The organism is Pseudomonas graminis (assembly GCF_004364335.1).
Taxonomy (GTDB): Bacteria; Pseudomonadota; Gammaproteobacteria; order Pseudomonadales; family Pseudomonadaceae; genus Aquipseudomonas; species Aquipseudomonas graminis_D.
Genome location: NZ_SOCR01000003.1, coordinates 343,794 through 459,136, shown reverse-complemented (window position 1 = coordinate 459,136; position 115,343 = coordinate 343,794). Strand labels below are relative to the sequence as shown.

Sequence of the window (115,343 nt, the reverse complement as noted above, 5' to 3'; positions counted from 1 at the left end):
GGCATCATCCAGAACGATGGCATTCGCCTGCCGGTGCTGCGCATCGGCAGCCTGCACTTCGCCGCGCAGACGCCTTACGACACCCAACTGATCAACAACCCCGAACTCGGCAAACGGGTGCTGCCCTCGGAAGTCGCTGCGGCCATGCGCGAGGCGCTTTCGCAGGTGGTCGATGCTGGCACGGCACGGCGCGTGTCCGGCAGTTTCAAAACCCATGACGGCAGCGTACTGGCCATGGGCGGCAAGACCGGCACGGGCGACAACCGCATCGAAAGCATCGGCGCAGGCGGGCGAATCCTGGCGTCCAAGGCCATCAATCGCACGGCGACCTTCGTGTTTTTTATCGGCGACAACCACTACGGCACGCTGACGGCGTACGTCCCGGGACGCGCCGCCGAGAGCTTCAAATTCACCTCCGCCCTTCCGGTGCAAGTGCTCAAAGGCATGGCGCCGATTCTCAATCCCTACCTGGAGCCGGGCACTTTCACGCAGTGCAAAGCGCCCGCGCCTACGCAAGTGGCTTCGCGTCTGTAGCCGGCTTTTCTTTGAAGTCATCGCGTTCATCCCCGAAATTGGCCAATAACCGTTCGTCTTAACGCATCTTGTGGAAACAGTAAGATATATCTTAAGGTATATCTAACTTGTACCAAGAGATAAAAAAAATGAAAGACCACTCACACGATCACCCCCACCACCACCGCCCTCACTTTGGCGAACACGGCGACGGCCGCGATGGTTTCGAGAAACGTACCGGCCGTGAACGCGGCGGCCGTGGGCCTCGGGTATTCGCCCCGGGCGACCTGAAATTGATGCTACTGGCGCTGATCGCCGATCAGCCGTGCCACGGTTATGACTTGATTCGCCAGATCGAAGCGCTGTTCGACGGGGCCTATAGCCCGAGCCCGGGCGTGATCTACCCGACGCTGACCTTTCTGGAAGAGAGCGAGCTGATTCAGGGCGATGCCGATGGCGGCAAGAAACGCTATCGCATCACCGAGGCCGGTCAGCAGTTTCTGACTGAGCAGGCCGTCGCGCTGGATGGCGTGAAAATGCGCATCGAAGTCAGCAAGCGCTCGTTACGCGGCCATGATCGTCCGCCGGAAATTCACGAGGCCGTGCACAACCTGCGTCATGCCTTGCAGATGCACCACGGCCGCTGGAACCCCGAGGAAATCCTGCGGGTTCGCGACCTGCTGAACGACACCGCAAAAGCCATCGTCGACGGCCAACAACCTGCAGCGGAGAAATCAGAATGAATGCACCCCAGGGAATTCACCGCGTCAGCCATGAGATCAAACGTCGCAAGCTGCAAGTGCTGAAGGTCACCGACATCACCCCGCGCATGCGCCGCATCACCTTGCACGGGCCGGAGCTTGAGGGCTTCATCAGTCTGGGCACGGATGACCACGTCAAGCTGTTGTTCGCCACCACGCCCGAAGAGCAGGCGGCGCTGGACAGTGACGCGCCGCTGCAAAACGCTGAAGGCCCGCGCCCGGCGATGCGCGATTACACCCCGCGTCGCTACGATCCGCAGACCGGCGAACTGGACATCGATTTCGTGCTGCATGGGGAGGGTCCGGCGGCGACCTGGGCGGCTCAGGCCGAAGCCGGGCAGACGCTGAATATCGCCGGGCCTCGGGGTTCGATGATCGTGCCGGACATGTTCGATAGCTACCTGCTGATCGGCGATGAGACGGCCCTCCCCGCCATCGGTCGTCGGCTGGAAGCCTTGCCGGGCGGTCGGCGTGCGCTGGTGGTCGTTGAAATCGATAACCCAGCGGAGCGCCAGGCGCTGACGAGCGATGCGCAGATCGAGGTGATTTGGGTGGTGCGTGGTCAGCAAGATCTGCTTGAGGTGACGCGCCAGTTGACCCTGCCGCAAGGCAGTTTGTATGCCTGGATAGCGACCGAATCGTCGCTGTCACGCAAGGTGCGGCGGGTGCTGCTGGATGAATTCAAGCTGGACGAAGCGGCCGTCAAGGCTGCGGGCTACTGGCGCGCGGACGGCTCGGACGAGGAATGAGGCCTACTCGCTACGAGGGGATAACGGAGTGGATCTGATTTCCCCTTGTAGGAGCGCACTTTCCCGCGAACGCGTTGGGTCAGTTCATGCAGCATCGCCTGGAAGACTGCAATCGCGGGCAAGCGCGCTCCTACAGGATGGGCGTCAGCCTTGGGGGTTACACTCGCGCTTTGCGCCCTAATACTCTGTCGATCATCAACACGACCAGCCCGATCCCTACAAACCCCGCCAGCACCCCCAACGCATTCGCCAGCGCCTGGGCCACTCCCAATGTGCCGATGTCGAGGAACGGATAGAGGTAGTCCCCGAAGGCATTTCCGCGCAACAGCAAATAGCCGAAGTAAACGACGGGATACAGCATCCACATCAGCACATGTCGGGGTTTCAGCAGGCCTTTGGGCACCATAAACAACCAGTAGCCGAGGAACAGCAGCGGCATGACGTCGTGCAGCAATTCGTCGGCGATCCGCTGCCAGCCCTCGGGCGTCCACAGATGGCGCAGCAGTACGTTATAGGCGAGGCTCACCAGAATGATGCTGGTGGTGATGCCGGCGCAGACAACGGGAGAACGGAAGAACCGGTATCCCGCCAAATGCCGGTCGATGACCGCACAGCTGAGCGCCACTGCCACCAGCGTGTTGGTGACCACGGTGAAGAAGCTGCAGAAGCGCACCAGTCCGCCGAGAAGACTGGCGTGGTCGATCCATCGTCCCCACAGAATCAGGTACAGCTGCACTGCGAGCCCGAACCAGCCGAGCATGGCCGCCGTGATGACGAAACGGCGCCGGCCTTGGGACAGCTGCAGCGTGGGGCTTTGCATGTCGATCAGATCCCTGGCAGTCGGCGAGTCAGCTCACGGGCGCTTGGTGCGCGCCAGCTTGATGTACAACCCTTCGACCTTCTCCCGCGCCCAGGGTGTCTTGCGCAGAAACGTCAGGCTGGACTTGATGCTTGGGTCGCTCTTGAAGCAGCGAATGTCGATCCGTTCGGCCAGGCCCGACCACTCGTAATGCTCGACCAGCGCGATGAGGATCTGCTCCAGGGTCACGCCGTGCAGCGGGTTATTGTTGGGTGTGGTCATGGCGGGCCTATGGACGCTGAGGGGACGGGCTGATCGGACAAGAGGTTTCGCGAGCTGCGCACCTTAGCGGACGGACCGCCGGGTGTGAAGGGTTGGGTGATAGTGGGACCGGCTTCAGCCGGGAAAGCGTCATTCGCCACACCGCAACTTTTGCGGTGCTCACACCGGCCCCTTCCCGGCTAAAGCCGGTCCCACAATTGGATCGCATGCATTCAGCCGGAAAAGCCCCAGACGCCGCCGCTGAATCCTGCAACTGAACACGCCTGCTAAACGCGTATCCATGCGCCACCTGCAAAGGTCTTCGGGATATTGGCCTTCCCCGCTGCAACGTAAACAGCCTGATTGAACAACGGACAGCGCTACCCTGGCCACCCGCCACTGTTACGCCAACCGCAACGATCCATGTCGCAATTTCGACTTTTTTAAAAATCGTTAGCGTCCTATCATCGCCGCCCTAAACGCTGAAACGGTTAATTCGTCATTTGTTAAGACCTTGCAATGCGCCTCCAGAGCGTTGCGAGCGGCATCGCCTTTTGCTCTCGAATAACTCAAAAAGACCTACGCCCTATGCCCAGTCATCTGAAACGCCCGACCTGCACCCCGACCTGCCAATCGTCCCGAGCCCTTCGTCATGCCAGTGCGCTGAGCCTCGCGGCGCTGGGGTTTGCGAGCTGCGCCCACGCCGCGCCGGCGTTCGACAGCACGTCGCCGTGGATGCTGGGTGACTGGGGCGGCAAGCGCAGCGAGCTTTCCGAACAGGGTTACGACTTCAAGCTCGACTCCGTCGTCGAAGTGGGCTCAAACCTGCACGGCGGTTACAACCATGACAAGGCCACCCGCTACAGCGACCAGTTCGCCCTCGGCGCGCATATGGACCTGCAGAAGATCCTCGGCTGGCACGACGCAGAATTTCAGCTGACCCTCACCAACCGCAACGGCGACAACATCAGCAACGACCGCGTGGGCGACCCACGCACCGGCACCATTTCGTCGTCTCAGGAAGTCTGGGGCCGGGGCAATGTCACGCGCCTGACCGACCTCTGGTACCAGCAGAAATTTCTCGACCAGACGCTCAGCGTAAAAGTCGGCCGGTTCAACGAAGGCGAAGACTTCAACACCTTCCCGTGCGACTTCCAGAACCTGGCGCTGTGCGGCTCGCAGGTCGGCAACTGGGGCGGCGGTATCTGGTACAACTGGCCGATCAGCCAGTGGGCGATGCGCGTCAAATACCAGCTGAACCCCGAGCTGTTCGTGCAGGTCGGTGCGTTCGAGCAGAACCCGTCGAACCTGGAAAACGACAACGCCTTCAAACTCAGCGGCAGCGGCACCCAGGGCGCGGTATTGCCGGTCGAAGTGGTCTGGTCGCCGAAGGTCAACGGCCTGCCGGGCGAATACCGCGCTGGTTACTACTACAGCACCGCCGACAGCAGCGACGTTTACAAGGACAGCAACGGTCGATACGCCGCCCAGAGCGGCGATGATTACGCCTCTTCGTCCAGCAAACACGGCATGTGGCTGACCTTGCGCCAGCAGGTCACGAGTGACGCCAGCGACAACAGCCGCGGCCTGAGCCTGTTCGCCAACGGCACGCTGCACGACAAGAAAACCAACATGATCGACAACTTCGTTGCCCTCGGCGCGACGTACAAAGGCCCGTTCGATGCGCGCCCCGAGGACGACATCGGCGTGGGCATCAGCCGCATCCACGTCAACCCGGCGTACCGCAAGAACATCAACCTGCGCAATCAGGCCGCAGGCGTCTCGGATTACAACGACCCGGCGTTCCTGCCCGTGCAGGACACCGAATACAACGCCGAAATCTACTACGGCGTGCACGTCGCCAACTGGCTGACCGTGCGCCCGAACCTGCAATTCATCCGTCATCCGGGCGGCGTGAATCAGGTCGATGACGCACTGGTCGCGGGGTTGAAAATCCAGTCCTCGTTTTGATCGGCCCCACTCTTCCGTCTGCATCCAGGCATCGGCATTGAAGGCATGGCTTACCCGCCGGGCCTTCACGCCAACACGCGTTAACCACCACATCGTTACGGAGTACAACACTTATGAGCACTGAGGGTGCTTTCGGTAAGGGTCGCCTGCTTCCGAGCTTGCTCGGGCTGGTGATTCTGATAATGGGTCTGGCTTTGCTGGTCGGCGGCATCAAACTGCTGACGCTGGGCGGGTCGCTTTACTACCTGCTGGCCGGCATCGGCTTCGCCATCACCGGCGTCCTGCTGATGATGGGTCGCAGCGCGGCATTCGGTCTGTACGCACTGGTGCTGTTCGCCAGTACGGTGTGGGCGCTGTGGGAAGTGGGCCTGGATTGGTGGCAACTGGTGCCGCGTCTGGCACTCTGGTTTGCTCTGGGCATCGTGATGCTGCTGCCATGGTTCCGTCGTCCGGTCCTGCGTGGCCAGGTCGGCGATACCGGTACTCGCGCATTGGGCGCCGCCGTGATTGTGGCGGGCATCGCCGCGCTGGCCAGCCAATTCACCCATCCCGGTGAAATCAAAGGCCAGCTGGACCGCGAAACCGCCGGCACCACCAGTGCCGCGCCGGCCATGCCGGACGGCGACTGGCAGTCCTACGGCCGCACGGCCTTTGGCGATCGCTACTCGCCGCTGTCGCAGATCACCCCGGACAACGTCAGCAAGCTGGTCCCGGCGTGGACCTATCGCACGGGCGACATTCCGGGTCCGAACGATCCAGGTGAAACCACGGCCGAAAACACCCCGCTGAAAGTCAACGGCATGCTCTACGTCTGCACGCCGCACAGCCAGGTCATCGCACTGGACCCGGACACCGGCAAGGAAATCTGGCGCTTCGATCCGAAGATCAGCAGCGGCAAAGCAGCCAACTTCAAGGGTTGGGCGCACATGACCTGCCGTGGCGTGTCGTATCACGATGACGCCGCTTACGCTGCCGCCGCTCCAACTGACGCTGCAGCACCTGCGCAAAGCCCGGCCGCTCCGGCGGTTGCCGGCGCAGCCAACGCCTGCCCGCGTCGGATCTTCCTGCCGACCGCCGACACGCGCCTGATCGCACTGAACGCCGACACCGGCAAAATGTGTGAAGACTTCGGCACCCACGGCTCGATCGACCTGAGCGCCAACATCGGTACGTACGCACCGGGCGGCTACTACTCGACGTCGCCACCGGCAGTGACCAAGGACCTGGTGGTGATTGGCGGTCACGTCACCGACAACGTTTCCACCGACGAGCCTTCGGGCGTGATCCGTGCGTTCGATGTGCACACCGGCCGTCTGGTCTGGAACTGGGACAGCGGCAATCCGGACGACACCACGCCGCTTGCCGAGGGCAAGACCTACACCCGCAACTCGCCCAACATGTGGTCGATGTTCAGCGTGGACGAAAAGCTGGGCATGCTCTACCTGCCGATGGGCAACCAGATGCCTGACCAGTGGGGCGGCAACCGCACCGAGGCGTCGGAGAAATTCAGCGCCGGTCTCGTCGCGCTGGACATTGCCACCGGTCACGTCAAATGGCATTTCCAGTTCACCCACCACGACCTGTGGGACATGGACGTCGGCGGTCAGCCAACGCTCATGGACATGAAAACCGCTGACGGCGTGAAGCCTGCTGTTCTGGCCTCGACCAAGCAAGGCAGCATCTATGTGCTGGACCGCAGCAACGGTCAGCCCATCGTGCCGATCAACGAAATTCCTGTACCCCAGGGCGCGGTTGCTGGCGATCACACCTCCCCTACCCAGCCTAAGTCTGACCTGAACTTCATGCCGCCGCCGTTGAAAGAACGCGACATGTGGGGCGTGACGCCGTTTGACCAGATGCTTTGCCGCATCGACTTCAAATCCCTGCGCTATGAAGGTCCGTTCACCCCGCCGTCGCTGCAAGGCTCGCTGGTGTATCCGGGTAACTTTGGCGTGTTCGACTGGGGCGGCATTTCGGTTGATCCTGTGCGTCAGATTGCTTTCGTGAACCCGAGCTACATGGCGTTCCGTTCCAAACTGGTACCGGCGGCCGAAGTCGAAGGCGGCCCGGGTCGCAAGAGCGAAACCGAAGGCGTGCAGCCGAACAAGGGCGCGCCGTACGGCGTGATACTTGAAGCACTGTTGTCGCCAATGGGTCTGCCTTGCCAGGCGCCGGCATGGGGTTACGTGGCGGCGGTCGATCTGACCAACCACCAGACCATCTGGAAGCACAAGAACGGCACCGTGCGTGACAGCTCGCCGGTTCCGATCCCGCTGACCATGGGCGTTCCAAGCCTGGGCGGCACGTTCATCACCGCCAGCGGCGTGTCGTTCCTCAGCGCCACGCTCGACCAGTACCTGCGCGCCTACGACGTTCGTAACGGCAAGCAGTTGTGGGAAGGTCGTCTGCCAGCAGGCGCTCAAACCACGCCGATGACCTACACCGGCAAGGACGGCAAGCAATACGTGCTGGTCGTTGCAGGCGGTCACGGTTCGCTGGGCACCAAACAGGGCGATTACGTTATTGCCTACAAACTGCCGGATTGATCAGCTTCACTGATTAGCTTCGTGCAGTAACAGAAAAGGCGGTCCCGAAAGGTGACCGCCTTTTTTTCTGCGCATTGAAAAGTGGTTTAGCGTGAAGCGGACTCGATAGACGCGCTGAAGGGGACTGATTTATTTACAACGCTTCACCGTAAATTAATCTGTCCCCTTTGCCTCCTACTTCTCGATTACCTCCCCACGCTCGGGCGCGAGCCGGGCAATGAACCGGTTCTGCGTTGTCACCGGAATGTGCTGCTCGTTCATGGCAGCAATGAGATCCTCGACCAGCGCATTGAAATCGCTGCGGCTGAGGTTCATGCCCTTGTGCACTTCTTCCAGGGAGTCACCCGTGTACGTGCACGGCCCGCCTGCCTCGACGCAGAACCGCTCCACCAGCTTGTCGCGCACCCTGTCGATGTCGACCTTGGCGAAGTATTTATAGATGCGGTCATCCTGGGCAATGTGCAGCAGCATGCCTTCGACGATTTTCTGGATGCCGGCGCGCTGGCCCAGGTCCTGATAAAGGCTGTCGTCCTTGGCCGGCTGTTGCGCGCACCCCGCCAGCAGCGACAGACTGAGCCCGACGATCAGCCAAAAAGACCGCCCCATCAGAAACTCCCCTGCACGGAAAGGTACGTGCCGTTCTGGTTGTCCAGCGTGGCGATTTCACCGAGCCGGGCGTAGGCCAGCACCACGGAAACATGCTTGTTGGGAAACCAGCCGACAAAGAAGTCTGCCCAGTCGCTTTCGCCGGCGAACGACAGGTTGTCGGGCTTCTCGCGGTAGTCCATCCCCACCGCCCAGTGGGGGTTGAACAGGATCGCGGCACCGCCCTCTTTCAGTACGCTGCGGGTATCGCGCCGGTCGCCACCGAAACCCATCAAACCGGTTTCGTTGGCGCGGCTGTAACGCAAGCCGGCGTTGACCACCACGTTGTAGCCAAAGGCTGCGCCCATGAACAGACGGCTCGCCGTGACGTAACCCTCGACGTCCGAATCCCGTTTGGCGCCCACCAGGCTTGGGATGAGGAAATCATTCTGGTGTTTGTATTCCAGCCCCGCCGACACCTGGGGCAACTGATCGTAGATCAGGTCGCCAAACAGGCGGACCTTCACGCCAAAGATGTCCTGGGTGAGGTTGTCTTCGGGGAGGTTGAGCTTGCTGACCAGTGAGCCCAGATCGAAGCGTTGATGGGCGTAGGAAATCTCGACGCGATTACCATAGGACGCCGCTGCGCCGACCACATCCAGGGTGTAGTCCGGCAAGTCGACGTGGGTCGCGAACGCGTTGCCGCCCCACTCGCCCTGCTCGTCATACCCGGCCAGCATGGCCCAGGGAATGATCCCGCCGCCTGCGCCGCCTTCAATGCTGCTGGCGCCGCCGGTGGCAATCAGCCGGCCTTGCTCGGCGTCGGCCGCTGGTGAAACCCACGCCGCGCAGGCCCCTACCACACTGGCCAGTACCACGGGGTTCAAATACATCGAAAGGCTTAGTGCCATAGACCTTCGTTCCATCAGTGCGCCGTCATGCGAGGAGGGAGTTGGGCCTGCGCAATCCAGGCTTCGAAGGCGATCGCATTCAGCGGCCGGCTGATCAGATAACCCTGCGCGGTGTCGCAGTGCCAGCGCTCCAGCAAACGCAGGCTGTGTTCGTACTCGACGCCTTCGGCGACCACCTTCAGGCCGAGGTTGTGGCTCATCTCGATGGTCGAGCGAACGATCACTGCATCTTCACTGGTTTCATCCAGGTCGCGCACGAAGGACTGATCGATCTTCAATTCCTGCACCGGCAGCCGCTTGAGGTGCGCCAGCGAGGAGTAACCGGTGCCGAAATCATCCACCGACAGGCTGATGCCGAATTCGCGCAGGCGATTGAGCACCTTCAGCGATTGCTCGGGCTCGCGCATGATCGCGCTTTCGGTGATCTCGAAAATCAACTGTTCAGCCGGCACGCGGTACCGCTTGAGCAGCGCTGAAACGCGGTCGGCCAGATCGTTGCCCAGCAGGTCGTCCGCCGAGATATTCACCGAGACCTGCAGGACCAGACCGCGCTGCGCCCACTCGGCGAGCTGGCGCAGCGCGTCTTCGATCACCCAATTGGTGAGGATCTGAATGCTGCCGGTGCGTTCCGCCAGCAGGATGAACTCGGCCGGGGACACCGAGCCGAATTGCGGGTGCTGCCAGCGCAGCAGGGCCTCGGCCTGAGTGACCCGGCCGTTGCGAATATCCAGTTTCGGCTGGTAATGCAGTGAAAGTTCGCCGTTGCGCGCGGCATGCCGCAAGTCGCGGATCAGGCTGATCTGGCGCATATGAGCCACATCCCGACCGTCCACATAGACCTGCAGACGCCCCGGCAACTGCGCCGCATCCTGCCGCGCAATAGACGCCCGCCTGAGCAACTCGGTCGCCGAATCGCCATTGGCCGGATAGGCCGCGATGCCGATGCAGGCATCCATCGCGATGTCCTGCTCGCCGATGCGTTGCGGCTTGACCAACAGGCGTTGCAGACGGTCAGCCACCGCGACGGCGCTGTCGGTTTCGGCGTTTTGCACCAGCAGCAGAAATTCGTTGTCGGAGAGCCGCGCCACCGTATCGCCGGGACGCAGCGGCTCTTGCAGTTGCTCGCTGATGATTCGCAGCAGTTGCTCGACCCCCTCCAGACCGACGTTGGTGCTGATCGCGCGGAAGTTATCGATGCCCAGATAAAGCAGGGCCACTGGCCGTTGAGCAATCACCGCGCTGCCGAGGCGTTCCATGACCAGCGCGCGATTGGGCAGTCCGGTGAGCGGGTCATGCAGGGCGTTGTGGGCCAGCTGCAGCTCACGTTCGGCGATCCCGCTCTGCATCGAATTGATGGCGCTGGCGAGCAGGCCCAGTTCGTCTCTGCGATCCAGCACCACGGGCGTTGCGTAATCACCTTCGCCAATACGCCGGGCGGCCTGAGCCAGGGCACTCACCGGCCGCGACAGGCCGCGTGCCAGTAACAACGCGCCGACCAGGGAACCGGCGAGGGCCACGACGGTGATCCAGAACAGCGTCTTATCCAGCGGCGCGAATGCCTGCATGGCTTGATCCAGCGGGCTCTGCAGCAGGGCCACGACCTCGCTGTCGCTGCTGCTCCCCAGCCGCAGGGTTTTGCTCAGAAAACTCTGGCTGTGGTGCTCGGTCATCTGCATTTCGTTGCTGGCCGGATTCATCATCACGCTGCGCAGGCTGTCGAACAGCGTCTCCGGCTGGGTGCTGATCATCTGACCCGGCTGGTTTTGCACGATCGACAGAAACGACACCTGCAAACCGCTCAACGAGCGCAGTTCCTGAGCCAGATCATCGTCCATGCTGAAACCCATCACCACGCGCGCAATCGGCAGCGGTGCGAGGACGGTGCTTTCCACCAGCAAGTGCGGCTGGCCCTGCAACGGTACGATCAGCATCGACTGATTCTTGCCCTTGAGCTCACGCAACGCCTGGATGTAGGGGAACGGCGAGCCTTCGGGGATCTGCTCGACGGTGCTGGCCATGACCGTGCCGTCCATGCCCAGCAGAAACATGTCATTGGCGTTGATTCTGGCGCCGTGGTTGAGCAGCACCGAACGAATGGTCGCCGAGTCCGCAGACGCCACGGCGTCACGAAAACCGAAATCGGTGGACAGCAATTGCACGGCATCGCGCAGCCGTTTGCCGCGCATTTCCAGCAAGCCTTCAAACACCCGGGTGCCGACTTCAAGCTGTGCCTGAGCCTGCTTGCGCACCGCGTCCTGGGTCGCCGCTCTCACCGCAATAAAGACGGCGAAGACCACGATCAACAGCAGCATGATCAACACGCCGGCAATCCGCGCCTGAAAGCTGATGCGCACCTTCATTCGTGGGCCGCTTTATGAAAGGCATCGCCGAACGCACTGGAAGGCGGCGCAGCCGGGGTGTTGTCGGCGTTGGGCTGCACGGCGATGCTGAACCGCTGCTTGAGGCCGCCGGCCGGAATGTCGATGTCGCCACCAGACACCGGCAGCATATCCGCGGCCTGTGGGTGCCAGAGGGTGACGGCGTAATGACCGGCGGGCAATTGATCCAGGGTCAGCGTGCCCTTGTCATTGCTGACGCCGAACCAGCCATCGTCGGTGACGTATACGTAACCCAGCATGTTGTCGTGGACGTTGCAGCCGAGCACGACTACGCCCGGCTTGTCGAACAGCACGGGGGCCGACGGGGTACCGCCATACAACCGGAGTTCGAAGCGCTTGGGCGTGGAGAACGAATACACCTGATGGCGGATTTGATCACTGTTGGGGAAACTGATCTACGTACCGCTGCGCACTGCCAGCACGTGGGGGGCAAATTGCACATCGCGCTGGTCCATGTCGGCTTTCAGCGACACGGCCGGCGGCGCATTTGCGCCGCGCAGGGTAAGCACCGCGTCGGAGAGCGGCTTGCCCTGCCCATCAACGAACTCGGCGGTCAGGCTGGCAGCACGGGCGACGGTGCCCTGCAGTGCGGTTACAACCAGCAACAATGAGATAAAAACGTGGCGCATGACAGATGTTCCAGACAGCGAGGCCCGCAGAGAGCCTACTTGGCGATGATTTCAAGCGTAGCCCACAGATCGGCGGTCAGCGATATCACACGGACTTCCAGCAAAGCACATGACCATTGTTGATGGGAGGCCACGGCCTGGCGCAACGCCTTACATGCTTTAAAACGATCCCCTCAGTCATTGCTATCGACCGCCGCTATTGAAACCTGAGCCCATCCGCCCCATCTAAGGCTCATCTCCATTTATGCAGGTGCCCCATGAGCGACCAGCAATCCGACGCCAACCAGCCGCACCCGGACGACGATCACGAGCACGAAATCCTCGGCTCCGACAACAAGCGCCTCGCCCTGCCCGGCCAGAACCTTCCGGATCAGGTGTACATCATCCCGATCCACAACCGTCCTTTCTTCCCCGCGCAAGTGTTGCCGGTCATCGTCAATGAAGAGCCCTGGGCCGAAACGCTGGAGCTGGTCAGCAAGTCTGATCACCACTCGCTGGCGCTGTTCTTCATGGACACCCCGCCCGACGATCCCCGGCATTTCGACACCAAGGCGTTGCCGGAATACGGCACGCTGGTCAAGGTGCACCACGCCAGCCGTGAAAACGGCAAGCTGCAGTTCGTTGCCCAGGGCCTGAGCCGCGTGCGCATCAAGACCTGGCTCAAGCACCATCGCCCGCCGTTTCTGGTGGAGGTCGAATACCCGCACCAGCCCAACGAGCCGACCGACGAGGTCAAGGCTTACGGCATGGCGCTGATCAACGCGATCAAGGAACTGCTGCCGCTCAACCCGCTGTACAGCGAAGAGTTGAAGAACTACCTCAATCGCTTCAGCCCCAACGATCCTTCCCCGCTCACCGACTTCGCCGCCGCCCTGACCTCTGCCACGGGCGTCGAGCTGCAACAGGTGCTCGACTGCGTGCCTGTGCTCAAGCGCATGGAAAAAGTCCTGCCGATGCTGCGCAAGGAAGTCGAAGTTGCGCGCCTGCAGAAAGAAATCTCTGCCGAGGTGAACCGCAAGATCGGCGAGCATCAGCGTGAGTTCTTCCTCAAGGAACAGCTCAAGGTCATCCAGCAGGAACTGGGGCTGACCAAGGACGACCGCAGCGCCGACATCGAACAGTTCGAAGAGCGTCTGGTGGGCAAGACCATGCCGCCCCAGGCACGCAAGCGCATCGACGAAGAGATCAACAAGCTCTCGGTGCTGGAAACCGGTTCGCCGGAATACGCCGTCACCCGCAACTACCTGGACTGGGCAAGCTCGGTGCCGTGGGGCGTGTTCGGCAAGGACAAACTCGACCTGAAACACGCGCGCAAGGTGCTCGATCAGCATCATGCTGGCCTTGACGACATCAAGAGCCGCATCCTCGAGTTCCTCGCCGTAGGCGCCTACAAGGGTGAAATCTCCGGCTCGATCGTGCTGCTGGTCGGTCCGCCGGGCGTAGGTAAGACCAGCGTCGGCAAATCGATCGCGGAATCCCTGGGCCGGCCGTTCTACCGCTTCAGCGTTGGCGGCATGCGCGACGAGGCCGAGATCAAGGGCCACCGTCGCACGTACATCGGCGCCCAACCGGGCAAGCTGGTGCAGGCGCTGAAAGACGTGGAAGTGATGAACCCGGTCATCATGCTCGACGAGATCGACAAGATGGGCCAGAGCTTCCAGGGCGACCCGGCTTCGGCGCTGCTCGAAACCCTGGACCCTGAACAGAACGTCGAATTCCTCGACCACTATCTGGACCTGCGACTGGACCTGTCGAAGGTGCTGTTCATCTGCACCGCGAACACACTGGACTCGATCCCCGGCCCGTTGCTGGACCGGATGGAAGTGATTCGCCTGTCCGGCTACATCACCGAAGAAAAGCTCGCCATTGCCAAGCGCCATCTGTGGCCCAAGCAACTGGCCAAGGCTGGCGTTTCAAAAAACAGCCTGATGATCAGCGACAGTGCATTGCGCGCGGTGATCGAAGGGTACGCGCGGGAAGCCGGTGTGCGGCAGCTGGAAAAACAGCTGGGCAAACTGGTGCGCAAGGCCGTGGTCAAGCTGCTGGACAACCCGGACACCGTGGTCAAGATCGGCCCGAAAGAGCTGGAGGCCTCGCTGGGCATGGCGGTATTCCGCAATGAACAAGTGCTGTCGGGCACCGGCGTGATTACCGGCCTGGCCTGGACCAGCATGGGCGGCGCAACGCTGCCGATCGAAGCCACGCGCATTCACACGCTCAACCGCGGCTTCAAGCTCACCGGCCAGCTAGGCGACGTGATGAAGGAATCCGCCGAAATCGCCTACAGCTACGTCAGCTCCAATCTGGCGAAGTTTGGTGGCGACAAAAGCTTCTTCGACGAAGCCTTCGTTCACCTGCATGTGCCGGAAGGTGCGACGCCGAAAGACGGGCCAAGTGCAGGCGTCACCATGGCCAGCGCGCTGCTGTCGCTGGCGCGTAACCAGGCGCCGAAAAAAGGCGTGGCGATGACCGGCGAACTGACCCTGACCGGGCACGTGCTGCCCATCGGCGGCGTGCGGGAGAAGGTGATTGCGGCGCGTCGGCAGAAGATCTACGAGCTGATCCTGCCGGAAGCCAACCGCGGCAACTTCGAAGAACTGCCGGATTACCTGAAAGAAGGCATCACCGCGCACTTCGCCAAACGCTTTGCGGATGTAGCGAAGATATTGTTTTAAGCACAGCCTTCGCGCCCGGGGACCAATGCTGTTCGGACGATGACGGAGCTCTCAAGGACGAGGCGCACACCCTGTAGGAGCCGGCTTGCTGGCGAATGCCATTGGTCAGTCATGGATGCAGTGATTGACACGCCCGGTTCGCCAGCAAGCCGGCTCCTACGGAGTCCAGATTCACCGCAGGCTCTGGAGCCGTTTTAGCTTCCCGGTTTCAGACCTGCCGTCTTCGGTTATGCTCCCCTCATGTTGCCTATGACCGGAGCCTTCATGACCCCCGCCCGCCTGCTCGTCCCGCTCAGCCTCACCCTGCTTGCCGCTTGCGCCCAGACACCGAAACAAATCGTTTCCCTGGACGACCAGCAAGACTGCCCCCTTACCCTGAAAACCGGCCAGACGCTCATGCTGATGCTGCCCAGCAATCCCACCACGGGTTACCGCTGGCTGATGCAAAACCCCGCGCCGTCGATACTCGGCAGCCTTGGGCCCGAGGTGTTCAATGCCTCCAAAGACGTCGGACTGGTCGGCGAAGGCGGTCAGTCAGTCTGGCGCTACCGGGCCGCCAATCCGGGCACAGGCCATCTGATGATGGTCTATCAACAGCCCTGGGCGCCGGAAGTGGCACCTGAGCGCACCTTCGATTGCGTCATCACGGTGAACTGATCGCCCGCTCATCCCACGGCCGAGCGCTCAGAAACGCCCTTGCCGTGGATGGCTAATCATTCGCTGAGCACTGGCGTGAAACTCGGTCATTCGGCCAGCAGTTGCGCCGCATCGAAGCCCATGCGCAAGTTGCCCCAGTGACGACCGTCGAAGAAGAACGGCACGTCGATCTCGGTCATGATTTCCCCGGTGTCGCGCAGGTAGGTCTGCAGTAGGAAGCGCTGTTTATTCGCCGCAGCGCGCAAGCCGATGGGGTCGGAAAACATGCGTTTGTTCCGGCAGACCGGCAGGTCGATAGCCCGGTCGCCCGTAGGTTTTTTCGACACCCAGCTGTTGTTCACCGGGCAGTAACCCTTGCTGTCGACGATGAAGGTGACCTTGCCCCCCAGCGTGCCTTTGGTCAGCGCGTCGCACTCTTCCTGACAGATCTGCGCGAAGCGTTCGGTGTAGCTGGTCGTGTATTGCTTGGGATCGGTACCGGGAATCAGTTTGTAGTTCTGATCGAACAAGTTGACGCCCTCACCTTGAAGCGCGGCCAGACGCACCTGAAGCCGGTCGCGGCAATGACTGGCGCGGGTAATGCCAGCGTCCAGCGCACCATGCCCGAGGACAAAGCGGCCCAGCAGCGCCTGGACCTTTTCCGCCACGCCCGACAGATCGCGGGTCGCGGTGGCCGAATGCTGCATGCGCTGGTCGATGGACTGGCTGTCCGCATGGATCTGAGTGACGCGGTCGTTGATCCCGGTGTTGCTGTCGGCGAACTGCTGGATGTGCGAAGCGATGTCCTCCAGCTTGGTGTGGGTGGATTCGAAGTCGCCGATCATGCTCTCGAAATGCCCTGACGCGCGCTCGACCACTTTCTGGGTCTCCCGGGCGCTGTGGCTGATCTGGGTGGTCTGCTCGTGGGTCGAGCTCACTTCCAGCAACATGGCGTCGATATTCTGAGAGATGTCCTCGGTGGCGCGGCTGACGTTCTGGGCCAGGGTCCGGACTTCGTCGGCCACCACCGCAAAACCTCGCCCGCTCTCCCCCGCACGCGCCGCCTCGATCGCCGCGTTGAGCGCCAAGAGGTTGGTCTGGGAGGAAATCTGCTGGATCAATCCGACGATGGATTTGATGCTCGACGAGCGTTGGTTCAGCGCCGAAACCAGTGTGCCGAACTCATTGAGGCTGGTGGAAATCTCACTGATGTTGCCGGTCACTTCCAGCAATTCGGTGTAGGAGTCGCGGGCCATGCTGAGGTTCTGCGCGGTGGTCCCGGAAATGCCCTGGGTTTGCCGGGACACCTCGGCAATCCGCCCGACTGCATCGTTGCTCTGCTCCATGACTTCCCTGGCGAAGCGGGCCTGATGGGTCGCGCTGTCGCTGGAATCGCTGATGTTTTTCAGCGATCGCGCGGACTCCACGGCAATGTGCACGGTGAGCGCCTGAACGCTGCTGATGATCTCCCGCTGCTTGGCAAGAAACCGGTTGCAGGTGTTCGCCAGTACGCGAATTTCATCATGGGTCAACAGCGGCAAGTCCTTGGACAGGTCGCCCTCGCCATTGGCAATGCCTTCCAGCGCCAGGGTCATCTGGGTCACTGGCCGCACGATCAAGTGCCGGAAATACCAGACCATGAAGCTGACCAGACACAGGGTGAACAGCGTGCTGCCGAGAATGGCGTTGCTCAGCACATCGAGTTTGCCCTCGATCATGCTTAGCGTCCCCGCCGGCAACTGCGAGGGGCGCAGCTGCAGCAGAATGTCCGCACGAATGCTCACGGCCACCCAGTACACCACGGCGCTCACCATCACCACCAGGAAAAGGCTCGACAGCTTCTTGGTCAAAGAATCGAAAAACTGCCTCTCGATGGACTCGTACAACGCCTTCAACGCATGCATGCCACGGTTCCCTGTGCCAGGTAATCAAAATTGATTGCAACTAACGTTCTTCGACTGCCGGGGAGAAAGCTTTAATGCAGTGGCTCAATGAGGCCCGATGATAGCCGGGCGTGGCAGACTGCAAGCGCCTTATTGTGCAGGCGTCACAGTGGATTAAAGATGAGGTTCCAGCCGAGGGACGGAATTGGCTAAAATGCCGCACTTTTCGCTTCGTACCCCGGAATCGCCGTGAGCCCAGAACCCGACCGCCTATTCGCCCAGCCGCTGCCCCAGGTGCCCGACTTCGCCTTCAACGAAGACGTGGTGCGGGTGTTCCCGGACATGATCAAGCGCTCGGTGCCGGGCTACCCGACCATCGTCGAAAACCTCGGCGTGCTCGCGGCGCAGTTCGCCCAGCCCCACAGCGTGCTCTACGACCTGGGCAGCTCACTGGGCGCCGTCACTCAGGCATTGCGCCGGCATGTGCGCACTGAAGATTGCCGGGTGATCGCCATCGACAACTCGTCGGCCATGGTCGAGCGCTGCCGGGAATACCTCAACGCCCAGGACTCGATGTACCAGGAGCTGCTGCCGGTGGAGGTGATCGACGGGGATATCTTGAATCTCGAGTTTCAGCCGGCCTCTGTCGTCGCCCTGAACTTCACCCTGCAATTCATCGCCCCTGAACAACGCCTCGCACTCTTGACCCGCATTCGCCAGTCGCTGCTGCCCGGCGGCGCGCTGATCGTGTCGGAGAAGCTGCGTTTTGATGACACCGAAGAGCACGCGCTGCTCACCGATCTGCACGTCGCCTTCAAGCGGGCCAACGGTTACAGCGAGCTGGAGATCGCGCAGAAACGCAGCGCGATCGAAAACGTGATGAAGCCCGACAGCCTTGAGCAGCACCGCGAACGCTTGCTCGCTGCTGGTTTCAGCAAAGTCGTGCCCTGGTTCCAGTGCCTTAATTTCGCCTCGTTGATTGCCCTGCCATGATTGATCTCGCTCCCCTGGTCCGCCGTCTGGCGGGCACGCCACTGTATGCCTGGGCCCAAGGCCTGCAGGCGCAACTCGACGCGAAAATGGAAAAGGGTCACGGCGACCTCGAACGCTGGCAAGGCGCCCTGAATGCCTTGCCTGACCTAACGCCGAGCCGCATCGAGCTTACGGACGACTTCATCCTCGACGCCGACTGCGACGATGCCACCCGCGAGCAGACCCGCGCCGCACTGATGGGCCTGTCGCCGTGGCGCAAAGGCCCGTTTGATGTGTTCGGCGTGCACGTCGACACCGAATGGCGCTCGGACTGGAAATGGTCGCGGGTCTCGCCGCACCTTGATCTGAAAGGCAAGCGCGTTCTGGATGTCGGCTGTGGCAACGGTTATTACCAGTGGCGCATGCTGGGCGCGGGCGCCGACAGCGTCATTGGCGTTGACCCCAACTGGCTGTTCTTCTGCCAGTTCCAGGCCATGCAGCGCTATCTGCCAGACCTGCCGGCCTGGCACCTGCCGTTCACCCTGGAAGATCTTCCGGCACGGCTGGAAGGATTCGACACGGTGTTTTCCATGGGCGTGCTCTATCACCGAAAATCGCCCATTGATCACCTGTTGGCGCTGAAAGATTGCCTCGTCAAAGGCGGCGAACTGGTGCTGGAAACCATGGTGGTGGAAGGCGACGCCAATCAGGTGCTGGTGCCGGAAGACCGCTACTCACAGATGCGCAACGTGTGGTTTCTGCCGTCAGTGCCGGCACTGGAACTGTGGCTGCGCCGCGCGGGTTTCATCGACGTGCGCTGCGTCGACGTCAGCACCACCACGGTAGAAGAACAGCGCGGCACCGACTGGATGCGCTTTCAGTCGTTGAGCGACTTTCTGGATCCGGCAGATCACAGCAAAACCGTGGAAGGACTGCCGGCGCCAAGGCGTGCGGTGATTGTCGGGCGCAAGCCGTAACGGCTGAAAGTCGCCACCGCGCGCCGATCACACATAACAACACCGCAGATATAACTGCCGACGCATTACCTGTAGGAGCGCGCTTGCCCGCGATTGCGGTGTATCAGGTTAGTTTTCACTCACTGACTGAATGCAATCGCGGGCAAGCGCGCTCCTACAAAGATCGCGTCAGGCCTTGGCTGCCGCCGCCAGAATCAGCGCCTTCATCTCCGACACCGCCGACTTGAAGCCGACAAACAGCGCATGGGCCACAAGCGCGTGGCCGATGTTCAATTCGTTGATGCCCTTGATCGCCGCGACGGCTTCAACGTTGTGATAGTGCAAGCCATGGCCGGCATTGACGATCAGGCCCTGGGCAACACCAAAGGCGACGCCATCGGCAATGCGCTTGAGCTCTTCGGCCACCGCCGCCGGGGTTTCGGCATCGGCATAACGACCCGTGTGCAGTTCGATGGCCGGCGCGCCAACCCGGGCCGACGCTGCGATCTGCCGCTCATCGGCGTCGATGAACAACGACACTTCGCTGCCGATGGCAGACAACCGCTCAACCGCCGCCTTGATGCGCGCTTCCTGACCGGCCACATCCAGCCCGCCTTCGGTGGTCAATTCCTGACGGGTCTCCGGCACCAGGCAGATGTGCGCAGGCCGAATGCGCTCGGCGAACGCGATCATCGCTTCGGTGACGCCCATCTCGAAATTCATGCGCGTTTGCAGCACGTCTTTCAGCAGCAACACATCGCGTTCCTGAATGTGCCGACGGTCCTCACGCAAATGCACGGTGATGCCATCGGCGCCTGCCTCTTCAGCATCCAGCGCTGCCTTGACCGGATCGGGGTAGCGCGTCCCTCGGGCCTGGCGCAGGGTAGCAACGTGGTCGATGTTCACGCCGAGCAGAATGCGGGTGCTATGGGTCACGGGGTTCTCCTGATAACTGAAGCGGTGTCAGCCAGTGGCGGCTGATTGCGCAAGCGAGGAAGGATTTTCAAGGTTTGCGCCGCAGGACGCTAGAGTTTGCGAAACAATTCACGGCTGACCAGCGGGCGCCCGCCCAGATGCACCGCCAAGGCCTGGCGCATCAGACGCTTGGCCGCCGACAGCGCGCCCGGCGAACTCCAGTCCGCTTCAGACATCGCCTGCAGTTCGGCGCCCTGAAACAAGCCCGGCTGAAACAGATAAACCCGCTCAAGGCCAGCATCCACCTGAAGCCGGTACATGCCGTCACTGGCCAGTGGATCACCGTTGACGTCCGCGTCCAGCGCAAAGCCGTAGCCGAGATCGTCCAGCAGCCGCCACTCGAACGAGCGCAGCAGCGGTTCCAGCGCGCGCCCTTCGGCCAGGGCCACCAGCGTTGCCGCATAGTGTTCGAACACGCCCGGGTGCGGGTCTTCGGCAGGCAGCAGGCGAATCAGCAGCTCATTGAGGTAGAGACCGCTGAACAGCGCCTCGCCTTCCAGCCACGTGGCAACGCCGGCGCCTTCCATCCGCCCCACGTTCTTCAACTCGCCCCGCCCGCGAAACTCGACCTCCAGCGGCACGAACGGGCGCGCCATCGTGCCCGCTTTACCCCGCGCGCTGCGCAACACCGCGCGCAAACGACCCTGCGGGGTGATGAAATCGACCAGCGCGCTGTTTTCGCGGTACGCACGGCTGTGCAATACATAGGCGAGCTGACCGACGGGAGGTGTCTGTGACATGGCTATCTCGATGAAAGAACGCGGCCGAACAGGCATCTGAAACGACTGTGGGAGTGAGGTTGCTCACGGAAACCGGGTCCATCCGCTAAATCTTCAGCGGCTGAATCGCCGTCTTCGTGAGCAAACTCACTCCCACAGTGTTACGTGACACAGAGCAGCGGTGCCAACCGCCGTGTTACAAGTCGCCGTAACCCAGCGAGCGCAACGCGCGCTCGTCATCGGACCAGCCGCCTTTGACCTTGACCCACAGATTGAGCATGACCTTGGAATCGAACAGCACTTCCATGTCACGGCGCGCATCCGAGCCGATGCGCTTGATGCGCTCGCCCTTGTCGCCAATGATGATTTTCTTCTGCCCGTCGCGCTCAACCAGGATCAGCGCGTGGATATGCAGTGTCTTGCCCTGCTGCTTGAACTGCTCGATCTCGACGGTGATCTGATACGGCAGCTCGGCGCCCAGCTGACGCATGATCTTCTCGCGTACCAGTTCCGCTGCAAGAAAACGGCTGCTGCGGTCGGTGATCTGATCTTCCGGGAAAAAGTGCTCATTCTCCGGCAGATGATCGGCGATGACCTTTTCCAGCGCTTCCAGGTTATGCCCCTGCTGCGCCGAGATCGGGATGATCTGGGCGTTCGGCAGTTGCTCCTGCAGCCAGGACAAATGCGGCATCAGCGCGCTCTTGTCTTCGATGCGATCGGTCTTGTTCAGCGCCACGACCAACGGGCCGGTCACGTACTGCACGCGCTCGAGGACCATCTGGTCTTCTTCGGTCCACTTGGTGCGGTCGACCACGAAGATCACCACGTCGACGTCTTTCAACGCCGCCGAAGCGGTCTTGTTCATGTAGCGGTTGAGGGCTTTGTCGCTGTTCTTGTGCATGCCGGGCGTGTCGACGTAGACCGCTTGCACGGCGCCTTCGGTCTTGATGCCGAGCATGTTGTGCCGGGTCGTCTGCGGCTTGCGCGAGGTGATCGCCAGTTTCTGGCCGAGGATGTGGTTCAGCAGCGTCGACTTGCCCACGTTTGGCCGGCCAACAATGGCAACATAGCCACAGCGTGTTGCAGGTGAATCAGTCATTGCCATTCTCCACACCCAGGGCGATAAGGGCTGCGGCCGCTGCTACCTGTTCGGCAATGCGACGGCTGACCCCTTGTCCCCGGCTTTTTTCATTCAATAAAGAGATCTCGCATTCGACGAAAAAGATTCGGCAATGCGGCTCGCCCTGAATATCCACCACTTCATAGCGGGGCAGATCGCAGGCGCGTGACTGGAGGAATTCCTGCAGCCGTGTTTTCGGGTCTTTGTTGGTATCGACCAGCGTCAGGGTTTCGAACTCGCTGGCCAGCCAGGCGAGCACGCGGTCCCTTGCCATGTCCATGCCGGCGTCGAGGTAGATCGCACCGATGAGGGCTTCCAGCGCGTCGGCCAGAATCGACTCCCGGCGGAAACCGCCGCTCTTCAGCTCACCCGAGCCCAGGCGCAAGTACTCGCCCAGATCGAAGCCGCGGGCAAGCAGGGCCAAGGTCTCGCCTTTCACCAGACGGGCGCGCAGACGGGACAACTGACCTTCGCGGGCCTGGGGGAAACGCTCGAACAGCGCTTCGCCAGCGACGAAGTTGAGAATGGCATCACCGAGGAATTCCAGACGCTCGTTGTTGCGTCCGGCAAAGCTTCGGTGGGTCAGGGCCAGGATCATCAGTTCCTGATCCTTGAAGGTATAGCCGAGCTGACGCTCCAGGCGACTCAATGAAACGCTCACGGTTTACCCACGCTGAATTCGTGGTCGAACTTGACCACCAGATCGATGTTCTGGATCAGTGACTCACGTTTTTCGTAGTTCAAATGGGCGAGGAACCTGTTGTTCGCCGTCGTCACAGTTAACGCCTTGTTCAAATCCAAATCCCGAATGTTATTAACCTGCATGCCTTTGGCCACATAGGCGTAAAGGTCACCGGCGTTGGTGATGTCTGCCGTGCGGTCAGTGCCGGCACTTTCGATGATTTTCTTCATCGACAGGTAGTCCATGTAATGCGGCACGATCTTGGCGGCGGCACTTGCGGCGAAGGCCAGAATCGCCAGCAACACCAGCCAGCCGATGAACGACAGGCCTTTTTGCGGACCGGCAGACGTCATGATTGCTTTCAAGAGTAGCCCTTCCCTGTCACCTGCAAGATCGACCACGCAACATGGCCCTGAATGACATACGGCGCTGCCAGTGGCAGCGCCGCATCGATTACTTGATCAGACCGACTCGCGAGAAGTTCGGAAAGTGGCTGAGCTTGGGTTCAGGCCAGCTCATCCAGACCGCGAAGGCCTTGCCGACGATGTTCTTGTCGGGAACCATGCCCAGCTCGTCCTTGGGAATATTGGGGTCATCCCAGTAACGGCTGTCGTTCGAGTTGTCGCGGTTGTCGCCCATCATGAAGTAGTGCGCGGCCGGAACAGTCCATTCATGATCAGGCGGCGCACGGTAGCGGCTCATTTCCTGACGGATCTGGTGTTCCACCTCGCCCAGCTTCTCGTTGTAGAGCTCTGCGCTGCCGAGCGTGCCCGGCTCCGAACCGATCAATTGCCTGGCCACCAGCTGACCATTGATGAACAGCTGCTTGTCGTTGGTGTAGCGAATCACATCCCCAGGCAGGCCCACCACGCGCTTGATGTAGTTGACATTGGGGTCGCTTGGGTAGCGGAACACCATCACGTCGCCACGCTGCGGGTCTCCGACCGGGATGACCTTGAGGTCGATCACCGGCAGGCGGATGCCGTACGAGAACTTGTTCACCAGGATGAAATCACCCACGTCCAGCGTTGGCTTCATCGACCCTGACGGGATCTGGAACGGCTCAACCAGAAACGAGCGCAGGACCAGAACGATGAACAACACCGGAAAGAACGATTTGCCGTATTCGACGAGAAAAGGCTCCTTGTTCAACCGTTCGACGACCGCGACATCAGGCTGGCTCACGCTGCCCTGATAGTTCGCAATCGCGTTGCGGCGACGCGGCGCCAATATGACCAGATCGAACAGGGCCAGCAAACCGCAGACAAACACGGCGACGACCAGCAACAGCGGGAAATTTAGTGACATAGGGCCTGACTATTCCAACCTGAGCACTGCAAGGAAGGCTTCTTGTGGAATTTCCACGTTGCCGACCTGCTTCATGCGTTTCTTACCGGCCTTCTGCTTCTCGAGCAGCTTGCGCTTACGGCTGACGTCGCCACCGTAACATTTGGCCAGTACGTTCTTTCTGAGCGCCTTGACGGTTGTACGCGCGATAATCTGACCACCAATGGCAGCCTGGATTGCCACGTCGAACATCTGACGAGGAATCAGTTCTTTCATCTTTTCAGTCAACGCGCGGCCTTTGTAGGCAGCGTTGTCACGGTGCACGATCAGCGCCAGAGCGTCGACCTTGTCGCCGTTGATCATCACGTCCAGGCGCACCAGATTGGCCGACTGATAACGATCGAAATGGTAGTCCAGCGAAGCATAGCCACGGCTGGTCGACTTCAGACGGTCGAAGAAATCCAGAACCACTTCGTTCATCGGCAAATCGTAGGTCACTTGCACCTGCGACCCGAGGAACAGCATGTCGTGCTGAATGCCACGCTTCTCGATGCACAACGTAATGACGTTGCCCAGGTGCTCTTGAGGCACAAGGATATTCGCCCGCACGATCGGCTCGCGCATGTCCTCGATGGTGGACAGGTCCGGCAATTTCGACGGGTTGTCGACGTAAATGGTTTCACCGGTCTTCAGCAGCAGCTCGAAGATTACCGTCGGCGCGGTGGTGATCAGGTCCAGGTCGTACTCGCGCTCAAGGCGCTCCTGAATGATCTCCATGTGCAGCATGCCGAGGAAGCCGCAGCGGAAGCCGAAGCCCAGCGCGTCGGAGCTTTCCGGAAGATATTGCAGGGACGAGTCATTCAGCGTCAGCTTCTGCAGGGCGTCGCGGAAGTCTTCGAAGTCATCGGAGCTGACCGGGAACAGACCGGCATAGACCTGCGGCTGAATGCGCTTGAAGCCAGGCAGCACCGGGACGTCCGGGGTGGTGCTCAGGGTCAGGGTATCGCCCACTGGCGCACCGTGAATGTCCTTGATGCCGGCAATGATGAAGCCCACTTCGCCGGCTTTCAGATCAGCGGTGGCGCTGTGCTTGGGGTTGAACACGCCCACGCTGTCGACCAGGTGCATCTTGCCGGTCGACTTGACCAGGATTTTGTCGCCTTTCTTGACTCGACCGTGACGCACACGCACCAGGGAAACAACGCCCAGGTAGTTGTCGAACCACGAATCGATGATCAGCGCTTGCAGCGGGTCTTCGATGTTGCCGGTCGGCGCGGGAATGGTCTGGACCAGACGCTCGAGCACTTCGTCGACGCCCAGGCCGGTTTTAGCGCTACAGGCCACGGCATCGGTGGCATCGATGCCGATGATCTTTTCGATTTCTTCCTTGACGCGGTCCGGATCGGCCTGAGGCAGGTCAATCTTGTTCAGGACCGGCATGACTTCCAGGCCCTGCTCGATGGCGGTATAGCAGTTGGCAACAGATTGTGCTTCCACGCCCTGGCCGGCATCCACCACCAGCAACGCGCCTTCGCACGCCGCCAGCGAGCGGCTGACTTCGTAGGTGAAGTCAACGTGGCCCGGGGTGTCAATGAAGTTCAGCTGGTAGGTGATCCCGTCTTTTGCCTTGTAATAAAGCGTGACGCTGTGGGCTTTGATCGTAATCCCGCGCTCACGCTCCAGGTCCATGGAATCAAGCACCTGAGCTTCCATCTCGCGCTCGGTCAGGCCGCCGCACATCTGGATGAACCGGTCAGCCAGCGTCGACTTGCCATGGTCAATGTGGGCGATGATGGAGAAATTGCGGATATGACTCAAATCACTCACGGATCAACACTCGAAAAAGGTCGCAGGCAGACTGCCCGCCAAAAATAGCCGGGAATTGTACCTGAAGGAACGATCAGGCGTCACGTTCACACGCAGAGCCTGCGCGCCAAGCACCGCTGGGACACAAAAAAAGGAGCGGTCTGGCCGCTCCTTTTTGCTGTGACCGGCGGGTTATTCCGCCAGCTTGAACGTGATGAATGTCGCGCGGCCCTGACGCAGAACGCGCATGGAGACAGAGCGATTCTTCGGCAGGTCCTTGGCCACTTCCGTGAACTGTTTCGAAGAAGTGATCGCCTGGTTGTTCAGGTGGGTGATGACGTCACCCGCCTGCAGACCGATCAGCGAAGCCGGACCGTCCTGAACTTCCTTGATGACGACGCCGCCCTTGAGGTCCAGCGATTTCATCTGCTCGGCGGTCAGGTCGACCACCGAAACGCCCAGACGGTTGCTGCTGCGCTCGATCCCGGTGTCGGCCGCGCCCATCTCTTCGCCTTCGGCCGGCAGTGCACCCACGGTGACGGTGAGCTTCTGACGCTTGCCGTCGCGAATCACTTCGAGCTCGGCCTTGCTGCCATCCTTCAAGTTGCCGATCAGGTGCGGCAAGTCTGCGGACATGACGATCGGCGTACCATTGGCGCTCAGAATCACGTCGCCGACCTGCAAGCCACCCTTGGCCGCCGGACCGTCTTCAAGCACTTGAGCCACCAGCGCACCGGCCGGCTTGTCCAGACCGAAGGATTCGGCCAGGTCTTTGTTGACTTCCTGAATCACGACACCCAGCCAGCCACGATTGACCTTGCCGCTGGCCTTGAGCTGGTTGGCAACGTCCATCGCCACGTCGATCGGGATCGCGAACGAAAGCCCCATGAAGCCACCGGAACGGGTGAAGATCTGGGAGTTGATACCCACGACTTCCCCGGCCATGTTGAACAGCGGACCGCCCGAGTTACCCGGATTGATCGCCACGTCGGTCTGAATGAACGGCACGTAGGTGTCATTCGGCAGACTGCGGCCCTTGGCGCTGACGATGCCTTTGGTCACCGAGTGATCGAAGCCGAACGGCGAGCCGATCGCCAGCACCCACTCCCCGACCTTCAGCTTGTCGGAGTTACCCAGCTTGACGGTAGGAAGGTCCTTGCCATCGATCTTCAGCACCGCGACGTCGGTACGAGGATCGGTGCCGATCAGCTTGGCCTTCATCTCGCTGCGATCGGAAAGACGCACGAGAATCTCGTCGGCGCCATCGATCACGTGATTGTTGGTCAGGATGAAGCCGTCAGCGGAAATGATGAAGCCCGAGCCGAGTGACTGCGCCTCACGCTGACGATCACCCTTGCCGCCACCCGGTGCACGGGAGCCTGGCGGCGTGCTGCGTTCAAGGAATTCGCGAAGCATCGGTGGCAGTCCTTCCAGATCAGGCATCTGACCCTGGGCAACCGAGCGTTCCGGCAACTTCTGACGCGTACTGATGTTGACGACTGCAGGGGAAGCCTGCTCCACCAGAGAGGTGAAGTCCGGCAAGGCTTCGGCCTGAGCGGTGACGACCTGTCCAAGCATCAGCACAGCGGCCATCCAGGCCAGGTAAGGTTTCAAGCGTGGTATCGACATATGGCTCCCGTTTACAACGAGCATGGTTAAGCGGTACGAGCCCGCAGGCTCGCGAAGCATCTGTACGTCGCGGTTTCCCGGGACGCCTGTATCTGCTCCAGTTTCCTGGACCCTGAAACAACAAAGGCCACAGCTGCGAAGCTGTGACCTATAGAAAAAAACACATCCGATTGCAACTGACAAACCGCACTAAACATTTCAGCAGTACCAGTGAAGCCCATATTCAAAGGCTTGTGAACGTGAAATGACCAAATGAAACCTTTTTCATAGTGGGCATCACCGGTGTGCAGAATCAGTTTTTGCTCGTGGTTGCAGCGTCGTCCCGCATGGACAGAGCAATACGCTCGGCCGTCCCGATCGGGATTTCGCCCACCACGGTCACCATCGCATCGCCCTTGGGCGTTGTCACGCGACGGGAGACAGCAACAGTCGGTCCCAGTTGGGTGCGGATATCCGTCACCGCTGCGCCGCTGACGGGCTCGACGAACACCGAGAAACGGGCAAGACCGTCGTCATACATCAGGCTCGTCACCAGATTCTTCGAATCCGGATCCTTGCGTGCGGCAGCACTGCTCAGGTCAAAGCCCGGCGGCAACCAGTCAGAGCGCCATGCAACCTTCTGCCTGGGAATATCCGATTTGGCCTTGACCACCTCAACCGGCTTGCAGTCTGCGCTTGGCGAAAGCATCTGATCGGTCAGTGACTGCGAGGTATTAAGATCAGTGAACTGAAAACGCTCAAGCAGTTGGCCCTTGTCGCTGAGCAATAGAGACTTCAGCGGCAGACCGGTTTCACTGTCCAGGTGCAGTTCAATGCCGTAACGGTGCTGATCGCGAGGGGTCAGTGTCACGACATTCGCCAAACGTCCGGCAACACGCGAGGTGCCTGCCGACTTGATGTCATACCAGGATGACAACCTGGCAGCATCGAAAGCTCGGGCCGGAGAATCAGGGACGCTGGAAACGCCCTCTTCAAGTGTACCGCTGACGCATTGGGTCACCCCATTGACGCGCAGTACTTCCTGAGGAGAGCCATCCAGTTGCAGAAGATGCTCACGAACCTTGCCGTCGGCGACGCGCTGCCAGATTCGATGAGTGGAGAAGCTGCCGTTACGCTCGTAAACGAACGTACCGCTATAGCTTTGCTGCTGCTCAGCCTGCGCAAGACGTTTGAGCTGGTCTTGCGCATCATCGGCGTGAGCTGGAAGGACCAGCCATCCACTCAGCAGAAGCGGCAGTAGAGGGATGGCGCGCATGATCCTCCTTAACGGTTTTCCAGGCTGGCAGCGCGAGCGTAAGGCAGAGCGCCTTCTGCGCCTTTCATCGCAGCCTGCTGCGCATGCTGACGCAGGTAACCTGGCAGACGCTGATCATGCCAGCCGGCCTGGTTCTGCAACACACCGCTAGCCATCGGACCCGGGGACTGCTCGCCCTCGGTATAGCCTGCCAGCACTGCCGGGCCCTTGGCCTGCGGCATGGCAACGTTGGTCGGCTGCGATTGCTGGGCCAGTTGCGCCCCTGCAATTTCGTCCTGATTGTAAAGACGTACGCCCGCTAGAACGGCAACGGTAACCGACGCAGCGACGGCCAGACGACCCAGCGTGCGCCAAGGACCGCGACCGGCCTTGAGCGGGCTGACTTCATCAGCGATTCCGGCAGCGACGGCGGCCGAAATATCCAGATGAGGTATCAGTAGTTCTTTATGCATCGCTGCACGGGCAATCTGATAACGGGACCAGGTGGCACGTGTGTCCGCATCTTCAATGGCGCTAAGCACGCGACGCAGTTCCAATTCGTCCGCTTCGTTATCCATCACCGCGGACAGCGATTCCTGCAGGGCTTCACGACTCATGGCGGTTCCTCTCTTGTGGCTATCGCCGCTGTCTCAGGTTTCCTGCAACAGAGGTTGCAAGGCTTTGTCGATGGCTTCCCGAGCGCGAAAAATGCGAGAGCGCACGGTACCAACCGGACATTGCATGACGCTGGCAATGTCTTCGTAACTCAGACCGTCGAACTCACGCAAAGTTAAAGCTGTACGCAAATCTTCTGGCAGTAGCTGAATGGTTCGATGGACGGTGCCTTCGATCTCATCCCGCAGCAATGCCCGTTCTGGCGACTCGATATCCTTGAGGCCGTGGTCGCCATCATAGAACTCCGCGTCTTCGGACCTGACATCGCTATCCGGCGGCCGCCGACCTCGCGACACCAGATAGTTCTTCGCCGTGTTGATGGCGATACGGTACAGCCACGTATAGAACGCACTGTCACCGCGGAAGTTACCAAGTGCGCGGTAGGCTTTGATGAACGCCTCTTGCGCAACGTCCTGGGCTTCGTGGGTGTCGTGAACAAATCTCACGATCAACCCAAGAATCTTGTGCTGATATTTCACCACTAGCAGATCAAATGCTCGCTTGTCGCCGCGCTGTACGCGTTCAACCAGCTGCTGATCTTCTTCCTGGGTTAGCATGAACACTCCTCATAAAGCTTAAAGGAGCATCGCATCGGCTCTTTCGCAGGCTTGCAAACATAGACTCGGGCTTTAAGCAAAAGTTCTCCCCCCTTCAAGCAAGTTTCCGGCGAGCGTCTGTTGCCCGCACAGAAAACGCCGCTCGAACCAGGTCGGCTGCGTAAATAATCTTGTCGTCAAAAACGTTCGTATTGGCTTGAAACTACCAGTGCGTAACGCCGACGCTGTTCCTTTATGGGCAACCCACTATTGAACGTACGGGTTCATGAAAAGTTCCCACCGTTCAATATTGGTCGTAAGACACACGTCCGTCAGTAGTAGGACTCAATCCGTATGGAGCTGTAGGAAAGATCGCGACCATCAAACGGGGTGCAGGACGTTGCGGGGTGGCGCACACTCCGCTCCCACCGTGCTTCACCGTGCCATAAAGCGCGGCCATTGTGCCGTTCCACCCTTGCTTATACTAGTGGCCATTTAGACGCCGAGAGCCGAGATGAGTCAGCATTTCCAGCACGACGTATTGGTAATAGGCTCCGGCGCAGCCGGTTTGAGCCTTGCGCTGACATTACCCGGACATTTGCATGTGGCCGTCCTCAGCAAAGGCGATCTGGCGAACGGTTCGACTTTCTGGGCCCAGGGCGGCGTTGCGGCAGTGCTGGATGATGCCGACACCGTGCAGTCCCACGTCGAAGACACCCTGAATGCGGGCGGCGGCCTGTGCAACGAGGATGCGGTCCGGTTTACCGTCGAGCACAGCCGCGAAGCCATTCAGTGGCTGATCGACCTTGGCGTGCCGTTCACCCGGGATGATCCGTCGACCGTTGTGGACGGCGGGTTCGAGTTTCACCTCACCCGCGAGGGCGGGCACAGCCACCGCCGGATCATTCACGCCGCCGATGCCACCGGCGCGGCGATCTTCCGCACCTTGCTGGCGCAGGCCAGGGCTCGTCCCAATATCGAACTGCTGGAACAGCGCGTGGCGGTCGATCTCATCACCGAATCGCGGCTGGGCCTGGAAGGTCAGCGTTGCCTGGGCGCCTATGTGCTGGATCGTTCGACGGGCGAAGTCGATACCCACAGCGCGCGCTTTACCATTCTGGCGTCCGGCGGCGCGGCGAAAGTTTACCTGTACACCAGCAATCCCGACGGCGCTTGCGGCGACGGCATCGCGATGGCCTGGCGCGCCGGCTGCCGGGTTGGCAACCTGGAGTTCAACCAGTTCCACCCCACCTGCCTGTACCACCCGCAAGCCAAGAGCTTTCTGATCACCGAAGCCCTGCGCGGCGAAGGCGCTTACCTGAAACTGCCCGACGGCGAGCGCTTCATGCAGCGTTTTGACCCACGGGCCGAACTGGCGCCCCGTGACATCGTTGCCCGCGCCATCGACCACGAGTTGAAACGCCTGGGCGCCGACTGCGTGTTTCTGGACATCAGTCACCAGTCCGAAGACTTCATCAAGAGCCACTTCCCGACGGTGTATGAGCGTTGCCTCACCTTCGGCATCGACATCACGCGCCAGCCGATTCCCGTGGTCCCGGCGGCGCACTACACCTGTGGCGGCGTTCTGGTTGACCAGCATGGCCGCACTGATGTGCCCGGCCTGTACGCCATTGGCGAAACCAGCTTCACGGGCCTGCACGGCGCCAACCGCATGGCCAGCAACTCGCTGCTGGAATGCTTCGTGTACGCCCGCTCCGCCGCGGCAGACATCGTGACTCAGCTTGAGCAGGTCACGCAGCCGCAAAATCTGCCGGGGTGGGATTCGAGTCAGGTGACCGATTCCGACGAAGACGTGATCATCGCCCACAACTGGGATGAGCTGCGTCGGTTCATGTGGGACTACGTGGGCATCGTGCGCACCAACAAGCGTCTGCAGCGCGCCCGGCATCGGGTGCGGCTGTTGCTGGACGAGATCGATGAGTTCTACAGCAATTATAAGGTCAGCCGCGATCTGATCGAGCTGCGCAACCTGGCCCTGGTAGCTGAGCTGATGATTAATTCGGCGATGGCGCGCAAAGAAAGCCGCGGGCTGCACTACACGCTGGATTACCCGGACATGCTGCCCGAAGCGCGGGACACTATTCTGGTGCCGCCCACCTTCGCCGGCTGAACTTCAGGCGCAGACGCAGGCGTCGGTGGCTGTCCGGCGCCATGGCGTCTGCCGGGATGCACAGGCTTCGCACCCGCAAGCGGTTCAGCCAATGGCCCGTCAGCACCCTGAAACGCAGCACGACCATGTGCGGCAGCGCGAGGCTGTCGGGTCTTAGCTGCACCGGCTGCCAGCCGCCCCCCTCGCTCCACAACGCCCAACCGCTACTGTCACGCCGCAGCCCGGTGGGCGACTGCGGTCGATCGAGCAGAATGAAGGGGCGAAGACTGCGGGATGCGTGCAAGGCGCACAGCAAGACGACGATGGCTTTCGCCCACAGGGGAATTGAAAGGAGGACGGTCGACGCCAGCGCAAGGATCAGCGTGACGAGGTACGCCGTCAGCAGCGCCCGGGAGCGCTGCCAACGGCATTCGAAACGATCACTTCGGCTGGACACGGTCCAGAATCATCCGGACCATGCGTTGCAGCTCCGGATCTTCGGATTCCGCGCGCTGCATGAACCAGCCGAACATGTCCTGATCTTCACAGGTCAGCAGGCGCACATAGAGGTCGCGATCGACCTGATTGAGGGTTGGGTAGACTTCTTTGACGAACGGCACCAGCAGTACGTCCAGCTCGAGCATGCCGCGACGGCTGTGCCAAAAGAGGCGATTGAGTTCAACATCTTCGACCATGGAGGGCTCCTCGAATTTGCCGGCGAGTATACAGGCGCATCGTCGTGGGGCGTACTTGCAGTTGGTCGCAGCTTTTTGCGTATACCCATTAACGGCACGCGGCACTATGATGGTGCCCCAGACTTCTACCCTGCGATGACTCATGGCCGTTCCAGCATTTTTCTGCCCCCTGTCCCATGAAGGTGTGCTCGCCGTTCGCGGCGTGGATGCCGGCAAATTCCTGCAAGGCCAACTGACTTGCAACATCGATTACCTGAGCGAAGGCAAAGCCTCCCTCGGTGCGCGCTGCACGCAAAAAGGCCGCATGCAATCGAGCTTCCGCACCCTGCTTGAAGGCGACGGCGTGTTGCTGGCAATGGCCAGCGAGCTGATCGAAGCGCAACTGCTGGACCTGAAGAAATATGCCGTCTTCTCCAAATCCAGACTGACCGACGAAAGCGCGTCATGGGTGCGATTCGGCCTGCAAGACGGCGACGGCGCGCTGGTCAGCCTCGGCCTCGACCTTGCGCAGGAGACCGACTCGGTCGTTCGCGCCAATGACCTCATCGCCATCCGCGTCTCCCCTGCCCGCGCCGAACTGTGGGTACGTGCCGATCAGGCCGAGGACGTGCGCAGCCGGCTGATCGCCCACGTGCCGGAGGCGCCGCTCAACGACTGGCTGCTGGGGCAGATTCGCGCCGGCATCGGCCAGGTGTTCGGGCAGACCCGCGAAGAATTCATTCCGCAGATGATCAACCTGCAAGCCGTGGGTGGTGTGAGTTTCAAGAAAGGTTGCTACACCGGCCAGGAAATCGTGGCGCGGATGCAGTACCTCGGCAAGCTGAAACGCCGGCAGTATCGCCTGACCCTCGCAGGCACTGAAGTGCCTGAACCGGGCACTGCGCTGTTTTCGCCTGTTCATTCAAGTGCGGTAGGCAACGTTGTGATCGCGGCCCGGTCTGATGTCGGGATCGAGGTGCTGGCGGTCTTGCAGGCGGATGCGGCGGAGGATGGCCGGATTCATCTGGGTGCGGCAGAGGGCGAGGCCCTGCAATTGAACGAGTTGCCCTACACGCTCGACGCGAAGCTCGAAACCCAGCGTTGAACCCGGTTGAAGCCTGTGCGAGACGTCAGCGTAGTCACCAGCGTCGTCCCCTCAGGTGGACGGCCGCTGGCCGGAATGCAATGTCCAGAGATCCAATATGAGTAGCATGGCTGACGAAGTGCAGAGGGATCTGATCAAGGCGATCGACAAGGATGCTCTGTTTCTGCCAACTCTCCCTGAAGTCGCACTGAGGATTCGCCTGGCGGCGGAAGACTCGGAAATCTCCATTGCTGCGCTGAGCAAAGTCATTGGCAGCGACACCGCGTTGTCGGCCCGGTTGATAAAAGTCGTCAACAGCCCCTTGCTGCGGCCGAACTTCGAAGTCAGCGACGTGCTGACGGCGGTTCGACGTCTGGGCGTGAACTACAGCTGTAACCTGGCCATCGGGCTGGTGGTGGAGCAAATGTTTCACGCCAAATCCGACGTCATCGACACCAAGATGCGCGACATCTGGAAACTCAGCATGCAGGTGGCCGGGGTATGTAATGTCCTCAGTTACCGGAGTGCGCGCCTCAAGGCTGACAAGGCCACCCTCGCCGGGCTTATTCACCTCATCGGTGTGCTCCCGATCCTGACCTACGCCGAAGACAACTACGAGTTGCTCTCCGACCCGATCAGCCTCAATCACGTTATCGAACGCATCCATCCGGTTATTGGCGAGCGGTTGCTGCGCTCGTGGGATTTTCCGGAAGGCCTGGCGATCGTGCCCCGGCAGTTCCAGAATTTCAGCCGCGTGTCTGATCAGGCCGACTACGTGGATCTGGTGCAGGTCGCGACGATTCACATTCACGAAATGAACGGCACGCCGTACTCGAATCTGCAGTTTCAGTCAGTGCCGGCCGTGTCGCGGTTGGGCCTGAACATGGCTGACGGCGCGCTGATCAACGAGATGAATCAGGCGATGACGCTGCTGTACTGATCGCTTTTACGTGCCCGCTCAGTCCAGCCCCACCAACCCGGACTCCGGCACCATAAAGCTCACCCTCACCTTCAAGCCTCGCTGTGCGCCGTCATGCAAGGTGATGCGCGCCAGATGGGCCCTGCAGATTTCTCCCACAATCGCCAATCCCAGGCCGGAACCCTTGCTCTGCTGATTGCGCCGGTAGAAGCGCTCGAACACCCGGTCGCGCTCGTGGGCCGGGATGCCAGGGCCGTCGTCCTCGACTTCAAGCACGCACGGCGCGTGAACGCGCAAGATCACGTTGCCGCCCGCCGGAGTGTGGGCCAGAGCGTTGTCCACCAGGTTGCTCAGCAGTTCGTTGAGCAACGTGGGTTCGCCGCGCATCCACACCGGCTCTTCGGCTTCCAGCGCCAACGCCACACCCCGGGCGTGGGCCAGGGGTGCCATGGCCATCCCCAGCTCCCGCGCCAATTGGCTGAGGTCGAGCAATTGCGCGCCGCCTTCGGCAATGGCCCGCGCACCATTTTCGATGCGCGCCAGCGACAGTAACTGGTTGGCCAGGTGGGTCAGTTTGTCGGTGCCGGAGGCGGCGCTTTCCAGGGTGGTGCGCCACGCCGCAGGCTCCTGATCACGCAGCCCCAGCTCCAGCCGCGCCTTCAAAGCCGCCAGCGGCGTACGTAATTCATGGGCCGCGTCGGCGATGAATTGCGCCTGGCGCTCGAACTGCAGGCGTAGCCGCTCGGTGAAGTGGTTGAGCGAGCTGACCAGTGGGCGCAGCTCGTGCTGCACTTCGACCAGCGGCAACGAGCGCAAATCGTCAGGCTGGCGTTCTTCCACCGCCGTGCGCAGACGGTCCAGTGGACGCAACGCGGCGCTGACCGTGAACCAGACCAGCAACAACGCGCCGCTGCCGAGCATGCCCAGACGCAGCAGGGTATCGGCCATCAGCGCCTGGGCCATGTCAACGCGTGCTTCCTCGGTTTCCGCTACGCGGACCTCGGCCATGCCGTTCATGTTCGGTTCGCTTACGGCCTTGAGCAGGCTGACCACCCGCACATCCTGGCCTTGATAGCGGCCGCTGTAGAACTTGGCGAGGGCCGGATAAGCGTCGGTGCGCGGCGTGCCCGGCGGCGGCGCAGGGATGTTTTCGTAGCCCGAAATGAGCTTCTGATTGATGTCGTTGACCTGGTAGTAGATACGCCCCGCGCTGTCGTAGGCGAAGGTGTCCAGGGCCACGTAGGGCACGTCGGCGCTGAGGGTGCCGTCGTGTTCCGACAGGCCGGCGGCGATGGTCCGCGCCGAGGCCAGCAGGGTGCGATCGTACGCGGTGTCTGCTGCTTCGCGTCCGTTCCAGTAAGCGCTCATGCCGCTGGCGATCATCAGCACCACCAGCAGCAAACCCAGGTTCCACAGCAAGCGCCAGCGCAGGCTGTTTTCCGCTGAAGGAAACGGATTAAGCATCCCGGCTTTCCAGCAGATAACCCAGCCCCCGAAACGTGACGATCGCAATCGGGTGGCCATCGAGTTTCTTGCGCAGACGGTGCACGTAGATTTCGATGGCGTCGGCGCTGGCCTCTTCGTCCAGCCCAAACACCTGCGCTGCCAGTTGCTCTTTGCTCATTACCCGACCGGGCCGGGCGATCAGCGATTCCAGCACCGATTGCTCGCGGGACGTCAGCGTGAGGAGTTCTTCACCGAGGGTGAAGCGGCGGGTATCGAGGTCATAGACCAGTTCGCCGCAGCGTTGCTGGCGTTCGCCGCCGAGTACGCTGCGGCGTAGCAACGCTTTGACCCGCGCTTCCAGCTCCGACAGTTCGAAGGGTTTGGCCAGGTAGTCGTCGGCGCCGAGGTTCAGGCCGTGGACCCGGTCCTTGACGTCGCTGCGGGCCGTCAGCATCAGCACCGGGGTGTTCTTGCCCCGCGCCCGCAGACGCGCCAGCACTTCGAAGCCGTCCATGCGCGGGAGCCCGACATCGAGCACGACCGCGGCATATTCTTCGCTGCTCAGGGCCAGATCAGCTGCAACGCCGTCGTGCAGAACGTCAACGGTCAGGCCGCTGCCCTTGAGGGCCAGCGCGACACTTTCAGCCAGTTGCAGATGATCTTCGACGAGCAGGACACGCATCGATTTCTCCCCGTTAGCATTTTATGAGCGGAGTTTACAGGGGCGCCGTCGTCTGTGAAGGCTCGGCGCGCGGGAAAGACCGCGGCGCTGATGAGCGACGTCTCTGCAAAGGTTCTGCCGAAAACCGCCTGAGGGCTTGGTGAAAGGTTATTGAAAGGTTGATGAAAGGTTTGCTGATTAGGATCCAGTTACGACTTGTCACGATTGCCTCCCCCGTGACGCTGCTGATGCCAGGGTCGTGACGAAAAACGCCTCGATGCGTTTTCAACAATAAAAACAATATCGGAGTCATCAGTGATGCCCTCACTGCAATCCTCGGCCGTCGCGCCGCCTGAATCCCGTTGTGTTTACTGTTCACCTCGCAGCCATGTTGCGCGGTGTTTCGTCACGCCTGCGCGGTGGCGGCCTGGGGGTTTGCGAAGGTGTGACGCGACTGCCTGACCCACCGTACTGACTGCCTGCCCCCATTAAAACAACAACTCCTTTGGAGACGGACCATGAACCTATCGTTGCGCCACATTACCGTTGCCGCCAGCTGCCTGCTGATGGCCACCCAATTGTGGGCCGCCGAGCCCAATCGTCCTGAATGCATTGCGCCGGCCTCGCCCGGTGGCGGCTTCGACCTGACCTGCAAACTGGTGCAGAGCGCGCTGATCAACGAGAAGATCCTCTCCAAACCGATGCGCGTCACCTACATGCCAGGCGGCGTCGGCGCCGTAGCGTACAACGCCGTGGTCGCTCAGCGTCCGGCCGACGCTGGTACGTTGGTGGCTTGGTCCAGCGGCTCGCTGTTGAACCTGGCCCAGGGCAAGTTCGGCCGCTTCGATGAGAACGCGGTTCGCTGGCTCGCGGCGGTCGGCACCAGCTATGGCGCCATCGCGGTCAAGGCTGATTCGCCCTACAAGAACCTCGACGATCTGGTCAAGGCGCTGAAAACCGATCCGAGCAAAGTGGTCATCGGCTCCGGTGGCACCGTGGGCAGCCAGGACTGGATGCAGACCGCGCTGATTGCCAAGGCTGCCGGTATCAACCCGCGCGAACTGCGTTATGTCGCCCTCGAAGGCGGCGGTGAAATCGCCACGGCCCTGCTCGGCGGCCACATTCAGGTGGGCTCCACCGACATTTCCGACTCCATGCCGCACATCCTCAGCGGCGACATGCGCCTGCTGGCGGTGTTTTCCGAAGAGCGTCTGGACGAACCGGAAATGAAGAACATTCCGACCGCCAAAGAACAGGGCTACGACATCGTCTGGCCGGTGGTTCGCGGTTTCTATCTGGGGCCAAAGGTGTCGGACGAGCAGTACAAGTGGTGGAAAGATGCGTTTGACAAGCTGCTGGCCTCGGAAGACTTCGCCAAGCTGCGCGATCAGCGTGAGCTGTTCCCGTTCGCAATGACCGGTGAAGAGCTGGACAAGTACGTGAAAACCCGCGTCGCTGAGTACAAGACGCTGGCCAGGGAATTCGGCCTGATTCAGTGATTGAACTGCATTGACCGGTTTTCGACTGACTGAGGGTTGCGCCGCCTGCGCGGTGACGTGATCCGGGAGTTTTCCATGGTGATACAACGACTTTTCGCTGTCGTGCTGCTGCTGGTGTGCATCGGCCTGGCAATGATGGCCTGGCCTTATCAGGCGCCCTTTTCCTACGAACCCGTTGGCCCCCGTGCCTTCCCGCTGCTGATGCTGGCGCTGATGGGTATTTCGCTGCTGTACATGGCGATCCGTCCGACACCGATCGTGCATTCCGAGGAAGAGCCGGCGCTGGACCGTCCGACGCTGATCAAGATCGGCCTCTGCACCTCGCTGTTGCTGGTGTTCGCCGGGTTGTTCGAGCCGCTGGGCTTTGTGTTGAGCAGCATCCTGATCGGCATTCCCATGGCGCGTCTGTACGGCGGCCGCTGGCTGCCAAGCGTCGTGATCATCACCTTCATGAGCATCGCGCTGTACGTGCTGTTCGACAAAGTGATGGATGTGCCCCTGCCCCTCGGCCTGCTCGACGTTATGGAGAACTGATATGGACACTCTCGGCTATCTCGGCCAGGGCTTCGGCGTCGCGCTGACCCCTTACAACCTGATCACCGCCCTGTCCGGCACGCTGATCGGCACTGTCGTCGGCCTGCTGCCCGGCCTGGGCCCGATCAACGGTGTGGCGCTGTTGATCCCGATCGCATTTGCGTTGGGCCTGCCGCCGGAGTCAGCATTGATTTTGCTGGCAGCGGTGTACCTGGGCTGCGAATACGGCGGCCGCATCAGTTCCATCCTGCTCAACATTCCCGGTGAAGCATCGACCGTGATGACCGCGCTGGACGGCTACCCGATGGCGCGCCAGGGCATGGCAGGCGTGGCGTTGTCATTGTCGGCGTGGAGTTCGTTCATCGGCGCGTTCATCGCCACCTGCGGCATGGTCATGTTTGCGCCGCTGCTGGCGAAATGGGCGATTGCCTTCGGCCCGGCGGAATACTTCGTGCTGATGGTGTTCGCCATTGTCTGCCTGGGCGGCATGGCCGGTGATCGACCGCTCAAGACGTTTGTGGCGGCGTTGATCGGACTGTTTCTGTCGAGCATCGGTATCGACGCCAACAGCGGCGTGTACCGCTTCACTGGCGACAACATCCATCTGGCCGACGGCATTCAGTTCGTCGTACTGGTGCTGGGGCTGTTCTCGATCAGTGAAATCCTGTTGTTGCTGGAGAAAACCCATCGCGGCCAGGAAGCGGTGAAGGCCACCGGGCGCATGATGTTCAACTTCAAGGAGGCCAGTTCGGTGTTCTGGGTGAACATCCGTTGCGGCCTGATGGGTTTCATCATGGGCGTGCTGCCGGGTGCGGGCGCGACGCTGGCCAGCGCCGTGACCTACATGTCCGAGAAACGCATCGCCGGCGCGAGCGGCAAATTCGGGCAGGGCGACATGCGCGGTCTGGCGGCGCCGGAAACCGCCATTGGCGCAACGGCCTGCGGCGCGCTGGTGCCGATGCTCACCCTTGGCGTGCCGGGTTCGGGTACCACCGCCGTGATGATCGGCGCCCTGTCGCTGTACAACATCACACCGGGGCCGCTGCTGTTCCAACAGCAGCCTGACATCGTCTGGGGCCTGATCGCATCGTTGTTCGTCGCCAACATCATGCTGGTGATCCTCAACATCCCGATGATCCGCATCTTCACGCGCATTCTGGCGGTGCCGAACTGGGCACTGGTGCCGGTGATCGCGATCATCACCGGGATCGGCGTCTACGCGGTGCATGCCACCACCTTCGACCTGTTCCTGATGGTCGGCATCGGCATCTTCGGCTACATCCTGCGCAAGCTGGACTTCCCGCTGTCGCCGATTTTGCTGGGGTTCATCCTCGGCGGGCTGATGGAGCAGAACCTGCGTCGCGCGTTGTCGATTTCCAACGGCGGCCTGGAGATTCTGTGGTCGAGCCCGATTACCCTGGGCATGTGGGTGGTGACGGCGTTCATGCTGGTGTTCCCGCTGATCCGCATCTGGCGCAAGCGCTCCAGGCAGCGTCGCGCGCTGGCCGATGTTTGACCGGCCGTTCAGTACGTGGTGGGGCACACCGCTGGTTGGGCTGCTGGGAGGGTTTCTCGCCAGTCAGGTCGGCTGGCCACTGCCCTGGATGGTCGGCTCGTTACTGGCGATCATCCTGGTCCGCTGCCTCACACCGTGGCAGCTGGCTGAAATCCCCGGCGGCCGCAAATGCGGCCAATGGGTGGTCGGCATCGGCATCGGCCTGCACTTCACCCCCGTCGTCATCGAACAAGTCCTTTCCCACTTCGGCCTGATCCTCGTCGGCGCACTGGTGACCAGCGTCTCCAGCGTCGTCGGCGTGTGGCTGATGCTGCGCACCGGTGAGGACCGCGCCACGGCGTTCTTTTCCAGCATGCCCGGCGGCTCCGGCGAGATGGTCAACCTCGGCGCACGCAACGGCGCGATGCTCAGCAACGTCGCTGCCGGGCAGAGTCTGCGGGTGCTGGCGGTGGTGCTGTGCGTGCCGGCGATCTTCAAATACCTGATGGGCGACGGTGGCCCGCCTTCCCATGGGACGGTGGTGGATTGGCGGTGGCTGGTGCTGCTGTTTCCGCTGGGCGCGCTGGTGGCCTGGGGCTGGCAGCGGTTGAAACAGCCCAATCCGTGGTTATTCGGGCCGCTGTTGATCAGCGCGGTGATCAGCGTCAGTTTCGATTTGCACATTGGCCTGCCCCAGGGCGGCAGTCAGTTGGGGCAGTGGCTGATCGGCAGCGGTCTGGGGTGCCACTTCAACCGCGCGTTCTTTCGTCGTGCACCGTCGTTTCTCGGCCGCACGCTAGTGGGGACGGCGCTGACGATGAGCATCGCAGCGTTGTGCGCATTTGGGTTGAGCACGCTCACGCATCTGGATTTGCGCTCGTTGACGCTGGGGATGATGCCGGGCGGGATTGCCGAAATGAGCCTGACGGCGGAGGTGCTGCAATTGTCTGTGCCGCTGGTGACGGCGATGCAAGTGATGAGGCTGTTGTTTGTGTTGTTTCTGGCCGAGCCGTTGTTTCGTTATTGGGATCGACGGCTGGGTTGAGGCCACAAAGGCAGGTGCACGCCGTACCTGTAGGAGACGTCGGAGGTTACGACGGCAGCGAATGCGGTGGATCAGCTATAAGGATATTGACTGATCCACCGCGTTCGCCAGCAAGCCGGCTCCTACAGGGAAATGCGTTTGCGCCAGCCGATGAGTTCGTCAGAAACGCATGTACGTCGATCACCCGTCAGACGCTGGCCGGCAATCGCCACTCGATCGGCGCCAGGCCGTTCTGCTCCAGAAACTTGTTCGCCAGACCAAAATGCCCGCACCCCAGAAACCCCTTGTACGCCGACAGCGGTGACGGGTGCACGGCGGTCAGGATCAGGTGCTTGGACGCATCGATCAGTTTTTTCTTGCTCTGCGCATGGGCGCCCCAGAGCAGGAACACCAGATGCGGCTGCCGGGCGCTGACGGTCTCGATGATCTTGTCGGTGAAATGCTGCCAGCCCTTGCCGGCATGGGACGCGGCGTTGGCCCGTTCGACGGTGAGCGTGGTGTTTAGCATCAAAACGCCCTGCTCCGCCCACGATTGCAGATAGCCGTGGTTGGGGATGTCGATGTTCAGGTCACGCTTGAGCTCTTTGTAGATGTTGACCAGCGAAGGCGGCGCCGGCACGCCCGGCTGCACCGAGAAGCACAGGCCGTGGGCCTGATTGGGGCCGTGATAGGGGTCCTGACCGAGGATGACCACTTTCACGTTATCCAGCGGCGTGGAGTTCAGGGCATTGAAGATCAGCGGCCCCGGCGGATAGATTTCCTTGCCCGCCGCATGCTCCTGACGCAGGAATTCGCGCAGCTCGCCCATGTAAGGTTTTTCGAACTCGTCGCGCAGGGCCTGCTTCCAGCTGGCCTCCAGTTTGATGCGGTCGTCGTTTGTCATGGTGTGATCCGGCAGAAACAATGCGCAACTTTAGGGACTGTGGCTGATTATTTCCAGCGCGGCGCCGTCGGATCTTTCTACACTCGTTCACAGCCGCCGATTTGCAACTTCCGGGCGTCGAGGGGACTCACAACTCTCGATAGATCCCCGTACCACTGACAAGAGGTCACGATGAATCTGCAATTTGAAGAGCTCACCGCCACGGACGGTGCCCGCCTGGGCATCGCCACGCTGGATGCGGAAAAATCCCTCAACGCCCTGTCGCTGCCGATGATTCTGGCGCTGCAGGACCGCCTGAACGACTGGGCCAGCGACCCGCAAATCGTCTGCGTGTTGCTGCGCGGCAATGGCGAAAAAGCCTTCTGCGCCGGCGGCGACGTGCGTGCGCTGGTCGACGCCGGGCGTGGCCAGCCGGGCGCGGTTCCGCCGCTGGCTGCACAGTTTTTCGCAGCGGAATATCGACTGGATTACACGCTGCACACCTATCCCAAACCGCTGATTTGCTGGGGCCACGGCTATGTGTTGGGCGGCGGCATGGGCTTGCTGCAAGGGGCGAACATTCGGGTCGTGACGCCGAGCAGCCGGCTGGCAATGCCGGAGATCAGCATCGGCCTGTTTCCTGACGTGGGCGCCAGTTGGTTCCTGTCGCGACTGCCGGGCAAGTTGGGATTGTTTCTTGGATTGACCGGCGCGCACATCAACGGCCGTGACGCGCTGGATCTCGGGCTTGCCGACCGTTTTCTGCTGGATGATCAGCAAGAGGAAATGATCGACCGGCTGCTGCAGCTCAATTGGCAGGAACAGACGAAAGTGCAACTGACCAGCCTGTTTCGGGCATTGCAACTGGAGGCGGTGGATCAGATGCCCGTCGCGCAATGGCTGCCTCGGCGCGAGACGATTGATGAGCTGCTGGATGTCGCCGACGCACCGAGTGCCTGGAGTGCGTTGAAACATCACCTGAATGGCAATGACCTGTTATTGGCCAAGGCGGCGAAAACCCTGACCGAAGGCTGCCCGATGACCGCTCATCTCGTGTGGGAGCAGATCGAGCGGGCGCGGCATCTGTCACTGGCCGAAGTCTTCCAGATGGAATACACCATGGCCCTTAACTGCTGCCGACATCCCGAGTTCGCCGAGGGCGTGCGTGCGCGTCTGATCGACAAGGATCAAAAGCCCCACTGGCACTGGAAGGACATTTCAGCCATCCCGCTGGCGGTGGTAGATGCGCATTTCGAAAAGGCCTGGGAAGGCCGCCACCCGCTGGCGGATTTGTCGGAGTATTGAGCCTGACATTCACACCCCATACGTGAGGGTGCCCCTACCGACCCCTTCCCGGCTGAAGCCGGTCCTACGATTGGACTGCGTACTCCTTGGTCGCAGGGGTTATACATTCAATTCTATAAAAAAACGGCGCTCCTCGGAGCGCCGTTCTTGTATTACTCAGCGATTGCCGCCGCCCGGTCCGCCGTGGCCGCCGCGACCGAAACCGCCGTCTCCTCGGTGACCGCCGCCACCGGGCCCAAAGCCAGGACGTGGGCCGCCACCGCCCCCGCCGGGATTGCCATGCCAGCCGCCACCGGGGCCGGGACCATTGCCGCCTCCGGGCCGTGGACCTTGGGGCGGTGGACGATAGCCGTTGCCGCCACCGTTATAGCCACCCCCACCATGGTATCCACCGCCACCACCATTCCAGTTACCGCCGCCATAACCCGGGCGACCACCGTAACCGGGGCGACCTCCGCCGTATCCAGGCCCGTAATAACGGGGTGGAGGTGCGTAATAACGCGGTGGCGGTGCGTAGTAGCGAGGCGCCGAGTAATAACGCGGCGAGGAGTAATACACCGCCCCTCCGGAATAAACCGGGGCCGGGCGATAACTGTCGTACACGTAACCGCTGCTGTAGCTACTGCTATAGATCGGCTGCGTGTAGCTTTCTGATTCGTAATAACCTCCGTAACAACCTGCCAGGGACAACGTCATCAAAGCGGTAAGCAATCGTCGATACATGGCGGCCTCCCGGACCGCGGTAGAGCTCGAGCCAGCGGCGCTGGTCGGCGTTCTCGAAACTGCCGAGAACGTTAACTGAGACTGCGAATTGCAGACCTAGTGCCCCACCGCAGTACCCAGGCGCCAGACGGCGCCCTGCATCAGTGCACGCTTCGTCTGTCGTAAAACCCCGTACGCCTTCCCGGCTCAGGTAACGCAAGGGTTTGAACAACTTGGCACAACTCTCGCTTGAGGGATCGTGTGCAGGAGTCATTTCAGGTTCGCGGCACCACAGTTTGCAATGGCCGACTAGGGTTCCGGCTCGCCTCAGGCGAGTGGCTGGTCCGAGAGTTGGCGACCTCCAGTAGAGGTTACACGGCGGGATAAAAGCCCGGGAGACAGGACACCAGTGGTGTCGCCGTACTCCTGACCGCCCTTTTCGCTACTGGAGACACCCCATGCAAAAGTCCCGTCTGTTCAGCCTGCTCACCGCAGGCGTCTTCGCAGCTTTGAGCCTCTCGGCCACCGCCGCTCCGAAAAAGGATTTCGACGTCTGCTGGACCATTTATGCCGGCTGGATGCCATGGGAATACGCAGGGACCCAAGGCATCGTCGACAAGTGGGCCAAGAAGTACGGCATCCACATCAAAGTCACTCAGCTCAACGATTACGTCGAATCCATCAACCAGTACACCGCCGGCCAGTTCGACGGTTGCACCATGACCAACATGGACGCCCTGACTATCCCCGCTGCCGGTGGCGTTGAAAGCACGGCGCTGGTGGTCAGCGACTTCTCCAACGGCAACGACGGCATCGTCATCAAGGGCGACGGCAAAAAGGTCGCCGACCTGAAGGGCATGGACGTCAATCTGGTCGAGCTGTCGGTGTCCCACTACCTGCTCGCTCGCGCGCTGGATTCAGTGGACCTGACCGAAAAAGACCTGAAAGTCGTCAACACCTCAGATGCCGACATCGCTGCCGCTTTCAACACCAGCGAGGTCAAGGCCGTCACCACCTGGAACCCGATGCTCTCGGAGATCAAGGCCAAGCCTGGCGTCACCGAGGTCTTCGACTCCAGCAAGATTCCTGGCGAGATCATGGACATGATGGTCGTCAACACCCAGACCCTGAAAGACAACCCGGCATTGGGCAAAGCCCTGACCGGCGCGTGGTTTGAAGTGGTGGCGCTGATGAACGCCAAATCCGCCGAATCGAAAGCCGCGCTGGAGCACATGGCCCAGGCGTCGGGCACCGATCTGGCCGGCTTCCAGTCGCAACTGGACACCACCAAGCTGTTCGCCACGCCCAAGGAAGCGCTGGAATTCGCCACCAGCAAGCAACTGCCGGCGACCATGCGCAAGGTTGCTGACTTCTCCTTCGATCACGGGCTGCTCGGCGAAGGCGCCAAAGACGCCAGCGCGGTCGGCATGACCTTCGCCAACAGCGTGACCGAGGGCGACAAGGGCAACCTCAAGCTGCACTTCGACCCGAGCTACGTGCAGATGGCTGCCGACGGCAAGCTGTAACAACCAAAGGTCTTTGCCATGCGCTTGATTAACCGCCGCCCGGATCGCGCCAGTCGCCTCATCCTGGTGCTCCTGCCGTTCGCCCTGTTGCTGTTCGCCTATTTCACGGGTTCGGCAACGCGGCTGACGGAAAACCCCAACGACAAGCTGCTGCCCAGCGCCGTGCAGATGACCGAGGCGATCAAGCGCGTGGCATTCGTGCCCGATCAACGCACCGGCGAATACCTGCTCTGGCAGGACACCGGTGCCAGTCTGCAGCGCCTGGCGATCGGCCTGGCAATCAGCGCGGTGGTCGGTCTGTGCCTGGGCATCGCGTCGGGGGTGCTGCCGTTGTTCAGCGCGCCGCTGTCGCCGCTGCTAACGGTGCTGTCGATGGTGCCGCCGCTGGCGATTCTGCCGATCCTGTTCATCGTCTTCGGGCTGGGCGAGTTGTCGAAGGTGATGCTCATCGTCATCGGCATCACGCCCGTGCTGGCCCGTGATCTGGAGCAGCGCGCCCGGGAGATTCCGGTCGAACTGCTGATCAAGGCGCAGACCCTGGGCGCCTCGACCTGGACGCTGATCCTGCGGGTGGTGCTGCCGCAATTGCTGCCGCGCCTGCTGATCTCCCTACGGCTGGTGCTGGGGTCGGCGTGGCTGTTTCTGATCGCCGCCGAAGCTATCGCTTCCACCGACGGTCTGGGTTACCGGATCTTTCTGGTGCGGCGCTATCTGGCGATGGACATGATTCTGCCCTACGTGGTGTGGATCACCCTCCTCGCCTGGCTGATGGACTGGGGCCTCAAAGCCCTCACCCGCAAAGCGTTCCCGTGGTACGAGGGGGCACGCCCATGAGCTTTATTTCGGTCAAAAACGTCTGGCAGCAATACGGCGATCAGGTGGTGCTCGAAGGCCTGAACCTGAGCATTGCCGAAGGCGAGTTCTGCACACTGGTGGGCGCGTCGGGCTGCGGCAAATCAACATTTCTGCGCCTGCTGCTGGGCCAGGAAGTCGCGAGCAAAGGCTCGATTCTGCTGAACGGCCAACCGCTGGCTAAGGAACCCGACTCAACACGTGGCGTGGTGTTTCAGCGCTATTCGGTGTTCCCGCACCTGTCGGTGCTGGACAACGTCGCGCTGGGCCTGGAGCTGCCCCGTTCGACATTGCTCGGGCGACTGTTCGGCGCCGCCAAGCGGGATGCCCGCGAACAGGCGGCGGCGCTGTTGCACAAGGTCGGCCTCGATCACGCGCTGGATAAGTACCCGACGCAGTTGTCGGGCGGCATGCAGCAGCGTCTGGCCATCGCCCAGGCGCTGATCATGAAGCCTCGGGTTCTGCTGCTCGATGAGCCTTTCGGCGCCCTCGATCCCGGCATTCGCAAGGACATGCACGCGCTGCTGCTGGAACTGTGGCGGGAGACGAAACTGACGGTGTTCATGGTCACCCATGACCTGTCCGAAGGTTTCAACCTCGGCACTCGACTGCTGGTGTTCGACAAGGTCCGCATCGACCCCCACGCCCCCGGCGCCTATGGCGCGCGCATCACATACGACATTCCCCTGAACAGCGATCGTCGCGCCGCCCGGGTGGCGCTCGATTCGCTGAAAACGATTTGAAGGACATTGCCCATGACTGATTCAACCACGCTGTTCCCCGTGTTTGCCGAAGAGCTGCTGCCCGGCGGCGGCCACCTGTCGTTCGTGCTCAAACGCGGCGAACTGCTGCGTCTGACCGACCTGAACGGCAATGCCAACGTCAGCCTGACGCTGTTCAACGCCCATGAAAAAACCGAGCGCCTGAACCTGCCCGACAGCCTCAAGTGCCAACACACCGCCAAGCTCACGGCGGGCCATTGTCTGTATTCGGACATGGGCCGCGTGCTGGCGGCGATTACCGCCGACACCTGCGGCTGGAGTGACAGCATCGGCGGCGTGCTGTGCGCCGAAGAGGTCACCGAGAAATACGGCCAGGGTCGTTATCAGGAACTGCGCAATGGCTTCTTCCGCAACGGTGCCGACAACCTGCTGGTGGAGATGGGCAAATGGGGCCTGGGCCTGTCCGATCTGTTGATGACGCTGAACCTGTTCAGCCGGGTCAACGTCGATGATCACGGCGCGCTGAGCTTCGTACCGGGCAACTCGAAAGCGGGCGACAGCATCGAGCTGTACGCGCCGATGGACACGCTGGTGGTCATGACCGCCCTGCAACACCCGATGGACCCCAACCCCGAGTACGCGCCGCAGCCGGTCCAGTTGAGCTGGATGAAGGCTGACCCCAGCGTCGCCGAACACTGCCGCACGTCCCGCGAAGAAAACGTGCGCGGCTTCATCAACACCGATCGACTGTTCGCCTGAGGAGGCCAGTATGACCAGCACCATGACCTCTGCCCCCGTGTCCATCACCCACATCCCGGCAGGCGAGCCATCGCTGACCGAGCTCAAGGCCGGGCAGACCCTGCGCCTGCTCGATCTAGAAGGCAATCAGGCGGTCGACACGCTGTTTTACAGCCTCGCCAACCCCCGCGAACGCTATGACGTGCAACGCACGTTGCGCCGACAGAACAACGTTTACCTGAGCAAGGGCAGTGTCCTTTATTCGAACCTGGGCAAGCCGATGCTGACCATCGTCGAGGACACTTGCGGACGCCACGACACCCTCGGCGGCGCCTGCGCCCAAGAGAGCAATACCGTGCGTTACGCACTGGAAAAAAAGCACATGCACAGCTGCCGCGACAGCTTCCTGCGCGCCTGCCTCCATGACGGCCGGCTGGGCAAGCGCGACATCAGCCCGAACATCAACTTCTTCATGAACGTGCCGGTCACGGCGGATGGCGGGCTGACCTTCGAAGACGGCATTTCCGGTGCCGGCAAGTACGTCGAACTGCGCGCCGAGATGGACGTGATCGTGCTGATTTCCAACTGCCCGCAGCTGAACAACCCGTGCAACGGCTACAACCCCACGCCGGCGGAACTGCTCGTCTGGGACTGACCGCTGACAACGATTTCAAGTGTTCAGGGCTTCAAGGCTTCAGCGCGAGGGACGGCCTTCGTGCAACGCGTACCACAGCGGGACGGCCCGCTACCCAGTGTGGGGTTGATCGCTATCGGTCCCCGGGGTCTATGCCATGTTCGACAAACTGCTGATTGCCAACCGCGGCGCCATTGCCTGCCGCATCCTGCGTACCCTTCGCGACCTGCAAGTTGGCGGCGTCGCGGTGTATGCCGAAGCGGATGCTGCCAGCCTGCACATCCTGCAAGCCGATGAAGCCCACAGCCTGGGCGAAGGTGGCGCCGCCGGTACGTACCTGGCGGTGGACAAGATGCTCGCCATCGCCAAAGCCACCGGCGCCAAAGCCATTCATCCGGGTTACGGTTTTCTGTCTGAAAACGCTGCCTTCGCCCACGCCTGTGAAGACGCCGGCATCGCCTTCGTCGGCCCGACCCCTGAGCATCTGCGAGTCTTTGGCCTCAAGCACACCGCCCGTGCCCTTGCGAAACAACACGGCGTGCCGATGCTCGAAGGCACCGAACTGCTGGACAGCATCGAAACCGCGTTAAGCGCTGCCGAAACCATCGGCTACCCGGTCATGCTGAAAAGCACGGCGGGCGGCGGCGGCATCGGCATGCGCGTGTGCCGCAGCGCCAGCGAGCTGAGCGAGTCGTTCGAGGCCGTCAAGCGACTGGGCCAGAACAACTTCAGCGACGCCGGCGTGTTCATCGAGAAGTACATCCAGCGCGCCCGTCATCTTGAGGTGCAGGTGTTCGGCGACGGTCATGGCGAGGTGATCGCCCTCGGCGTGCGCGACTGTTCGGTGCAGCGTCGCAATCAGAAAGTCCTCGAAGAAACCCCTGCGCCGAACCTGCCCGCCGGCATGGCCGATGAACTGTGTGATGCGGCGATCAAGCTGGCGAAAGCGGTCAACTACCGCAGCGCCGGCACCGTGGAGTTCGTCTTCGACAGCGACGATCAGCGCTTCTACTTTCTGGAAGTGAACACCCGATTGCAGGTCGAGCACGGCGTGACCGAGCAGGTCTGGGGCGTGGACCTGGTGAGCTGGATGATTCAGCTCGCGGCCGGCGACCTGCCGCCGCTCGTTGAATTGCGCGCGGGTTTACAGCCTGTCGGCCATGCAATTCAGGCGCGTTTGTACGCCGAAGACCCGGGTAGGGATTTCCAGCCGAGCCCGGGTTTGCTGACCTCGGTGCACTTCCCCGCCGCCGACGGCAAACACCTGCGCATCGACACGTGGGTGGAGGCCGGGTGTGAGATTCCGCCGTTCTTCGACCCGATGATCGCCAAGGTCATCAGTTGGGCGCCGGACAGGGCGTCGGCCAGCGACGGTCTGGCACAGGCCCTCAGCGACACGCGGCTTTACGGCATCGAGACCAATCGCGACTACTTGCGCCAGATCATCGCAGACGTGCCGTTCGCCAGCGGCCAGCCTTGGACCCGCTGCCTTGAGGGGCTGACCTATCGCGCCGACACCTTCGAGGTGCTGAGCGGCGGCACCCAAACCAGCGTTCAGGATTATCCGGGGCGTCTGGGTTACTGGGCAGTGGGCGTGCCGCCGTCCGGTCCGATGGACAGTCGCTCGTTGCGTCTGGGTAATGGTCTGGTGGGTAACGCTGAAGGCTGCGCCGCGCTGGAAATCACCATGAGCGGGCCGACGCTGCGCTTTAACACCGATGCTGTGATTGCCGTGACGGGCGCGGTCATTCCGCTGATGCTGGATGGCGACGCGCAGCCGATGAATCAATCGTTGCTCGTCGCTGCTGGATCGACATTGGTGCTCGGCACGATCGCCGGCGCCGGTGCGCGCAGTTATCTGTGCGTGCGGGGCGGGCTGGACGTGCCGGATTACCTGGGCAGTAAAAGCACCTTCACTTTGGGCCAGTTTGGCGGTCACGGCGGACGGGCGTTGCGTGCGGGGGACGTGTTGCATGTCGCGCCGCTGGTTGATCGCAGCGCAGGCGAACAGTTGGCGCCAGCGCAAATCGCTGAGCTGCCTGATGTGCGCGATATCCGGGTGATCTATGGCCCACACGCCGCTCCCGAATATTTCACCGAGCGCTACATCGCGACCTTCTTCGCCACCGACTGGGAAGTGCATTTCAACTCCAGCCGCACCGGCGTGCGCCTGATCGGGCCGAAGCCGGAATGGGTGCGTGCCGACGGCGGCGAAGCGGGCCTGCACCCGTCGAACATTCATGACAATCCATACGCCATCGGCGCGGTGGATTTCACCGGGGACATGCCGGTGATCCTCGGGCCGGACGGGCCGAGCCTGGGCGGGTTTGTCTGCCCGGTGACGATCATCGAGGCGGATTTGTGGCAATTGGGGCAGCTCAAGGCCGGGGACAAGGTGCGGTTTTATCCGGTGAGTGTCGAAGCGGCCCGAGAGGCGTTCTGTAGGAGTGAGCTTGCCCGCGAAGAAGCCGGTACATCCGACGAACGTCTAGCGCCTGGGCCATCGCATTCGCGGGCAAGCGCGCTCCTACAGTCACCCATCGTTCTTGATATAGGTGAAAACGACACCCGCCTCGTTGCCCGGCTTTCCGGCGATACCCATCTGTTGCTGGAAATCGGCGCGCCGGAACTGGACCTGGTGCTGCGCTTCCGAGGTCATGCGCTGATGCAGGCACTGGAAAGCAAACAGCTCACCGGGGTGATCGACCTGACGCCCGGCATTCGTTCACTGCAGGTGCATTACCAGCCCGAGCAACTGCCGCTGACCACGCTGCTTGATGTGGTCGCCGGCGAGTGGGATGGCGTCTGCGCCAGCAAGAACCTGGAGGTGCCGTCACGCATCGTTCATCTGCCGCTGTCCTGGGATGATCCGGCCTGCCAACTGGCCATCGAAAAGTACATGACCACCGTGCGCAAGGACGCGCCCTGGTGCCCGAGCAATCTGGAATTCATCCGCCGCATCAACGATCTGCCGAACCTCGACGAAGTGCACCGCACCGTCTTCGACGCCAGCTATCTGGTGATGGGGCTGGGGGATGTCTACCTGGGTGCGCCGGTCGCCACGCCGCTGGATCCGCGCCATCGGCTGGTCACCACTAAATACAACCCGGCGCGGACCTGGACCGCTGAGAACTCCGTCGGCATCGGCGGCGCGTACATGTGTGTCTACGGCATGGAAGGCCCTGGCGGTTATCAGTTTGTGGGCCGCACGCTGCAGATGTGGAACCGCTACCGCGCGGTGGCGGCGTTCGATGGCAAACCGTGGCTGCTGCGGTTTTTCGACCAGATCCGTTTTTATCCGGTCAGCGCCGACGAGCTGCTGATCATCCGCCGCGATTTCCCCCTCGGTCGCTACCCGCTGCAGATCGAGCACAGCACGCTCAATCTGACGGACTATCAGGCCTTTCTCGCCGAAGAAGCGCAGAGCATCGCGGCATTCCGCAGTCAGCAGCAAAGCGCGTTCAACGCTGAACGCGAGCGCTGGATTGCCAACGGTCAGGCCTCGTTCGAGAGCGACGAAGCGGTGGCCGCATCCACGGAAGAAACCCCGCTGCAAAACGGGCAGACCAGCATCGACAGCCACATTGCCGGCAACCTCTGGCAGGTGCAGGTCAGCGTCGGTCAGCGCGTCGAGGCAGGCGAAACGCTGGTGATTCTGGAGTCGATGAAGATGGAAATCCCGCTGCTGGCGCCCCATGCCGGTGTCGTCAGTGATGTCCGCGTGCAGCCTGGCTCGGCGGTCCGTGCCGGGCAACGCGTCGTCGTGCTGGACACCAGCGCCTGACACGCGCCGTGACGGCTTGTAGCGTGTGGCTTGCGGCTCGTAGCTTCCTAAAGGCATAAAACACGGTCGCATACGCAATACATAGATACCGCCATAGCAACCCGGCATCGCGCCATAGTGGGCACCTTTCCCCGTGGCGCGATTTTTCATGAACGACAGCAGCAGCTCCCATCCCGCGAGCGGCCTTGACCTGACCTCCAACGACACCCTCCCCGATGGCAGCGCGTTCAGCGTTCCGCCGTTCGCGGAGCACGTGCGGCCGGCAAAATCCCTGGAGCCCACCGAAGTCGCGCCTGCCGCAGAACCTCACACGCTCAACCACAAACGATTGATGCGCCAGGCCGCCAGCCCGGTCGCTGAGTTGCTGTACGGATCGGTCTGGGTGCTGAAGGCCTGGCAACTCGATCTGGCGTTTCCGCCCTCGGTCGTCCGTCATCTGGATCAGAGGCTGGAGGAGACGCTGAAGGCACACGTTGGCGGCCCCATTGACATCGATGAACTGCACATCCGCTTCAGCACTGCGCTGGAGCCGGCCGTGGAGGCCGATGGCCGAGAGCGTTTCGAGTTGCGCCTGACGTTGCGCGAGCTGGGCCGGGAAGTGCTGAACCCGCCCGCGTTGCTCGCACTTCGACGCTGCGCCGAGGCTGATCGCCCGCTGTCGGCTTCGACGCCGGCCCTGACCGTCTCGGTGTTTTTCGAGCTGCTCATCAAAGCCCGATGGACAGAAGAACATGCGCAGATCCAGTGTCAGTTCTGGGCGCGGCACGGTGACACATGGGAGATGCTCGCCAAGCTGGCGTTTCTCGATGGTGTGACCCGTTTGCATTCACGCAAGCGCCTCGATAACGAGGGCCATCTGCTGGCGCTGGATGCGCTGGGGCTTAAACGTTTCCCGCAACACCTTCAGGACCTGCAGCCGATCAGGCCGCCTGCACGCTCGGTTGTATGCGGACTGGCGCTGAACGGCGAGATCATCCCCGGCATCTTCCATGTAAGGTCCAACACCACGGGGCATTGCTATGTCCATGTGCTGGGCAGCGCGCCTCATTGCCATGAGTACATCAGCGACGACGCGCCCTGGAAGCCGGACAAAGTGCTGGAAGCGATAAACGCATCGACCTGGCATCGGCTGAATCTCTCCCTCGAGGGCGCGCAAACCCTCCTCACGCTGACGGCTCCCTCGGATGACGTGTTCAGGCAACTGCGGGTCGCCCAGCAACGTTTCTGGGCAGCACCACTGACCGGCAACGATGCGGTTGAGTCGCCCGACGCACTCATTGACGACGATCACGCGGCGCTCATGCCCATCGAGCCAGCGCTGGCCTTGGTCAGCGCCCTCGATCACTGGCAGCACCATGAGCCGTTGCTGGCGCGAATCCCTGCGCCCCTCGGGGTGGCGAACCGGCTCATGGGCCAGTGGCTCAGGCGGATGTCGCCCCGGTTCAATCAGGTCCCGATGATGCAGATGCACGCGCTGGTCACAGACCCGCAGCGGGTGTTCGTCCGCTACCTGCCCGGCGCATCGAGGACGCCCTGGGGTCATGCGCGGATTGCCGCGGCGAACGTGATCGTCACGCCGGATGAAACGCCCGTCACGCTGGGTCAGGCATTGATGGGTCGGTTCATGGCACATCTGCCTCAGGGGTACGACGATGAAGGCGGTCGCTGGGTCGTCTATGCAGACCCGAGCGGCCAAGGGACGTGGTCGCCCGAGGCGGAGCTGAATATCAGCGCGGCCAGCGTCGAGGCGTACATTCAGGGCATCGACTTTCTCGAACTCATGCAGTGCCGACTCGATCAGTTCTGGCAGCAGCAACGCGCCGATATCGAGCGTTCGCTCTGGTCGACGTTCGTCAGCCAGGCGCTGCTGGCCCTCAAGACCGGCGATCTTGACGTGGACAGTTTCGGAAGGGTCATCGATGCCGTGGAGCAGGTTCAGCGAGGTCATCTGCCGGAAAAACCGCGTCCCGCGACAGCAGACATCCGCTGGAGCGCAGCAGGCTTTTATGTGGGCAACGGCCTGCCACTGGGCGCTGACTGTCCTCCCTGCATCGGCTTGCTGATGATCAGCGTTCCAGACCAGGAAGGCGGGGTGCTGTATCAGGCCGGACAGTCCACGCCCTTCGTGCCATTCAGCAATCGTCATCAGTTGATCAGCCATTTGAAGGCCGCAGCCGCCAACCCGGCATGGCGCGAGACGGTGCTCAACTACATGCCGCGCCGTTTTCGCCCCAGGCTCAGCTACATCCTCGAACTGTGGGGCGGCGTTCGTGCGCCGGCCGAACCGGTTTCGATGCTGCGCCCCTGGACCGAGCCGCTGTACAACCCGGACACCCATGCCGCCCGACAGCATCAGCTGTGCGAGCATGAGGTGTCCGGCTCGCCCATGGGATTCATCTGTGAGGGCCTGCGTCTTAACAGCCGGTACGACGCCGAGGACAGCATCGTGACCGACCGCGAGGAGGCCCTCGGCGCCTGGATTCAACACCTCAATCGCCTGCAACTGCTGTTGGCACCGATGGCCCTGGTGCTGCCGGCCGCCTCCCTCGCCGCGTTGACCGCCAGCGCGGCCAGCGTTGCGTTGAATGTCCAGGCGGCGAATCTCCCGGGCGATCGTCAGCAAGAACGTCGGCAGGCGTTGTTCGCCATTCTGTCCCTGGGGCTGTTGCACATGGCACCGGCCACGCCACGACTGTTCCAGGCGTTCAGCAAACTGGCAGCGCCGACTGCTGCCCTGAGCCGAGGGTTTGGGCGGGGGGTGCAACAGGGGCTTCGACGGGGGCTTGCGCGAGATCATTCCGCTCTGCCTGCCCGTCGTTTCGGGGACTGGCTGCGACGTGCGACCCAGGCGCGCAGAACGCTGATCAAGCCGTTTTTCAACGGGACTTCGCTGATGAAGACATGGCGTGTGGCGGGCAACACCGAATTCGGCACCTCAGCGGTTCAGGTGTGGAAGCTGGGGCGCAAGTTTCTGCTGTGGACATCGGACCGGAGCCAGGCACGGACGCTGGTCGTCAGCAGCCATGGGTATTACTTGCCATGGACGCGCACGACGGCCATTCCCAACGGCACCGAACTGCGAACCTTCGCGCCCCACGGCCATGAACTGGTTGACCCGATGCTGCACCGCATCGCCAGCCAGTCGGTTAGGCCCTACGCGATGCTGAACAGTACACAGACGCTGCCCGGCCCGGGTGTCGGGCCCTTTCCTGACCTGATCGCCCGGGACACGCTGATGGCCGGCACCTCGCTGCCAGGGCGCATCAAGAACTACACCCTGGCGAAATTTCAGAGCGAGCACTATGAGAGTTATCGGGACATCAGCCAGATCGTGCGCAACAGTCACCAGCCGCCGTTGCCCAGCCCGCTCCCCGCAACGCCCATGGATGTGCTGACCGTGCGCAACCGGTTCGGCATGGCCAACCCGACCCTGCAGGACCTGTTCGGGGAATTGCATCGGCAAGGGATTCATTATGACAAGATCCTGCTGGTGCATTGCCGCTGCCCTGCCGTGGGATCACTACTGGGGCGCTCCCCCTCTTTTGTGGCACCCAAGGGCCCGTCGCCGATCACCCCGTAGGCGCGTTGCCCGAAATCACAAGCTCATGGCACAAGGTCGGACCGCGCGCTAGCATTGGCGACGTTACAATCCCGCGTACATCTGATCGGCACGCAAGACTGGCGCTGTTTGGCGCAAGCCAGCGCGTTCATCACCCGCGACACTTGAAGGCCACGCCGTCCATGGACACTCCCATCATCGACACCCGCATCTGCCCTGTTTGCGGCGCCAGTAATCGCTGCACCCTGGCTGATCCGCGCACAGTGGATCAAGCCTGCTGGTGTTTTACCGTCGCTATTGATCCGGCGGTGTTGGCAGCGTTGCCTGAAGAGGTGCGTGGACAGGCGTGTCTTTGCCCGCAATGCGCAGGCGTTGAGGCGAAACGTCGCGATGCGTCTTGACCGTTTCCTCAGCAACCTGCCGCGCTTCAGCCGCAAGGATGTACGGCTGGCGCTGATCGCAGGCCGCGTGCAGGTTGACGGGTTGCCGGTAAAAGACCCACTGCATGAGGTGCGCGAATTCAGTCAGGTGCGGATCGACGACGAAGTCCTCCAGCTCGGCAAACCTGCCCGGTATTTCATGCTGCACAAACCCCAGGGCTGCGTCAGCGCGACCGTCGATCCGCAGCACCCCACCGTGCTCGACCTGCTGGATGAACCCGACAAGGACGATCTGCACATCGCCGGCCGCCTGGATTTCAACACCTCCGGGCTGATGCTCATCACCAACGATGGCCAGTGGTCACGCCGGCTGACGCAGCCGACCACCAAACTGGCGAAGGTCTATGACGTCGAGACCGAAGACGAAATCGGCGCGCACTACGTCGAAAAATTTGCCGAAGGTTTTTATTTCGCGTTCGAGAACCTGACGACACAGCCCGCCGAACTGACCATTCTCGCCAGTCATCGCGCGCGGTTGAGCATCGTCGAAGGGCGCTACCACCAGGTCAAGCGCATGTTCGGCCACTTCGACAACAAGGTGACCCGGTTGCACCGCGAAAGCATGGGGCCACTGATGCTCGACTCCGCGCTCGAGCCCGGACAGTACAGAGCCCTGAGTGCCGATGAAATCGCGTTGATCTGAAACCTGCGCCCAATTGCCTACCTGTCACGAAACCCGTGCAACGTGTCTACGCGCACCCGTTTTTTCGTCAGGAGACATGGAGATGAAGCCAGAAATCGCTGTGCTGGATATACAGGGCCAGTTCCGGGTTTACACGGAGCTCTATCGTGCAGACGCCGCCGAGAAGACCATCATCCTGGTCAACGGCTCGCTCGCCACGACCACCTCCTTCGCTCAGACCGTGCGCAACCTTCATCCGCAATTCAACGTCGTGCTGTACGACCCGCCTTACGCAGGCAAATCAAAACCTCACAATGCCCATGAACGCCCGCTGACCAAAGAGCTCGAAGGTCAGTTGCTTCTTGAGCTCATCGACCATTTCAACGCCGAACTGTTGCTGTCGTTCTCATGGGGTGGCGCGGCGGCGCTGGTCGCCCTGGCGCACCGGCCCAAGCGCATCGAAAAGGCCGTGATCAGCTCGTTCTCCCCCGTCATCAGCGACCCTCTGCGCGACTACCTCGAGCGCGGCCAGCAACACTTCAGCACCTATAACCGTCACGGCGTCGGGGAGTTGCTCAACAGCACGCTGGGCAAACACCTGCCCTCGCTGTTCAAGCGCTATAACCACAAGCACGTCAGCTCCCTGGATTTGCACGAGTACGCGCAGATGCACCACCACATCAACCATGTGCTGGACGCGAGCAATCACCCTCAGATGAAAGCGGCCAAGCGCATCAACGTGCCGGTGCTGTTCATGAACGGCGCGTGGGACGAGTACACCTCGGCGGCCGACGCCCGGCACTTCGCCCACTACATCCGCGACTGCCACTTCAGCACCCTTCAGGATGCCGGGCACTTTCTCGACATGGAGAATAAGGCGGCATGCCTGGCATCGAAAAATGCGCTGCACGCCTTCTTGACGCCCACGCCCGAACCCCGCCGCGTTCACTACAGAACGGGTCAGTCGCAACAGGCGTTTGCGGTGTGATTGGAATGGGAATGAAAGGGCAAGCAGAGCAGGGGAAGAATGGGTCTGTTGTGAACCCTGATGAGTGCCAGTGGACGGCGAATCAGGGGTGAACGAGATGACATTTGGCAGGTACGGCATATAACGCTTCAATTAACACGCGGCATCTGGTACAAAGTCAGCCGCTCCAAAGGCGTCGATTTAAAAGCGGGTATAGTTTAGTGGCAAAACGAAAGCTTCCCAAGCTTTAGTTGAGGGTTCGATTCCCTCTACCCGCTCCATCTCCTCCAGTGTTTCCGGGCCTTTCAGCCGCCCTTCTCTTCCAAAACACCCGCGATTCACCCTCCGACCTGTCCAAGGTCAAATGACTTCGAAACCCGTCTCACGCGTGGATTTCGTTACCGCTAATCACCTGCTGAAAATCCGCAGCACAGTTTTCGACCATGCTGCCGATACGGAGAAACCAGTCGCTCGAAATTCACACTTCGGCCGACGAAACCTCAAGGCAGTGACGATCATGCAACATATTCCCATGGCAACCTTCGAATCCATTGGCTGCGCTGAGTGTCGAAATCTGGAAGCGCTGGGATTCGACTTCACCATGGCATTCCAGCCTATTTTCAACGTCACCACGGGTGCGCCCTTCGCTTACGAGGCGCTGGTCCGTGGTGTCAACGGCGAGTCCGCTGCATTCATTCTGGGTCAGGTCAACGACGGCAACCGTTACCGTTTTGATCAGGCGTGCCGGGTCAGGGCCATTGAGCTCGCTACCCAGCTGGGCCTTCCCGCGATTCCAGACTGCAAGCTGAGTATCAATTTCCTGCCCAAAGCGGTGTATCGGGCGGAAACGTGTATTCGCGCAACCCTTGAAGCGTCCAGAACGTTCGACTTCCCGGTGGATCGGCTCATGTTCGAAGTCACCGAAGGCGAACGCGTCGAAGACCCGAATCATCTCAAGTCGATTTTCGAAGAGTACGCGCGGCAAGGCTTCACCACCGCCATCGATGACTTCGGATCAGGGTATTCCGGCCTCAACATGCTGGCGATGTTTCAGCCACAGGTTCTGAAAATCGACATGGCGCTGACCCGTGACATCGATCGGGACGGTGTCCGTCAGGCGATTGTTGAAGGGATTGTGCTGGTTTCCAAGCGTCTGAATATCACCGTTGTGGCCGAAGGCATCGAGACCTGCGAAGAGCGCGACGCCCTGCTGGATCTGGGCGTCGAACTGATGCAGGGCTACCTGTTTGCCAAGCCCATGATCGGGCGTTTGCAACCGATGCCGGTGGACCTGATAGGCGGCTCAAACGCTGTCAACGTGGCCTGATGCTCATGGCGACATTCGACGTTGCATGGGCTGCAGGTCAGTCGTAAACGCGATACGTCAATCCGCCGCGTGGGTCGCTGCCTGTTCGATCAACGCCGCCACTTCCTGGGGACGGGACTGGTACACCGAGTGACTGGCACCTTTGATCTCGATGGTGTGGCTGTTGGCCCGTTTGGCGTACATGCGCTCAAGGTCCGGGTTGATGATCCGGTCAGCCCCGGCCACTGCGTACCAGCTAGGTTTGGTTTTCCACGCGGGCACGCCAGCAGGGGTGGTGAACACTGACGCCGCGGTCGGCTCCTGGGAAATGGCTTCAAATTCAGCCTGAGCCTTGGGCAGGTCAGCCGCGAAGTCCGCCGGGTAGAACCCAGGATCGAGGGACAGGAAGCCGTCAGCGGTTTTCTTCACCGCCTTGGTAGCGTTGGGGTACAGCTTGCCGTTCTGCGCCTCGGTTTCACCCTGATCCAGCGCGTGGGCGGCGATGTAAACCAGTCCCACGACGTGAGCGTCGTTGCCAACATCGGTGATGATTGCGCCGCCATAACTGTGGCCGACCAGAATCGTCGGGCCATCCTGCTGATCAACGATGCGCTTCACCGCCGTCACATCATCGGCGAACGACGTCAGCGGGTGTTCAGCGATCGAGACGTTGTACCCATCCTTGCGCAGGATCTCGTAAACCGGCTTCCAGCCCGAACCGTTCACAAAGGCGCCGTGGACCAGCACGATATTCTTCGCCGGTGCAGCCTGCGCCGCACTGGTAACGCCCAGCGCCAGGGCGCCCGCCGTAAAGACGCTTAGCAGCAATGACGCGTTGATTCTGTTCATGGGGTGCTTCCTCAGGGTGCATTCATGGTCGGGGCCTTGACCGGGGTAGCTAAAACCTGGCCCCGCTCTTCGCTTTGAACCATTGAATGCGCTGCACGTATCTGCGGTGTGTCACCGAGGGGGAGCTTTTCAGTCAGCACGTATCAGCAAGGGGTCTGGATACACAGGTATACAAAGCTCGCGTTTTTTTGTGGGACCGGCTTCAGCCGGGAACAGGTCGGTTGCGCATCCGCCGCATTGAAAGTGTTGCAGCAGGCCTGAGAGGAACCAGGATGCAGGGCAAATCTCCACCTGGCCTATAGGCACAAACAGTCACCCACAAAAAAGCCCGGAAGACTCCGGGCTTGTTCATGCCATCAACGCCTACGCCGCAAGGCTAGGCGAGGACAGGGACTTCTTGTACTCAGCCTTCATCGCTTCCATCTGCGCACCCAGCTCTTCCAGCTTCTTCTTGCCCAGCAACTTTTCAGCTTGCGGGAACATCTCTTCCTCTTCTTCCTCGATGTGGTGCTCCAGCAGCTCCTTGACCACTTTCACACGACCGGAAAACTCCGGGGTGGCAGGGTCGGTTTGCTTGAGGTCCGGCAGCACCAGAGCGTCGACGGTGCGGTGCTCTTCCTTGGCTTCGTAGTACATGATGTCCTGCTCTTTGCCGCCCGCCTCTTTGAACGCCGGGTAGAGAATCTCTTCTTCGATCTTGGTGTGGATGGTGATTTCCATCTCCAGCTTGGCCAGCAAGTCGGTGCGTTTTTTGACACCGCGCTCAGTCGACTCGCTCAGTTGGGTCAAAATCGCTTTTACGCGTTCGTGGTCGGCTTTCAACAGTTCGATAGCGTTCATATGAATTTCCTCTGTATCACGGTAAGCGGATCGATCTAAGTGCCGACCCTGCAGGTTCGTAATGAGAGTTGCACCGAGCGTGCCGAAACAGCGAAGTATTGAAAAGCCCAATTAATCAAACAGATAGAAAAACCGGAAAACGGTGGAATCGTGCAGGCTGCATGAAACTTCCCAAACGGATAGTGCAATTCACGCGTTGATATACGGCTGATTGAGCTCCGGCACAACCAGAGCTCAAGTGGCGATAAATCGCGTCATTAGTGCGCTTTAGTGGCAGGTACTAGCGCCGTTCGCTCTTGATAGGCCGGCAACGAGGCCGCAAACGCCATGGCCTCTTCGCGAGTGGAGAACGAGCCTAATCGATCATGATGGGTGCAGACCCGCCAAGGCCCATTGTTCACGTTAATCACATCGTAGCCATTGAAGTGCGTCTTGCTGAGCAGTGCGGTGTGCATGATGATCTCCCCCTCATTCAAGAGAGTGTTATGGGTTGTCGGATAAAACCTTACACCCGCCATTGACTCTATAGACGTTACCGAGACCAGCGGCACCCTCCGCAAAATGGGCGGAAGCCGGGATGCCGCGTTGACAACACCGACCTGGGTTTCTATAAGTCCCCTCCGTTCTGGCGTCCGGTCAGTACCTGCTCACCTGAAAGCGAAGCGAGATGATGGAATTCACGGATTTTGATGCCGAACTGGCCGACTGGAACACGCTGCAAGCCGCCAATCCCTGCTCGGGACTGCTGCTGGGCAACGGCGCCAGTCTTGCCGTGTGGAAGAACTTCGCCTACGACTCGCTGTTCGAGCTGGCGCAGACCACGCGCAACAAACCCTTGAGCGCCACCGAGCTGGCGCTGTTCAAATCCATGGAAACGGAGAATTTCGAGCCCGTGCTCAGCGGCTTGAAAGTCGCCATGCGGGTCAATGCGGCACTGACAATTGGTTCGTCATCGCCACGAAATCGCTATTTCGCGATCAAGGAAGCCCTGATTCACGGCATCCGCTCGGCGCATATTCCCTGGCGCCTGATGGAAGCGACGACCATCGCCAGGATCAGCGAAGCCCTTAGCCAGTACCAGACCGTGTATTCCACCAATTACGACCTGCTGGCGTACTGGGCGGCGATGCATGGCGCGCAGCCGTTCGATGATCTGTTCGACGACGATGCGACATTCAACCTGCACCGCACCGACAGCCACGCGACGCGCATGTTGTACCTGCACGGCGGCATGCACCTGGTGAAGAACTTCGATGGCACGGCGCGCAAGCTGATGTCCTCGGAGAGCACGCTGCTGGGCAGTTTCGCGATCAACGCGCTGGAGGATGTGCCGCTGTTTGTCTGCGAGGGGCGCAGCGACGACAAGATGAAGATCATCCGCGGTTCGGACTATCTGTCGTTTTGCCACGGCCAACTGGCGCAGCATCAGGGCCCGCTGTGCGTCTTCGGCCACTCGCTGGGGAAACAGGATCGACACATCCTCAACGCCATTCTCCAGGCCCGCCCCCAGCGCATCGCCCTCTCGGTGCTGCCGCGCAGTGACGCCTTCATCCAGCACCAGAAACGCCGCTACAGCGAACTGTTTGAAGGGCAGAACATCGAGCTGACATTCTTCAACGCCACCACCCACCCGCTGGGCGATCCGGCGCTTGCGGTGCCGGTGGCGCGGTTGAAGGAAGCGTTGGAGTTGAAGAAGGGCTGAGGGGAATCGCTTCCAATCTTCCCAGCCCCTGCCCTTTACTCGTTACCTTCCGACAACGACCCCACCACCACTGCCCCACCCTGAGTGTGATTTTTGACGCTGGTGGCGACCGATTCGGTGGTCAGGCGCATGCTGCTGAGGGCGGCGAGTCGGTCGCTGCCCGTCGTGTGCACGACGCTGCCTGACCAGTGAGCTGCCGCCGTTGCCATCCATGCGAAAAGGAATAACACGACACCCTGCAACGCCCATTTTTCGATAACCGACACGATGGTTCTCCTGGCTGAATTCGACGGCATCAATTTGACCTTCAAACTGTTGCAGGAACGTTGCATTCAACTTCTGCACCAACATTTATAACGATTCCGTCCGCAGTCACAAAATCCTCGAAAACGGCAGTTCCACCCTCGCCTCCCGTACGCGATTCCCGGCTAAAGCCGGTCCCACTGAGTGCAGTTTCTTCCCGGGTAATGCCGGTCCTACAAAGGCTACTGCCCGACTTGCTGGATGCACGCAATTCAAACGTAGGACCGGCTTCAGCCGGGAAGCCTTTGGAAAGTGTACGGACGATTCCGCACGCATCTGTAAAGGGCCGCCACTCCGGTTGTGTGGCTGAATAAGCGTGCGTTTCGCACCAACAAAAACAAGGCACGCCCCCCTATGTCCTCTCGTGAAAACACCGGAATGGTCCTCGGACTGATCGGCGTGGTGATCTTCAGTCTGACGCTGCCCATGACCCGCATCGTGGTGCAGGAAATTCATCCCTTGCTCAACGGGCTGGGCCGCGCCTTGTTCGCGGCGGTACCGGCGGCGGCGTTGTTGCTGTGGCGCAGAGAAAAATGGCCGACCCGCGCGCAGTTCAAGGCGTTGATGGTGGTCGCGCTGGGGGTGATCGTCGGGTTCCCGGTACTGTCGGCCTGGGCCATGAAAACCCTGCCTGCCTCCCACGGCGCACTGGTCAATGGCCTGCAACCGCTGCTGGTTGCCGTCTACGCCGCATGGCTCTCCCACGAACGCCCGTCGAAAGCCTTCTGGGCCTGCGCGGCCATGGGCAGCATTCTGGTGCTGGGCTACGCGCTGATCAGCGGTGCCGGCAATCTTCAGGCCGGTGATCTGCTGATGGTCGGGGCGGTAGCGATTGGCGGGCTGGGTTATGCCGAAGGCGGCCGCCTGGCCAAGGAGATCGGTGGCTGGCAGGTGATCTGCTGGGCGCTGGTGATCTCAATCCCGGTGTTGATCGCGCCCGTCGGCTATCTGGCGTGGCAGCACCAAGGCCCGATTTCTCCCGGCACCTGGTGGGCGTTCGGGTACGTGTCGCTGTTCTCGCAATTCATCGGCTTCTTCGCCTGGTACGCCGGGCTGGCCATGGGTGGCATCGCGCGGGTCAGCCAGATTCAACTGGTGCAGCTGTTCTTCACCATGGCCTTCTCGGCGCTGTTTTTCGGTGAGCATATCGACCCGACGACCTGGATCTTCGCCGCCGGTGTCGTGGTCACGCTGGCCATCGGGCGCAAAACAGCGGTGATTGCACCCAAACCCGTCGCCGCCGCTCGCGTTTAGCCGAGCAGTCCGTCCGCCTGGAGCAAGCGCTCCAGGCACTGCTCCTGAATGCCGTAGAACACTTTCAGCTCCTGAATCTTCGCCAACAGCTCGGCAGAATCCGCCGGGGTGGCGCGCTTCACCGCCAGAATCATCTTGTTCTTGTTGGTGTGCTCCAGGGAGATGAACTCGAACACCTTGGTTTCATAGCCGCACGCCTCCAGCAGCAATGCGCGCAGGGCATCGGTGACCATCTCGGCCTGCTGGCCCATGTGCAAACCGTATTGCAGCATCGGCTTGAGCAGGGTCGGGCTCTGGATCTGCAGGCGGATCTGTTTGTGGCAGCACGGCGAACACATGATGATTGAGGCGCCCGAGCGGATGCCGGTGTGAATCGCGTAGTCCGTGGCGATGTCGCAGGCGTGCAAGGCAATCATCACGTCCAGTTCGCTGGGCGCCACCGAACGCACGTCACCGCACTTGAACACCAGACCCGGATGCTCCAGCTGCGTGGCGGCGTTGTTGCACAGCGTGACCATGTCCTCGCGCAACTCAACGCCAGTGACATTGCCTTCGGCCTGCAAGGTGTTGCGCAGGTAATCGTGAATGGCGAAAGTCAGATAGCCCTTGCCCGAACCGAAATCCGCCACCGTGACCGGTCTGTCCAGCTTGATCGGTGAGGTCGCCAGCGCGTGGGAAAACACTTCGATGAACTTGTTGATCTGCTTCCACTTGCGCGACATCGCCGGGATCAGCTCGTGTTGCTTGTTGGTCACGCCGAGGTCGGTCAGGAACGGCCGGCTCAGTTCCAGATAACGCTTCTTCTCGCGGTCATGCTCGGCGGTCGGGGCTTCTCGTTCTTGCTGGGCCTTGTTGCGGAAAAGCGTGCTCTTGCGCTTCTTGCTGAACTCCAGCTGCACTTCATCGGTGAGCGACAGCAGATGAGCGTTCTTGAAGGACTCGGGTAGCAGGCTGGCGATCAGCGTCTGCGCCTCGGCGAGGGGGTGATTCTTGGTGATGTCGCGTGTCTTGTAGCGATAGACGAAGGACAGGCAAGGCTGATCCTTGACCGTAACGGGCTTGATGATGACCCGCTGCAACTCCGCTTCACTTCCGACGTACTTGGCCAGCACCAGTTTGATCAGCGAATTTTGCGTCAGGCAGGTGTCCAGCAGACTCAAGAACTGAGCGCGGTGGTCCTGCGCAGGAACGGTGGCGGGTGCGGTAACGGACATCGGAAAGCGCCTCAGGAGCGGAAATGCGAGGCGCTATTTTAGGCGGGTCGTGAGCAGTAGGTGCAATTAATTCGGATCAGATGACATGCGGGAATCCCTCTTGTCCTGACACCACGCGGTCGCACAGCGACACCCCTCTGTGGGAGCCGGCTTGTTGGCGAATTCGTCTGGTCAGGCGCTGCAATATTGACTGCTCGATCGGGTTCGCCAGCAAGCCGGCTCCTACAGAAAGCCGTATGGGCCGCCAAGATCTGCGCTGCAGCGATCAAGCACGACTCAGTCTAAAACAACCAACCGATTCGGCAACTCGTTGCGCGCCTGGGTCACGGGCACGTGCTCGCTCAGCACGTCGCCGCACGAACGGATGCACCCTACAAAACCTTCCAGAATCCGGCCGTCCTTGACCTGCCGGGTGAAGGTCTCGACCATCGCGCGCCAGACTTCATTGTCCACCCGCCGGGCAATGCCGTCGTCAACGATGATCTCGACATAGCGCTCGGCTTCGCTGACAAAAATCAGCACGCCGGTGCCATTGGCGGTGGCGTGCAGGTTCTGTTCAAGAAACTGCCGACGCGCCAGATTGCCCGCCCGCCAGTGCCGCACGCGAACAGGCACCAGCCGCGTAGTCATGCCCGGCAAGCGGCACACCAGCGCCACGACGATGAATGTGACAACCTGCACCAGCAGCAAATGATTGGCACTGAGCCAACCGGTCAGCAGGTTGATCAGCCCCGGCACGAGCAGCGCAATGACCCCGGCCCAGATCAGCGGCACATAGGTGTAGTCGTCAGCACTGGTCGCCAGCACCGTCACCAGCTCCGCGTCGGTCTGACGCTCGACGGTTTCGATGGCGTGGGCCACCTGCTGCTGTTCGTCTTTATTGAGCAATGTCATGCAAGCAAACCCTTCCTGAGCGAACGACTACCAGCCACCGGAGGCACCGCCCCCGCCAAATCCACCACCGCCACCGCGCATACCGCCCGAGCCCGAGCCCGAGCCGGTTGAGCCGAAGCCGCCAGAGCCGCCAGAACCGAAACCGCCGAAGCCGCCGCCACCGGAGCCGATGGACCTGCCCCGCCCGGAACGTGCGCTGATGTAACTGATGACCACGAACAACACCAGAAACAGCAGAGTCACTTTCCAGTCGACGCCTTCGTCCTCGCTCGCCGCGGCACTGCCGGTCGCGCCGACCGCGGGCTCGGCGAGGGGATCGCCGCCCAGCACCTGCACCATCGCTTCGGCGCCTTTGGAGATACCACCGACAAAATCGCCCTGACGGAACGCCGGAGTGATGATCTGATTGATGATCACCGATGACTGCGCGTCCGTCAGGCGATCTTCCAGGCCATAACCCACTTCGATGCGCACCTTGCGCTCGTCCCGGGCGACCACCAATAAGGCGCCGTTGTCCTTGCCCTTCTGCCCGATGCCCCAGTGACGACCCAATTGATAGCCGTAGTCCTCGATGGTCGAGCCCTGCAGGTCAGGCAAGGTGACCACTATCACTTGCTCGGTGGTCAGTTCTTCATGGGCGCGCAGCATCTGTTCAAGATGCTCTTTGCTCGGGCCGTCGATCATCCCGGCGGTGTCGACGACGCGCCCGGTCAGCGGCGGAAACGTGAGATCGGCTTGCGCCCACTGGGCAAACACACCCACCGACATCGCCAGTAACACGGCCAGCACTCCCCGGCGCGCGCGTCCCATCAGAACTTCACTTGCGGCGCTTTGTCAGCGTCAGCGGCAGTGGCTTCGAAGTTCGGGCGCACCGGCAGATCGCTGTACATCACGGTATGCCACAGACGGCCCGGGAAGGTGCGGATCTCGGTGTTATAACGCTCGACCGCCGTGATGAAGTCGCGACGGGCCACCGCGATACGGTTTTCCGTGCCTTCAAGCTGGGACTGCAGCGCGAGGAAGTTCTGGTTGGATTTGAGGTCCGGATAGCGCTCCGACACCACCATCAAGCGGCTCAATGCGCCGGTCAGCTGACCTTGTGCGTCCTGGAACTGCTTGAGTTTGGCTGGATCGTTCAGCGTGCTGGCGTCCACCTGAATCGACGTCGCCTTGGCCCGCGCTTCGATAACAGCGGTCAGGGTGTCCTGCTCTTGCTTGGCGTAGCCCTTCACCGTTTCCACCAGATTGGGGATCAGGTCGGCGCGGCGTTGATACTGGTTCTGCACCTGTGCCCAGGCAGCCTTGACCTGCTCGTCGTAAGTCGGAATGTTGTTGATCCCGCAGCCGGACAACAGGGTCGTCAGCAGCAGCATCAACGCCAGTGACAATTTGTAACGACTGCCCCGGCCGTGGTCATAACGCTCTGTTTGCATGGCGTGCGTGCTCCCTGTACTCATCAATAGTTAGTCCTGTCAGTCATGACTTTAGCCAAACCGGACGATCCCCGGCATAATCCCGCCCCATCGCGTTGTCGGGGCGCTGGATTGCCGGGCCACAATCAGATAAAACTCGTTGCGCTACTGATGCTCATATGAGGCAGGAGTTCAGCGACGTTGCCGTCCTGACGACAATAAAAACCAAAGGTTCGACACCTACAACAATGGCTGACCGGTATTACGCGCGAGTTGCCGGCAACGCCTTGAGAAAACCATTCATGAATAAGCTGTGTTTACTGAGTCTCGTCATCGGCCTGGTCAGTCAGTCCGCTTGGGCCGAAAGCGCCACCACCGGCGTCGGCACCGCTTCCACGCTGCCAGCCAAGAATGCATTCATCGCCAACCTGATGAAGCAAATGACCCTCGACGAGAAGATCGGTCAACTGCGCCTGATCAGCATCGGCCCGGAGATGCCCAAGTCGGAAATCGTCAAGGAAATCACCGCAGGCCGCATCGGCGGCACGTTCAACTCCGTCGTGCTGCCGGACAACCGCGCCATGCAGGACGCCGCCGGGCATAGCCGCAACAAGATCCCGATGTTCTTCGCCTACGACGTCGTCCACGGCCAGCGCACCGTATTCCCGATCAGCCTGGGTCTTGCGTCGACCTGGGACATGAACGCCATCACCCGCACCGGTCGCGTGTCGGCGATCGAGGCAGCGGCCGACGGCGTGGACATGACCTTCGCGCCCATGGTCGACATCACCCGCGACGCACGCTGGGGCCGCAGCTCCGAAGGCTTCGGCGAGGACACCTATCTGGTGTCGCGCATCTCCGCCACCATGACCCGCGCGTTTCAGGGCACCAGCATGCAGGCGCCCAACAGCATCATGGCGGTGGTCAAGCACTTTGCCCTGTATGGCGCGGTCGAAGGCGGTCGCGACTACAACACCGTCGACATGAGCCCGGTGCGCATGCAACAGGATTACCTGCCGCCTTATCGCGCTGCCATTGATGCCGGCGCGGGCGGCGTAATGATCGCGCTCAACTCCATCAACGGCGTGCCTTCCACGTCCAACGCCTGGCTGCTGCAGGATGTCTTGCGCAGGGATTGGGGTTTCAAGGGCGTGACCGTCAGCGACCACGGCGCGATCAAGGAGCTGATCGACCACGGCGTGGCCAAGGACTTCCGCGAAGCCGCCAAGCTGGCGATCAAGGCCGGTGTCGACCTGAGCATGAACGACAAGGCCTACGGCGAAGAACTGCCGGGGCTGGTGAAGAGCGGCGAAGTGTCGGAGAAAGAAGTCGACAATGCCGTGCGTGAAGTGCTCGGCGCCAAGTGGGAAATGGGCCTGTTCGCCAATCCGTACCTGCGCATCGGCGCGGCGGTCGATGACCCTGCCGACCGTAATGCCGAGAACCGTTTGCACCGTGCCGAGGCCCGCGATGTTGCGCGCAAGAGCATCGTGCTGTTGAAGAACCAGAACGACACCCTGCCGCTGAAGAAGCAAGGCACCATCGCCGTGATCGGGCCGCTGGCCAAGAGCTCGATGGACATGCTGGGCAGCTGGTCGGCGGCCGGTCTCGCGCGTCAGACCGTCAATGCCTATGACGGTATCGCGGCGGCGGTCGGCGACAAGGCCAAGCTGATTTATGCACTGGGCTCCAACGTCACCGACAACCAGCACGCCATCACTTACCTGAACAAGATGGACGACCAGATCGCCATCGACCCGCGTCCCGAGCAGGACATGATCGACGAGGCGGTGAAAGCCGCGCAGCAGGCGGACGTAGTGGTCGCGGTGGTCGGAGAGTCGCGCAACATGTCCCACGAAGCGGCAAGCCGCGTGGATCTGGTGATTCCGGGTCGTCAACGTGAGCTGATCCGCGCGCTCAAAGCCACGGGCAAACCGTTGGTGCTGGTGTTAATGAACGGCCGGCCGCTGGCGCTGGGCGAAGAAAACCAGCTGGCCGACGCCATGGTGGAAAGCTGGTTCCTCGGCACCGAGGGCGGCAATGCCCTGGCTGACGTGCTGTTCGGCGACTACAACCCGTCCGGCAAGCTGCCGATGACCTTCCCGCGTTCCGTGGGCCAGGTGCCGGCCTACTACAACCACCTGAACACCGGTCGTCCGTACCGCCCGAACGATTCGAACTACACCTCGAACTACTTCGAAGAGCCGACCAGCCCGCTGTTCCCATTCGGTTATGGCCTGAGCTATACGCAGTTCAGCGTGTCGGACATCACCCTGTCGATCAACAAGATGACCCGCAAGGACAAGCTGACCGCCAGCGTCATGGTCAAGAACACCGGCAAGGTTGCCGGTGAAACCGTGGTCCAGCTGTACCTGCGCGATGTCGCCGCGTCGATCAGCCGCCCGGTGAAAGAGCTGAAGAACTTCCAGAAGGTCATGTTGAACCCCGGCGAAGAGAAATCCGTGAGCTTCACCCTGACCGAAGAAGATCTGAAGTTCTTCAACCCGTCGCTGAAGTACGCGGCCGAGGCGGGCGAGTTCAAGCTGATGATCGGCCTGGATTCGGAGAACGTGAAAGAGACGACGTTCAATTTGCTGTAAGGCAGGAATCCGGGGGCGAATGCGCCAGCCACTGAAAGGAGGTCATGCCCATGCCCCGTTCCGCCCGCCTTGTTCTGTATGTGTTGCTGATCCTCGCCGGCACCGTCATCGCGGCGACGCTGGCGATGCATCAGGCTCAGCGGCACACCCTGGAGGACGATGCTGAACGCTCCCGGGACCGGCTGGCGCTCTACGCAAATACGCTGCAAACCCTGATCGAACGCTACCGGGCACTGCCGGCGGTTCTCGCCCTCGATCCGCAACTGCGGACGGCGTTGAGCGGCCCGGTCAGCGCCGACACCACCCAGGCGCTCAATCTCAAACTGGAGCAGATCAACGGCGCTGCCCAGTCCTCCACCCTGGAACTGCTCGACCGCAACGGCCTTGCCGTCGGCGCCAGCAACTGGCGTTTGCCGAGCAGCTATGTGGGCCACAACTACGGCTTTCGCCCCTACTTCACACAAACCCGCGCCAACGGCGTCGGTCGCTTTTATGCCGTCGGCGTGACCAGCGGTATCCCGGGCTATTTCCTGTCGAACGCAGTGCGTGACGAGGCCGGGCAGTTCATCGGCGCGATGGTGGTCAAGCTGGAGTTTCCGGACCTGGAACATACCTGGGCGCAAAACGATGACCTGCTGCTGGTCAGTGACGCCAAGGGCATCGTTTTCATCGCCAATCAGCCGAGCTGGCGCTATCGGGCCCTGCGACCACTCACCGATCAGGACCGCGCCGAACTGGCCAGCACGCGTCAGTACGACAAGCAGCCGCTGGCGCCCTTGCACCAGGAGCCGCTGCGTACGTTCGGCGAGAACAGCCAGCTCAGCCGCGTCGACGCGCCCAAGGAGCAGGCGGATTTCTTGTGGCAGTCGATGCCGCTGCCGACCGAGGGCTGGACCTTGCACCTGCTGCGCAAACCCCAGCCTGCCAATGAAGACGTGCGCAATGCCGGGCTCGCGGCGGCGGGCATCTGGCTGACGCTGGTGTTTCTCGGGCTGTTTCTGTATCAGCGCTGGCGCCTTGGACGGGTGCGCCAGCGCAGTCGCGAAGAGCTCGAGCGGTTGGTCGAAGAACGCACGCGGGACCTGCAAACCGCGCAGGACGGTTTGGTGCAGTCGACCAAGCTGGCGGCGCTCGGGCAGATGTCCGCCGCCCTCGCCCACGAAATCAACCAGCCGCTGACGGCGCAGCGCATGCAACTCGCCACACTGCGCCTGTTGCTGGAGCATGGCCGTGTTGACGATGCGTACAAGGCGTTGAGCCTGCTCGATCAGCAACTGACGCGCATGGCCGCGCTCACCGGCCACCTGAAAACTTTCGCCCGCAAAAGCCCCAGCGGCCTGCGCGAGCGCCTCGATCTGGCCACCGTGGTCGATCAGGCGTTGCTGTTGCTGGACACACGGATTCGCGAAGAGCGCGTCAGCTGTGTGCTCGACCTGACGCGCCCGGCCTGGGTGCGCGGCGACGCGATTCGGCTGGAACAGGTGCTGATCAACCTGATGCGCAACGCCCTGGACGCGATGGGTGACAAACCGCTCAGGCGTCTGGAAATCCGCATCGACGCGCAAAGCGAGCACTGGTGCGTCTCCGTCATCGACAGTGGCGGCGGGATTGCCGAAGAACACCTGGCCAACGTCTTCGATCCATTCTTCACCACCAAACCGGTGGGCGACGGCCTGGGCCTGGGGCTCGCGGTTTCGTTTGCCATCGTGCATGAGCTGGGCGGCCGGCTCAGCGCCGAAAACATTAACAACGGCGCGCGGTTTTTCTTCTGTCTGACCAAGGCCCCGGAGGCCGACGCCCCATGCTGAACTCGGTAATCGTGGTGGATGACGAGGCGCCCATTCGGGAAGCGGTGGAGCAGTGGCTCACGCTGTCCGGGTTCGAGGTGCGCCTGTTCAGCCGTGCCGAGGATTGCCTGGCGCAACTGCCGGAGCACTTTCCCGGCGTGATCCTCAGCGATGTGCGCATGCCCGGCATGGATGGTTTGAAGTTGCTGGCCGAATTGCAGCGGCGGGATCGCGATTTGCCGGTGATCTTGCTGACCGGCCACGGTGACGTGCCGATGGCCGTGGACGCCATGCGCGACGGCGCCTATGACTTTCTGGAGAAGCCGTTCACCCCGGAAACCCTGCTCGGCAGCCTGCGGCGGGCATTGGAAAAACGCGCGCTGGTGCTGAAAAACCGCGCGCTGCTTGAACAGGCGGATAACCGCTCGCGTCTGGATGCAACGCTGCTGGGCATGTCGCCGACCATGCAGACGTTGCGACGGCAGGTGCTGGACCTCTCGCCACTGCCGGTCAATGTGCTGATTCGCGGCGAGACCGGCAGCGGCAAGGAAATGGTTGCGCGTTGCCTGCACGACTTCGGGCCCCGAGCCGATAAGCCCTTCATTGCGGTCAACTGCGCGGCGATTCCGGAGCAGCTGTTCGAAGCCGAGCTGTTCGGCCACGAAAGCGGCGCGTTCACCGGCGCCCAGGGCAAGCGAATCGGCAAACTGGAGTACGCCCACGGCGGCACGGTGTTTCTCGACGAGATCGAGAGCATGCCGCTGGCCCAGCAAGTGAAATTGCTGCGGGTGATTCAGGAGCGGCGCATCGAACGACTGGGGTCGAACCAGAGCATCGACATTGATGTGCGCATCATTGCCGCGACCAAACCTGATCTGCTGGACGAAGCCAGGGCCGGGCGTTTCCGCGAGGACCTGGCGTATCGGCTGAACATCGCTGAGTTGCGCCTGCCACCGCTGCGCGAGCGGCGAGAAGACATCCCGATGTTGTTCAGCCACTTTTCGCGGAATGCGGCTGAGCGCCTCGGCCGCAGCGCGCCGGTATTGAGCGGTGAACAGCTGAGTCACCTGCTCAGTCACGACTGGCCCGGCAACGTGCGCGAGCTGGCGAATGCCGCCGAGCGCCAGGTATTAGGGCTCGACGGTCGGACTGTAGAAAGCATCCCGGTGGGTCAGTCGCTGGTGGCGCAGCAAGAAGCGTTCGAAGCCCACTGCATTCGCTCGGCGCTGACACGGCACCGGGGCGACATCAAGGCGGCCATGCACGAACTGCAACTGCCCCGCCGTACGCTGAATGAAAAGATGCAGCGACATGGATTGGTGCGCGAGGACTTCCTGGCTGAAGGTCATCCACAGATCTGATCTGAGTAGGACCGGCTTCAGCCGGGAAGAGGCCAGTATGTGCAACGACAGCTCGTTGGCCACCGCTGATCGGTGTAGGAGCGCGCCTGCCCGCGAAGAGGCCGGTACATCCGACGCATACGGGTCGTCCGTGCCTACGCTTTCGCGGGCAAGCGCGCTCCTACATTCAGATATGGGGCCCGTCAATTGCTCTGCGGCGTGACACCCGCCGCATTCCTGGCCAAAGCCTGGCCTACCCAGAGCATGCGGTGTCCGTAGGACCGGCTTCTGCCGGGAAGAGGCCAGTGCCTGCCACCACAGCTCGTTGTCCACCGCTGATCGGTGTAGGAGCGCGCTTGCCCGCGAAGAGGCCGGTACATCCGACGCATACGGGTCGCCCATACGTCCGCCTTCGCGGGCAAGCGCGCTCCTACATCCAGGTGTGCACGTCATTAAATCTGCGGGATGACACCCGACGCATTCCCGGCTAAAGCCAGTCGTACCCAGCGCATGCGGTGTCCATAGCACCGGCTTCAGCCGGGAAAAGAGCCAGTGCCTGCCACCACATCTCATTGTCCACCGCTGATCGGTGTAGGAGCGCGCCTGCCCGCGATGAGGCCGGTACATCCAACGCATATCGGTCGCCCGTACGTAGGCCTTCGCGGGCAAGCGCGCTCCTACATTCAGGTGTGAGGCACGTCATTGAATCTGCGGTGTGACGCCCGACGCATTCCCGGCTAAAGCCAGTCGTACCCAGCGCATGCGGTGTCCGTAGGACCGGCTTCAGCCGGGAAGATACCAGCGTCTGCCACCAAAGCTCATTCGTCCACCGCTGAACGATGTAGAAGCGCGCTTGCCCGCGAAGAGGCCGGTACATCCGACGCATACGGGTCGTCCGTGCCTACGCTTTCGCGGGCAAGCGCGCTCCTACATTCAGATATGGGGCCCGTCAATTGCTCTGCGGCGTGACACCCGCCGCATTCCTGGCCAAAGCCTGGCCTACCCAGCGCATGCGGTGTCCATAGCACCGGCTTCAGCCGGGAAAAGAGCCAGTGCCTGCCACCACATCTCATTGTCCACCGCTGATCGGTGTAGGAGCGCGCTTGCCCGCGAAAAGGCCGGTACATCCGACGCATACGGGTCGTCCATACGTAGGCCTTCGCGGGCAAGCGCGCTCCTACATCCAGGTGTGAGGCACGTCATTAAACCTGCGGGATGACGCCCGACGCATTCCTGGCCAAAGCCTGGCCTACCCAGCGCATGCGGTGTCCGTAGGACCGGCTTCAGCCGGGAAGATACCAGCGTCTGCCACCAAAGCTCATTCGTCCACCGCTGATCAGTGTAGGAGCGCGCTTGCCCGCGAAGAGGCCGGTACATCCAACGCATATCGGTCGCCCATACGTAGGCCTTCGCGGGCAAGCGCGCTCCTACATTCGGATCTGGAGCACGTCATTAAACCTGCGGTGTGACGCCCGACGCATTCCCGGCTAAAGCCAGTCCTACCCAGCGCATGCGGTGTCCGTAGGACCGGCTTCAGCCGGGAACTGACTTCGATACTGTCAGAACGGGCCATGAGCGGATTTTCGCTCATGGGTATCAGGCAACAAGCGGATATCCGCTTACCCTCACCACCATTACCCCTCTAGCCCGTGGCTTTCAGCCTTTGGCACAGCTCCTGCTATCACTGTCGTCAGACCGCCTCGATGCGTTCCTTCTAACAACAATGACCTGCAGGAAATCCCATGGCCATCCCCAATTCTGCCTCCCACGGAACGGCTGCCACGCCAGTCGCCGAGAAAACCACCGGAAGTCGTCTGAAATCCATTTTCAGCGGATCGGTCGGCAACATGGTCGAGTGGTACGACTGGTACGTCTACGCCGCCTTCTCCCTCTACTTCGCCAAAGTCTTCTTCCCCAAAGGCGACACCACCGCCCAATTGCTCAACACCGCCGCGATCTTTGCCGTGGGCTTCTTGATGCGTCCTATCGGCGGCTGGCTCATGGGCCTCTACGCGGACCGCAAAGGCCGCAAGGCCGCGCTGATGGCGTCGGTACTGCTGATGTGTTTCGGTTCGCTGATCATCGCCCTCACCCCCGGTTATGAAACCATCGGCGTCGGCGCCCCGATCATGCTGGTGTTCGCCCGCCTGCTGCAGGGCCTGTCGGTGGGTGGCGAGTACGGCACCTCGGCGACTTACCTCAGCGAGATGGCGACCAAGGAACGTCGGGGCTTCTTCTCAAGCTTTCAGTACGTGACGCTGATCTCCGGCCAGCTCATCGCGCTGGCGGTGCTGATCGTGCTGCAACAGACACTGACCACCGAACAGCTGCAAACGTGGGGCTGGCGCATCCCGTTTGGCATTGGCGCGTTGTGTGCGGTGGTGGCGCTGTTCCTGCGTCGCGGGATGGAAGAAACCGAGTCGTTCACCCGCAAGAAGGACAAACCCAAAGAAAGCCTGATGCGCACCTTGATGCGCCATCCGAAAGAGCTGATGACCGTCGTCGGCCTGACCATGGGCGGCACGCTGGCCTTCTATACCTATACGACCTACATGCAGAAGTACCTGGTGAACACGGTGGGCATGAGCATCACCGATTCGACGACGATTTCTGCCGCCACGCTGTTCCTGTTCATGCTGTTGCAACCGGTGATCGGCGCGCTGTCTGACAAGATTGGTCGGCGCCCGATTCTGATTGCCTTCGGCGTGCTGGGCACTTTGTGTACCGTGCCGATCCTCACCATGCTGCATACCATCCAGAGCTGGTGGGGCGCTTTCTTCCTGATCATGGCAGCGCTGATCATTGTCAGCGGCTACACATCGATCAACGCCGTGGTGAAAGCCGAACTGTTCCCTACCGAGATCCGTGCGCTGGGCGTCGGCCTGCCGTATGCACTGACGGTGTCGATCTTCGGCGGCACGGCCGAATACATCGCGCTGTGGTTCAAGAGCATTGGCCTGGAGACTGGGTACTACTGGTACGTCACGGCGTGCATCGCGGTGTCGTTGCTGGTGTATGTGTTCATGAAGGACACCCGCAAGCACTCTCGGATCGAGACCGACTGATCCGAGACAGGGCTGGCGAGCGGCTTCGATCAGCGCTTCAAGGCAGTGAATCAAGGGCAGCTCACTCATCATGAGCTGCCCTTTTGCATTCGCTGGTGCGGCTAAGTGCATGAATAACGATCGCTTTTCGCAGTATCAATTTCAGCGATGATCGCTACCAATACGATTGACTTCTTAATAATTCCGAGGCGAGTAAAGTTCACTCCATACCGAGTTACCCACTAACTAAATCGATCTGGAGCAACTACCATGAAAACTAACAAACTGATCTTCGGCCTCGCTTTCTCCCTTCTTGCCAGCAGCGCCTTTGCACTTCCCGCTGTTGATGCAAACCACTCTGTTAATGCTGCGGTCGTTGCAGAAAACGGCTCGTCCCACACTAACATCGGTCGCGTTGCTGCTGACGGCTCTGACCACGTAGGCGCCAACCGCCTCGCTGCTGACGGTGCCGACCGTGTCGGTGCAAACCGCCAGGCCGCTGATGGTTCGGACCACGTAGGTGCCAATCGCCTCGCCGCTGACGGTGCCGACCGCGTCGGTGCAAATCGCCAGGCCGCTGATGGCTCGGACCACGTAGGTGCCAATCGCCTCGCTGCTGACGGCGCTGACCGTGTCGGTGCCAACCGCCAGGCCGCTGATGGCTCGGACCATATTGGTGCAAATCGTCTGAGCTGATACCTCCGTGACGTCCTCTCAGCCCGGCTTTATGCCGGGCTTAATTTTTCTTGGTGACAAAACCTGAAACCCTTGGTTTGACTGGGTGCATGGCGAATTTTTGCGAGCCATCAAGCCGGTGCACTCCCCCAGACTCCACTGACTATCATCCACAGCCCATCCCCCTCCATACGACGCGCTAGCAATAAACCCTCTCCGAGTCAACAGACAAAATCGCCTTCAATGATGAAAATTGCCCCATTCCAGCGCAAATGTCTCTGCAGCGCTTTAAAACCGGGCATTTCAGCCCACTATCATTTTTAGCGATGGTCGTTAGCAACAGCGTTAACTTCAACTTAATCCGTACGCGCGTAACATTGGCTCCATTCCCAAGTTGAAAGAATTATTGAACTTACTGGAGCAACACTCATGAAAACGTCGAATATTATTTTTGGTATTAGCCTTTCCATTCTGGCATCGAGCGCATTCGCTCTGCCGGCTTCCGAACAGCACTCTGCATTTAACGGCACTGTTGTAGCAGAAGGCGGTTCTTCTCATACCAACGCGTCGCACACCGGTTCTTATCGTCAGGCTTCCGATGGTTCTGACCACGTCGGCGCCAATCGTCTCGCCGCTGACGGCGCTGACCGCGTCGGTAATAACCGCCAGGCTGCTGACGGTTCCGATCACGTCGGTGCAAACCGCCTGGCCTCTGACGGCGCTGATCGCGTCGGTGCCAACCGCGCCAGCTAAGCATTACCCGCTTCACGTTTACCGCTTCATGTTCCACCTCCCGAACTCCCTTTGTAGCCCGACGCATGTCGGGCTTTTTTTTGCCCGGGGTTCGGAGGTCGCTGGAATCCTCATCCAATGCCTTGCACTATGGCGACCTGCATCCTGCACGCGCACACCATGGCCGCTTCGCCGGCAAACTCTCATTCAGGAACACACCATGTCAGACGATATTCATTTCTACGAACCGTCCAAAGGTCATGGACTGCCCCACGACCCGTTCAACGCCATCGTGGGTCCACGCCCGATCGGCTGGATTTCGTCCCAAGACGCAGAGGGCAAGCTGAACCTGGCGCCCTACAGCTTCTTCAACGCCTTCAACTATGTGCCGCCAATCATCGGATTCTGCAGCATTGGTCGCAAAGACAGCCTGAACAACATTGAACAGACCGGCGAGTTTGTCTGGAACCTCGCTACGCGCAGTCTGGCTGAGCAAATGAACATGAGCTGCGCGGCAGTGCCGGCGGATGTCAGTGAGTTCGAACTGGCGGGCCTGACCGCAGAACCGTCGCGCATCGTTTCTGTGCCGAGGGTCAAGGAGACGCCGGTTTCGTTCGAATGCAAAGTGACGCAGATCATCCAGCTGCAACGCGCCGACAAAGAGGTCGTGCCGAGCTGGCTGATTCTGGGGGAAGTGGTAGCAGTGCATATTGCCAAGCGGCTGCTGAAGGAAGGTGTGTATGACACGGCGGCCGGCGAGCCCATCCTGCGTGGCGGTGGCCCGGCTGATTATTTCCAGCTGAGCGCGGAGTCACTGTTCAAAATGTACCGGCCAAACGTCTGATCAATCCTGGGCGAACACCAGTTCGCCCTCTTGCGTGACGTCGGCGAGCCGCTCCAGCTCTTTTACGGCGGCGTCGTCAGCGGCGAGCGCGGTAGGAAATTTCTGTTCGGCAAGCACGCGGTGAAAAGTCGGCGCACCGCCCATGACCCGGGCCTTGACGGCAATGGCGGCGCTGTAGCCGTCGTCACCGGGAACCGCTGCCGAAACGGCTTCGTGATGCTGGAATTCTTTGCGTGCCATGGTCCGACGCCCTGCCTGGAAAAATAAAGGCAGGATTTTAAACGCAGGCGTTCGAACACCTGAAAGGTTTTCTTCGCTGACGTTATCGGCGCCCCCGTAAGCAAAAGCGCCTGACCCGTCACCCCGCCAGGCGAGCCTCCACAGCCACAGGAGGCGTCTGTGCCTGAGCGGGCGTTACCGTGGCGAAGGTCTGAAAATCCAGGCTCGCCACCAGCAACTCGGCCACCAGTTCGGAAAACAGGTTGAGCTCAGGTGCAGCGAACCAGTCGTTCATTGCGGAGGAGTCGGCCCAGGAGCCGGTAATGACCCAGAGGTTTTCGTCGGTCAGGGATTTCTGCAGCCCGAAGTGCAGGCAACCGGACGCCGCCGCGGACGGGCTGATCAGGCTGCTCAGGCGGGCGCCCAGTTGCGCACTGCGTCCAGGGCGGGCGCGGACGGATACCCAATGGCTCACGGCTGAAGTAGTTAGCATGCTCTGCGCTCCTTGTTTTTTGCGTGCGTGTCTTTTGCGTGCGTGCCGCGCGCCGGGATCGGGAATCCATGAAACGAGCTGCGACGGGAAGTAAAGGTTAGGGGCAGCCGCGCTCCCTGCGGTAGCCAATTACTGCCCGGTTATTGCCTGATTCTGCGCTGGCAGGTTCATAGTGACGGCCGCGCTCAGCGCCGGGCCGCGTGCTGCCTGTGGACTTTCGAGCAACGATCCCAAGCGAAAAGGGCCCGTTCATGGCAACGCAACACAGCGGTAACAGAATCAGGCAAGCATCCGGCAGGATTCGCCTAACGCTCGCGCTTGCCCAAAAATAAGCTGTGCTGCATCAATGCCCTGTCAGAGGAATACCCCATGTCGCTATCCGCTTTTGCGCCGTCCGCCCCGGATGCTCGACCTGTTGCCGAGCTGAGCGCGCAGATGACGCAACAGCGCGCCGAACTGGCAGACCTGATCCGCCGTCATGCGCCCGCCGATGGCAGTTTCCAGACGGTGATCAAACCGTTGTTCATGGTTCGCCACGATCATCCTTCGCAATCGGTGCCGGGGCTGGTGCAACCGGCGCTGTGCATCATGGCCCAAGGCCGCAAGGACGTGATGCTGGGCGGCGAGCTGTACACCTACGACCCGCTCAACTACCTGGTGCTGTCAGTGGCCCTGCCCATCAGCGGCAAGGTGATTCACGCGACCCCGGAAGAGCCGCACCTGGCCTTGCGCCTGGAAATTGATCCGGTTGAAATCAACGCGCTGATCGCCGAAGCCGGTCCGATGAGCGTGCCAACGCGTCACAGCGGGCGCGGCATGTACGTCGAGCGGATCGACTCACCGCTGCTCGACGCCGTCATTCGCCTGATCCGCTTGCTGGACACGCCGAAGGACATTCCCATGCTCGCACCGCTGATCAACCGGGAAATCCTTTACCGACTCCTGCGTGGGAGCGAAGGGCACCGGCTGTATGAAATCGCTATTTCCAACTGCCAGACCCATCGCGTCACTCAGGCGATCAAATGGCTCAACGAGCATTTCCAGCAACCATTGCGGATTGAAGATCTGGCGAAAGAAGTGAACCTGAGCGTCTCGACGCTGCACCACCGCTTCAAGTCCGTCACCGCCATGAGCCCGTTGCAGTATCAGAAGCAGCTGCGCCTGCAAGAGGCCCGGCGGCTGATGCTGGCGGACGGCCTGGAAGCCTCGGCCGCCGGGTATCGGGTCGGCTATGAGAGCGCGTCGCAGTTCAGCCGCGAATACAGCCGCCTGTTCGGCGCACCACCGTTGCGGGACCTGGCGCGCCTGCGCAGCACGGTTTGATAGTGCGATGACCGTGTCGGCTAACCCGCCGTCACGGTCACCCGGATCCGAACGTCAGACCCAGGCGTTCATCCAGCGATGCTGGTCGATCTCGATCAACGTCGGGCCGTCGCGCTGACTGGCTGAGCTCAGGGCCGCCCTTAGTTGCTCCACGTTGCCGACCTCCTCCGCGGCGCATCCCATTGCCTTGGCCACACCGATGAAGTCAGGCGTGTAGATGTCGACGCCGATGGGCTCAATGGCGCGGTTGAGCATGTACTTCTTGATCTCTTCGTAACCCTGGTTATTCCACAGCAGCACGACGATGGGTGTTCGCGCTTCCACGGCACTCGCCAGCTCGGACAAGGTGAACTGCAGGCCGCCGTCCCCAATCAGGCACACCACCGGATTGGTCTCCCCGGCGTCGCGACTGCCGAGCCAGGCGCCCACGGCGGCGGGCAATGCATAGCCGAGGGTTCCGTAACCGGTTGACGAGTTGAACCAGCGCCGGGGCTTGTCGAGGTCCAGGGTCAGGTTGCCGGTGTAGACGGGCTGGGTGGAGTCGCCCACGATCACGGCTTCCGGCAGCACGTCGAGCACCGTCTGCAAGAACAGCGTCTGCGCGCGGGTCGCGTCGTCCCAGCCCGCCTCAAGAATCGTCTTCAGCGCGGCAACCCGCGCGGCGCCCCAGTCCTTGCTGCGCAACGCCAGCACTTCGCCGGCCAACGCATCCACCAGGGCCTCGGCGGCGCATTGAGCGTCGGAGACCAGCGCAACTGTCGGCGCGAAGTTGCGCACCGTCTGATCAGGGTCGATGTCGATGCGCAGCAATACGCCCGGAATTTTGAAGTGGCCCTGAAACGTGATGTCGTAATCGGTCTCCGCCAGTTCAGTGCCGATGGCCAGCACCACGTCGGCACTCTCAATGACCTCACGGGTGGCATCGAGGGACTGCGTCGAGCCGATCAGCAGCGGGTGAGCGCCCGGCAGTATCCCTTTGGCGTTAATGGTCAGCGCCACCGGTGCGCCGAGTCGTTCGGCCAAGCGCGTCAACGCCGGGGCAGCGTCAATGGCGCCGCCACCCGCGAGAATCAAAGGCCGTTGCGCCGTGGCGAGTAGGTTCGCCATTTGCCGGATCGCAGCGGGTGCCGCCCCCGCGCGGGTCACCGATACCGGTTGGCTGTGCAGCAGGGCGTCGGCATTTTCAACCAGCACGTCCAGCGGGATCTCGATGTGCACAGGACGCGGACGCGCCGCTCGAAACACCGCAAACGCCCGGGCCAGCACCGACGGCAATTCAGCCGCTGACATCAGCGTGTGGGAGAACGCCGCGACGCCCGCGACCAGCGCACTCTGGGACGGCAGCTCATGCAGTTTGCCGCGACCGCCGCCCAACTGACTGCGTGACTGGACACTGGAAATCACCAGCATCGGGATTGAGTCTGCATAGGCCTGGCCCATCGCCGTGGTGATGTTGGTCATGCCGGGGCCGGTGATGATGAAGCACACGCCGGGCTTGCCCCGGGTACGCGCATAACCGTCGGCCATGAAGCCTGCGCCCTGCTCGTGGCGCGGCGTGATGTGGCTGATCGACGACCCCGCCAGCCCTCGGTACAGTTCGACCGTGTGCACGCCCGGAATCCCGAACACCCGCTCCACGCCGTAGCCTTCCAGCAACCTGACCAGCACTTCCCCGCACGTCGCCATGTGTTGCGCTCCTGTATTAAAACTTGCCCGACGACTATCACGCTCGGCCCGGCCTGGTGGTCGGATTGGAACCGCACGGCCATATCGACCACAACGCAAAAAATGTCATGCTTAGCCATGTCTTCAGCTCATGGCTCGCCCGCCGATGAAACGCCTTCCTCCCCTGCCCGCCCTGCACACGTTCCTGATCACGGCGAAGTGCTGCAATTTCACCCGGGCCGCCGAGGCGCTGCATATCACTCAAGGCGCGGTCAGCCGGCAGATCTCCGGGCTTGAAGCTCATTTGGGCTATCGCCTGTTCAATCGTCAGGCCCGGGGTTTGAGCCTGACCGCCCAGGGCCGCGAACTGCTGCCGCGCATTGAACAGGTGTTCAGCCTGATCGAAGAGGCAGTGGATCAGGTCGATGCCAGACCGAGGGCGCTGCAGATCAAGGCGCCGACCTGCATCAGCCGCTGGTTGTTGCCGCGCCTGCTGCAGTGGCAGAAAGAACGGCCTGACGTGCCGGTGCAATTGACCACGACCAGCGCCCACGTGGTGGATTTTCGCCGGGAGGATTTCGATGCCGCCGTCGTGTTCGGCGCGCATCCGGGTGACGCCACCCACGTGCAGCACCTGTTTGATGAACAATTGACGCCCGTGTGCTCGCCAGCACTGACATCCAGCGATCCCCTCTCCCGCCTCGCCGATCTGGAAGGGCACATGCTCCTGCACCCCACCCTCGACGAGCGGGACTGGACGCTATGGCTGAAGGCCGCCGGGTCGAAGATGCGCCATGTCGAGCAGGGCCAGCACTTTGACACGATGGACCTGGCGATGACCGTCGCATCACAAGGGTCGGGGGTTGCCATTGGCGACTGGTCGCTGATCGGTGAGGACCTGAGCGCCGGGCGTCTGGTCATGCCTTTCGGGCTGAAAGTCAGGACCGGCGCGGCGTATTACTTCGTGCGTCCCAAAGGCGCCGAAAAGAATTCTCCCCTTCATGATCTGCTGGACTGGCTGTCGCTGCAGGCGGCTGAGCGGCGCATTGGCTGAGCCGCGCAATGCCGGCTCTTCCCCAAAGGCCGGACTGATACAAACATTCAATCCCCATCGCCCGGCTCACACGCCAATAGCGACCTACACTGACAGTGTCCGCTCTGAAACAGATGTCCTACCGGATAGAGGCAAATGTCATGAGAACCACAATAAAAAGACAGTGCGTTTATGTTGTCGCCGTTGCTGCCGTGTTGAGCCTGTATGCCGCAGGTGCTTACCGAATCGAACAAATGAGGCAGACGCCACGCATGGCGGTGGTGTGCACGATGGGGCATTGCATGCCCACTGATGCAACGTTCAGCGCCCTTCGTTGACGGCAGACGCCTGTCGACCTGACGCGGTTCAACGTACCGCGAAAATCCACGCAGCCTGCTATCGATTAGCAAGCTAACGGACTAAACTTGGCGCAAATTCCTGCGTGTGTTCAGCGGGTCAATCTGCCAGTCGAGTCCCTTTGTGACGAGCCTCAATCAACCCCGTCCGGACATCCGCAGCATTCTGTTTGCGCTGATGATGGCCGTCTTCCTCAGCGCGCTGGATCAGACCATCGTTGCGGTCTCGATGCCGGCCATCTCTGCCCAATTCCAGGATTTCGACCTGCTCGCCTGGGTGATCTCCGCCTACATGGTTGCGCTCACCGTGGCGGTGCCGATTTACGGCAAGCTGGGGGATTTGTACGGCCGGCGCCGCTTGATGCTGTTCGGGCTGGCGACCTTTACCCTCGCCTCGCTGTTCTGCGCCATGGCCCAGAGCATGGAGCAACTGGTGCTGGCGCGGGTGCTGCAAGGTGTCGGCGCCGGCGGCATGGTTTCCGTGAGCCAGGCGATCATCGGCGATATCGTCCCGCCTCGGGAGCGCGGTCGTTATCAGGGTTACTTCAGCGGGATGTACGCCGCGGCCAGCGTGGCCGGCCCTGTGCTTGGCGGCTTCATGACCGAGTACCTGTCGTGGCGCTGGGTCTTCATCATCAATCTGCCTCTGGGGCTGGCGGCATGGTGGGTTGCGCGCAAAACGCTGGTCGGCCTGCCGATTCCCCAGCGCAAACCGGTGATCGACTACTTGGGCACAGTGCTGATGATCATCGGCCTGACCGCCTTGCTGCTGGGCATCACCGAAATCGGGCAGGGCCACAGTTGGCGTGACGAGTCGGTGCTTATGCAACTGGGGGTGGCGCTGCTCGCGCTGGTGATTTTCGTCCTGTATGAGCGGCGCACCCGCGAGCCTTTGCTGCCCATGCACCTGTTCGCCAACCGCAGCGCAGTGCTCTGCTGGTGCACGATTTTCTTCACCAGTTTTCAGGCCATCTCGCTGATCGTGTTGCTGCCGTTGCGCTTTCAGACCGTCACCGGCGCAGGGGCCGACAGCGCGGCGTTGCACCTGATGCCACTGGCCATCGGCATGCCCATGGGCGCGTACTTCGGCGGCCGTCGCACGTCACTGACGGGCCGCTACAAACCGATCATCCTCACCGGCGCAGCCTTGATGCCGCTGGCGATCCTTGGGATCGCCTTCACGCCGCCGCAGTCGGCCCTGCTGACGAGCCTGTTCATGGTCCTCACCGGCATCGCCAGCGGCATGCAGTTTCCGACCTCGCTGGTGGGCACGCAGAACTCGGTGGAGGTCAAAGACATGGGCGTGGCGACCAGCACGACCAATCTGTTTCGTTCGCTGGGCGGCGCGGTAGGTGTAGCGACGATGTCGGCACTGCTGCTGGCGATGCTCGCCGGTTCCGGCATTGCCCAGGTCGGAGGCAGTTCAATGGCCGGTGAAGGTTCGGGCAACTTGCTGATGGACAGCCTGCACGCCGCCAGCGGCCCCGCACTTGAAGTGCTGCGCGGGCAACTGTCGATGACCTTTCAGCACCTGTTGATGGGCAGCGCGGCGGTCTCGCTGCTGGGGCTGTCGGCCGCGCTGGCGATGCCCAATAACCTGCTGCGCGGGCGAGACGACAAGGACCGGTAAGCGGACCTGCCAAGGCGATCAGCCGCTGTAATAACCCACCGCCACCAGCAATTCACCGACCTTGCGCACATAAGCGTGCTTGTGTTCGATCTTGCTGGTGACCGGGTTGCGCCAGCGGTATTCGTATTCGCCTTCGGACTGTCTCTTGATGAGTTCAAGCATAGGAATGCCCACCGGCTTGCCTTCCGGGTCCTTGACCTTGCTGAAGTCAGTGTTCACCAGCCGCAGGTTGGTGCCGTGGGCCAGATAGCGTTCGGTGTCGACGTTCACCACGAAGACGTAAAGATCGTCCTGCAGAAATCCGCCCTTGAGATCGTTGATCGCGCGAAGGGTCCCGTCTCTATCCTGTTCCAGCGCTCTGGACACCTTGTCGAGTAACGCCCTCGCCTGTTCCGGCGAAGCGCGGGGCAAATAGTAGCCGACGGCCAGAACCCGATCGCCGATGCGCTGGAAATACACGCGCTTGCGCTCGACTTTGCCGTCCCGCCAGTTCTGCCAGCGATATTCGGCCTGCTGAACGCCGGCGCTCTCAGGGGTTTGCAGCACTTGTTTGAAGGTTTTTTGCAGCTCCGGATCGAGCACCGACGATACGTCACGGCCGATCAACGCCACCGATGGCCCACCACTTGCAAGCATGATCCCTTTGGTATCGGTGACGAAGACATAACGCTCGCCATCGACAAACTCACCCTGGCGGCTGAACTCGGCCAGCGCATGGTCCCCCTGGACGCGGTAACGGGCCACGGCTTTTTCCAGCAGCGCCTTGGCCGCTGCTGCTTCCTGCACTTCATCGCCCGCTGCCCAGCCTTGCCCCATGCACAGCGCGGCGAGGGCACCGAAGAGGAGTTTCCTGCATGCGTTTTTTGACACGACTGCCATGGCTTCGCCCCCACGCTTATTGGTTATGGGGGGAGCGTAGCCGCAAGATCGGAATAGGGCAGCATTCGGCTCTTCAATGGGGAGCAATGCCTGAATGAGCGCTGAATGGCCAGACTCGTGGAGTAAAGCGAAGGTAAACCGCCTGTTCAGGAAGGCTCAGGCGCGGTATAGATACAGGCCAAGCGCCACACAGCGCACATTTGCCGCTGCAGGCAGATTCAGTGGATTGAGGATGCGGGAGATACCGGGTCGCGTAACGCCGGGCTGAAGCGAAGCATGTCGAGAACGCCGTCGACCAGACGCTCGGCCTCGTCCTGCAGGGAGAAGCTTTCCGGGACCAGCAGCCACTGCCCTAGAATGCCGTGTATATAAGCATGCAAACAGATGGCGCCGCGTTGCGGATTCAGGTCAGCCGGGAGCTGCCCCTGACGGGAAGCATTGCCAAGTGCCAGCGCAATTCGCTCGTTGGCGTCGAGCCATACAAATTGACGCTGTCGCCGCATGTCACACATTTCGTCGGTAAACTCGAATTTATGAAACAGAATTTCATTGATGCGACGGGTCTTGGGATCGCCGGCAACTTGCTGAAACAAATGAATGAGAAGCTTGCGCGTCCATCCCAAAGGGTCAACTTCGTCTTCGCTTTCGCTCGCCCTCGCCATTTCTTCAAGAGGCTCGTGCAGGCTGTCGAGCATCGCCTGGACCAGATCGGCCTTGTTGCTGAAATGCCAATAGATCGCGCCGCGCGTAACGCCGGCCAGCGCTGCAATGTCCGCGAGTGTCGTGCGGGAGACCCCTCGATCGTAGAAAGCTTGCTCGGCAGCTTCGAGAATCTGCCTGCGTGTTTCCTGAGCTTCTTCTTTCGTACGTCGGACCATGGCAGTCAATACCTCTCTAAAAATGCCTCAGGCGCTCCGGTCGAGTGGCCTGCACAGCACATCGGGCGGCCTTTGTAATGCCTTGTCCCGGATCTACAATTAATGCCCTTGCTGCGTTGGATTGTCGCAGCCTTGGGTGTTTACAAACAGCCGTGAACGTAAGTATATTCATTAGCATGCTATTTATCCAGCAGGAACCCCTTCCCGCACCTTTCCACTTTTCATGAGTTCAGGCTCCTGACCCGAGGATCTTCATGCAATTCAAGCCAGCTGTTACCGTACTGGTCACTGCCATCGCCCTTGCATCGCTGCTCAGCGGATGCAGCAAAAAGGAAGAAGCGGCCCCAGCACCACCGCCCCCTCAGGTCGGCGTCGTTACTCTTAAAACCCAGGCCTACACCCTGACAACTGAGCTGCCCGGCCGGACCACCGCGTTCCGTATTGCCGAAGTGCGTCCGCAAGTGAACGGCATCATCCTCAAGCGCCTGTTCACTGAAGGTGCGGACGTCAAAGCCGGTCAGCAGCTCTACCAGATCGATCCGGCGATTTACCAGGCCACCCTGGACAGCGCCAAAGCAACCTACGAATCCTCCAACTCCCTCGCCGGCCGCTACAAGCAGTTGATCAACGAGCAAGCGGTCAGCCGTCAGGAATACGACACGGCGGTGGGTTCGGCTCGCGAAGCGAAGGCGGCGGTGCAGACTGCAGAGATCAACCTGCGCTACACCAAGGTCTATGCGCCGATTTCCGGCCGCATTGGTCGCTCGCTGGTGACGGAGGGCGCGCTCGTCAGCAATGGTCAGGCCGATGCGATGGCCACCATTCAGCAGCTCGACCCCATCTACGTGGACGTGATTCAGTCTTCGGCCGAAATGCTCAAGCTGCGTCGCGATCTGGAAAGCGGCAGGCTGCAGAAAGCCGGCGACAACGCCGCCAAGGTCAAGCTGGTGCTGGAAGACGGCAGCCTCTACCCGATCGAAGGCAAGCTTGAGTTCTCCGAAGTGTCGGTCGACCAGACCACCGGCTCGGTGACACTGCGTGCCGTGTTCGCGAATCCGGATCACACGCTGCTGCCAGGCATGTTCGTGCATGCACGACTGCAATCGGGCGTGGCCGAAAACGCGATCCTGGTTCCACAGCAGGGCATCACCCGCGACCTGAAAGGCACACCGACCGCACTGGTGGTGAACGCCGATAACAAGGTCGAATCCCGCACCCTGGTCGCCAACCGCACCATCGGCAGCGACTGGCTGGTAGAGAAAGGCCTGAACGCCGGTGATCGCGTGATTACCGAAGGGCTGCAATACGTCAAGCCCGGTGCTGAAGTGAAAGTGGCCGAAGCCACCAACGTCAATGCAGCTAACCCGGCCCCTGCCCCGGCAACTGATAAAGCCGCAGGCAGCAAAGGGGAGTAATTCATGTCGAAATTTTTTATCGACCGGCCGATTTTCGCGTGGGTCATTGCCCTCGTGATCATGCTGGTGGGGACGCTGTCGATCCTCAAGCTACCGATCAACCAATATCCGGCCATTGCGCCGCCGGCCATCGCGATCGCCGTGACCTACCCGGGCGCCAACGCGCAGACCGTGCAGGACACCGTGGTTCAGGTGATCGAGCAGCAGCTCAACGGCATCGACAACCTGCGTTATGTGTCGTCGGAAAGTAACTCCGACGGCAGCATGACCATCACCGCGACGTTCAACCAGGGTACCAACCCGGACATCGCTCAGGTTCAGGTGCAGAACAAGCTCAACCTGGCCACCCCGCTGCTGCCCCAAGAAGTGCAGCAACAGGGTATCCGCGTGACCAAGGCGGTGAAAAACTTCCTGATGGTCGTCGGTCTGGTGTCCGAAGACGGCAGCATGGGCAAGGAAGACTTGTCCAACTACATCGTCTCGAACATGCAGGACCCGATCTCCCGTACCTCCGGTGTGGGTGACTTCCAGGTCTTCGGTGCCCAGTACGCCATGCGTATCTGGCTCGACCCGGCCAAGCTGAACAACTTCCAGCTGACCCCGGTTGACGTCAAGACGGCCATTACGGCCCAGAACGTTCAGGTGTCTTCCGGCCAGATCGGCGGTCTGCCGGCGCTCAAGGGTCAGCAGCTGAACGCCACGATTATCGGTAAAACCCGTCTGCAGACGGCCGAGCAGTTCGGCAACATTCTGTTGAAGGTCAATCAGGACGGTTCGCAGGTTCGCCTCAAAGACGTCGCCAAGGTCGGTCTGGGTGGCGAGAACTACAGCATTGACGCGCAGTTCAACGGCAAGCCGGCGTCCGGTCTGGCGATCAAGCTGGCGACAGGTGCCAACGCACTGGACACCGCCAAGGCGATCCGCGCCACGATCTCCCAGCTGGAGCCGTTCTTTCCGCCTGGCATGAAAGTGGTTTACCCGTACGACACCACGCCAGTGGTTCAGGAATCCATCACCGGTGTGGTTCACACCCTCGGTGAAGCGATCATCCTGGTGTTCCTGGTGATGTACCTGTTCCTGCAGAACTTCCGCGCCACCATCATCACCACGATGACCGTGCCGGTGGTACTGCTGGGTACGTTCGGGATCCTTGCCGCCGCCGGTTTTACCATTAACACGCTGACCATGTTCGGGGTCATTCTCGCCATCGGCCTGCTGGTGGACGATGCCATCGTTGTGGTGGAAAACGTCGAGCGGGTAATGGCGGAGGACAAACTTTCGCCGCGGGATGCCACGATCAAATCCATGGAGCAGATCCAGGGCGCTCTGGTCGGTATTGCACTCGTGTTGTGTGCGGTTCTGTTGCCGATGGCGTTCTTCGGCGGCTCCACGGGTGTGATCTACCGGCAGTTCTCGATCACCATCGTTTCGGCGATGGCGCTTTCGGTACTGGTCGCGCTGATCTTCACTCCGGCGCTGTGCTCGACCCTGCTCAAGCCGATCGATCACGAGAAGCACGGGCAGCCGAAACGTGGATTCTTTGGCTGGTTCAACCGCACCTTCGACCGCAGCGTAGTGAGCTACGAGCGCGGCGTCGGCAACATGCTCAAGCACAAGATTCCGGCCTTCATCGTTTACGCACTGATCGTCTGCGGCACCATCTGGATGTTCACCCGCATTCCGAGCGCGTTCCTGCCGGAAGAAGACCAGGGCGTCATCTTCGCCCAGGTGCAGACACCACCGGGCTCCTCGGCAGAACGTACGCAAACCGTCATCGACAACATGCGCAAGTACCTGCTGGAAGAAGAATCCGGCGCGGTCAACTCGGTGTTCACCGTCAACGGCTTCAACTTTGCCGGTCGCGGCCAGAGTTCCGGCCTGGCGTTCATCATGCTGAAACCGTGGGGTGATCGTGATGACTCCAACAGCGTGTTCGAGCTGGCCAAACGGGCGCAGCAGCACTTCTTCGGCTTCCGCGACGCAATGACCTTCGCGGTCGTACCGCCTGCGGTACTGGAACTGGGTAACGCCACCGGTTTCGACGTGTACTTGCAGGATCAGGGCGGCGTGGGTCACGCCAAGCTGATGGAAGCGCGTAACCAGCTGTTGGGTATGGCGGCACAGAGCAAGATTCTGGCGGGCGTGCGTCCCAACGGTCTGAACGATGAGCCGCAGTATCAACTGGTCATCGATGACGAGCGTGCGCAGGCCCTGGGCCTGAGCCTGTCGGACATCAACACCACGCTGTCCATCGCCATGGGTGGCAACTACGTCAACGACTTCATCGACCGCGGTCGGGTCAAGAAGGTCTATGTGCAGGGCGATGCCAGTGCGCGGATGAAGCCGGAAGACTTGAAGAAGTGGTACGTGCGCAATACGGCCGGTGAAATGGTGCCGTTTGCCTCGTTCGCCACCGGCGAGTGGGTGTTCGGTTCGCCGAAGCTGTCCCGTTACAACGGTGTACCGGCCGAGGAAGTGCTGGGTACTCCGGCGCCGGGTTACAGCACCGGTGACGCAATGGCCGAGGTCGAGCAGTTGGCTAAGAAGTTGCCGGCCGGCGTGGGTCTGTCGTGGACGGGTCTGTCCTATGAAGAGCGTCTGTCCGGTTCTCAAGCCCCGGCGCTGTATGCACTGTCCATTCTGATCGTGTTCCTGTGTCTGGCAGCGTTGTATGAAAGCTGGTCGATTCCGATCGCGGTGTTGCTGGTCATCCCGCTTGGGGTTATCGGTGCGCTCATCGCAACGAGCCTGCGCGGCCTGTCCAACGACGTGTTCTTCCAGGTAGGGCTTTTGGTGACGGTGGGTCTGGCGGCGAAAAACGCCATTCTGATCGTCGAGTTCGCCAAGGAACTGCATGAGCAGGGCAAGGGTATCGTCGAGGCGACCATCGAAGCCTGCCGGATGCGTCTGCGGCCCATCGTGATGACGTCCATGGCGTTCATCCTCGGTGTGGTCCCGCTGGCGATTTCCTCGGGCGCCGGTGCCGGTAGCCAGCATTCGATCGGTACAGGCGTAATCGGCGGTATGATCACCGCGGTTATTCTGGCGATCTTCTGGGTACCCTTGTTCTTCGTTTCGATATCCTCGCTGTTCAAAGGCAAACAGAAACACACTCCACACGATGAGGCTGGCCAATGAGCAAGTCCCTGATCTCGCTGGCGGTCACCGCGTTCATTCTCGGCGGCTGCTCGTTGATCCCCGATTACAAGCAGCCCGCCGCACCGGTGCCGGCTCAGTTTCCGCAAGGTCCGGCTTACTCGCCGGCCCAGGCGGCGAATCAGGCGGCGGCCGAACAGGGCTGGCGCCAGTTTTTCCATGACCCGGCACTGCAGCAGCTGATTCAGACGTCGCTGCAGAACAACCGTGACCTGCGCGTTGCCGCGCTGAACATCGACGCCTACCGCGCGCAGTACCGCATTCAACGTGCGGACCTGTTCCCGGCCGTGGCAGCCTCGGGCACCGGCACGCGTCAGCGCGTTCCCGGCGACCTGTCGCAGACGGGCGAAGCCAATATCACCAGTCAGTATTCGGTGGGTCTGGGCATCAGTTCCTATGAACTGGACCTGTTCGGGCGCGTACGCAGCCTGAGTGAGCAGGCGCTGCAAACCTACTTCGCCGGTGAAGAAGGCCGTCGCAGCACGCAGATCAGTCTGGTGGCCAACGTGGCCAATGCCTATCTGACGTGGGAAGCGGACAAAGAGCTGTTGAAGCTGACCCAGGACACGCTGGGCGCCTTCGAAGAAAGCCTGCGTCTGACCTCTCGCAGCAGCGAAGTGGGTGTGGCCTCGGCGCTGGATCTTGCGCAGTCGCGCACCTCCGTCGAGAGCGCCCGCGTCAAGCTGGCCCAGTACCAGCGACTGGTCGCCCAGGACGAGAACAATCTGGTGCTGTTGTTGGGCACCGGTTTGCCGGCCAACCTGCCCGCGTCGAAGCCGTTGAGCGCTGACATGCTCAACGAAATGCCAGCGGGTCTGCCGTCGGAATTGCTACAACGTCGTCCGGACATTCTTCAGGCCGAATACAGCTTGAAAGCCGCCAACGCCAATATCGGCGCCGCACGTGCCGCGTTCTTCCCCAGCATCAGCCTCACGGCCAGTGCCGGTACGGCGAGCGGCGACCTGAGCGGCCTGTTCAAAGGCGGTTCGGGCACCTGGTTGTTCGAGCCGACAATCAATCTGCCGATCTTCAACGCGGGCAGTCTGCGCGCAAGCCTGGACTACTCGAAGATCCAGAAAGACATCGGCGTCGCCAACTACGAGAAGGCGATTCAGACGGCGTTCCAGGAAGTCTCCGACGGCCTGGCCGCACGCAAGACCTACACCGATCAGCTCAAGGCGCAGACGGACTTCGTCAACGCCAACCAGGACTACTACCGTCTGGCCGAGCGTCGCTATCGCATCGGGATCGACAGCAACCTGACCTTCCTCGACGCCCAGCGTCAGTTGTTCACCGCGCAGCAGTCGTTAATCACTGATCGCCTGTCGCAGCTCAACAGCGAGGTGAATCTGTACCGCGCCCTGGGCGGCGGCTGGTACGAACAGACCCCGACTGGCGAGCGTCAGCCGACTGCGGGCGATGTGCCGTCCACCCGCTTGTTCTGATCCAGCGAGTATGAAAAAACCCACCGATCGGTGGGTTTTTTTTGCCTGTTACATGGGCGGGTCAATCAGTACGCGAGAACGTCGCGGAGGTCACGCCAGCAAAAACTCCGTCACGCGCAGGGCGAATACTTCGCCCAGCTCGACGCTCGACAGGTGCGCGGCGTAATAGTCGGAGAGCTCGCTGCCGTGGATGTGGTTCTGCAGAAAGTGCCCGTCCGCCACGGTGGTGACGGGGTCATGGCTGCCGCAGATGATCAGCGTGGGCACGGTAATCGAACCGACTTCCTTGCGCAGATCGGCATCCCTGACCGCAGCGCAGCAGGCGGCGTAACCCAGCGGAGAAGTTGCCGCCAGTACGTCGGTGATGGGCGTGACCTTGTCGGAGTGCTGGCTGGCAAAGTCAGGGGTGAACCACCGCCCTACAGCGCCAGCGGCCATTTCTTTCATGGCCCGCTCGCCGCCCTTCTCCACCTGGGCGATGCGCGGCGCCCACGTTTCCGTGTCGCCGATCTTCGCGGCGGTGTTGCACAGAATCAGCTTGTGCAGCCGGTCGTTGGCATGGATGCCCAGCCACTGACCGATCAGGCCGCCCATGGACAATCCGCAGAAATGCGCGCGATGGATTTTCAATGCATCGAGCAGCGCCAGCACGTCCTGTCCCAGTTGTTCGACGGTGTAAGGCCCTTGAGTGACCAGGGACTTCCCGTGACCGCGCGTGTCGTAACGCACGACGCGGAATGACTTGCTCAGCGCCGGAATCTGCGCGTCCCACATGTGCAGGTCCGTGCCCAGCGAGTTGGACAGCACCAGCACCGGCGCATCCACCGGGCCATCCACTTGATAATGCAGCTCACCGTCTTCGAGTTGTACGAACGCCATGGCAGTCGCTCCGTTAAACACGTGGAATAAGTGTGATGAAGATGGACAGCACGCGCCCAGCCAGGACGCGCGCCTCAAGGTCAGGGATCAGTGATCTTCGTGCAGGTAGGCCGGCTTCTTCGGCAGTCGCAGGCTGAACAGGAAAGCTATCGCCATCATCGCGGTCACGTACCAGTAGAAAGTGTTTTCCATGCCCATGTTCTTTAAGCCCAGGGCCACGTATTCAGCCGAGCCGCCGAAGATCGCGTTGGCCACGGCATAGGCCAGACCGACGCCCAGGGCACGAACCTGCACCGGAAACATCTCGGCCTTCACCAGACCGCTGATGGAGGTGTAGAAACTGACGATGGCCAGCGCCAGGGTGATCAGCACGAACGCGATGATCGGGCTGGTGGTGGTTTTCAACGTCAGCAGCAGCGGCACCGTGCACAGCGTGCCCAGCCCGCCGAACCACAGCATTGAAGCGCGGCGGCCGATCTTGTCGGCGAGCATGCCAAACACCGGCTGCATGCACATGTACAGGAACAGCGCGCCGGTCATGATGTAGCTTGCGACCTTGGCATCCATGTGCACGGTGTTGACCAGGTACTTCTGCATGTACGTGGTGAACGTGTAGAAAATAAGCGAGCCCCCGGCGGTGTAGCCCAGCACGGTGATGAACGCCGCTTTGTGATCGCGGAACAGCGCAGACATGCTGCCCGCGTCCTTGTTCTGACGGACTTCGGCAGTAGTGGTCTCTTTCAGCGAACGGCGCAGCACCAGCGAGATCACCGCCGCCACCGCACCCACCACGAACGGAATCCGCCAGCCGTAGGCTTTCAGCTCATCGGTGCTGAGAAATTGCTGCAGGATGACCACGGTCAACACCGCCAACAACTGACCACCGATCAGGGTCACGTACTGAAACGAAGCAAAGAACCCGCGCTGCCCCCGCAACGCGATTTCGCTCATGTACGTGGCCGTGGTGCCGTATTCACCGCCCACCGACAGGCCCTGGAACAGGCGCGCCATCAGCAGCAGAAGCGGCGCCCAGGCACCGATCGATGCGTACGTGGGAAGACAGGCGATGACCAGCGAGCCCGCGCACATCATCAGCACGGAAATCATCATCGAGTTCTTGCGGCCGTGCTTGTCGGCCACGCGACCGAACAGCCAGCCACCGATGGGGCGCATCAGGAAGCCCGCAGCGAAGACGCCCGCGGTGTTGAGCAACTGAACGGTGGGGTCATCGGAAGGAAAAAACGCAGGCGCGAAATAGATGGCGCAGAACGCGTAGACGTAGAAGTCGAACCATTCGACAAGGTTGCCCGATGAGGCGCCGACGATGGCGAAGATCCGCTTGCGCCTTTCTTCTCCGGTGTAGTGAGTCGTTGTCATTATTATCTCCCCAGGTGTTAGTAAGGTCAGCCAGTCTAAGACATAACCTGCAACGTCTAGACTTAAGCAGTAACGTTTCGACATCACAAGGACAATCACCCGAGTCAGCAAGTTGCCCCTTTCATGGAGGCAACCGATGACTCGGGTGCTTGATTGGCGAGGATGTCGTTTAGCGCGCTATCGCAAGGGCCAGACCCTGCCCCACGCCGACGCACATCGTGGCCAGCGCCTTGCTGCCGCCGGTTTTCTCCAGTTGATGCAACGCAGTCAGCACCAGCCGCGCGCCGCTCATGCCCAGCGGATGCCCGAGGGAAATCGCACCGCCGTTGGGATTGACCTTGGGCGAATCGTCAGCGATGCCCAGTTCACGCATGACCGCAAGGCCCTGGCTGGCGAATGCCTCGTTGAGCTCGATGACGTCGAAATCGCTGACCGCCAGTCCCAGCCGTGCCACCAGCTTGCGCACCGCCGGAACCGGGCCGATGCCCATGACGCGAGGCTCAACGCCGGCACTGGCCATGCCCAACACGCGGGCGCGCGGGGTCAGGCCGTGTTTCTTGACGGCTTCGGCGGACGCCAGAATCATCGCCGCCGCGCCGTCGTTCAGGCCTGCCGCGTTGCCGGCCGTGACCGTTTTGCCAGGCCCGTTGACCGGCTTGAGCTTGGCGAGCGCCTCAAGGTTGGTGTCGGCGCGCGGGTGCTCGTCGGTGTCGACGACGGTCTCGCCTTTTTTGTGGGCGATGCGCACGGGCACGGTCTCCTCGGCGAAGAAGCCCGCAGCCTGAGCCGCCGCCGTGCGCTGCTGGCTGCGCAGGGCAAACGCGTCCTGATCCTCCCGGGAGATGCCGAAATCTTCAGCGACGTTATCGCCGGTCTGCGGCATGGTCTCAACGCCGTACTGGTCTTTCATCTGCGGATTGACGAAACGCCAGCCCAGGGTCGTGTCTTCCAGCTTCTGGCCGCGGCCGAATGCTGTGTCGGCCTTGCCCATCACGAACGGCGCGCGGGACATAGACTCTACGCCGCCGGCGATGGCCATCTCCATTTCACCGCAGGCGATGGCGCGGAACGCAGAACCCACCGCGTCCAGGCCCGAAGCACACAGGCGATTGAGGGTCACGCCCGGGACGCGGGTCGGCAACCCGGCCAACAGCGCGGCCATACGGGCGACATTGCGGTTGTCTTCACCGGCCTGATTGGCGCAGCCGAGAAACACTTCATCCAGCTCATCCCAGTTGACCGACGGGTTGCGCGCCATAAGGGCTTTTATGGGCAACGCTGCCAGATCATCCGCGCGAACGGTCGCCAGGGCGCCGCCAAAACGGCCGATGGGAGTTCGAATCGCATCGCAGATATAGACATCACGCATCATGCTTCTCCCGGCGCCTGACCATGGGCGGCAGCAGTCCGCGCTTCCAGATCACGCAACGCATTCAGTTCGTCATCGCTCGGTGCATCGGAAGTCACCACGTTATCGGCAAAACGCACGGCCCAACCGGTGGCGGCGATCACCTGCTCGCGGGTCACGCCCGGGTGAAGGGTCGTTACGACAAACTCGTGGGTGCCCTCCTCCGGCTCCATGATGCACAGGTCAGTGATGATGCCGACCGGCCCTGCGCCTGGCAGGCCGAGCCGCTTGCGCGAATCGCCGCCTTCGCCATGGCCGACCGAGGTGAGGAAGTCCAGCTTGTTCACGAAGGTCCGTGGCGATTGCTTGAGGATGATCAGTACTTCTTTGGCCGAGCCCGCGATTTCCGGCGCGCCCCCCGCACCCGGCAGGCGCACCTTCGGGTTGTGATAATCGCCGACCACCGTTGTGTTGATGTTGCCGAACCGGTCGACCTGAGCGGCGCCTAGAAACCCGACATCGACCCGACCGCCCTGCAGCCAGTAACGGAAAATCTCGCTGGTGGATACCACGGTGTCAGCGGTTTCCGCCAGTTCGCCGTCACCGATGGACAGCGGCAGCACGTCAGGCTTGGCGCCAATGGGTCCTGATTCGTAAATCAGCACCACGTCAGGCGAAGAAGTGAGGCGCGCCAGATTGGCCGCTTTGGAGGGCAGGCCAATGCCGACGAAGCACACGGCGCCATTTTTCAACCGGCGCGCGGCGGCGACGGTCATCATTTCGCTCGTGGAATAGTTCATTGGTTAGTCTCCGCCGCATGGGTCAGCTTGCGCTTGAACTCACCGAAATCCCGGGTGCCATGGATGTAGTCGTCGATCCAGGCGGTAAAGGCCTCACGGTCGCGGGCGATGGCGTCCCACGCCTGATAGAAACGGTTGTCGCGTTCGTAATAGCCGTGGGCGTAGGAAGGATGCGCGCCGCCCGGCACAACGCAAACGGCAGTGAGCGCCCAGGTTGGCAGGACACAGGCATTCATCGGTGCCTGTAGGTCATCGACAATTTCCTCGACTGTGACGATGCAGCGCTTGGCCGCCAACGCAGCCTCTTTCTGAACCCCGAGAATGCCCCAGAGCAGCACGTTGCCTTTGCGGTCGGCTTTCTGCGCATGAATGACCGTAACGTCCGGCCGCACCGCCGGCACGGCGGCCAGCACTTCTCCGGTGAAAGGGCACGTCACCGATTTGATCAGCGGGTTGACCTTCGGCAGGTCGGAACCGGCGTAGGCGCGCAACACCGCGAAAGGCAGCCCCGATGCCCCCGCCACATAGGCGTTGGCAAGGTCGGCGTGGCTGTGCTCTTCAATCTCCAGAGGCTGCGGCCATTGCCGTTCGACCGCATCGCGAAGCCGGTGCAACGAGCCAACCCCGGGATTACCGCCCCACGAAAAAATCAGGCGTTTCGCACAACCTGCGCCGATTAGCTGGTCATAGATCAAGTCGGGAGTCATGCGCACCAGCGTCAGATCTTTCTTCTTCTGACGAATGAGCTCGTGACCGGCTGCTGTAGGAATCAAATGGGTAAAGCCTTCCAGTGCAACGGTGTCGCCATCGTTGACGAACTGCTTCACGGCCTCTTGGAGGGAAAGAATTGCAGCCATGGGGTGCTCCAGGTTCACACTCGGTTGCCGTGCCATTTAAGGCCAGACGTTGAAAATGAGGTTATGCCTGGAGAAGGGACGGAACAATCCGATAACCGACTAAGTGTTCGATCACCGAACAGAGAGTCGTGATTGCGAACCGGCTGCGGTTAACCGGCCTGTTTAGCCATCAGGTAAACAGCTGCGTGCTGAGGTCACGGCTGGCATCCAGCATGATCGGCAGAAACTTCTGCTCCAGCTCATTACGCGTCACCCGACCCGCACTGGTGCTGACGTTCAGCGCCGCGAGCACCTGGCCGGATGCGTCGTAGACCGGCACCGCAATGGAGCGCAAACCCTGCTCCAGTTCCTGATCGACGATGCACCAGCCCTGCTGCCGGACTTGTTGCAAACATTCGAGCAAAGCTTCGGGTGTGCGTAAGGTGCGGCTGGTTTTAGGTTGCAGGTCGACATGGTCGAGGTATTCCTGCAATGACACATCGTCCAGCGCCGCCAGCAGGATTCTGCCCATGGACGTGCAGTACGCCGGCAAACGCCCGCCCACCGCCAGATCCACGGAGATCAATCGCTGAGTCGTGGCCGAACGGGCTATATAAAGAATGTCGTCCCCTTCCAGCGTGGCCATGTTGCAGGCCTCGTGCAGCTGATCACTCATGCGGTCAAGATACGGCTGCGATGAGACCGCCAGGGGGGTGGACGACAAATAGGCATGGCCGAGGGTCAGCACTTTCGGCAGCAACGAGTACGTACGGCCGTCAGTGGTGGCATAACCCAGCTTGATCAGTGTGTGCAGGCAACGACGAACCGCCGCCCTGGGGATTTCCGTACGGTGGCTGATTTGCGCGATGGTCAGGTGCCGCTTGCGCTCCTGAAACGCATGAATAACCGCCAACCCTCGCGCCAGAGAGGTCATGAAGTCCGGATCCCCAGTGAGCGCCTGAATCCTTTTGGCAGGGGACGCAACAATCGGCGGCGCAAGTGACGTGAATGAATTACGCAATTGATCGTTCATGCTGGCACCGTTCGTCGTGGCCGCGAAAGCCTTGTAGAACGCCACTCTCGCCTGTTTTCGAACCCACGGCAAGCCAGCTTTGGGCGATTATCGAACGAGTGGGCGATAATCGCAATTGACCGGCCGTACGGTTGCTTATACCTTTCACATGCCCTATGAGGCTTCTTTGGATTACTGGTCAGGTACCCACTGAGAAGTCCCAGGCACGGCCTTGCTAACCCAAGGCCGTTTTTGTCTCTGCCCTGCGCATTTATCTGTAAGCGAATAAATACACACTGGCTATTCGCGCCTTCACAACCTGTGAATTTACGTCGCCAGAAAACTGCCTGGCGCGTTAAACATTTGACTCGCCAAGTTGCGTCATAAATCGGACAGTGCAACTTAGGAATCTTCGTACATAAAAAAGGTATAAATCCTCAGTTGCCCGACTGCGACAGTCTCGACAGTTGACTCGCCTGCGCATCTTCGCGATAGTGGCCGTCATTGAAGCCCAATAACGCTATCGCGCGGTTTAATCCTCTGCCTTATCTGGTATGGATCCAAACTCACGCAGGCATTGCTCGACTCGATCGCAATGCTCGGCGACGGCAGGCCAATACCTTGGTCATTTGCCATCCTGCAGGCAATCAATAAAGAATGTTGCTACGACAGATTTGTCATTCTGGTGCACGTAGCCGCCCGTGGTTGAAGTCTGAATCATCTTGCGCAGCGCCCCTGCCCGATGATTATTCCTGATCCGATACATTGCGATCATCAGGTCCGACACTTTCAGACTCGGCGTCATCACCGGAATTAAACTCGACCCGATCAGGTATTAACGTGACCAAAGATGAACTGCGCGCAGAATTAGAGCGCCAGGAACAACGTTACAAGGAAGTGTATGGCGGCGAAGTGACAACATACGCCGCCCAGCCCGAGCCAGAGCGCAAGCCGTGGCGCAAAAGGGCCAGCCTGCTCGACCAGGCTTTCAAGCAAGAGCTGCAAAAGATGGAAGAAGAACTCAAGGAAGAGCCTTGAGCCGCTCGCTTGCCTGTCGCTGACTCAATCAGCCGACGGCAAGCGTTTCAACTGCTTTAAAAGCCAGGTTTTACAGCCTCGTCTGCCGTTCAGGGATGTTTCGCACTCTCCTTCACGACAGGAAGTCAACGGGCTGGCGGGACAGAAATTTCGTTGCAGGCTGCTACCAGTGAGCAGCGCGCCTATCGCGCAGTTTTTTTTCTGTCATAATCCCGCCCCCTTAAGACCGGGTCAGAAAACCTTCCATGATCGATCTATTCAGCGGACTGGATGCTTGGGTGATTGTGAGCTTGTTGCTCGCCCTGGCGTTTGTCCTCACCTTCGAGTTCATCAACGGCTTTCATGACACCGCCAATGCGGTGGCGACAGTCATTTACACCAAGGCCATGCCGCCTCATCTGGCGGTATTTTTCTCGGGTGTGTTCAATTTTCTCGGGGTGCTCCTGGGTGGCGTCGGCGTGGCGTATGCCATCGTCCATCTGCTGCCGGTCGAGTTGTTGATCAACGTCAACACCGGTCATGGTCTGGCCATGGTGTTCTCGCTGCTGGCTGCGGCCATCACCTGGAACCTCGGCACCTGGTACTTCGGTATCCCGGCGTCCAGCTCCCACACGTTGATCGGCTCGATTCTGGGTGTAGGCCTGGCCAACGCGCTGATCAACAACATTCCGTTGGGTGAAGGCGTCAACTGGCAGAAAGCAATCGATATCGGCGCGTCGCTGGTGTTCTCGCCACTGGCCGGTTTCATCGTGGCAGGCCTGGTATTGCTGGGGCTCAAAGCCTGGCGTCCCCTGTCCAAGATGCACAAGACCCCGGAACAACGCCGCAAGCTCGATGACAAGAAACACCCTCCTTTCTGGAATCGCCTAGTACTGGTGATTTCGGCGATGGCGGTGAGTTTTGTGCACGGCTCCAACGATGGTCAGAAAGGCATCGGCCTGATCATGCTGGTGCTGATCGGTATCGTCCCGGCGCAGTTCGTTCTGGACCTGAGCACCACGACCTACCAGATCGAACGCACACGCGACGCGACCCAGCACCTGAGCCAGTTTTACCAGCGCAACAACGCAACGCTCGGCGAGTACTTGGCACTGGGCAAATCGGCGCCGGGCGACTTGCCTGAGCGTTTCAGCTGCAACCCTGAGCAGACCGAGCCGACCATCGATGCTCTGTTGAGCAACCTAAAGGGCGTTAACGACTACCACAGCCTCGCACCGGAGCGTCGCATCGAAGTGCGTCGCTACTTGCTGTGCCTGGACGACACGGCGCGCAAGGTCGGCAAGCTGCCAGCCCTGGATGCCCGTGAAAAATCGGATCTGGAGAAGCTGCGCAAGGACCTGACCGCGACGACTGAGTACGCACCGTTCTGGGTTATCTTCGCCGTTGCACTGGCGCTGGGTATCGGCACCATGGTCGGTTGGAAACGCGTCGTGCTGACCATCGGCGAGAAGATCGGGAAGCAAGGCATGACTTACGCTCAGGGCATGTCCGCGCAGATCACCACCGCGAGCGCCATTGCGCTGGCCAACGTGTTCAGCCTGCCAGTCTCGACCACACACATCCTGTCGTCCGGCGTGGCCGGGACCATGGTGGCGAACAAGAGCGGCCTTCAGGGCGGCACGGTTCGCAACATTCTGTTGGCATGGGTGCTGACCCTGCCCGCCACGGTCGCGCTGTCGGCAGGGTTGTTCTGGTTGGCGTCAAAAGCGCTGGCCTGACCTGACTGCACCGCCTGACCTGAAAAAGCCCATTCATTGAATGGGCTTTTTTGTGGGTGCCCTAGCGGCGTTTCTTGCGCGACGCCCGCATCGCTGAACGCCTCCGCCAGGCGCTGCAGCGTGACGGTTTTCCCGGTGCCGGTCGCGCCGGCCACCAGCCCGTGACGATTGGCCAGACGCATCGCCTGGCCGATCGGCTGGCCCTTGAGGTCAGCGCCAATAAGAATCTGTCGTGAGTCAGGCATCCGTTCACCCAAGCGTCGCATTTGATATTCCCGAGGGGACTGCGGCAGCCGCCCGGATGGACCCGCACCGCTGATCAGCCCTCAGGCCACCTTTCTACTCTAGCGCAAGCGGCGCAGTGCTCGTCCATGGCCATGATCGTGGGCATGGATGCGACGATCTGCAACCGAACATCTGTATCTGTGGATGGTCAACCAGAAGGACTGATCAATGGACGGAGGCATCCTGTGCATATCGCTGACATGACCATGTTCTACGCCCCTGCCAGCGGTGGCGTGCGTACGTATCTGGACGCCAAGCACCGTCGCCTCGCGCTTTATCCGGGCGTGCGACACAGCCTGCTGATTCCCGGTCCGCAAAGCAGTCATGAGGATGGCGTGTACCGGGTTCCGGCGCCGCCCGTGCCTTTTGGCAACGGTTACCGGTTTCCGCTGCGCGTCGGTCCCTGGCGAGATGCCCTGCGAAGCCTGCGGCCGGACCTCATTGAAGTCGGCGATCCCTATCTGACGGCCTGGGCTGCACTGGATGCCCGACGTCAACTGGACGTGCCGGTCATTGGCTTCTACCACTCCGACCTGCCGCTGCTGGTGCGCAATCGCATCGGCACCTGGCTGGGCGCCAACGTCGAGAATTACGTCAGCAAGCTCTACGGCAACTTCGACCGGGTGCTGGCGCCGAGTGCCGCGATGGCGGACAAGCTGATCAGATTGGGTGTAAATAACGTTCATGTGCAACCGTTGGGAGTCGATCTGCAGGCGTTCCACCCCTCTCGGCGAGATTCTGGTCTCAAGGCGGAGCTGGGCCTGACAGAAGAGACACACCTGCTTATCTTCGCGGGCCGAGGCTCGAAAGAGAAAAACCTGACCGTTCTCCTCGACTGCATGAAGGCGCTGGGCGCGGGTTATCACCTTTTGCTGGTGGGTTCCCATATGCCAACCAGCGTGCCGACAAACGTGACGGTTGTGGATAAATTCCGCCCTGCCGCCGAAGTCGCGCGTCTGCTGGCGAGCGCCGATGCGCTGGTGCATGCCGGGGATCAGGAGACCTTCGGCCTGGTGGTGATTGAAGCCATGGCCAGTGGGATTCCGGTGGTCGCCGTGGATGCCGGCGCGTTCCGCGAAATCATCCCCGAGCATTGCGGCCTGTTGTGCCAACCCAATCAACCAATGGCCATGGCGGCAGTCGTGCGTCAGTTGTTTGCCGAGAACGCGCCATCCCGGGGCGCAGATGCACGGCGTCATGTCGAGGCACATTATGCGTGGGACGCCGTAGTCACCGGCTTGCTCGGCCATTACCAGGCAGTACTCGGCGCCCGTCAGCCGGTCTATGCCCATGGCTGAGATTCCCGCAATCACGCAGCGCAGCCTGATGCTGGTGCTCCACGACGTGTCCCCGCAAACCTGGCCGGATTATCGCACCTTCGTTGAGGCGGTCGACAAGCTTGGCAACATTCCCATCACCTGGCTGGTAGTGCCGGACTTCCACAAGCACGACCCGATCGACGCCAGTCCGGGCTTCCAGCGCTTGATGCATGACCGTCTTGCACGGGGCGATGAGCTGGCGCTGCACGGTTACTACCATTGCGACGACAGCCCTGCCCCGCGCACGCCGCAGGACTTTTTCATGCGGCGCATTTACACCTGGGAAGGCGAGTTCTACACCCTCAACGAGCAGCAGGCGATGCAGCGACTCGAAGCCGGCATGGACGTGTTCCGACGCAACGACTGGCCGCTTCACGGGTTCGTCGCCCCCGCATGGCTGATGAGCGAAGATACGCGCAATGCTCTGCGAAAATTGCCATTGGACTACACAAGTGATGCCCAACACTTGTATCGTCTGCCGGACTTTTCCGAGATCGACGCGCCCGGCATCGTCTGGAGTGCTCGCAGCGCCTGGCGCCGGGGGGTATCGAAAATCGTCAGCAACCACCGTGAGGCTCAATTGCACAACGCCGCAACTATCCGTCTGGGTCTGCACCCTGTAGACATGCGCCATGACTTTTCCCGTCGTTACTGGCTGCAAGCCCTTGAGCGCTTGCTGAACGACGGTCGCACGCCGACGAGCAAATTTGCCTGGTTACAGGAGCTGAATGCTGCCAGGTCCGCGGCGTGAGGCGACTTGGCTGGCTCGCAGCAGCACTGATACTCGCGCTGCTGATTCCGTTCTTCATGGGCGGCGCGGACATGTTTCATCGCCTGCGCAATTTCCCGGTAATGCTCCTGATCGGCATGTTCGTCATGGTGCTGGTGGGCTGGTGCATGAACACGATGCGCCTGCGCCTGTTACTCGGCGACGCCGCCAGCGGGCTCGGCATGCGCAAAAGCCTCGCTGTGGTAATGGCGACCGAGTTTGCTTACTGCGCAACGCCCGGTGGCAGCGGCGCCCCGTTGACGCTGGTGGCACTGCTGTCGCGCAGCGGCATTGGCCCTGCGAAAAGCACAGCGGCCTTCGCCACCGACCAACTGATGGATCTGGTGTTTTTTCTCCTCGCCTTGATCGGCATCCTGATTTACGCGGTGTTCCACCAGCTCAGCGAAAACCTTGAATGGATGCTCATTGCCAGCGCCTTGCTGATCGGCGCCGGGCTTTGCGCCTGCGCCGGTTTCGCGCGGTATCACCGACGCATCATTCTGTTCAACGGTCGGATGCTCAAACGCCTGAAACGCAAGAACACCACGCGTATTCGCTGGGCGCGCAAGCTGCTGCATTTTCGCGACGCGCTGGCTGAAACCTGGAAGATGCCCCACCGCATACTGCTGCAAGTGTTTGCGCTGACCTGCGTGCACTGGAGTTTGCGTTACAGCGTGCTGTACCTGGCGCTGCAAGGGTTGGGCGTGAATATCGACTGGGCGTGGACGTTTCTGGTGCAAATGCTGTCGCTGAGTGCCGGCCAGTTCAGCCTGTCGCCGGGCGGTGCCGGAGCAGCGGAATTGACGTCGGCGGCCTTGTTGGCGCCGATGGTGGGCAAGTCGACGGCAGCGGCGGCGATCCTGATCTGGCGGATCGTCACCTATTACTTCTATCTGGTCGCGGGCGGTCCGGTGTTCCTGTTGATGGTCGGGCGCCCCCTGTTGAACAAGTTACTGCGGATCAAGACTGTCTGATTCGTCTCGCTGCTCGGCAGACGTCAGTTCTTTCCATAACGCTTCGGCGCCCTCGAAGTCCGTGCCGTCTTCTGGCGACATGGCGTCGACGTCGTAACGGCTCAGGCATCCCTCGCCAAGGGTCGGCGGGGCTTTGGAGGTGGCTTTGTCGAGGGGGTCGGTCATGTTGATTCCGCCTTTCTTGCCATAGACGCCTGGTGGTCCGGACACAAACGCATTGCAGTGTGCCGCTGGATTTCAGCGGCACACCGAAGCTGCTTCATCACTGCTTAATCAAAGACCACTGTCTTGTTGTCATGCACCAGCACGCGGTCTTCCAGGTGCGCGCGCAGGCCGCGAGCGAGCACCATCTTTTCCACGTCGCGACCGAAACGCACCATGTTCTCGATGCTGTCGCGATGGCTGACGCGCACCACGTCCTGCTCGATGATCGGGCCGGCGTCCAGTTCTTCGGTGACATAGTGGCAAGTAGCGCCGATCAGTTTCACGCCGCGCAGTGACGCCTGGTGATACGGCTTGGCGCCAACAAACGAAGGCAGGAAGCTGTGGTGAATGTTGATGACCTGGTGCGCGTATTCCCGGCACAGTTGCGGCGGCAGGATCTGCATGTAACGCGCCAGCACAACAACGTCGGCTTCGTGGTGTTTGACCAGACGCGAGACTTCGGCGAAAGCTGGCTCTTTGTCTTTCGGATCAACCGGCACGTGGTAATAAGGAATGTTGTGCCATTCGACCATGCTGCGCAGGTCCTGGTGATTGGAAATCACGCAGGCGATCTCGCAGTCCAGTTCATCACTGTGCCAGCGGTGCAACAGGTCGGCCAGACAATGGGATTCCCGGCTTGCCATGAGTACGACGCGCTTTTTCTGCGCGGAATCGGTAATGCGCCAGTCCATCGAAAACTCTTCGGCGATGGGCGCAAAGGCCTCGCGGAAACCTTCGAGGTCGAAAGGCAGGGTATCGGCGCGCATTTCATGGCGCATGAAAAACCAGCCGCTGAGGTTGTCAGAGTGATGGCTCGCTTCGGTAATCCAGCCGTTGTACGACGCCAGAAAGTTACTGACCTTGGCAACGATACCGACACGGTCCGGGCAAGCAATCACCAGACGAAAAGTGCGCATGTGAAAAACTCCAGAACTTCGCAAAGGCCGCCATTCTAGCGATTACCTGAGGACTGTGCAGTACCCGTCTGCCGCTCATTTCAGGCGGCAAAAAAGCGCACCCTGCGAGGAGTAACACGTAAGTGCCGGACCGGTTCATCGGCGACGGAAACACGACGCCAGATACATCACTCAAAACTCCGGGACCATTGGCGTTCTTTAACGCGACGTTTGAATGTAAATCGACGGTATGTCCGAGGCTATTTCAAAATGCTACGGATAAAACTTTTCTTAAATGTTTACTTGCGCAAACACTCTGATTATTATGCGCCCATCGCATCATGCCCATCACAACATAGGTAACCCCCATGTCACTGATCAACGAATACCGCGCAACAGAAGAAGCCATCAAAGAACTGCAAGCCCGCCTGCAAAATCTGCAACAAGACGACAAACTGCAGAAAGAACTTGAGTTTGAAGGCAAACTGCGCACGTTGATGGGCGAATATCAGAAATCCCTGCGTGACATCATCGCGCTGCTGGACCCAGAGTCCAAAATGAAGGCGCCACGTGGCGCTGCTGTAAAGCCGGTCGGCACCAAGCGCGCTCGCAAGGTCAAGCAATACAAGAACCCGCACAACGGTGAAATCATCGAAACCAAAGGCGGCAACCACAAGACGCTGAAAGAGTGGAAAGCCAAGTGGGGCGGCGACGAGGTTGAAGGCTGGGCAACTCTGCTGGGTTAATTCCCGAGCTTTGAGTCAGCCGTCGCGCAGAGATGTTCGACCCAAAAAGACGCCAGCAATGCTGGCGTTTTTTATTGCCTGCCATTTACCCGTCTTCGCTTAAAGCCCCAGACGCTGTTTCAATACCAGAGAGTATTCCTGCCATTGGGCGAGCACCTTGAGTTGCTCGGGCGTGGCCTTCAGTGAGAGCTCGACCAGCGCACGGCTGAATGCCTTGAGCGTAATGGGCGCGCCGGCCTGAGGGTCGCTCAGGCGCAACTGACAAAACGCCAACCAGCGTTGTTGTTCGTCAACACTCAGGGTTTCGGCAAAGTTGCGGGCGCGATAGCGGAATAATAACTCAGGCAGTCGGGGATCATCGAAGGGCCAGACATCGGTAGCCAGCTGCTGCGGCTCGGCAATTCGCACCTGCTCGCAGAGTCGACGGTCCCTATCATTGATGAAGCCATCGTATAACTGCTGTTCCGGATCCGCACTGGCAGCGAAGTTGTCGTTGGCGTACACGCTTTTCAACTTGTCCTGCCAAATCGCCTGGCCTTCATTCAATGCAGCGACGCGCGTTTTATAAACACCCATGTCCAGTTGCAGGCGCTCACGGTCCTCCTCGCGAAGGACGCTCAATGGGGCAATGACCGGGCATTTATTAACATGCAGCAATTTGAGCGGAACGGGGAGCTGGCCTTCGAGCAGATCTTCGCGACGGGTATATAGACGCTGACGCAAGGTCTCGCCGTCTTCATCCAGCAACGGGCTGTGGTCGTGGAACAGGTCACAGACAATCAATGCATTTCGGTTGACCGGATGCCAGGCCAGCGGGAGTACAACGCTCACATAACTTCGCGCCGCGGAAAACCGACCCGATATATGCACAAGCGGCTGCATCAATCGAATCTGATCCTGCACCTTGTGCTTGAAGCGCAATTCAAAAAGATAATCGTAAAGTTTGGGTTGTTTATCGCGCACCAGCCGCGCCAGAGCGATGGTTGCGCGGACATCGGAGAGCGCGTCGTGGGCATGGCCATGATCGATCCCGTTTGCCGCCGTCAGCCGCTCGAGTTTCAGCGTCACCCGGCCCTCTTCCTGCGGCCAGACAATGCCCTCCGGACGCAATGCATAAGCCGTGCGCACCACATCGATCAGATCCCAACGGCTATTACCGCTCTGCCATTCGCGGGCGTAGGGATCGAAGAAGTTTCGGTAAAAACTGTAGCGGGTCATCTCATCGTCAAAACGCAACGTGTTGTAACCCGCGCTGCAGGTACCGGGAAGAGACATCTCGGCGTGCAATCGCGTCATGAAATCCGCTTCACACAACCCCTTTTCCGCGAGCCGGTCAGGCGTGATGCCTGTCACCAGACACGCCGCCGGATGGGGCAGAATGTCATCGCCGGGCTGGCAATAGAGGTTGATCGGCTCGCCGATCTCGTTGAGCTGATCGTCCGTACGAATGCCCGCCACTTGCAGCGGCCGGTCGTTGCGTGGATTGATCCCGGTGGTTTCGTAGTCGTACCAGAAGATGCTGGAAGTCACGGGCTGATCCTGAACAAAAGACCGGCCGAGTTTAACAGATGCCCTTGCCCGTCTGACGCCAGCGAAGACACCCCATGGCCCGGGATACTGCGACACAGTTCGTGCGAAAGTGGCGGCTGTCGATGGCCAGCAAGTTGTAACAGGACTCTTCTCACACATTGTCCAGAATCATCCTGTTGCTTACCCACTCAGGCGTGGCTAGCATCAAACCTCTTTCACCGGCGTACCTTTTCTTATGTCCCTTTCCCATGCAGAGCCCGGATGTGCTGCACCGCTTGCCCTGCTGGACACCCGTGTTCGCATGGAAACGCCCGAGGGCATAGACCTCATCCTGCGCCCCGCCGGTTTAATGTCCCGCTCAATTGCTTTCGGCATCGACCTGGCGATTCGTGGTGTATTGCTGGGTGCGCTGTTTTTTGTGCTGGGAACACTGGGCGACTTCGGCACCGGACTGTTCATGCTCGCGCTGTTTCTCGGGACCTGGGGTTACATGGTGCTTTTCGAGGTGCTGCATCAGGGCCGCACTCCGGGCAAACAGATCATGGGGCTGCGGGTCATTCACGATGACGGCACGCCGATCGGCTGGTCGGCTTCAGTGCTGCGCAACCTGCTGCGTTTCGTCGACATGTTGCCCTTTGGCTACTGCGTTGGCGGGTTCACCTGTTTGCAGCACCCGCTGTTCAAACGACTTGGGGATCTGGCGGCCGGCACGCTGGTCATCTATCGAGATCTACCCCCGCAACGACCGCCACTGGCTGAAGCCACTGCGATCAATCCGCCGCTGCCCCTCTCGCTGGAGGAGCAGCGCACCCTGCAAGCCTTTGCCGAGCGACACGGCACACTTTCTCCGGCGAGGGCTCAGGAGCTCGCCGCAATCGTCACGCAGCCGTTGCAGCTGGCTACCTCGCCAGATCCGCACTCTCCGGTCCAGCAATTGAATGGCATTGCCCGCAGCCTGGCCGGTTCATCATGAAACAGAGCCTGTTCGAACAACGTCACGCAGAAGACTGGCAGCGTTTTGCGACGCGCCTTGAGGCGCTGGAAGGGAGTCGCGGCAAAAGCGAATCCGGCGCGGGCTTCAGCCGCGAATACCGTCGGATCTGCCAACACCTGGCGCTAGCGATTGACCGTGGCTACGCCCGTTATCTGGTCGAACAACTGCAACAGCTTGCGATGCGCGGCCACCAGCAGTTGTATCGCCACCGAAGCCGGTTCACTGCGCAGTTGCTGAGCTTTGTGCTGGCGGACTTTCCGCGGCTGGTGCGTGCCGAATGGCGATGGGTCGGCCTTGCCGGCCTGCTGTTTTTCGGAAGCCTGACGCTCATGGCGCTGCTGGTCTACGGCTATCCGGATCTGGTGTACAGCGTCGTCAGCCCGGCCGATGTTGCCCAAATGCACGCGATGTACGAGCCCGCTGCACGGCGCATCGGGCAGACAGCCGAGCGCGCGTCGAGTACTGACTGGCTGATGTTCGGTTACTACGTGATGCACAACGTCGGCATTGCTTTCCAGACCTTCGCCAGCGGCCTGTTCTTCGGCGTCGGCAGTCTGTTTTTTCTGTTCTTCAACGGGCTGATGATTGGCGCGGTTGCAGGCCATCTCACTGACGCAGGCATGGGCGAAACCTTCTGGCCGTTCGTGGTCGGGCACAGCGCCTTCGAGCTGAACGGCATCATGCTGGCGGGTGCGGCGGGGCTGAAACTCGGATGGGCGCTGGTCGCTCCCGGTAGCCTGCGGCGAGGCGAGGCGCTTCGCCGCGCCGCCCGGATCAGCGTGCGACTGGTTGGCGGGGTCATGATGTTCCTGCTCATCGCTGCATTTATTGAAGCGTACTGGTCGTCGATGAGCTGGCCGCCAGCGGCGGCCAAATACGGGGTGGGCGCTGCTTTGTGGCTGCTGGTCGGCGCCTACCTGACTCTCGCTGGACGGACGCCCCATGCGCCTGACTGACACCAGCGTTGTCATACGTCCACGTACGCCCTGGGAGGCCATCGACCTGGGCGTTCTCCTGGCGCAACGGCACCGCGCCTTGCTGATGACCAGCTGGGCCATCGTCACCTTGCCGATCTTCGCGCTGCTGACCCTGCTGCTGTGGGATTACCCGTCAGTGGCTGTGCTCGTGTTCTGGTGGCTGAAGCCAGCCTACGAACGGTTGCCGCTTCTGATTCTGTCCCAGGCGCTGTTCGACTCGGCACCTTCGCTCAGTCAGGCGCTGAAAAGCTATGCGTCCGCACTCAAACCGCAGTTGATAGCGAGCTTGACCTGGCGGCGTCTGAGCCTTAGCCGCAGCTTCTATCAGCCGGTACAGCAACTGGAGGGGCTCGACGGGTTGGCGCGTGCGCAGCGGATTAACGTGCTTGGCCAGAAGGATTCCCGGGCGGCGCGTCTGCTGACCGCGCTGGGCAGCACCCTTGAAATGACCTTCTGGATCGGCCTGATGGTGCTGTTCTACGCCATGATTCCGCCGCAGATCGAAGCCGACTGGTCCTGGCGCAGCCTGCTCGACGTAGAGGGTGAGTGGAACTGGCTGGAGCATCTGACCAACGGGTTTTACGCCTTGGTCCTGATTGTCTGGGGGCCGGTGTATGTGTCGTGCGGGTTTGCGCTGTACCTCAATCGCCGGACCGCATTGGAGGCGTGGGACATCGAACTGGGTTTCCGCAAGCTGCGTCAGCGCGTGCTCGGCAGCGCACTGACGTTTTTACTGGGCGGCGTCCTCGCGCTGACGTTGCTACCGTCTTCATCCATGGCAGAGTCGGCGTCTTACGCGTCGATGACAGACTCGTCCGTGGCAGACGAAATCCCCAGCGAGTCGGGCTACAGCTGCCCGCTGCCGCCGCTGGACAACCCGCAGACTGACGAAAACGTGGCACCGCCCGATTCACCTCGTCTGCTCAATCAGACGCTGACCAGCCAGGCGTCACAGAACGCCATCCATGCTGTGCTTGAACAACCGCCGTTCAAGAATCCCAAACCGGTGTCCGGGTGGCGCGTCGCTCCGCCCAGGCACGATGCCAGGCAGGATGCCCAGTCAGCCGAGACACCGAGCTGGCTGGCGCGCCTGGTCGTCGGCCTGCTCAACGCGGGCAAAACCCTGTCGGCTGTTTTCGGGGCACTGTTATGGACGCTCCTGGGCCTCATAGTCGTGTGGGTGATCTGGCGGTATCGCGCCTGGTTCGCCACCTTCGTCGGTAAAAGCCCACCCAAGGCAGCCGCACCGCAAGACATCCCTCACCAGCTCTTTGGTTTGCAAGTCCGTGCTGAAACCCTGCCGACGGATGTCGCCGATGCAGCGGAGAGGCTGTGGCAGCAGTCACCGCGCGACGCGTTGAGTCTGCTTTACCGCGCGCTGCTGAGCCGCCTGTTGACCGATTACGGGTTGCCGCTGAAAAGCGCGGACACCGAGGGCCAGATACTGGCGCGTATCGCGGAGCTCAAGCAGTCATCCCTCGATGACTTCAGCCATGAGCTGACGCGCCACTGGCAGAATCTCGCCTACGGACATCAGCTGCCGCCGGATCAGGCACGACAGACGCTGTGTTCAGGCTGGCGGAAGTTGTTCGCGCCGGGAGCAGGGGCATGAGCCGGCGCTGGGTCATCGGGCTGGTCGCCGCGCTGATGCTGGCATGCATTGTCATCGCCAGTGTGCCTGTGCTGAAGCGGCTTGAGCGTTATCAGGAAACCGTCGACCAGGGCCCTTCTCCCGAGGCGATGGCGAACCCTTACCTTGCCGCTCAGACGTTCCTGCGTCAGCGCAACATTCAGGTGAAGACAGCCGAAACCCTCGCCACCCTCCCTGACATCCAGGAGCAGCCACAAACGCTCATGCTGCTGGATTTTCGCGAGAAGATGACGCCGTCAGAGGTCAAGCGCTTGCTGGCCTGGGTTCGGTCAGGCGGCCGCCTTCTGTTTGTTGCCGAACGGTTGTGGGACCCCTCCAAGGGGAGCAGCGGCGACCTGCTGCTGGATCAATTGCAGATCCATCAATTTCTTACCCAGGACCTGCTGGAGCAGGACCGCGAACGGCAGCGCGAACAGCTCAAACCGGTCATCCCGCTGAACACGCCGGACATTCAAGGCCCCGAAACGCCGTGGCCCGAGTTGACCCGGCTGTTCGTGCAAAACGAAAACGACCCCGCGTACATGAGCTTCGACCCGGCCTTCCATCTGGATGACCCCGAGGATCATGCACGGTCATGGGCCAACAGCGCCGACGCCACGCACCTGCTGCAAATGGTCTACGGCTCTGGATTGATCACTGTCGTCACCGACGCTGATCTCTGGAAAACCCATGCCATCGGCGAATACGACAATGCCTGGCTGCTCTGGTACCTGAGCCAGGACAGCGCCGTCACGATGGTGCTGCGCACTGAGCATGACAACCTCTTCGGCTTGCTCTGGAAATACTTCCCACAGGCCCTGCTCGCTCTGGCGCTGTGCCTGATGGCAACGCTGTGGCATGCAGGCATGCGCCATGGCCCGATGCTGCCCATCCTGTCGCGCGGCCGTCGTCAGCTCGGCGAACACCTGCGCGCAAGCGCCGACTTCATGCTCCGCCGCGAAGGTCAGCACGCCGGGTTGCGCGCCCTGCAGCAGGACATCCTGCGTCGCGCCCGGCAACGGCATCCCGGCTTTGAAACCCTGGCCGTCACCGAACAATGGCAAACGCTGGCGCGCATGACGCGTCAGTCCACCAGCAGCATCGGCCAGGCATTGCGTCCGCGCCCGGAGCAGCGCCTGTCCAGCAGCGAATTCACCCGTCAGGTTGCGTACCTGCAAACCCTGAGAAACGCTTTATGATCTGGCGCCGTGGCAACGGTGGCCATCCATTCCCGGACAACAGCCTCGCAAATCCACCGTCATGCCAGGCCAGCCAAGCGTTTACGCATCGGAAACAGGCGACAGGCCGGCGATATCGTAAAACTGTGCCTGGGCTTTTCCCACACGCTTGGCCTGATAGAGCGCCTCATCGGCGTGCGCCAGGACGTCGGTAAAAGCACCGCCTGTCCACACTGCCCCACCAATACTGCAACTGACTTTAATCACCTCGCCAGAGAGGGTCATCGGTTCCGCAAGTTTCGCTATCACCCTTTCAGCGGCGCGCTGAACGCTGGATAACGACTCACCGGCGCGCAAGGCCAGTAGAAGCACGAATTCGTCGCCACCGTGACGCACGGCAATGTCCCCATCACGCACTGTGGCTAAAAGCCTCACTCCGACTTGCTGAAGCAGCGCATCCCAGTGGCATGCCCAAAACGGTCGTTGACGGGCTTGAATCCGTCCAGGTCCAGACAAAGCACACCATAGCTGAGTCCCTCCCTCCATTCGCTGCGCACAGCTTCGACATATTTTTCCAGCGCCGCTCGGTTAGGCAGGCCGGTCACCACATCTCGGTAGGCAATGCCTTCAACCATCGCCAACTGGCTTCTCTTCGACGTCAGACTGTCGACGAGGTGGCGGATCGCGACACTCAGTGTCTCGACTTCCCGCGAACCGTGAAGTAACGGAATACTCACATTGGCGCCTTCAGACAGGCGGGCAGCTGCATCGGCAATTTTGTTGACCGGCTGGGTGATCATCCCTGCCGCAAACCAGCCAATGATCGCGAAGGCGATGGAGAGTGCACTGCCCCAGGCAAAGATCTCGCTGCGTACCTTCAAGGCTTCGGCAAACGCAACGGTCACGGGCTGCCTGGCAATCACCGTCCATCCCAGGCCGGCATAATCGCCAATCCCCACACTCTTGGCGGCGCCGGTCAGGTACTGAATACCGTCCGGCCAGGTTTCAACCGACCCGCTTTTGCTGACCACCCGGGGGAGCTGGAGGCCGAGGGGTTGGCCAATCAGTTGCCGGGGCCCGAGCAATACTGTTCCGTCCTCGCCAATGACCAGGAACTCCAGACTCGGTAAACGCCGCTGCAAAGGCTCCAACAGAGTTCTGCCCACCTCATAGGCCCACTTCCAGGAAAGGTGAGTGGCGAGAACACCTGCAAGCCGTCCGTTCTCATCCCGCACCGGCATGCTGATGTCGACAAACTTCATGGCTTCCCCGGAGGGATTGGGAAGGAGCTTGGCGAGCAGTACCGCTTCATGTACATCGCCGACAAAGACCTTGTCGACACCGTTGGCGAAAACGGGTCGTTTTGAAATGTCCACACCCTCCAGCACGCTGTCGGTAGCAGCGACTACCGTGCCGTGGGCGTCGGTAAGACCGATCCAGGAATAACTGGGAAAGT

The 115,343-nt window shown here is 61.1% G+C and carries 98 protein-coding genes, 1 tRNA gene, 3 pseudogenes and 1 riboswitch (1 of these 103 only partly in view); of the genes and pseudogenes, 54 read left to right on the top strand and 48 right to left on the bottom strand.

Annotated features, from left to right (window positions below; genetic code table 11):
• The 3 genes from EC919_RS07100 to EC919_RS07090 form a co-directional block, all read left to right on the top strand.
• Window positions 1–534, top strand: the end of a protein-coding gene (locus tag EC919_RS07100) for a transglycosylase domain-containing protein (RefSeq protein ID WP_243842219.1). 2,382 nt of this gene lie to the left of the window's left edge; the window shows 534 of its 2,916 coding nt (coding positions 2,383–2,916); its start codon lies beyond the left edge, outside the window; its stop codon occupies window positions 532–534.
• A gap of 128 nt (window positions 535–662) precedes the next feature.
• The gene (locus tag EC919_RS07095; RefSeq protein ID WP_133772490.1) at window positions 663–1,256 is read left to right on the top strand and encodes a PadR family transcriptional regulator; all 594 of its coding nucleotides are present in this window, start codon (window positions 663–665) and stop codon (window positions 1,254–1,256) included.
• On the top strand, window positions 1,253–2,023 hold the full coding sequence (locus EC919_RS07090) for a siderophore-interacting protein (protein WP_133772488.1): 771 nt from the start codon (window positions 1,253–1,255) through the stop codon (window positions 2,021–2,023). The genes EC919_RS07095 and EC919_RS07090 overlap by 4 nt, the downstream gene beginning before the upstream one ends.
• Before the next feature lie 157 nt (window positions 2,024–2,180).
• On the opposite strand, the gene EC919_RS07085 is transcribed toward EC919_RS07090, so the two are convergent.
• A complete protein-coding gene (locus EC919_RS07085; RefSeq protein WP_133772486.1) occupies window positions 2,181–2,843 on the bottom strand; it encodes a Pr6Pr family membrane protein in 663 nt (220 codons plus the stop codon).
• A 33-nt stretch (window positions 2,844–2,876) separates the two neighbouring features.
• The gene (locus EC919_RS07080) at window positions 2,877–3,104 is read right to left on the bottom strand and encodes a VF530 family DNA-binding protein (RefSeq protein WP_074888901.1); all 228 of its coding nucleotides are present in this window, start codon (window positions 3,102–3,104) and stop codon (window positions 2,877–2,879) included.
• Window positions 3,105–3,671: 567 nt separating this feature from the next.
• On the opposite strand from EC919_RS07080, the gene EC919_RS07075 reads away from it, so the two are divergent.
• Both EC919_RS07075 and EC919_RS07070 read left to right on the top strand, forming a co-directional pair.
• Window positions 3,672–5,054: a carbohydrate porin gene (locus EC919_RS07075; protein WP_133772484.1), complete on the top strand. Its 1,383-nt coding sequence runs from the start codon at window positions 3,672–3,674 to the stop codon at window positions 5,052–5,054.
• Window positions 5,055–5,167: 113 nt separating this feature from the next.
• The gene (locus EC919_RS07070; protein ID WP_133772482.1) at window positions 5,168–7,600 is read left to right on the top strand and encodes a glucose/quinate/shikimate family membrane-bound PQQ-dependent dehydrogenase; all 2,433 of its coding nucleotides are present in this window, start codon (window positions 5,168–5,170) and stop codon (window positions 7,598–7,600) included.
• A gap of 174 nt (window positions 7,601–7,774) precedes the next feature.
• On the opposite strand, the gene EC919_RS07065 is transcribed toward EC919_RS07070, so the two are convergent.
• The 4 genes and pseudogenes from EC919_RS07065 to EC919_RS07050 all read right to left on the bottom strand — a co-directional run bounded on the left by EC919_RS07065 (window position 7,775) and on the right by EC919_RS07050 (window position 12,124).
• Window positions 7,775–8,206 carry a group I truncated hemoglobin gene (locus EC919_RS07065; protein WP_133772480.1) on the bottom strand — a complete coding sequence of 144 codons (432 nt, stop codon included), beginning with the start codon at window positions 8,204–8,206 and terminating at the stop codon, window positions 7,775–7,777.
• Complete coding sequence (locus EC919_RS07060) at window positions 8,206–9,096, bottom strand: DUF3034 family protein (RefSeq protein WP_432213796.1); 891 nt, start codon at window positions 9,094–9,096, stop codon at window positions 8,206–8,208. Before EC919_RS07060 ends, EC919_RS07065 begins: the two co-directional genes overlap by 1 nt.
• 14 nt (window positions 9,097–9,110) lie before the next feature.
• Entirely contained in the window at window positions 9,111–11,456 is a 2,346-nt protein-coding gene (locus tag EC919_RS07055) for a bifunctional diguanylate cyclase/phosphodiesterase (RefSeq protein ID WP_133772478.1), read from the bottom strand.
• Window positions 11,453–12,124: pseudogene (locus EC919_RS07050) on the bottom strand (methylamine utilization protein). Before EC919_RS07050 ends, EC919_RS07055 begins: the two are co-directional and overlap by 4 nt.
• A gap of 257 nt (window positions 12,125–12,381) precedes the next feature.
• Between EC919_RS07050 and lon the strand changes: the two are divergent.
• Both lon and EC919_RS07040 read left to right on the top strand, forming a co-directional pair.
• Window positions 12,382–14,799: an endopeptidase La gene (gene lon, locus EC919_RS07045; protein ID WP_133772476.1), complete on the top strand. Its 2,418-nt coding sequence runs from the start codon at window positions 12,382–12,384 to the stop codon at window positions 14,797–14,799.
• 264 nt (window positions 14,800–15,063) lie between these two features.
• On the top strand, window positions 15,064–15,456 hold the full coding sequence (locus EC919_RS07040) for a protease inhibitor I42 family protein (protein WP_133772474.1): 393 nt from the start codon (window positions 15,064–15,066) through the stop codon (window positions 15,454–15,456).
• Window positions 15,457–15,542: 86 nt separating this feature from the next.
• Here the strand turns inward: EC919_RS07040 and EC919_RS07035 are convergent, their stop codons facing one another.
• On the bottom strand, window positions 15,543–17,339 hold the full coding sequence (locus tag EC919_RS07035; RefSeq protein WP_133772472.1) for a methyl-accepting chemotaxis protein: 1,797 nt from the start codon (window positions 17,337–17,339) through the stop codon (window positions 15,543–15,545).
• Window positions 17,340–17,567: 228 nt separating this feature from the next.
• On the opposite strand from EC919_RS07035, the gene cmoA reads away from it, so the two are divergent.
• The gene (cmoA, locus tag EC919_RS07030) at window positions 17,568–18,311 is read left to right on the top strand and encodes a carboxy-S-adenosyl-L-methionine synthase CmoA (RefSeq protein WP_133772470.1); all 744 of its coding nucleotides are present in this window, start codon (window positions 17,568–17,570) and stop codon (window positions 18,309–18,311) included.
• Complete coding sequence (gene cmoB / locus EC919_RS07025; RefSeq protein ID WP_133772468.1) at window positions 18,308–19,267, top strand: tRNA 5-methoxyuridine(34)/uridine 5-oxyacetic acid(34) synthase CmoB; 960 nt, start codon at window positions 18,308–18,310, stop codon at window positions 19,265–19,267. Before cmoA ends, cmoB begins: the two co-directional genes overlap by 4 nt.
• A gap of 168 nt (window positions 19,268–19,435) precedes the next feature.
• Here cmoB and pdxJ read toward each other — a convergent pair whose 3' ends face one another.
• From pdxJ to rpoE, 11 genes are all read right to left on the bottom strand, one after another.
• Window positions 19,436–20,182, bottom strand: coding sequence for a pyridoxine 5'-phosphate synthase (gene pdxJ / locus EC919_RS07020; RefSeq protein ID WP_133772466.1), 747 nt, complete (start codon window positions 20,180–20,182; stop codon window positions 19,436–19,438).
• 89 nt (window positions 20,183–20,271) lie between these two features.
• The gene (gene recO, locus EC919_RS07015; protein WP_133772464.1) at window positions 20,272–20,961 is read right to left on the bottom strand and encodes a DNA repair protein RecO; all 690 of its coding nucleotides are present in this window, start codon (window positions 20,959–20,961) and stop codon (window positions 20,272–20,274) included.
• Window positions 20,962–21,136: 175 nt separating this feature from the next.
• On the bottom strand, window positions 21,137–22,039 hold the full coding sequence (era, locus tag EC919_RS07010; protein ID WP_133772462.1) for a GTPase Era: 903 nt from the start codon (window positions 22,037–22,039) through the stop codon (window positions 21,137–21,139).
• On the bottom strand, window positions 22,032–22,721 hold the full coding sequence (gene rnc / locus EC919_RS07005) for a ribonuclease III (RefSeq protein WP_037014347.1): 690 nt from the start codon (window positions 22,719–22,721) through the stop codon (window positions 22,032–22,034). Before rnc ends, era begins: the two co-directional genes overlap by 8 nt.
• The gene (locus EC919_RS07000; RefSeq protein WP_133772460.1) at window positions 22,718–23,095 is read right to left on the bottom strand and encodes a DUF4845 domain-containing protein; all 378 of its coding nucleotides are present in this window, start codon (window positions 23,093–23,095) and stop codon (window positions 22,718–22,720) included. Before EC919_RS07000 ends, rnc begins: the two co-directional genes overlap by 4 nt.
• Window positions 23,096–23,195: 100 nt before the next feature.
• Window positions 23,196–24,050, bottom strand: a complete 855-nt coding sequence (lepB, locus tag EC919_RS06995) for a signal peptidase I (protein WP_133772458.1) — start codon at window positions 24,048–24,050, stop codon at window positions 23,196–23,198.
• Window positions 24,051–24,059: 9 nt separating this feature from the next.
• The gene (lepA, locus tag EC919_RS06990; RefSeq protein WP_133772455.1) at window positions 24,060–25,856 is read right to left on the bottom strand and encodes a translation elongation factor 4; all 1,797 of its coding nucleotides are present in this window, start codon (window positions 25,854–25,856) and stop codon (window positions 24,060–24,062) included.
• Window positions 25,857–26,027: 171 nt separating this feature from the next.
• Complete coding sequence (locus tag EC919_RS06985) at window positions 26,028–27,464, bottom strand: DegQ family serine endoprotease (protein WP_133772453.1); 1,437 nt, start codon at window positions 27,462–27,464, stop codon at window positions 26,028–26,030.
• A 292-nt stretch (window positions 27,465–27,756) separates the two neighbouring features.
• Window positions 27,757–28,719 carry a MucB/RseB C-terminal domain-containing protein gene (locus tag EC919_RS06980; RefSeq protein WP_133772451.1) on the bottom strand — a complete coding sequence of 321 codons (963 nt, stop codon included), beginning with the start codon at window positions 28,717–28,719 and terminating at the stop codon, window positions 27,757–27,759.
• An 8-nt stretch (window positions 28,720–28,727) separates the two neighbouring features.
• Window positions 28,728–29,315: a sigma-E factor negative regulatory protein gene (locus tag EC919_RS06975; RefSeq protein WP_133772449.1), complete on the bottom strand. Its 588-nt coding sequence runs from the start codon at window positions 29,313–29,315 to the stop codon at window positions 28,728–28,730.
• Between the two features lie 33 nt (window positions 29,316–29,348).
• Window positions 29,349–29,930: an RNA polymerase sigma factor RpoE gene (rpoE, locus tag EC919_RS06970; RefSeq protein WP_037014368.1), complete on the bottom strand. Its 582-nt coding sequence runs from the start codon at window positions 29,928–29,930 to the stop codon at window positions 29,349–29,351.
• Window positions 29,931–30,423: 493 nt separating this feature from the next.
• Between rpoE and nadB the strand changes: the two genes are divergently transcribed.
• Window positions 30,424–32,040, top strand: coding sequence for an L-aspartate oxidase (gene nadB, locus EC919_RS06965; RefSeq protein ID WP_133772447.1), 1,617 nt, complete (start codon window positions 30,424–30,426; stop codon window positions 32,038–32,040).
• On the opposite strand, the gene EC919_RS06960 is transcribed toward nadB, so the two are convergent.
• Together EC919_RS06960 and EC919_RS06955 are read right to left on the bottom strand one after the other, a co-directional pair.
• Complete coding sequence (locus tag EC919_RS06960) at window positions 32,009–32,476, bottom strand: protein YgfX (protein ID WP_133772445.1); 468 nt, start codon at window positions 32,474–32,476, stop codon at window positions 32,009–32,011. The two genes, nadB and EC919_RS06960, sit on opposite strands and share 32 nt — an antisense overlap.
• Window positions 32,460–32,714, bottom strand: a complete 255-nt coding sequence (locus tag EC919_RS06955; RefSeq protein WP_065992433.1) for a succinate dehydrogenase assembly factor 2 — start codon at window positions 32,712–32,714, stop codon at window positions 32,460–32,462. Before EC919_RS06955 ends, EC919_RS06960 begins: the two co-directional genes overlap by 17 nt.
• Before the next feature lie 142 nt (window positions 32,715–32,856).
• Between EC919_RS06955 and EC919_RS06950 the strand changes: the two genes are divergently transcribed.
• On the top strand, window positions 32,857–33,798 hold the full coding sequence (locus EC919_RS06950; RefSeq protein ID WP_133772443.1) for a YgfZ/GcvT domain-containing protein: 942 nt from the start codon (window positions 32,857–32,859) through the stop codon (window positions 33,796–33,798).
• Between the two features lie 97 nt (window positions 33,799–33,895).
• Window positions 33,896–34,717: an HDOD domain-containing protein gene (locus EC919_RS06945; protein ID WP_133772441.1), complete on the top strand. Its 822-nt coding sequence runs from the start codon at window positions 33,896–33,898 to the stop codon at window positions 34,715–34,717.
• Between the two features lie 18 nt (window positions 34,718–34,735).
• Here the strand turns inward: EC919_RS06945 and EC919_RS06940 are convergent, their stop codons facing one another.
• Window positions 34,736–36,160, bottom strand: a complete 1,425-nt coding sequence (locus EC919_RS06940; RefSeq protein WP_133772439.1) for a sensor histidine kinase — start codon at window positions 36,158–36,160, stop codon at window positions 34,736–34,738.
• Window positions 36,153–36,824: a response regulator gene (locus EC919_RS06935; RefSeq protein WP_133772437.1), complete on the bottom strand. Its 672-nt coding sequence runs from the start codon at window positions 36,822–36,824 to the stop codon at window positions 36,153–36,155. The genes EC919_RS06940 and EC919_RS06935 overlap by 8 nt, the downstream gene beginning before the upstream one ends.
• Before the next feature lie 497 nt (window positions 36,825–37,321).
• Here EC919_RS06935 and EC919_RS06930 point away from each other — a divergent pair, with 497 nt between their 5' ends.
• The 4 genes from EC919_RS06930 (at window position 37,322) to EC919_RS06915 (ending at window position 41,376) form a co-directional block, all read left to right on the top strand.
• A complete protein-coding gene (locus EC919_RS06930; RefSeq protein ID WP_133772436.1) occupies window positions 37,322–38,302 on the top strand; it encodes a Bug family tripartite tricarboxylate transporter substrate binding protein in 981 nt (326 codons plus the stop codon).
• Window positions 38,303–38,377: 75 nt separating this feature from the next.
• Window positions 38,378–38,836, top strand: coding sequence for a tripartite tricarboxylate transporter TctB family protein (locus tag EC919_RS06925; RefSeq protein WP_133772434.1), 459 nt, complete (start codon window positions 38,378–38,380; stop codon window positions 38,834–38,836).
• Window position 38,837: 1 nt separating this feature from the next.
• Window positions 38,838–40,352, top strand: a complete 1,515-nt coding sequence (locus EC919_RS06920; protein ID WP_133772432.1) for a tripartite tricarboxylate transporter permease — start codon at window positions 38,838–38,840, stop codon at window positions 40,350–40,352.
• On the top strand, window positions 40,345–41,376 hold the full coding sequence (locus EC919_RS06915; protein ID WP_133772430.1) for an AbrB family transcriptional regulator: 1,032 nt from the start codon (window positions 40,345–40,347) through the stop codon (window positions 41,374–41,376). The genes EC919_RS06920 and EC919_RS06915 overlap by 8 nt, the downstream gene beginning before the upstream one ends.
• Window positions 41,377–41,563: 187 nt before the next feature.
• On the opposite strand, the gene ung is transcribed toward EC919_RS06915, so the two are convergent.
• A complete protein-coding gene (gene ung, locus EC919_RS06910; protein WP_133772428.1) occupies window positions 41,564–42,259 on the bottom strand; it encodes a uracil-DNA glycosylase in 696 nt (231 codons plus the stop codon).
• Between the two features lie 171 nt (window positions 42,260–42,430).
• On the opposite strand from ung, the gene EC919_RS06905 reads away from it, so the two are divergent.
• Entirely contained in the window at window positions 42,431–43,543 is a 1,113-nt protein-coding gene (locus EC919_RS06905; protein ID WP_133772426.1) for an enoyl-CoA hydratase/isomerase family protein, read from the top strand.
• A 156-nt stretch (window positions 43,544–43,699) separates the two neighbouring features.
• Here EC919_RS06905 and EC919_RS27090 read toward each other — a convergent pair whose 3' ends face one another.
• The gene (locus EC919_RS27090) at window positions 43,700–44,266 is read right to left on the bottom strand and encodes a hypothetical protein (RefSeq protein WP_166650491.1); all 567 of its coding nucleotides are present in this window, start codon (window positions 44,264–44,266) and stop codon (window positions 43,700–43,702) included.
• 277 nt (window positions 44,267–44,543) lie between these two features.
• A riboswitch (guanidine-I (ykkC/yxkD leader) is annotated at window positions 44,544–44,645 on the top strand.
• A gap of 58 nt (window positions 44,646–44,703) precedes the next feature.
• On the opposite strand from EC919_RS27090, the gene EC919_RS06895 reads away from it, so the two are divergent.
• From EC919_RS06895 to EC919_RS06840, 12 genes are all read left to right on the top strand, one after another.
• Complete coding sequence (locus EC919_RS06895) at window positions 44,704–45,771, top strand: putative urea ABC transporter substrate-binding protein (RefSeq protein WP_133772423.1); 1,068 nt, start codon at window positions 44,704–44,706, stop codon at window positions 45,769–45,771.
• Between the two features lie 18 nt (window positions 45,772–45,789).
• Window positions 45,790–46,605: an ABC transporter permease gene (locus EC919_RS06890; RefSeq protein ID WP_133772422.1), complete on the top strand. Its 816-nt coding sequence runs from the start codon at window positions 45,790–45,792 to the stop codon at window positions 46,603–46,605.
• On the top strand, window positions 46,602–47,366 hold the full coding sequence (locus EC919_RS06885; RefSeq protein WP_133772420.1) for an ABC transporter ATP-binding protein: 765 nt from the start codon (window positions 46,602–46,604) through the stop codon (window positions 47,364–47,366). The genes EC919_RS06890 and EC919_RS06885 overlap by 4 nt, the downstream gene beginning before the upstream one ends.
• A gap of 12 nt (window positions 47,367–47,378) precedes the next feature.
• Window positions 47,379–48,104 (top strand): urea amidolyase associated protein UAAP1, encoded by a 726-nt coding sequence (locus EC919_RS06880; RefSeq protein WP_133772418.1) that lies wholly within the window; start codon window positions 47,379–47,381, stop codon window positions 48,102–48,104.
• Window positions 48,105–48,114: 10 nt separating this feature from the next.
• Window positions 48,115–48,738: an urea amidolyase associated protein UAAP2 gene (locus tag EC919_RS06875; RefSeq protein WP_133772416.1), complete on the top strand. Its 624-nt coding sequence runs from the start codon at window positions 48,115–48,117 to the stop codon at window positions 48,736–48,738.
• Between the two features lie 136 nt (window positions 48,739–48,874).
• On the top strand, window positions 48,875–52,501 hold the full coding sequence (uca, locus tag EC919_RS06870; RefSeq protein WP_133772414.1) for an urea carboxylase: 3,627 nt from the start codon (window positions 48,875–48,877) through the stop codon (window positions 52,499–52,501).
• Between the two features lie 148 nt (window positions 52,502–52,649).
• On the top strand, window positions 52,650–56,081 hold the full coding sequence (locus EC919_RS06865) for a dermonecrotic toxin domain-containing protein (protein WP_133772412.1): 3,432 nt from the start codon (window positions 52,650–52,652) through the stop codon (window positions 56,079–56,081).
• 161 nt (window positions 56,082–56,242) lie between these two features.
• Window positions 56,243–56,461 carry a cysteine-rich CWC family protein gene (locus EC919_RS06860; RefSeq protein WP_133772410.1) on the top strand — a complete coding sequence of 73 codons (219 nt, stop codon included), beginning with the start codon at window positions 56,243–56,245 and terminating at the stop codon, window positions 56,459–56,461.
• Window positions 56,451–57,143 carry a pseudouridine synthase gene (locus tag EC919_RS06855; RefSeq protein ID WP_133772408.1) on the top strand — a complete coding sequence of 231 codons (693 nt, stop codon included), beginning with the start codon at window positions 56,451–56,453 and terminating at the stop codon, window positions 57,141–57,143. The genes EC919_RS06860 and EC919_RS06855 overlap by 11 nt, the downstream gene beginning before the upstream one ends.
• A gap of 82 nt (window positions 57,144–57,225) precedes the next feature.
• Complete coding sequence (locus EC919_RS06850; RefSeq protein WP_133772406.1) at window positions 57,226–58,110, top strand: alpha/beta fold hydrolase; 885 nt, start codon at window positions 57,226–57,228, stop codon at window positions 58,108–58,110.
• Between the two features lie 186 nt (window positions 58,111–58,296).
• A tRNA-Gly gene (locus EC919_RS06845) sits at window positions 58,297–58,370 on the top strand.
• Between the two features lie 236 nt (window positions 58,371–58,606).
• Entirely contained in the window at window positions 58,607–59,416 is an 810-nt protein-coding gene (locus EC919_RS06840) for an EAL domain-containing protein (RefSeq protein ID WP_133772404.1), read from the top strand.
• A gap of 57 nt (window positions 59,417–59,473) precedes the next feature.
• Here the strand turns inward: EC919_RS06840 and EC919_RS06835 are convergent, their stop codons facing one another.
• The 3 genes from EC919_RS06835 to EC919_RS06825 all read right to left on the bottom strand — a co-directional run bounded on the left by EC919_RS06835 (window position 59,474) and on the right by EC919_RS06825 (window position 61,539).
• Window positions 59,474–60,244, bottom strand: coding sequence for an alpha/beta hydrolase (locus EC919_RS06835; protein WP_133772402.1), 771 nt, complete (start codon window positions 60,242–60,244; stop codon window positions 59,474–59,476).
• 363 nt (window positions 60,245–60,607) lie between these two features.
• Window positions 60,608–61,084, bottom strand: coding sequence for a hemerythrin domain-containing protein (locus EC919_RS06830; RefSeq protein ID WP_133772400.1), 477 nt, complete (start codon window positions 61,082–61,084; stop codon window positions 60,608–60,610).
• Window positions 61,085–61,341: 257 nt separating this feature from the next.
• Entirely contained in the window at window positions 61,342–61,539 is a 198-nt protein-coding gene (locus EC919_RS06825) for an SPOR domain-containing protein (protein WP_133772398.1), read from the bottom strand.
• A gap of 215 nt (window positions 61,540–61,754) precedes the next feature.
• On the opposite strand from EC919_RS06825, the gene EC919_RS06820 reads away from it, so the two are divergent.
• Complete coding sequence (locus EC919_RS06820) at window positions 61,755–62,786, top strand: DUF4917 family protein (protein WP_133772616.1); 1,032 nt, start codon at window positions 61,755–61,757, stop codon at window positions 62,784–62,786.
• A 35-nt stretch (window positions 62,787–62,821) separates the two neighbouring features.
• Here the strand turns inward: EC919_RS06820 and EC919_RS06815 are convergent, their stop codons facing one another.
• Window positions 62,822–63,052 carry a hypothetical protein gene (locus tag EC919_RS06815; RefSeq protein ID WP_133772397.1) on the bottom strand — a complete coding sequence of 77 codons (231 nt, stop codon included), beginning with the start codon at window positions 63,050–63,052 and terminating at the stop codon, window positions 62,822–62,824.
• 391 nt (window positions 63,053–63,443) lie between these two features.
• On the opposite strand from EC919_RS06815, the gene EC919_RS06810 reads away from it, so the two are divergent.
• The gene (locus tag EC919_RS06810) at window positions 63,444–64,343 is read left to right on the top strand and encodes a DMT family transporter (RefSeq protein WP_133772395.1); all 900 of its coding nucleotides are present in this window, start codon (window positions 63,444–63,446) and stop codon (window positions 64,341–64,343) included.
• Here the strand turns inward: EC919_RS06810 and EC919_RS06805 are convergent.
• From EC919_RS06805 to EC919_RS06790, 4 genes are all read right to left on the bottom strand, one after another.
• A complete protein-coding gene (locus tag EC919_RS06805; RefSeq protein ID WP_133772393.1) occupies window positions 64,340–65,557 on the bottom strand; it encodes a class I SAM-dependent methyltransferase in 1,218 nt (405 codons plus the stop codon). The two genes, EC919_RS06810 and EC919_RS06805, sit on opposite strands and share 4 nt — an antisense overlap.
• A gap of 276 nt (window positions 65,558–65,833) precedes the next feature.
• On the bottom strand, window positions 65,834–66,451 hold the full coding sequence (locus EC919_RS06800) for a TPM domain-containing protein (RefSeq protein ID WP_133772391.1): 618 nt from the start codon (window positions 66,449–66,451) through the stop codon (window positions 65,834–65,836).
• A gap of 27 nt (window positions 66,452–66,478) precedes the next feature.
• Window positions 66,479–67,261, bottom strand: coding sequence for a TPM domain-containing protein (locus tag EC919_RS06795; RefSeq protein WP_133772389.1), 783 nt, complete (start codon window positions 67,259–67,261; stop codon window positions 66,479–66,481).
• Entirely contained in the window at window positions 67,261–67,884 is a 624-nt protein-coding gene (locus EC919_RS06790; RefSeq protein ID WP_133772387.1) for a LemA family protein, read from the bottom strand. The genes EC919_RS06795 and EC919_RS06790 overlap by 1 nt, the downstream gene beginning before the upstream one ends.
• Window positions 67,885–68,165: 281 nt before the next feature.
• On the opposite strand from EC919_RS06790, the gene bglX reads away from it, so the two are divergent.
• From bglX to EC919_RS06755, 7 genes are all read left to right on the top strand, one after another.
• Window positions 68,166–70,463, top strand: a complete 2,298-nt coding sequence (gene bglX / locus EC919_RS06785; protein ID WP_133772385.1) for a beta-glucosidase BglX — start codon at window positions 68,166–68,168, stop codon at window positions 70,461–70,463.
• A 44-nt stretch (window positions 70,464–70,507) separates the two neighbouring features.
• The gene (locus EC919_RS06780; protein WP_133772383.1) at window positions 70,508–72,271 is read left to right on the top strand and encodes a sensor histidine kinase; all 1,764 of its coding nucleotides are present in this window, start codon (window positions 70,508–70,510) and stop codon (window positions 72,269–72,271) included.
• Complete coding sequence (locus tag EC919_RS06775; protein ID WP_133772381.1) at window positions 72,265–73,611, top strand: sigma-54-dependent transcriptional regulator; 1,347 nt, start codon at window positions 72,265–72,267, stop codon at window positions 73,609–73,611. Before EC919_RS06780 ends, EC919_RS06775 begins: the two co-directional genes overlap by 7 nt.
• A gap of 1,721 nt (window positions 73,612–75,332) precedes the next feature.
• Entirely contained in the window at window positions 75,333–76,655 is a 1,323-nt protein-coding gene (locus EC919_RS06770; RefSeq protein WP_133772379.1) for an MFS transporter, read from the top strand.
• A 249-nt stretch (window positions 76,656–76,904) separates the two neighbouring features.
• The gene (locus tag EC919_RS27635) at window positions 76,905–77,330 is read left to right on the top strand and encodes a hypothetical protein (RefSeq protein WP_133772377.1); all 426 of its coding nucleotides are present in this window, start codon (window positions 76,905–76,907) and stop codon (window positions 77,328–77,330) included.
• A 408-nt stretch (window positions 77,331–77,738) separates the two neighbouring features.
• Window positions 77,739–78,062 (top strand): hypothetical protein, encoded by a 324-nt coding sequence (locus EC919_RS06760; RefSeq protein WP_133772376.1) that lies wholly within the window; start codon window positions 77,739–77,741, stop codon window positions 78,060–78,062.
• Window positions 78,063–78,261: 199 nt separating this feature from the next.
• On the top strand, window positions 78,262–78,885 hold the full coding sequence (locus tag EC919_RS06755) for a flavin reductase family protein (protein ID WP_133772374.1): 624 nt from the start codon (window positions 78,262–78,264) through the stop codon (window positions 78,883–78,885).
• Here EC919_RS06755 and EC919_RS06750 read toward each other — a convergent pair whose 3' ends face one another.
• Together EC919_RS06750 and EC919_RS06745 are read right to left on the bottom strand one after the other, a co-directional pair.
• The gene (locus tag EC919_RS06750) at window positions 78,886–79,125 is read right to left on the bottom strand and encodes a hypothetical protein (RefSeq protein WP_065992300.1); all 240 of its coding nucleotides are present in this window, start codon (window positions 79,123–79,125) and stop codon (window positions 78,886–78,888) included.
• Between the two features lie 118 nt (window positions 79,126–79,243).
• Window positions 79,244–79,597 (bottom strand): antibiotic biosynthesis monooxygenase family protein, encoded by a 354-nt coding sequence (locus tag EC919_RS06745; RefSeq protein ID WP_133772372.1) that lies wholly within the window; start codon window positions 79,595–79,597, stop codon window positions 79,244–79,246.
• 369 nt (window positions 79,598–79,966) lie between these two features.
• Here EC919_RS06745 and EC919_RS06740 point away from each other — a divergent pair, with 369 nt between their 5' ends.
• Entirely contained in the window at window positions 79,967–80,920 is a 954-nt protein-coding gene (locus EC919_RS06740; protein ID WP_432213795.1) for an AraC family transcriptional regulator, read from the top strand.
• Window positions 80,921–80,974: 54 nt separating this feature from the next.
• Here EC919_RS06740 and EC919_RS06735 read toward each other — a convergent pair whose 3' ends face one another.
• Window positions 80,975–82,606, bottom strand: coding sequence for a 5-guanidino-2-oxopentanoate decarboxylase (locus EC919_RS06735; RefSeq protein ID WP_133772370.1), 1,632 nt, complete (start codon window positions 82,604–82,606; stop codon window positions 80,975–80,977).
• A gap of 145 nt (window positions 82,607–82,751) precedes the next feature.
• On the opposite strand from EC919_RS06735, the gene EC919_RS06730 reads away from it, so the two are divergent.
• Window positions 82,752–83,639: a LysR substrate-binding domain-containing protein gene (locus tag EC919_RS06730; protein WP_133772368.1), complete on the top strand. Its 888-nt coding sequence runs from the start codon at window positions 82,752–82,754 to the stop codon at window positions 83,637–83,639.
• 459 nt (window positions 83,640–84,098) lie between these two features.
• A complete protein-coding gene (locus EC919_RS06725) occupies window positions 84,099–85,604 on the top strand; it encodes an MDR family MFS transporter (protein WP_133772366.1) in 1,506 nt (501 codons plus the stop codon).
• An 18-nt stretch (window positions 85,605–85,622) separates the two neighbouring features.
• On the opposite strand, the gene EC919_RS06720 is transcribed toward EC919_RS06725, so the two are convergent.
• Both EC919_RS06720 and EC919_RS06715 read right to left on the bottom strand, forming a co-directional pair.
• Window positions 85,623–86,483 carry a cache domain-containing protein gene (locus EC919_RS06720; RefSeq protein ID WP_133772364.1) on the bottom strand — a complete coding sequence of 287 codons (861 nt, stop codon included), beginning with the start codon at window positions 86,481–86,483 and terminating at the stop codon, window positions 85,623–85,625.
• A gap of 218 nt (window positions 86,484–86,701) precedes the next feature.
• Window positions 86,702–87,361, bottom strand: coding sequence for a TetR family transcriptional regulator (locus EC919_RS06715; RefSeq protein WP_133772612.1), 660 nt, complete (start codon window positions 87,359–87,361; stop codon window positions 86,702–86,704).
• Between the two features lie 254 nt (window positions 87,362–87,615).
• Here EC919_RS06715 and EC919_RS06710 point away from each other — a divergent pair, with 254 nt between their 5' ends.
• From EC919_RS06710 to EC919_RS06700, 3 genes are read left to right on the top strand one after another with little or no spacing between them, the layout of a single operon-like run.
• Window positions 87,616–88,776, top strand: a complete 1,161-nt coding sequence (locus EC919_RS06710; RefSeq protein ID WP_133772362.1) for an efflux RND transporter periplasmic adaptor subunit — start codon at window positions 87,616–87,618, stop codon at window positions 88,774–88,776.
• A 3-nt stretch (window positions 88,777–88,779) separates the two neighbouring features.
• Window positions 88,780–91,914, top strand: a complete 3,135-nt coding sequence (locus EC919_RS06705) for an efflux RND transporter permease subunit (protein ID WP_133772360.1) — start codon at window positions 88,780–88,782, stop codon at window positions 91,912–91,914.
• Window positions 91,911–93,377, top strand: coding sequence for an AdeC/AdeK/OprM family multidrug efflux complex outer membrane factor (locus EC919_RS06700; RefSeq protein ID WP_133772358.1), 1,467 nt, complete (start codon window positions 91,911–91,913; stop codon window positions 93,375–93,377). Before EC919_RS06705 ends, EC919_RS06700 begins: the two co-directional genes overlap by 4 nt.
• 90 nt (window positions 93,378–93,467) lie before the next feature.
• On the opposite strand, the gene pcaD is transcribed toward EC919_RS06700, so the two are convergent.
• From pcaD to pcaR, 6 genes are all read right to left on the bottom strand, one after another.
• Entirely contained in the window at window positions 93,468–94,256 is a 789-nt protein-coding gene (pcaD, locus tag EC919_RS06695; RefSeq protein ID WP_133772356.1) for a 3-oxoadipate enol-lactonase, read from the bottom strand.
• 87 nt (window positions 94,257–94,343) lie between these two features.
• Window positions 94,344–95,633, bottom strand: a complete 1,290-nt coding sequence (locus EC919_RS06690; protein ID WP_133772354.1) for an MFS family transporter — start codon at window positions 95,631–95,633, stop codon at window positions 94,344–94,346.
• Between the two features lie 169 nt (window positions 95,634–95,802).
• Window positions 95,803–97,005 carry a 3-oxoadipyl-CoA thiolase gene (gene pcaF, locus EC919_RS06685; protein WP_166650501.1) on the bottom strand — a complete coding sequence of 401 codons (1,203 nt, stop codon included), beginning with the start codon at window positions 97,003–97,005 and terminating at the stop codon, window positions 95,803–95,805.
• The gene (locus EC919_RS06680; protein WP_133772350.1) at window positions 97,002–97,781 is read right to left on the bottom strand and encodes a CoA-transferase subunit beta; all 780 of its coding nucleotides are present in this window, start codon (window positions 97,779–97,781) and stop codon (window positions 97,002–97,004) included. Before EC919_RS06680 ends, pcaF begins: the two co-directional genes overlap by 4 nt.
• Window positions 97,778–98,638 (bottom strand): CoA transferase subunit A, encoded by an 861-nt coding sequence (locus EC919_RS06675; protein ID WP_133772348.1) that lies wholly within the window; start codon window positions 98,636–98,638, stop codon window positions 97,778–97,780. Before EC919_RS06675 ends, EC919_RS06680 begins: the two co-directional genes overlap by 4 nt.
• Window positions 98,639–98,807: 169 nt before the next feature.
• Window positions 98,808–99,650 carry a pca regulon transcriptional regulator PcaR gene (gene pcaR, locus EC919_RS06670; RefSeq protein WP_065993181.1) on the bottom strand — a complete coding sequence of 281 codons (843 nt, stop codon included), beginning with the start codon at window positions 99,648–99,650 and terminating at the stop codon, window positions 98,808–98,810.
• An 819-nt stretch (window positions 99,651–100,469) separates the two neighbouring features.
• Between pcaR and EC919_RS06665 the strand changes: the two genes are divergently transcribed.
• Together EC919_RS06665 and EC919_RS06660 are read left to right on the top strand one after the other, a co-directional pair.
• Window positions 100,470–100,667, top strand: coding sequence for a hypothetical protein (locus tag EC919_RS06665; protein WP_037014498.1), 198 nt, complete (start codon window positions 100,470–100,472; stop codon window positions 100,665–100,667).
• Between the two features lie 245 nt (window positions 100,668–100,912).
• A complete protein-coding gene (locus EC919_RS06660; protein ID WP_133772345.1) occupies window positions 100,913–102,385 on the top strand; it encodes an inorganic phosphate transporter in 1,473 nt (490 codons plus the stop codon).
• Between the two features lie 77 nt (window positions 102,386–102,462).
• On the opposite strand, the pseudogene EC919_RS06655 reads toward EC919_RS06660, so the two are convergent.
• Window positions 102,463–102,630, bottom strand: a pseudogene (locus EC919_RS06655) (helicase HerA-like domain-containing protein); the annotation flags it as partial.
• Window positions 102,631–102,855: 225 nt separating this feature from the next.
• Between EC919_RS06655 and EC919_RS06650 the strand changes: the two are divergent.
• Genes EC919_RS06650 through EC919_RS06640 form a run of 3 tightly spaced genes read left to right on the top strand, consistent with a single transcriptional unit; the run spans window position 102,856 to window position 105,732 of the window.
• Window positions 102,856–103,968, top strand: a complete 1,113-nt coding sequence (locus EC919_RS06650) for a glycosyltransferase family 4 protein (protein WP_432213794.1) — start codon at window positions 102,856–102,858, stop codon at window positions 103,966–103,968.
• The gene (locus tag EC919_RS06645) at window positions 103,961–104,740 is read left to right on the top strand and encodes a DUF2334 domain-containing protein (RefSeq protein WP_208294951.1); all 780 of its coding nucleotides are present in this window, start codon (window positions 103,961–103,963) and stop codon (window positions 104,738–104,740) included. The genes EC919_RS06650 and EC919_RS06645 overlap by 8 nt, the downstream gene beginning before the upstream one ends.
• The gene (locus EC919_RS06640; protein WP_133772343.1) at window positions 104,737–105,732 is read left to right on the top strand and encodes a lysylphosphatidylglycerol synthase transmembrane domain-containing protein; all 996 of its coding nucleotides are present in this window, start codon (window positions 104,737–104,739) and stop codon (window positions 105,730–105,732) included. Before EC919_RS06645 ends, EC919_RS06640 begins: the two co-directional genes overlap by 4 nt.
• On the opposite strand, the gene EC919_RS06635 is transcribed toward EC919_RS06640, so the two are convergent.
• The gene (locus EC919_RS06635) at window positions 105,709–105,897 is read right to left on the bottom strand and encodes a hypothetical protein (protein WP_133772341.1); all 189 of its coding nucleotides are present in this window, start codon (window positions 105,895–105,897) and stop codon (window positions 105,709–105,711) included. The two genes, EC919_RS06640 and EC919_RS06635, sit on opposite strands and share 24 nt — an antisense overlap.
• Window positions 105,898–106,001: 104 nt before the next feature.
• Window positions 106,002–106,853: a formyltetrahydrofolate deformylase gene (purU, locus tag EC919_RS06630; protein WP_074884652.1), complete on the bottom strand. Its 852-nt coding sequence runs from the start codon at window positions 106,851–106,853 to the stop codon at window positions 106,002–106,004.
• A gap of 347 nt (window positions 106,854–107,200) precedes the next feature.
• Here purU and mvaT point away from each other — a divergent pair, with 347 nt between their 5' ends.
• Window positions 107,201–107,578: a histone-like nucleoid-structuring protein MvaT gene (gene mvaT, locus EC919_RS06625; protein ID WP_065992265.1), complete on the top strand. Its 378-nt coding sequence runs from the start codon at window positions 107,201–107,203 to the stop codon at window positions 107,576–107,578.
• A gap of 99 nt (window positions 107,579–107,677) precedes the next feature.
• Here mvaT and sbcB read toward each other — a convergent pair whose 3' ends face one another.
• The gene (gene sbcB, locus EC919_RS06620; protein ID WP_133772339.1) at window positions 107,678–109,108 is read right to left on the bottom strand and encodes an exodeoxyribonuclease I; all 1,431 of its coding nucleotides are present in this window, start codon (window positions 109,106–109,108) and stop codon (window positions 107,678–107,680) included.
• Between the two features lie 235 nt (window positions 109,109–109,343).
• Here sbcB and EC919_RS06615 point away from each other — a divergent pair, with 235 nt between their 5' ends.
• The 4 genes from EC919_RS06615 to EC919_RS06600 are packed head-to-tail and all read left to right on the top strand — an operon-like array spanning window position 109,344 to window position 113,908.
• Window positions 109,344–110,081, top strand: a complete 738-nt coding sequence (locus EC919_RS06615) for an RDD family protein (RefSeq protein ID WP_133772337.1) — start codon at window positions 109,344–109,346, stop codon at window positions 110,079–110,081.
• Window positions 110,078–111,058 carry a stage II sporulation protein M gene (locus EC919_RS06610; protein WP_133772335.1) on the top strand — a complete coding sequence of 327 codons (981 nt, stop codon included), beginning with the start codon at window positions 110,078–110,080 and terminating at the stop codon, window positions 111,056–111,058. Before EC919_RS06615 ends, EC919_RS06610 begins: the two co-directional genes overlap by 4 nt.
• The gene (locus EC919_RS06605; protein WP_133772333.1) at window positions 111,045–112,691 is read left to right on the top strand and encodes a DUF4129 domain-containing protein; all 1,647 of its coding nucleotides are present in this window, start codon (window positions 111,045–111,047) and stop codon (window positions 112,689–112,691) included. The genes EC919_RS06610 and EC919_RS06605 overlap by 14 nt, the downstream gene beginning before the upstream one ends.
• Window positions 112,688–113,908: a DUF4350 domain-containing protein gene (locus EC919_RS06600; RefSeq protein ID WP_133772331.1), complete on the top strand. Its 1,221-nt coding sequence runs from the start codon at window positions 112,688–112,690 to the stop codon at window positions 113,906–113,908. The genes EC919_RS06605 and EC919_RS06600 overlap by 4 nt, the downstream gene beginning before the upstream one ends.
• A gap of 81 nt (window positions 113,909–113,989) precedes the next feature.
• Here the strand turns inward: EC919_RS06600 and EC919_RS27775 are convergent.
• Window positions 113,990–114,687 (bottom strand): annotated as a pseudogene (locus tag EC919_RS27775) (GGDEF domain-containing protein).
• Between the last annotated feature and the right edge of the window lie 656 nt (window positions 114,688–115,343).

Excerpts from the sequence above, each read along its gene's own strand:
- EC919_RS07095 (WP_133772490.1), top strand. The coding sequence starts at position 663 with ATGAAAGACCACTCACACGATCACCCCCACCACCACCGCCCTCACTTT.
- EC919_RS07090 (WP_133772488.1), top strand. The coding sequence starts at position 1,253 with ATGAATGCACCCCAGGGAATTCACCGCGTCAGCCATGAGATCAAACGT.
- EC919_RS07085 (WP_133772486.1), bottom strand. The coding sequence starts at position 2,843 with ATGCAAAGCCCCACGCTGCAGCTGTCCCAAGGCCGGCGCCGTTTCGTC.
- EC919_RS07080 (WP_074888901.1), bottom strand. The coding sequence starts at position 3,104 with ATGACCACACCCAACAATAACCCGCTGCACGGCGTGACCCTGGAGCAG.
- EC919_RS07075 (WP_133772484.1), top strand. The coding sequence starts at position 3,672 with ATGCCCAGTCATCTGAAACGCCCGACCTGCACCCCGACCTGCCAATCG.
- EC919_RS07070 (WP_133772482.1), top strand. The coding sequence starts at position 5,168 with ATGAGCACTGAGGGTGCTTTCGGTAAGGGTCGCCTGCTTCCGAGCTTG.
- EC919_RS07065 (WP_133772480.1), bottom strand. The coding sequence starts at position 8,206 with ATGGGGCGGTCTTTTTGGCTGATCGTCGGGCTCAGTCTGTCGCTGCTG.
- EC919_RS07060 (WP_432213796.1), bottom strand. The coding sequence starts at position 9,096 with ATGGCACTAAGCCTTTCGATGTATTTGAACCCCGTGGTACTGGCCAGT.
- EC919_RS07055 (WP_133772478.1), bottom strand. The coding sequence starts at position 11,456 with ATGAAGGTGCGCATCAGCTTTCAGGCGCGGATTGCCGGCGTGTTGATC.
- lon (WP_133772476.1), top strand. The coding sequence starts at position 12,382 with ATGAGCGACCAGCAATCCGACGCCAACCAGCCGCACCCGGACGACGAT.
- EC919_RS07040 (WP_133772474.1), top strand. The coding sequence starts at position 15,064 with ATGACCCCCGCCCGCCTGCTCGTCCCGCTCAGCCTCACCCTGCTTGCC.
- EC919_RS07035 (WP_133772472.1), bottom strand. The coding sequence starts at position 17,339 with ATGCATGCGTTGAAGGCGTTGTACGAGTCCATCGAGAGGCAGTTTTTC.
- cmoB (WP_133772468.1), top strand. The coding sequence starts at position 18,308 with ATGATTGATCTCGCTCCCCTGGTCCGCCGTCTGGCGGGCACGCCACTG.
- recO (WP_133772464.1), bottom strand. The coding sequence starts at position 20,961 with ATGTCACAGACACCTCCCGTCGGTCAGCTCGCCTATGTATTGCACAGC.
- era (WP_133772462.1), bottom strand. The coding sequence starts at position 22,039 with ATGACTGATTCACCTGCAACACGCTGTGGCTATGTTGCCATTGTTGGC.
- EC919_RS07000 (WP_133772460.1), bottom strand. The coding sequence starts at position 23,095 with ATGACGTCTGCCGGTCCGCAAAAAGGCCTGTCGTTCATCGGCTGGCTG.
- lepB (WP_133772458.1), bottom strand. The coding sequence starts at position 24,050 with ATGTCACTAAATTTCCCGCTGTTGCTGGTCGTCGCCGTGTTTGTCTGC.
- EC919_RS06985 (WP_133772453.1), bottom strand. The coding sequence starts at position 27,464 with ATGTCGATACCACGCTTGAAACCTTACCTGGCCTGGATGGCCGCTGTG.
- EC919_RS06980 (WP_133772451.1), bottom strand. The coding sequence starts at position 28,719 with ATGCGCGCCATCCCTCTACTGCCGCTTCTGCTGAGTGGATGGCTGGTC.
- EC919_RS06975 (WP_133772449.1), bottom strand. The coding sequence starts at position 29,315 with ATGAGTCGTGAAGCCCTGCAGGAATCGCTGTCCGCGGTGATGGATAAC.
- rpoE (WP_037014368.1), bottom strand. The coding sequence starts at position 29,930 with ATGCTAACCCAGGAAGAAGATCAGCAGCTGGTTGAACGCGTACAGCGC.
- nadB (WP_133772447.1), top strand. The coding sequence starts at position 30,424 with ATGAGTCAGCATTTCCAGCACGACGTATTGGTAATAGGCTCCGGCGCA.
- EC919_RS06955 (WP_065992433.1), bottom strand. The coding sequence starts at position 32,714 with ATGGTCGAAGATGTTGAACTCAATCGCCTCTTTTGGCACAGCCGTCGC.
- EC919_RS06950 (WP_133772443.1), top strand. The coding sequence starts at position 32,857 with ATGGCCGTTCCAGCATTTTTCTGCCCCCTGTCCCATGAAGGTGTGCTC.
- EC919_RS06945 (WP_133772441.1), top strand. The coding sequence starts at position 33,896 with ATGAGTAGCATGGCTGACGAAGTGCAGAGGGATCTGATCAAGGCGATC.
- EC919_RS06940 (WP_133772439.1), bottom strand. The coding sequence starts at position 36,160 with ATGCTTAATCCGTTTCCTTCAGCGGAAAACAGCCTGCGCTGGCGCTTG.
- EC919_RS06935 (WP_133772437.1), bottom strand. The coding sequence starts at position 36,824 with ATGCGTGTCCTGCTCGTCGAAGATCATCTGCAACTGGCTGAAAGTGTC.
- EC919_RS06930 (WP_133772436.1), top strand. The coding sequence starts at position 37,322 with ATGAACCTATCGTTGCGCCACATTACCGTTGCCGCCAGCTGCCTGCTG.
- EC919_RS06925 (WP_133772434.1), top strand. The coding sequence starts at position 38,378 with ATGGTGATACAACGACTTTTCGCTGTCGTGCTGCTGCTGGTGTGCATC.
- EC919_RS06920 (WP_133772432.1), top strand. The coding sequence starts at position 38,838 with ATGGACACTCTCGGCTATCTCGGCCAGGGCTTCGGCGTCGCGCTGACC.
- EC919_RS06915 (WP_133772430.1), top strand. The coding sequence starts at position 40,345 with ATGTTTGACCGGCCGTTCAGTACGTGGTGGGGCACACCGCTGGTTGGG.
- ung (WP_133772428.1), bottom strand. The coding sequence starts at position 42,259 with ATGACAAACGACGACCGCATCAAACTGGAGGCCAGCTGGAAGCAGGCC.
- EC919_RS06905 (WP_133772426.1), top strand. The coding sequence starts at position 42,431 with ATGAATCTGCAATTTGAAGAGCTCACCGCCACGGACGGTGCCCGCCTG.
- EC919_RS27090 (WP_166650491.1), bottom strand. The coding sequence starts at position 44,266 with ATGTATCGACGATTGCTTACCGCTTTGATGACGTTGTCCCTGGCAGGT.
- EC919_RS06895 (WP_133772423.1), top strand. The coding sequence starts at position 44,704 with ATGCAAAAGTCCCGTCTGTTCAGCCTGCTCACCGCAGGCGTCTTCGCA.
- EC919_RS06890 (WP_133772422.1), top strand. The coding sequence starts at position 45,790 with ATGCGCTTGATTAACCGCCGCCCGGATCGCGCCAGTCGCCTCATCCTG.
- EC919_RS06885 (WP_133772420.1), top strand. The coding sequence starts at position 46,602 with ATGAGCTTTATTTCGGTCAAAAACGTCTGGCAGCAATACGGCGATCAG.
- EC919_RS06880 (WP_133772418.1), top strand. The coding sequence starts at position 47,379 with ATGACTGATTCAACCACGCTGTTCCCCGTGTTTGCCGAAGAGCTGCTG.
- EC919_RS06875 (WP_133772416.1), top strand. The coding sequence starts at position 48,115 with ATGACCAGCACCATGACCTCTGCCCCCGTGTCCATCACCCACATCCCG.
- uca (WP_133772414.1), top strand. The coding sequence starts at position 48,875 with ATGTTCGACAAACTGCTGATTGCCAACCGCGGCGCCATTGCCTGCCGC.
- EC919_RS06865 (WP_133772412.1), top strand. The coding sequence starts at position 52,650 with ATGAACGACAGCAGCAGCTCCCATCCCGCGAGCGGCCTTGACCTGACC.
- EC919_RS06860 (WP_133772410.1), top strand. The coding sequence starts at position 56,243 with ATGGACACTCCCATCATCGACACCCGCATCTGCCCTGTTTGCGGCGCC.
- EC919_RS06855 (WP_133772408.1), top strand. The coding sequence starts at position 56,451 with ATGCGTCTTGACCGTTTCCTCAGCAACCTGCCGCGCTTCAGCCGCAAG.
- EC919_RS06850 (WP_133772406.1), top strand. The coding sequence starts at position 57,226 with ATGAAGCCAGAAATCGCTGTGCTGGATATACAGGGCCAGTTCCGGGTT.
- EC919_RS06840 (WP_133772404.1), top strand. The coding sequence starts at position 58,607 with ATGCAACATATTCCCATGGCAACCTTCGAATCCATTGGCTGCGCTGAG.
- EC919_RS06835 (WP_133772402.1), bottom strand. The coding sequence starts at position 60,244 with ATGAACAGAATCAACGCGTCATTGCTGCTAAGCGTCTTTACGGCGGGC.
- EC919_RS06830 (WP_133772400.1), bottom strand. The coding sequence starts at position 61,084 with ATGAACGCTATCGAACTGTTGAAAGCCGACCACGAACGCGTAAAAGCG.
- EC919_RS06825 (WP_133772398.1), bottom strand. The coding sequence starts at position 61,539 with ATGCACACCGCACTGCTCAGCAAGACGCACTTCAATGGCTACGATGTG.
- EC919_RS06820 (WP_133772616.1), top strand. The coding sequence starts at position 61,755 with ATGGAATTCACGGATTTTGATGCCGAACTGGCCGACTGGAACACGCTG.
- EC919_RS06810 (WP_133772395.1), top strand. The coding sequence starts at position 63,444 with ATGTCCTCTCGTGAAAACACCGGAATGGTCCTCGGACTGATCGGCGTG.
- EC919_RS06805 (WP_133772393.1), bottom strand. The coding sequence starts at position 65,557 with ATGTCCGTTACCGCACCCGCCACCGTTCCTGCGCAGGACCACCGCGCT.
- EC919_RS06800 (WP_133772391.1), bottom strand. The coding sequence starts at position 66,451 with ATGACATTGCTCAATAAAGACGAACAGCAGCAGGTGGCCCACGCCATC.
- EC919_RS06795 (WP_133772389.1), bottom strand. The coding sequence starts at position 67,261 with ATGGGACGCGCGCGCCGGGGAGTGCTGGCCGTGTTACTGGCGATGTCG.
- EC919_RS06790 (WP_133772387.1), bottom strand. The coding sequence starts at position 67,884 with ATGCAAACAGAGCGTTATGACCACGGCCGGGGCAGTCGTTACAAATTG.
- bglX (WP_133772385.1), top strand. The coding sequence starts at position 68,166 with ATGAATAAGCTGTGTTTACTGAGTCTCGTCATCGGCCTGGTCAGTCAG.
- EC919_RS06780 (WP_133772383.1), top strand. The coding sequence starts at position 70,508 with ATGCCCATGCCCCGTTCCGCCCGCCTTGTTCTGTATGTGTTGCTGATC.
- EC919_RS06775 (WP_133772381.1), top strand. The coding sequence starts at position 72,265 with ATGCTGAACTCGGTAATCGTGGTGGATGACGAGGCGCCCATTCGGGAA.
- EC919_RS06770 (WP_133772379.1), top strand. The coding sequence starts at position 75,333 with ATGGCCATCCCCAATTCTGCCTCCCACGGAACGGCTGCCACGCCAGTC.
- EC919_RS27635 (WP_133772377.1), top strand. The coding sequence starts at position 76,905 with ATGAAAACTAACAAACTGATCTTCGGCCTCGCTTTCTCCCTTCTTGCC.
- EC919_RS06760 (WP_133772376.1), top strand. The coding sequence starts at position 77,739 with ATGAAAACGTCGAATATTATTTTTGGTATTAGCCTTTCCATTCTGGCA.
- EC919_RS06755 (WP_133772374.1), top strand. The coding sequence starts at position 78,262 with ATGTCAGACGATATTCATTTCTACGAACCGTCCAAAGGTCATGGACTG.
- EC919_RS06750 (WP_065992300.1), bottom strand. The coding sequence starts at position 79,125 with ATGGCACGCAAAGAATTCCAGCATCACGAAGCCGTTTCGGCAGCGGTT.
- EC919_RS06745 (WP_133772372.1), bottom strand. The coding sequence starts at position 79,597 with ATGCTAACTACTTCAGCCGTGAGCCATTGGGTATCCGTCCGCGCCCGC.
- EC919_RS06740 (WP_432213795.1), top strand. The coding sequence starts at position 79,967 with ATGTCGCTATCCGCTTTTGCGCCGTCCGCCCCGGATGCTCGACCTGTT.
- EC919_RS06735 (WP_133772370.1), bottom strand. The coding sequence starts at position 82,606 with ATGGCGACGTGCGGGGAAGTGCTGGTCAGGTTGCTGGAAGGCTACGGC.
- EC919_RS06730 (WP_133772368.1), top strand. The coding sequence starts at position 82,752 with ATGAAACGCCTTCCTCCCCTGCCCGCCCTGCACACGTTCCTGATCACG.
- EC919_RS06720 (WP_133772364.1), bottom strand. The coding sequence starts at position 86,483 with ATGGCAGTCGTGTCAAAAAACGCATGCAGGAAACTCCTCTTCGGTGCC.
- EC919_RS06715 (WP_133772612.1), bottom strand. The coding sequence starts at position 87,361 with ATGGTCCGACGTACGAAAGAAGAAGCTCAGGAAACACGCAGGCAGATT.
- EC919_RS06710 (WP_133772362.1), top strand. The coding sequence starts at position 87,616 with ATGCAATTCAAGCCAGCTGTTACCGTACTGGTCACTGCCATCGCCCTT.
- EC919_RS06705 (WP_133772360.1), top strand. The coding sequence starts at position 88,780 with ATGTCGAAATTTTTTATCGACCGGCCGATTTTCGCGTGGGTCATTGCC.
- EC919_RS06700 (WP_133772358.1), top strand. The coding sequence starts at position 91,911 with ATGAGCAAGTCCCTGATCTCGCTGGCGGTCACCGCGTTCATTCTCGGC.
- pcaD (WP_133772356.1), bottom strand. The coding sequence starts at position 94,256 with ATGGCGTTCGTACAACTCGAAGACGGTGAGCTGCATTATCAAGTGGAT.
- EC919_RS06690 (WP_133772354.1), bottom strand. The coding sequence starts at position 95,633 with ATGACAACGACTCACTACACCGGAGAAGAAAGGCGCAAGCGGATCTTC.
- pcaF (WP_166650501.1), bottom strand. The coding sequence starts at position 97,005 with ATGATGCGTGATGTCTATATCTGCGATGCGATTCGAACTCCCATCGGC.
- EC919_RS06680 (WP_133772350.1), bottom strand. The coding sequence starts at position 97,781 with ATGAACTATTCCACGAGCGAAATGATGACCGTCGCCGCCGCGCGCCGG.
- EC919_RS06675 (WP_133772348.1), bottom strand. The coding sequence starts at position 98,638 with ATGGCTGCAATTCTTTCCCTCCAAGAGGCCGTGAAGCAGTTCGTCAAC.
- pcaR (WP_065993181.1), bottom strand. The coding sequence starts at position 99,650 with ATGAACGATCAATTGCGTAATTCATTCACGTCACTTGCGCCGCCGATT.
- EC919_RS06660 (WP_133772345.1), top strand. The coding sequence starts at position 100,913 with ATGATCGATCTATTCAGCGGACTGGATGCTTGGGTGATTGTGAGCTTG.
- EC919_RS06645 (WP_208294951.1), top strand. The coding sequence starts at position 103,961 with ATGGCTGAGATTCCCGCAATCACGCAGCGCAGCCTGATGCTGGTGCTC.
- EC919_RS06635 (WP_133772341.1), bottom strand. The coding sequence starts at position 105,897 with ATGACCGACCCCCTCGACAAAGCCACCTCCAAAGCCCCGCCGACCCTT.
- purU (WP_074884652.1), bottom strand. The coding sequence starts at position 106,853 with ATGCGCACTTTTCGTCTGGTGATTGCTTGCCCGGACCGTGTCGGTATC.
- mvaT (WP_065992265.1), top strand. The coding sequence starts at position 107,201 with ATGTCACTGATCAACGAATACCGCGCAACAGAAGAAGCCATCAAAGAA.
- EC919_RS06615 (WP_133772337.1), top strand. The coding sequence starts at position 109,344 with ATGTCCCTTTCCCATGCAGAGCCCGGATGTGCTGCACCGCTTGCCCTG.
- EC919_RS06610 (WP_133772335.1), top strand. The coding sequence starts at position 110,078 with ATGAAACAGAGCCTGTTCGAACAACGTCACGCAGAAGACTGGCAGCGT.
- EC919_RS06605 (WP_133772333.1), top strand. The coding sequence starts at position 111,045 with ATGCGCCTGACTGACACCAGCGTTGTCATACGTCCACGTACGCCCTGG.
- EC919_RS06600 (WP_133772331.1), top strand. The coding sequence starts at position 112,688 with ATGAGCCGGCGCTGGGTCATCGGGCTGGTCGCCGCGCTGATGCTGGCA.